The sequence below is a fragment of the Xanthomonas fragariae genome (genome assembly GCF_017603965.1).
Classification (GTDB): domain Bacteria; phylum Pseudomonadota; class Gammaproteobacteria; order Xanthomonadales; family Xanthomonadaceae; genus Xanthomonas; species Xanthomonas fragariae_A.
The window spans coordinates 2068905-2183456 of record NZ_CP071955.1; the positions used below are offsets into that span (position 1 = coordinate 2068905).

Here is a 114552-nt window from a genome sequence, read left to right on the forward strand (position 1 = left end):
ATCTGCACCCGACGAACGCGTGCGCGAGGGATTGGAAAAAGTTGCCCTAAACTATCTCGGTCCGATCGCCGGCATGCTCTGCGACGAAGCGTGGGAAGCATCGAGCGATATCGAACAGGTGCTCAATCAGCTTGGCGCCAACCTCTCCACCCCGCAGGAAACCCAGCGTTTCATGGCCGATGCCCGTGTAGCGCTGGGCAAGGTGCATTGAGGCGCGTCTTCAAAGCAGTCACATCTCAGCCGCGCATTGCGCGACTTTTATTTCTTCGGCAGATACAGCAACGGGTCGACCGGCTTGCCGTTGTAGCGAATTTCGAAGTGGAGCATGTCGCGGGCAGCGCCGCTGCGCCCCATTTCGGCAATCTGCTGGCCGGCCTTCACGCTCTGACCTTCGTTGAGCAAGCGTTTGCGGTTGTGCCCATAGGCAGACAGCCACTGGTCGTTGTGCTTGATGATGATCAACTCGCCATAGCCGACCAAGCCAGCGCCCGAATACACGACGACACCATCGGCGGCGGCACGCACCGCCTGTCCGCTGGCACCTGCAATGTCTACGCCCTGCTTGGTGGTCTCGCCGGTCACGAAGGTCCCGACCACCACGCCTTCGGCCGGCCAACGCCACGGAAATCCGCTACCGACCGGTGCGACGATCGGTGCGGCCGGACGCGACGAAACCACCGTGCCGGCGATCGGCACGCTGGCGCCCGGCTTACTGGCTCCAGGCGGATAGAGCTTGAGGGTCTGGCCCGGATAGATCGTGTTCGGCGACGCCAGGCCGTTCCAGGCGGCCAGATCCGGTGCGGTGATATTGGTTCGGCGCGATATCGCATACAGGGTGTCGCCACGCTGGACGGTGACAGTCGCACCTGGGCGCGACACCGACGGTCGCGGCGCTACTGCCGGACGCGAAGACGACGAACCTCCACTTGCGCCAGGCGAACGCACTAACGTGGCGCTGCTGCAGGCGGTCAGCCCAATTACCACCGCGAGCACGACTGCAGTCTTGCCTACCGAATTTATCTGGATCTTGCTCATCCGTTCATCGTCTTCCACACCAACCAACCCGCACCCGCCGCCAATACGGCCATCGCAACCCAGCCCAATGGCTCAATCCATCGATGCAATGCCGCTTCGGCACGCGCGCCGCCCAGGCGGATCGCGCTTGCCACCAGATACACGCGCTTGCCGCGCCCGACCAGCATGCCGGCGATAAACGGCAGGATCGGCACACCGACCACACCGGAGGCCCAGGTAAAGATTTTCAGCGGGATCGGGGTAAAACCCACCAGTACCAGAGTCCAGAACGCCTTCCACGGCGATTCGGCCACCAGCGCGCGCAACGTCTCTATTTGCGCATGAATCTTCAAGCTCCAGCCCAGCCATTCGATCAGCGGCTGCAACGCGGCGAAAGCAAAGTGGCCCAGCAGGTAGCCGACCAGAGCGCCACACAGCGAGCCCATCAGGCTCAAGGTGGCAAACCACAACGAACGCTTGGGTTCGGCAAGCGACATCGGCGCAAGCATCACTTCCGGCGGCACCGGAAAGATGAAGCCTTCCACGAAGCTGAGGCCGGTCAGCAGCGCTGGTGCGCGGCGATGGCGGGACCAACGAATGGCCACGTCGTACAACGGCCCGAATATCTTCATCGAGGAACTCTCATGGATTCAATCCAGCATGCCCGACAACAGCGGGACGAACGTGACCGGCGCCAGAACCTGTTGTTCGATCGCACCATCGGCACCGCGCGTAAGTTGCACCAGCGACTGCGAGGAGGCACCACCGACCGGAGCAACTAGACGCCCGCCGACAGCCAATTGATCGACCAAGGCATCGACCAGCGCAGGCGCAGCAGCCGTGACCACGATGGCGTCGTAAGGGCCGTACTCGGGCCAGCCGATGCGGCCATCATCATGCTTGCTGCGCACATTCATGCCCAGATGCCGGAAGCGCTTGCGCGCCTGCCGCAGCAGATCGCCGATGCGCTCGACGGTGTACACCTCCAGGCCCAGCGCGGCAAGAATCGCGCCCTGATAGCCGGAGCCGGTGCCCACTTCGAGCACTTTTGTCGGTGTGACCCGCAGCACCGCTTCGGTCATGCGTGCGACCACCCAAGGTTGGGAGATGGTCTGGCCGTGACCGATCGGCAGCGCAGTGTCTTCGTATGCGCGCGAAGCCAGCGCTTCCTCGATGAACAAATGACGCGGCACGGTGCGCATCGCGTTGAGCGTGGCTTCGTTCTGGATGCCGGCCTCACGCAGGCGCTCGACCAGACGGTCGCGCACACGTTGCGAGGTCATACCGATCCCGACCGATTCCGGTTGCAGGCGCAGCCTCGGCGTCATGCCGATGCGTCCAATGCAGCGGTCAACCCGCCAACCCAGCCAGCCACGGTCTCTAGCGCTTGGTAGCGGGTGAGATCGACGTGGATCGGGGTGATCGAGATATGCCCGGTACGCACGGCATGGAAGTCGGTGCCGGCGCCGGCGTCCTGCTCTGGTCCGGCCGGGCCGATCCAGTACACGGTGCGGCCGCGCGGATCGCGTTGCGGCACGCATGGCTCGGAACGGTGGCGATTGCCGAGCCGGGTGACTTCGAAACCGAGCACATCCGACCAGGCCAGGTCCGGCACATTGACGTTGAGGATGGTGTCGGCAGGCAACGGGTCGTTCTTCAAGCGCGCCACGATCTCCACTGCCGCGCGCGCGGCGGTGTCGTAGTGATGCGCTTGGTGGTTGTGCGTCACCAACGAGACCGCCACCGCCGGCAGCCCAAGGAAGCGCCCCTCCATCGCGGCAGATACGGTGCCCGAATAGATCACGTCGTCGCCAAGATTAGCCGAGTTATTGATGCCGGAGACCACGATGTCCGGATCGTCATCCAGCATGCCGGTCAGTGCCAGATGCACGCAGTCGGTGGGTGTACCGGCAACCGCGCAGGTCTGCGCGTCGATGCGGCGGGTGCGGATCGGCACATCCAACGTCAGCGAATTGCTGGCGCCGGAGCGGTCGCGGTCTGGGGCGACCACCATCACTTCATGACCGGCATGGCGCAGCGCCTCGGCCAATATCTGGATGCCGGGGGCGTCGACACCGTCATCATTGCTAACCAGTACGCGCATGAGACTCCTCGGAAAACCGACCCATGATACCGGATGCGTTCGCGCCCTTCGCGCTTGATCTTCGCTTGCACCTGAGGTCCGTCACGTTACGCTGTGCGCATGTCGCATCCTAAAGACGAAGACGAAGACGACGGCGCGCTGTTCCGCGCAGCGATCGGCGCTGTCAAGCCGATGCGTGAAGTCGCACCACCGGCCAATGTCAAACCGCGCCCCAAGCCCCGCGCGCGTATGGCTGAGCGCGACGATGCCGAGGCGCACACCGAATTCGCCCGTTCGCTACGCGACAGCGCGCCGCTGGAAGCGGGCGATACCGCCAGCTATCGGCGCGATAATCTCCCCACCCGATTGTTTCAGCGGCTCAAGCGCGGGCAGTTTTCGATCCAGGACGAGTTGGATCTGCATGGCGCCACTGCAGCGCAGGCCGAGCCCTTACTGCGGCAGTTCCTGCTCGAGGCGCACGCGCACGAACATGGCTGCGTGCGCATCATCCATGGCAAGGGCTTGCAGTCCGACAACGGCGCGCCGGTGCTGAAGAATCTGATGGACCGGCTGCTGCGCCAGCGCAACGATGTGCTGGCGTTTCATTCGGCGCCGCCGACACAGGGTGGGACCGGTGCGTTGTTGGTGTTGCTGGCACGGCGATAAGCCGATTGCGCGACAAAGATCTGGGGTCGCAGGGACGCGTTTGCGCCAGGTGAGACGTATCGGGGATGCCTATCGCAGCCAAGGCGCCCCTGCGCGTGGCGGCGCTTTATCGGTAACGCTCATCGCGGCCAAGCCCGCTACTACTGCCCCGCGTACCTTGAGGATCGTCGCTCGCGTCACGCTGTGCGGCCAACAGCGGACCTACCACTTCACTCTTCAGAGCGCATGTTGGCGTTGAAGCGACCTGTGTCGCTGACCTCGCCCAATTCCCACAAAACTGCGGTGGCGTAACAGCCTGGCGGCAGCGAAAATTCGATTTGCAAGCTCTGCGCGTCGAGCCAGCAGTAGTCCATGCATTGCGGACGCAAGCGCAATGCGCGGCGTTCGTGCTTCAGTCCAGCCGCTTCCAGGCCTTGCCGCAATGCCTCGGATTGTGGATTGGCCAAAGCACCCTGCTCCACCGCTGCAGCCTGATCGGTCGAACGCATTTCGCCGGCACCCCACAACGGGCCACTGGGATGAATATCGAAGCGCGCCAGACGCTCTGCCAGCGCCTCGCTCCACGGCTCCGGGCCGAACACACTACGTGAGCCATCCAGCATCCACACTTCACCCTCTAGGGCAGCGTCCCAACTGCCCTGCTCCACACGTGCGCTGAGCACGCGATTGAATAACGACGAGCGCGCTGCCGACAGCAACATCGACCGTTGATCGTTCCGTAACCGCCGCTTCGATGCCGGCGCCGCAGCAAACGTTCCATCGGCATTCTGCACATAGCCGAACATCGCCAGCGCGGAAGCCACATTGGCGCCGTCGCGGCCGAAACGTTGTTCGCCGAACCAGTTGGGAATGCCACGCGCGGCGATCGCTTGCAGCCGTTGTTCGATCGCAGCGTGTTCGCCCTGCACTTGACGCAAGGTAAGTACGAAACGATTTCCATGCAGCGCACCGCGTTGCAGCTTGCGGTTGTGCCAGGTGCGGTCGACCACCTGCATCTCGGCATCATCGAGCGTAGCGATGTCCGGTGCAATGCGCTTGGGCAGATGCACGCTAAAACGCTGCGTGGTCATCGCATGGCGATCCTTCAAGCCCGCATAACTCACACCCATCTCTGCAATGCCGGCCCACTGAGCGAGTTTCCTGGCGATATACGCGGTGTTCTGGCCACGCTTGCGCACGGTCAGCAGTAAGTGCTCGCCTTCGCCCGACGCCTCGAATGCCGGCAGCTCGTCGACTTGAAAGTCTTCCGGCGTGCTGCGCATTGCCGCGCTGAGTACCGCAGCGCCATGCGCGCGTGGCAGGAAGGAAGTATCGGTCATGGTGTTGTTCGCCTTCGCGCCTGTGTGTCGCGCGCTGTGTGCCGAATCTTTCGGCGCGGTGATGTCGTGTCGCAACGCCGGCAGTGCTCCGGCGTGGATCGCTGCGGTTTACGCAGCGATCTTGCCCAGCAACACCGCCGCCTGTGCGGCGATGCCTTCGCTGCGACCGGTAAAGCCCAACTTTTCGCTCGTGGTGGCCTTGACGCTGACCGCGTCGAGCTCGATCGCCAGCAGAGCAGCAATCCGTTCGCGCATGGCCAAGGCATGCGGGCCGACCTTGGGCCGCTCGCAGACCACGGTGATGTCGGCATTGCCGACGCGCCAGCCACGCTCGCGTAGCAAGAAATCGCAGTGCTGCAGAAACTGCGTGCTATCGGCATCCTTCCAACGCTCGTCGGAGGGCGGAAAGTGCTGACCGATATCGCCCAGCGCCAACGCGCCCAGCAGCGCATCGCACAGCGCATGCAGGACCACGTCGCCATCGCTATGCGCGAGCACACCATGGCTATGGGCTACGCGCACACCGCCCAGCATCACATGGTCGCCGGGACCGAACGCATGCACGTCGTAGCCTTGGCCAATTCGAAAATCGAAAGACATGGATCAGACCTGTTCGGGACCGGGGACCGGGGAGCGGAGACCGGAGAAAGCGGAGGCCGAACTCTGCGGAGTGGCTTGCACCCAATCCCCGGCCCCCGGTCCCCGATCCCGATTCGCCAGTTCGAATTCGAAGCGTGCCAGATCCACTGGTGTGGTTACCTTGAAGTTGTCCTCGGCACCTTCCACCAGCAATGGGCGCAATCCCAGCCGCTCCATCGCCATCGCCTCATCAGTGACGTCCACACTCGCGACCGAGGCCTCGGTGAGGCCACGAATCAATTGATGGCGACGAAACAGTTGCGGGGTCAACGCGCGCCACAGGCGTTCGCGCGGCTCGGTGGCATCGATTCCGCCATCGTCGCCGGCACGCTTGAGCGTATCGCGCACCGGTGCGGCCAAAATGGCGCCGACCGGGTCGCCGCGACCGATTTCCAGCAGTCGGTCCAGATCGGCCGATGCCAAATTCGGACGCGCCGCATCGTGCACCAGCACAAAGTCGTCGGCACGCACACTGTCAGGCAAGGCCAGCAATCCAGCCAATACCGACGCGGCACGCGTCACTCCTCCCACACAAGTCAGCACCGGTTTGGACTGTACCGCCGTCCAGCCCGGCCAGTCGGCATCGTCGGGCGCGATCGCCACCACAATGCCGGCCACCGCCGGATGCGCTGCCAGAGCCGCCAGCGTGTAGGCGATCAATGGCTGGCCGGCGACAGGCAGATATTGTTTGGGAATCCGCCCACCAAAGCGCGTGCCGCGCCCGGCGGCCGGCACGATCGCCCAGATCGAACCGGTCATGGCTTTTCCGCCTGAGCAGCAGATGCGGTTGGCTCGGCCGACGGTGCGGCCACTGCGGGCGGCAGCGGCGGTGCATCCTCGACCACCCGATAAAACGTCTCGCCCGGCTTGATCATGCCCAGCTCGCTACGTGCGCGTTCCTCGATTGCCGCCTCGCCGTCTTTCAAATCCTTCACCTCTGCCGCCAACGCCTGGTTGCGTTGGCGCAGACCTTCGTTGTCCTGTGTCTGATGCGCGACCTGGGATTCCAGCATCATGACTTCACCGGAATTCCCAGGCCCGAACCAGAAGCGGTACTGCAGCCAGGCCAGCAGAACCGCCAGCACCAGCAGTAGCCAGCGCCAGTTGCGCACGGCTTATCGCTTGATCGAAACGAACGCGTCGCGACCGGCGTAACGCGCGCTAGACCCCAGCGCCTGCTCGATGCGCAGCAACTGGTTGTACTTGGCGACACGATCGCTACGGCACAGCGAACCGGTCTTGATCTGCGTGGCGGTGGTGGCCACGGCGATGTCGGCGATGGTGGTATCTTCGGTTTCGCCGGAACGGTGCGAGACGATCGAAGCATAATTAGCCGCATGCGCCATCGCGATGGCTTCCAGCGTTTCGGTCAGCGTGCCAATCTGGTTGACCTTGATCAGGATCGCGTTGGCGGTGCCAGACTCGATGCCCTGCTTGAAGATCTTCGGGTTGGTGACGAACAGATCGTCTCCGACCAGCTGCACCTTCTTGCCGACGCGGTCGGTCAGCAGCTTCCAGCCCGCCCAGTCGTCCTCGGCCAAGCCATCTTCGATACTGATGATCGGATACTGCGCCACCCAGTCAGCCAGGAAATCGACAAACTGCTCGCTGGTCAGACGCTTGTTCTCGCCAACCAGATTGTACTTGCCGTTGTCATAGAACTCACTGGAGGCCACGTCCAGACCCAGCAGCACGTCTTCGCCCGCGGTGTAGCCGGCCTTGCCGATCGCTTCGAGAATGCTGTCCAACGCTTCGACATTGCTGCGGAAATCCGGCGCAAAGCCGCCTTCATCGCCCACTGCCGTGCTCAGGCCGTGGCCCTTGAGCACCGACTTGAGCGAATGGAAGATCTCGGTGCCGGCACGCAGCGCTTCGGAGAACGAGCTGCAACCCACCGGCAGCACCATGAACTCCTGGAAGTCGACGTTGTTGTCGGCATGCGCACCACCGTTGATGATATTCATCATCGGAACCGGCAACGCCACATCGGATTCGGTGATGGTAGACAGGTACTGCCACAGCGGCTGTTTGCGCGAGGCGGCCACGGCATGCGCGGTGGCCAGCGAAACACCCAGCAGGGCATTGGCGCCCAGGCGACCTTTGTTCTCGGTGCCATCCAGATCGATCAGGCGACGGTCCAGACCCTGCTGGTCGGCCGCATCGAAGCCCTTCAGCGTCTCGGCGATGGTGCCGTTGACATTGTCCACTGCGTGGCGCACGCCTTTGCCCAGGTAGCGGGTCTTGTCACCATCGCGCAGCTCCACTGCTTCCTTGGTGCCGGTCGAGGCACCCGATGGCACGGCAGCGCGGCCAAACGAGCCGTCGTCCAGCGTGACTTCGGCCTCCAGCGTGGGATTGCCGCGGGAGTCGAGGATTTCGCGGGCGAGGATCTTGGCGATAGTGGTCATAGGTGGATCGGTTACCAGTAAGGGGGAAGTAAACCGGAAACAAGCTGCCGGATTATCACCGCAAGACTACGGCTTGCCAAATGGCGTGACTGTGCGGCGACCTTCGTGGCTGCAGCCGTGGAGAGTTGCAGAGCGCATAACGCACAGCAGACTTCACCGCCTGCTACGGATGCCATCAGACGCTTTGTTCGAGAAAACCGCTGCGCTTGGTGATGGTGTCCAGTGCAAGCAGCGTTTCAAGCAAGGCTTCCATCTTGTCCAGCGGCCAGGCATTGGGGCCATCGGACAGCGCTTTGGACGGATCCGGATGGGTTTCCGCAAATAGACCGGAAATGCCCACCGCAACAGCAGCGCGCGCCAACACCGGCACGAACTCGCGCTGGCCACCGGAACTGCTGCCCTGCCCGCCCGGCAACTGCACCGAATGGGTGGCATCGAACACGACCGGGCAACCGGTGTCGCGCATGACGCTCAGCGAGCGCATATCGCTGACCAGATTGTTGTAGCCAAACGAAGCGCCACGCTCGCAGACCATGATCTGCTCGTTGCCGGTCGACTTGGCCTTGTCCACCACCGGCTTCATGTCCCACGGCGCCAGGAACTGGCCCTTCTTGATGTTCACCGGTTTGCCGGCAGCGCAGACGTTCTTGATGAAGTCGGTCTGGCGCACCAGAAAGGCCGGGGTCTGCAGTACGTCGACGACGGCGGCAACTTCGTTCATCGGGGTGTACTCGTGCACGTCGGTGAGAACCGGCACGCCGATCTGCTTCTTCACCGCATCCAGCACCTTCAAACCTTCTTCGAGGCCAGGGCCCCGGAAGCTGGTGCCGGAGGTGCGATTGGCCTTGTCGAAGCTCGACTTGAAGATGAAGTTGATCCCCAACTTGCCGGTGATTTCCTTGAGCTTGCCAGCCACCTCGAGCTGCAACTGCATCGACTCGATCACGCAGGGTCCGGCAATCAGGAACAACGGCTGATCCAGGCCAACTTCGAAGTCACAGAGTTTCATCAGGTCACCTATTTGAAGTATGCCCCTCCGCCCTCGGAACATTGTCCCCTTTAAGGCGAGAGGTGTCGGGTGAGGTTACGGTTGCGAAGCGCTTGAGAGGAGCCCGATGGTTTTGCTTTGGATGCCGCGTGGCAGCGCGTTCGGCATGACTACCATCCTTCAACGTGCTGCGGCGGCCGTTATCCGCACCTTCGAGACACCTTCTCCCCAGGAAGGGAAGCCAGGTCACGGCGGAAAAAGGCAACGCTCACGCACGCGCTTCCTTCAACAACTTGCCGCCCGCCTTTTTCTCGCGCGCGGCGCGCACGAAGCCGATGAACAGCGGGTGCCCGTCGCGTGGCGTAGACAGGAATTCCGGATGCGCCTGACAGGCCAGGAACCACGGGTGCGCTTGGCGCGGCAGTTCCACTACTTCCACCAGTGTGTCGTCCATCGACTTGCCGGAGATCACCAGACCAGCATCTTCCAGCTGGGTGCGGTAGCGGTTGTTGAACTCGTAGCGATGACGGTGACGCTCTGCCACCACGTCCTTGCCGTACAACTCGCGCGCCAGCGTGCCCGGCTTCAGACGCTGCTCCTGCAGACCCAAGCGCATCGTGCCCCCTAGATCGGACTTCTCGTCGCGCTTTTCGACTTCGCCGGTGGCGGTGCGCCACTCGGTGATCAGACCGATCACCGGATGCGGTGACTGGCGATCGTTCTCGGTGCTGTTGGCCGCGTCCAGGTCGGCGACGTGGCGGGCATAGTCCACCACTGCGGCCTGCATGCCGTAACAGATGCCGAAGTAAGGAACCGTGTGCTCACGTGCGTATCTGGAGGTCTGCACCTTGCCTTCGAAGCCGCGATCGCCGAAGCCGCCGGGCACCAGAATGCCGTCGACGTCCTGCAGCGCCTCCATGTCGCTGCCCTCCAGGTCCTGCGCTTCCAGCCACTTCAAATTGACCTTGGTGCGCTGACGCAGGCCGCCGTGACGGAGCGCTTCGGCCACTGACTTGTAGGCGTCCTGGTGATCGACGTACTTGCCGACCACCGCAATGGTGACTTCGTCCAGCGGATGCTTGACCGCATCCACCACCGCCGCCCACTCGGATAGGTCAGCCGCAGCCACCTTGTCGCGCAGCTTGAACTGATCGATGACCAGTTCGTCCAGACCCTGGCGACGCAATTCCAGCGGCATGCCGTAAAGCACGTCGATATCCGGGCAACTGATCACCGCGCGCTCGGAGACGTTGGTAAACAAAGCGATCTTGCGACGCTCCGAGTCCGGTACCGTTTGCTCGGAACGGCACAGCAGCACGTCCGGCTGGATACCGATCGAGCGCAGTTCCTTGACCGAATGCTGGGTCGGTTTGGTCTTCAACTCGCCGGCCGCAGCGATGTACGGCACCAGCGTAAGGTGCATGAACATGGCTTTTTCGGCGCCGCGCTCGGTGCGCACCTGGCGGATCGCTTCCAGGAAAGGCAGCGACTCGATATCGCCCACGGTGCCGCCGATCTCGATCAAAGCGACATCGAAACCAGCGGTAGCCTCGTCGATGCAACGACGGATCTCATCGGTGATATGCGGAATCACCTGCACGGTGGCGCCCAGATAGTCGCCGCGACGCTCCTTGCGGATTACGTTCTCGTAGATTCGGCCGGTGGTGACGGAGTTTTTACGCGACAGCCGCGTGCGCACGTAGCGCTCGTAGTGGCCCAGGTCCAGATCGGTTTCGGCACCGTCGTCGGTGACGTACACCTCGCCATGCTGGAACGGGCTCATCGTGCCCGGGTCCACGTTTATGTACGGGTCCAGCTTCATCATCGTGACCTTGAGACCACGCGCTTCCAGAATGGAGGCAAGCGAAGCGGCGGCAATGCCCTTGCCTAACGAGGACACTACGCCGCCGGTAACAAAAATCAGGGGGGTCATGGGGCTTGAAGCCTCCCGGAAAGCCATAGTTTAGCGGGTGCCGGACGAATGCCCAAGGGTTGTGTGAGGACGAGGTCATCCCACAGTGAACAACGCCAGCCAGCGTTGCAGGCCGCAAACGCAGACGCCCCGGCCAAAGCCGGGGCGTCTGCGTGACGATTGCCCGAGGCGCAGCGTCATCAGCGCGTCGGCTTCTCTTCTTCTTCCTCGCGCGGAGCGAAGTCGCCCTTCGGCTTCTGCGCAGCGGCGGCGGCGCGGCGCTCGGCCTTGCGCTCGGCTTCGGTCTTGGCTTTTGCGTCGTCGGCCTTCTGCGCGATGGCGCCCTGCCCGGTCTGCTGCGGGGCCGCCTGGGCCAGGGCAGGAAGCGCGGCCACTGCGGCCGCACCCAGGGTGAGCATCAGGATGTGCTTGAACTTCATGGTGTCCTCCAATTTCGGTTACATCCTCAGGTGAGGACATTTGGTTCCGAATTGAACATCAGGGTAGCCAGTGGCACCCGGCCCTGCACTGAACGTCTGTCGCGTGCAAAAAGTTGCTACAGCCCCCACACTTGCGCGTCGTTTCACGTGCCAACGAGATGCATGAACACCCGTTATAACGCCGCCGATATTGAAGTGCTGTCGGGCCTGGACCCGGTCAAACGCCGCCCTGGCATGTATACCGACACTGCACGCCCGAACCATCTGGCGCAGGAAGTGATCGACAACTCGGTCGACGAGGCGCTAGCCGGTCACGCCAAACAAGTCGAAGTGACTCTGTACAAGGATGGTAGCTGCGAGGTGTCCGACGATGGCCGTGGCATGCCGGTGGACATGCATCCGGAAGAGAAGATCCCCGGTGTCGAACTGATCCTGACCCGCCTGCATGCCGGCGGCAAGTTCAACAACCGCAACTACACCTTCTCCGGCGGTCTGCACGGCGTGGGCGTGAGCGTGGTCAATGCGCTGTCGACCAAGGTCGAGCTGTTCATCAAGCGCGAAGGCAGCGAGCACCGCATGGAATTCCGCGATGGCATCGCCGCCTCCAAGCTGGAAGTGGTCGGCACCGTCGGCAAGAAGAACACCGGCACGCGGCTGCGCTTCTGGGCCGACCCGAAGTATTTCGACACCCCCAAATTCAACGTGCGTGCGCTGCGTCATTTGCTGCGTGCCAAGGCGGTGTTGTGTCCGGGCCTGACCGTCAAGCTGCACGACGAGGCCACCGGCGAGCAGGACAGCTGGTACTTCGAAAATGGCCTGCGCGATTACCTGAAAGGCGAAATGGCCGAGCACGAGATGCTGCCGGCCGACCTGTTCGCAGGCAGCCTGAAGAAGGACACCGAGATCGTCGACTGGGCCACGGCCTGGGTGCCGGAAGGCGAACTGGTGCAGGAAAGCTACGTCAACCTGATTCCAACCGCGCAGCACGGCACCCACGTCAATGGCCTGCGTTCGGGTCTGACCGATGCGTTGCGCGAGTTCTGCGATTTCCGCAATCTGCTGCCGCGCGGCGTCAAGCTGGCGCCGGAAGATGTGTGGGACCGGGTCACCTTCGTGCTCAGCCTGAAGATGACCGACCCGCAGTTTTCCGGGCAGACCAAGGAGCGTCTGTCCTCGCGCCAGGCCGCCGGTTTCATCGAAGGCGCCGCGCACGATGCCTTCAGCCTGTATCTCAACCAGAACGTGGAGATCGGCGAGAAGATCGCGCAGATCGCCATCGATCGCGCCAGTGCGCGCTTGAAGACCGAAAAGCAGATCGTCCGCAAGAAGGTCACCCAGGGCCCTGCCCTGCCCGGCAAGCTGGCCGATTGCATCAGCCAGGATCTATCGCGTACCGAACTGTTCCTGGTCGAAGGCGATTCGGCCGGCGGCTCGGCCAAGCAGGCGCGCGACAAGGATTTTCAGGCGATCCTGCCGTTGCGCGGCAAGATCCTCAATACCTGGGAAGTGGCATCGGGCAGCGTACTGGCCTCGGAGGAAGTGCATAATCTGGCGGTCGCGATCGGCTGCGACCCGGGTAAGGACGACATCACCGGGCTGCGCTACGGCAAGGTGGTGATCCTGGCCGATGCGGACTCCGATGGCCTGCATATCGCCACGCTGCTGACCGCGTTATTTTTGAAGCACTTCCCTGCGTTGGTTGCGGCCGGCCATGTATTCGTTGCGATGCCGCCGCTGTTCCGTGTGGACGTGGGCAAGCAGGTGTTCTACGCGCTGGACGAAGAAGAAAAGGCCACGCTGCTGGACAAGATCGTGCGCGAGAAGATCAAGGGACAAGTCAGCGTCACCCGCTTCAAGGGTCTGGGCGAAATGAATCCGCAACAGCTGCGCGAATCGACCATCCACCCGGACACCCGCCGCCTGGTACAGCTGACCATCGACGACGGCGAACAGACCCGATCGTTGATGGACATGCTGCTGGCCAAGAAGCGCGCTGGCGACCGCAAGCAGTGGCTGGAAACCAAGGGCGACCTGGCTTCGCTGGAAGTCTAAGAGCGGCTAAGAGCTCTAGAGTTCCTCGTCGTTGCGTGGCGATGAGGCAGCATGCGCGCTACAGGCGCGCGTGCATTCGAGCGCCCGGGTCGCGAAGCGGGGGGAGTTACAGAGCGAAGCCACTCGGTAAGGAATGATGCGAAGGCTTCGCCCGTATCTTCATCACCCTACGGAACACCTTTTCCCGAGCGGGACAAGGAAGCGCCCTCGGCAGTCCACATCGATCGGCGCGACAGACATGCCTTTGTGCACATCCAACGCGCTCTGCAACGGCCTAGCATCGTCGTTCCCTACGCCGACGTCGATGCTCATGCCCTTCTTTCTCCGTGCCAGTCTGCTGGCCTGTGTCCTGCTAAGCGGGACGGCGCTGGCCGATGCGCCAGATAAAAACGAGAGTAAAAACGACGCTAAACCCGATGCCAGCGCCGTTGCCAAACCCGCACCGTTGCCGGCCGATGCCAGCGTGCGCCAGAACACGCGTGTGGCCGGTCGAACGCTGACATACACCGCAACCGTCGGCACGCTGCCGGTGCGCGATGCGCAGGGCAAGACCACTGGCGAAGTGGTGTTTACCGCCTACACAGTCGATGGCAAGGACCGCCCGGTGACCTTCGCATTGAACGGCGGACCAGGCGCCTCGTCGGTGTATCTGAACATGGGCGCGATCGGGCCGAAGGTGGTGGGCTTTGGCGCCGAAGGCGATAGCCCTTCGGCACCGGCGGCGCTGCGCGACAATCCGGGCAGCTGGCTGGATTTCACCGACCTGGTGTTCATCGATCCGGTCGGCACGGGCTTCAGCCGCGCCTCGATCGGCGACGAGGACGCCAAGAAGCAGTTCTACAACCCGCAAGCGGACGTGGAATATCTCTCGCGCGTGGTCTACGACTGGTTGCTCAAAAACCGTCGTCTGCAGGCACGCAAGTATCTGGTTGGCGAAAGTTATGGCGGCTTCCGTGGCCCGCGCATCACCCATTACCTGCAGACAAGGTTGGGCGTGGCGATGAATGGCGTGGTGCTGGTTTCACCGTATCTCAATCCGACCCTGGACGACAACAGCGATGTATCACCGCTGGCGTGGATGATGACGCTGCCGTCGATTGCCGCCGCGCACCTGGAGCGCCAGGGCCAGCTCAGCGACGCAGCCATGCGTCAGGTGATCGATTACACCCGCAGCGATTACGCGGTGGCGCTGATGAAGGGGCGCACCGACCCGCAAGCGACTGAAGCGATGCTGCAACAGGTCACGCGCATGACCGGGCTGGATCAAGCCTATGTGCGACGCTCCGGTGGACGGCTGGAAACCCAGGCGTATCTACGCGAAGTGTTCCGCGACAAGGGTGAGCTGGGCAGCCGTTACGACTCCAACGTGACCGCATTCGACCCGTTCCCTAACGACCCTGAGCAACGCGCCAACGACCCGCTGCTGGACAGCATCATCGCGCCGACGACCACCGCGATGGTGGACTTCGTTACCCGTGTGGTCGGCTGGAAAATCGATGCGCGTTATCAGGCGCTCAATTACGACGTCAACAAACTGTGGGACTGGAACGACGAGCTGCGCAAGGGAGCGGTAACACAACTGCGTCAGTCGGTTGCCATCGACCCCAAGCTACGCGTGTTGATCGCGCACGGCTGGAACGATCTCTCCTGCCCATTCATGGGCTCGGTGTTGACGGTGGATCAGATGCCGGCGATGGGCAGCGACCCGAAACGCGTGCAGGTGCGCGAGTATCCGGGCGGCCACATGTTCTATAACCGCGCCGCCAGCCAGGCCGCGTTCCGCAACGACGTCAAGACGATGTACGAAACGCGTTGAGCACAAACATCGCCAGCCGCAGCAGCGGTCGGCGATGCATCGGACCAACTGCGAGCGAGTGCACGTGTGATTGCAGAGCCGCCGGGCCTGCTCCTGCTGACCTTCCAGCCACCACGCGCGTCCTTACTTACGCCATTGCCGAGTTGGAAACCGCGCCAGGCGCCGTTGTGAACTAACCGCGCATGCCGTGACGCGCGCCGGCTACCACCAATCCCCAATCCCGGCTCACAACGCACCGGGCTGGGTGGCCTTTAGATTCCAGCCCATCCACTCGTAAACACGATAACGCGCGATGCCGAGATACTCGTGCAAGGCGACATCGGCCACGGTGAAGTTGTAGCTCTGCGGCAACCATGCCCAGGAGACGGTCAACCAGTCCGAACGCACCGGCGTGGCATCGATGCCGAAGTGCCGGAAATACAACTCGGCGCGACGCAGATGGGTGGCCGACGACACCAGCACAACCCGATCGGGGCGGTACTTGCGCAGCAATGGTTGGCTGAACTGCGCGTTCTGCCAGGTATTCATGCTGGATGGCTCCATGATCAGATCGGCTTGATCGATACCCAGCCCGATCAGCACCTGCCGATACACCACCGCCTCGGACAACCCCAGCCCGCGCGCATCGCCGCCACTGATCTCGATCTTGCAGTCGCCGCCGTGCGCACGGCATTGCCGGTACAGCCGCGCCGACTCGACGATGCGGCCATAGGCGAACATATTGGCTTCGGCGGTGGCATCAGGGCCATCCGGGCGCACGGTGCCTGCGCCCAGCAACACGATCATGTTACGGGCGCGCCAATCATCGAAATCGTTGACCCCGTTCTGCTGCAAGCCATGCAGCATCCAGGCCGGCAACGGGCCGCAGCCGACCAGCAACAGCAAAAACGTGGCCGCCGCCAGTATCGGTGCACTGCGCAACCAACGACGACGGCCAATCAGCCAGGACAGCAGAAACAGTACGCATACCGAGGCAAGCATCATCGTTGCGTTTTCCTCAAGCGGGACGTGTTAGCCAATCACACAAGCACGCCGAACGGGCTGACCCGCAGCGGCAGAGGCGCATCGCCGCCGGCCAAGGTGACCGCGCGACGACAGGGCTCAGGTCCAGCCAAACGCTTCCAAGCAGCGCAGTATCAGATACGCCATACCACCGGCCGCCGGAATGGTCAGAAGCCAGGCCCAGACGATACGTTCGATCACACCTAGCCGCAGCGAGCGCGGATTCTTGGCAAAGCCCACGCCCATGATGGCGGTGGAAATGCTGTGCGTGGTCGACACCGGCATGCCCAAATGCGCGGCGACTGTGAGCACCGTCGCCGCGCTGGTTTCTGCGGCAAAGCCTTGGATGGGATGCAGCTTGACCATTTTGTGACCGAGCGTTTTGATGATCTTCCCACCGCCCGAGGCAGTACCTGCGGCAATCACCATCGCGCAGGTCAGCACGATCCACATCGGGATGCCGGCGCCGGTAGTCATCCCAGTGCCTGGATGCAAAAACGCCAGCCAGCCCGGCAGATCGTCCAGCGCACCGGCCGACTGCGCGCCGATCAAAGTCATGGCGATGACGCCCATCGTCTTCTGTGCGTCGTTATGGCCGTGCGCATACCCCATGTAAGCGGCAGAGGCGATCTGCGCCTTGCCGAAGAACGCGTTGACCCAGCGCGGACGCGCGAGCCGGCCGATCGCGCCGCCCAGCTCGGCCATGCCGGCGATGATCGCCCACAGCAGCAGCAGCACCACAATGCCGAGCAGGAAGCCGGCAATCGGCGAGGTGATCATCGGCACGAACACTTTCCACAACAGGCCCTTGTTCCCTGCCCAGTTGCCGATGTTCTCCGACCAGATCAGCGCGTCCCAGTCGTTGTGCGCGGCAGCCAGGCCGGCACCGCACAAGCCGCCGATCAAGGCGTGCGATGAGGACGACGGCAGGCCTTTCCACCAGGTGATCAGGTTCCAGATGATGCCGCCCAGCAACGCGCACAAAATCACCTGCGGGGTGACGTCGACCACGTTGGTGTTGAGCAGCCCGGAGGCGATGGTCAGCGCCACGGCCGTGCCGGTGAGTGCGCCGATCAGGTTCATGCCAGCGGCCAGCATCACTGCCCAACCCGGCGACAACACCTTGGTGGCGACCACTGTGGCGATGGAGTTGGCGGTGTCGTGAAAGCCGTTGATGAACTCGAACGCCAACGCAGCCAGAACCACCAACAGACAAGGACAAGCACGCGGCAACCTCAGCTGTTCTTCAGCACGATCTGGTAGACCACCACCCCTGCCTCGCGGCAACGGTCGATGGCCTTTTCCAGAATCTCGAAGAACTCCTTGAGCAGAAACATCTGCAGGGTGTCCACGCGGCCGGAATAGATGTCGCGATACAGCTCCAGCATCAGCCGGTCGGACTCGTTTTCCAGCATGCGCAGCTTGTCGTTGAGCGCGGTCATGCGATCGACGTTCATGCGTGGCAGGTCGTTGACCATGTCCACCACTACCGCGGCTGCCTGTTCCAGCATCGCCGCGCGCGGGGCGAAATCGATGTGCTCCAGCTGCTGGGTGGCCAGCGAATAACGGTCGGCAAACTTTTCGACCTGCTTGGGAATCTTGTACAGCGCCGAGCCAAGCGCCTCGATGTCTTCGCGCTCGATCGGAGTCATGAAACTGTCCACCAGCGCCTGTCCGATCTTGTCGGAGGCGGCGCGTTCACGCAGCCGAGCCAGCTTGAAGGCGTCCAGCACGGGTTGGCGATCGGACTCGCGCATCATGACTTGCAACGCCTTGGTACTGTCGTAGGCGGCCTGCGCCGTTTCGTTCAGAAGCCAATAAAGCTGCTTGCCGGAACCGAAGATGGTCTGCAACGAGAACATTAGGTAGACGACTTCCTGCCGTGAGGGAGAGACGGACGCCAGGCAATAATTATGGCCGTTCCATGGCCTGTCTGGGTATCCTGGTGCCAGGACGGGCCTTCACATCGGCATTTCCCGGCTCGAACCACCCTTCGGTTTGCTAACATGGCAGCGCGCCCTCGGGTGCACCCTATGGAAGACGACCCTATCCCCCCCCCTCCGTTACCGCCGCGCCTTTGCGTGCGCCGTCCCCACCCGCCCTTCCCTTCACCGACCGGGGAAGACGCCCGTGATTGAGTTTCTGATCGTCATCGCCTTGATCCTGTTGAACGGCTTCTTCGCCATGTCGGAGATGTCGTTGATGACTTCGCGCAAAAGCCGCCTGAAGCAGATGGCCGGCTCCAGCAAACGCGCCGCGCGGGCCCTGGCATTAGCCGAAAGCCCGGAAAATTTTCTGTCCACGGTACAGATCGGCATCACCTCGATCGGCATCCTGACCGGCCTGTTTGGCGGTGAAGCCATTGGCGAGGCCATCGGGGTCTGGCTGCAGCGGGTGTTCCCCACCCTGTCGGCTACTTTCGCCCTGGTCGGCGAGCCCAAACCGTATTCGGTGGTCATCGGCAGCACGCTGGCAGTCGCGTTGATCACCTTCCTGACACTGATTTTCGGCGAACTTGTGCCCAAGCGGCTGGCGCTGCGTAATTCCGAAGACATCGCTGGCGTTGTCGCAGTGCCGATGGCCTGGTTGGCCAAGATCGCCGCACCAGGCGTGTGGGTACTGGCGCGCTCGACCCGGTTGGTGCTGCGCATGCTGGGCATGGGCAAAGACGAATCGGCATCGGTGACCGAAGAAGAGATCCGTATGCTGGTGGCCGAAAGCCACGAAGCCGGCGTGATCGATGCGCACGAGCGCGACATGATGAACCGCGTGATGCGGCTGGGCGACCGCACCGCCGACAGCCTGATGACGCCGCGCAATCGCATCGCCTGGCTAGATGCCAACGCCGAGCCGGAACGCAATCTGCAGGTGATGCGCGAGCACGAATTCTCGCGCTATCCGGTGTATCGCGGCAGCGACCAGGACATTGCCGGCGTGTTGGAAGTCAAATCGCTGGTCACGCGTATGGATGGGCATGGCGCGCACTTGTTCCAGGCTTTGCGCGACACCTTGTTCGTGTCCGAATCCACGCATGCGATGAAGCTGCTGGAGATCTTCCGCGAAGAACAGCAATCGATGGCATTGGTGGTCGACGAATACGGCGAAATCCGCGGGCTGGTGACCATCAGCGACCTGATGGGGGCGGTGGTTGGCCGTCTGCAGGCAGTGGAAAACACCGACGAAGACGCGCTGGTCGTGACACGCGCCGACGGCTCGTTGCTGATCGATGGCTCGCTGCCAGTGGAAGAACTGCGCGAAGTGTTGGGCGCCGAGCTGCCAGAAGCCGACGAAGGCGATTACCACACGCTTGCCGGCCTGTGCATTTACTACTTCGGGCGCATTCCGCAAGCCGGCGAATTTTTCGATTGGGCCGGCTGGCGCATCGAGATCGTCGATCTGGATGGCGCACGCGTGGACAAGTTGCTGTTGAGCCGCATCGGCGACGAGGACAGCGATGACATCGTCGGATAACCGCGCGCCGCCATCCGACGACACCGGCGGCGAACAGATGCGTTATCGCAATGAAGGTATCCGCCGTTTGCTGGCGGCCTTCAGCGAAGGCGACCCGGAGCACGTGCTGCGGGTGCGCGAGATTCTGGCCGATCTGCAACAGAGCGCCTTCGGCGTGTTTTTGTTCCTGGCGATCCTGCCGTCTTTCATGCCGATTCCCGGCGTGGCCGGTGGTATCAGCGGTCCGCTGACAATGCTGATCGGCGTGCAGATAATGTGCTGCCTGCGCAAGCCGTGGGTGCCGCGCTTCATCGGCGAGCGCGGGCCGCGTCGCAGGACCAGTCAGCGCTTTGTCGCGAAATTAGCGCCGACGCTGCAACGCCTGGATCGGCTGCTCAAGCCGCGTTTGCACGGCATGCTGGATCGGAGACCGGCGCAAGTCTTTACCGGGTTGCTGCTGGTGTTGGTCGGTTTCTTGCTGACGCTGCCGATTCCATTCACCAACTACATTTTCGGCCTGATTCTGCTGCTGTTCGCGCTCGCCTTGCTTGAGCGCGATGGCGCCCTGATGCTCTTGGGGTGGTCGGCGTCGCTGATATCGGTCGCTGTGTTCGGCTTCACCTCCGACCAGTTGGTAAATCTGATTCGCGGGTGGTGGCCGGTCGCGCAGTGCTGAGTGCGAGGCGACCGGTCACCTGGATCATCGCGCTTACGTCAGATCGACAACACGGTTGTTGGGCGGGCTGCCCGGATCGTCGGTCACGGCGTGTCCACGCCGCGGATCAATTCGGCTAGGAGCGGCCAACAAAACGTAGCGAGCAGTCGTCAAGTGGGTAAGGACGGCGCGGAGGAACCGGAGTGTACGCGCGTGGTACACATGCCGATTCCGACCACCGGCCGCGCCCGCCTGGCGGCGAGCGCAGTGTTTTTGATAGCCGCCCTAAGTTTTTGTTGATGAGTTGTGTCGGGTTCGTGCGCGAATGCGTCGATCGTGCCGCGAAGCGTCATCGCTGCGAGATCGGGCCGCTGATTATGATAACCGTTGGTTTGGCTGCGCCTGCACGACGAATGTCTTCGAACGCAACACCTGCACTCTCCCACTCCGCACAGATCGCTGCGCGCATTGATCGGCTGCCGGCCAGCGCCACGCTGTGGCGGCTGGTTGGCTTGCTTGCGCTAGGCGGGTTCTTTGAGTTGTACGACTTGTTCCAGACCGCATACATCAGTCCGGGGCTGATCGGCGATGGCATTTTTGGCAGCGGCGCGGATGGTGCGTTTGGCATGTCCGATCAGGCCGCATTCGCGGCGGCAACGTTTCTGGGCCTGTTTGTCGGCGCCGCACTGTTGAGCCCGTTTGCAGACAATTTCGGTCGACGGCCGGTTTTCACCTTCGCTTTGATCTGGTACACCGCCGCAACCGTGGCGATGGGGCTGCAAAGCACGGCAATCGGTGTGATCGCGCTGCGCTTTGTGGTCGGTATTGGACTGGGGATCGAGCTGGTGACCATCGATACCTATCTGTCCGAATTGGTTCCGCGGCACATGCGCAGTGCGGCGTTTGCGTTTGCGTTCTTCGTGCAGTTTTTGGCGGTCCCCACGGTCGCGCTGACTGCCTGGCTGCTGGTGCCGCATGCGCCGCTGGGCGTGAGCGGCTGGCGTTGGGTGGTGTTGCTCAGCGGCGTGTTTGCGCTGGCGATCTGGTGGCTGCGCAACCGTTTGCCGGAATCGGCACGCTGGCTGGCCACACAAGGCCGCCATGCGGAAGCCGATGCCGTGTTGAACCAACTCGAAGCGCGTTGCGCACACGATGTGGGCGCGCCTTTGCCCGTGCCTGCGCCGCAGGCGGCCACATCCTCACCGCCCAGCGACACGCGGGCCTCGATGTTGTGGCGTGTGCCATATCGCGGGCGTATCGGCATGCTGGTGGTGTTCCATATTTTTCAAGCGATCGGGTTCTTCGGCTTCGGCAATTGGCTACCGGCATTGATCTCGGCGCAAGGCACCGGCGTGAGCAAGAGCCTGAGCTATGCGTTTGCGATTTCGCTGGCGTATCCGCTGGCGCCGTTGCTGTTGCTGCGCTTTGCGCAGCGCTGGGAAAACAAATGGCAGATCACCGCCTCGGCCCTGGGTGCAGTGTTGTTCGGCGTGCTTTTTTCGTTGCAGCATCAGGCCATTGGCATGGTGCTATGCGGGGCGATGATCGCGTTCTGCAATGCCTGGATGAGCTTTGCGTATCACGGCTACCAAGCAGAGTTGTTCCCGACCGGATTGCGCGCGCGAGCGGTAGGGTTCTGCTATTCGTTCAGTCGCCTTTCGACGGCAGCAAGCAGCGTACTGATCGGCTGGCTGCTTGCCCAGGTCGGCAGCCATGGCGTGCTGGCTTTCATCGTGATCAGTCTGTCGATAGTGGCCAGTGTGATTGCACTGTTTGGGCCACCCACGCGCAATCGTTCGTTGGAAGAGATTGCAGGTTAGAGAGGCTAACAAAACGTAGCGAGCAGTCTCCAAGTAGGTGCGGACGACGCGGAGGAACCGCAAGTGTACGCTTGGTAAATGCCGATTCCGCGCATCGGCCGCGCCTGTCCGGCGGTGAGAGCAGTCGTTTTGTTAGCCACCCTAAGGCCGGATAGCACAGTGTCTGCGCCTCCCAGCCGTGCTCCGATAACTGCAAGGCAACGCTGGGGAAGTAACCGCCATGCGTGTCGCCGCCAGTGCAATACATCAGCCAGTGCAATACATCAGATAGGGATCGCCAAGCTGATACGCGCTCGGGCGCCCCATGCGGTCTTCGTCGTCGCGTGAACGCAGGCACACCGCGTCATCGCGTGGAATGCGGCGCAGATCGTCGGTCTGCGCATAGCGGATGTGATAGCGCGGATACGGCTGACCAACGATGAATTCCCGGTCGTCGCCGACCGCATACCAGAGCCGCCAACGGCCGTCTTCGTAGGGCGCCGAATGCACTGCGGCATCGTGCTGCGCGCGGGTGCACGATCCAGCAACGGCGTTTGCTGCCGACGCCGAAAACTGTCGCCACCGTCGCTGGACACCGCCAACCGGGTGAAGACCAGGAACTTTGCCTTGGCCGCGCGTTGGAAGCCGACATAGACACGTAGCACCTGTGCGGACAGCCCGGTGCGGCGTCGGCGTGAGTGCGCAGCAATGCTGTATCCAGCCGCCGACGCCATCTTGGTCGCATCCGATCCGGATCTGACACACTCGGCAGCTAGCACTTGAATGCCGGTCCCTGTTCGGCGTGGCCGGGCGCCCCGCCGCCGGCCTGCCGGACTACAGCAACGACTCCCATGCGCTCAAAGCCAGCAAGTGGCAATGGACGCCGGCCAAGCTCAAGACCTCTCTGTCTCAGTCCTCGTCCACCGAGCCGCGTTGCCTGACGCGGCTCCTTAGCGTATACGGAAACTGCCGCAACTACGGCGGTCTCGCCCAGCGTGATGGGTCACCAATGCGCCCCGCTCTTGTAGACGCCTCGCACCCTTGCCGAATGTTTTCCGCCAAGTCGTTCCCATGCCGAACGCGACGCAGCTGCGCTTGCGACGGGCATCCATGGGCCGCAAGGGAAGATCATCCTTGCGGCGTCCTCGCTTCGGGCGTTCGCTGGTGATGCCCTGTCTGCATACGCACTGCTGGTACCTGCGGGGGGCGCAACGATGTGCCTGGCTGCGCTACTTGCTGTTGCTCGCTCTGGTCACGAGCCCTTGCGGCAGCGCGCTTGCGGACAACGTAGGCGGCACGGTTGCAGTCGCTTCGGAGCTGATCGATCGCGGCATTTCCATTGCCCCCAACAAGGTCACCCTGCAGGCTGCAGGTGATTGGCTGCCATCGCCTGGCTGGTCGGTGTCGGTCTCCGCCGCGCTGCAATCGCCATCGCTGAGCAAGCCGGTGGCCGCCACGGTTCAGGTAGGCCGTGCATGGATGCTGGACGATCGCTGGCAGATGCAGGCCAGCGCGCTGTATTACGCCTACCCGGCCGACCGCCAGTCGCGCACGTTCGACCGCCAGGAGGCCAGCCTGGCCTGGTCGTACCGCGACGTGCTCACGTTCTCGTTGTCCACCTTCAATTTTCCCCGTTCGCAGCGCTCGCCTTGGATCATGGCCATTGACGTCACTGCCAACGTGCCGATCTCGGCGGATTTCAGCCTTTCGGCTGGCGCGGGCGTCTCGCAGTTCCCGGCGATGGCCTACGGCGCCGCCAATGCAGGCCTTTATCGGTACGGACAACTGGGCCTGAAGTGGAGCCGCGCCGGATGGACCCTGAAAATGGAACGTATCCTCACCAGCGACAATACGCCACGCATGCAGGGCGGGCCCGGCGAAACGCCGTGGCTGGGTATGCTAGCCAAGACGTTTTGATCCGCCTGCAACCTTTTGCCTGCTCGCGGGCACTGACATGCGTCCTAGGCCGTGCCTGCTTTGATGAATGACACCGACACCCTGGGTGATGCCACCGACCGCATGCTGTTGCGCCGCATGGCTGCGGGCGATCGCAACGCCCTGGCGAGCATTTACCACAGCTATCACGGCCGGCTGTGCCGGTTCCTGTCGCGCCTGACCCGCCGCCCGGAAATCATCGAAGAAGCCATCAACGACTGCTTCTGGATCGCCTGGCAGAAAGCCGGCGACTTCCGCGGCGATTCGCAGGTGTCGACCTGGATCATGGGCATCGCCTACCGCTGCGGGCTCAAATGCCTGCGTCAGCACGACGGCGAGGCAATCGACAACACTGCCGTGGTGGAAGACCACGCCCCCGTTGCCGACGACAACGACGACCGCGAGCTGCGCGACTGGCTCGATAAAGGCATGCAACGGCTGTCGCCGGACCAACGGTTGGTGATCGAACTGGTCTACGGGGTGGGCCACAAGCTCGAAGAAGTCGCCGACATCATGCAATGCCCGGTCGGCACGATCAAAGCCCGGCTGTTCCACGCGCGGGTCAAATTACGCAATGTGCTGCCCGGCCTGGCCGGCGGCGCCCCTTACACGGAGACCATGCAATGAAGACGTTTTTCATCGCGCCTGGCAAGGAATGCTCGCATGCCTGGGAGCTGATGCCAGCAGTGCTGCTGGACAGCGCCACCGAGGAAGAAAACACCTGGCTGATCGCGCACGTGGCCAAGTGCGCCTCGTGCAGCGCCGAATTTGCTCAGCAGAACCGCTTGCGCCAGGCGTTGGCGCTGCCATCGACGGTCAAGCTGGACGCCAACGCTGGACTGCAATGCCTGCTCGGGCGCCTAGATGCGCCGGAGCAGCACGCCGCACCTGCACCGGTCTCGGCGACGCGCCGCTCCGGCAGCTGGACGATGCGCGCACTGGCCGCCGCCGCCCTGGTGCAGGCAATTGGTTTGGGCGTCATGGGCGTCAAGCTGGCCTCGCCTGCGCCTGCGCCTTCGCATGACTACCGCACGCTCAGCAGCGCCACCGCCTTGCCGGTACCGCAAGGCGCCATCCGCGTGGTGCCCGACGCCAAGATGACCGTGGCCGACTGGGATAGCCTGCTGAATGCGCAGCAGTTGCAGGTGGTCGGCGGCCCCAATGAAATGGGCGCCTACACCGTGGTGCCGGTCGCCCCGCAGCCGCCGGCCCAGCCACAGCAGACCGTGCAGCAATTGCGCGCCAACCCGCGTATCCGCCTAGCCGAGATCGTGTCCGCGCCATGAGCCGCTTGTTCGCTATCGGCATCATCGCCGCCTGCATCGGCCTGGACGTGTGCGCCAATGTGCACGCGCAAGGCGTGCCGCCCGATGCTGCGCCAATTGTCGCCACCACACACGCGCCAGCGCCGGCCGATGCGCATACGCCCGATAGCAGCCGCGACATCCTGCTGGCGGTGGCCAACCCGCTTACCGCGCCGCCGGCCCGTGCCGGATCCAGCCTGATCGGCTACGCCTCCAGCTATTACGGCGCCGGCCAGAAGGCCGCCGTGCGCATGGAAGCCATCAAAAAACGCTACAAACTGCGTGAAGTTTCCGGCTGGCCGATCGCCTCGCTGGGTCTGTATTGCGCCGTGCTGCAACCGCCGGCGGGCGTGTCGCGCGATGAGCTGGTCAGCGCGCTGGCCGACGACGAAGGCGTGGAGCTGGTGCAGCCGGTGCAGGATTTCTCGGTGTTTTCCGCCGATGCGGCGGAAAACGCCACCCCGCTGTCCAGCTACAACGATCCGTATGTGGACATGCAGCGCGGCTTCATCGCCATCGATGCCGCCAGCGCGCAAACCGCCACTCAGGGCCGCGGCGTCGTGGTCGCAGTCGTCGATACCGGCGTGGATACCAACCACCCCGATCTGAAGGCGCGCATCCGCGATGTGCACGATCTGGTCGACGACACGCCGGTCATGACCAGCAGCGATTCGCACGGCACCGAAGTGGCCGGCATCATTGCTGCCGGCAGCAACAACCACCAAGGTATCGTCGGCATGGCGCCCAAGGCCATGCTGAGCATCTACAAAGCGTGCTGGTATGCGCCGACCGTGGGTGCCACCGCACGCTGCAATACCTTCACCCTGGCCAAGGCGCTGGCTGCTATCGACAACAGCTCCGCGCGCGTGATCAATCTGAGCCTGGGCGGCCCGGCCGATCCGCTGCTGAGCAAGATGTTGCTGCGGCTGGTGCAACAGGGCCGCATCGTGGTGGCGGCGCTGCCGCCGAACGAGCGGTTGGATGGGTTTCCCAACGATGTGCCCGGCGTGCTGATAGTGCGTAGCAGCAGCGCCACTGCCGCCATGCCCGGCGTGCTGAGCGCGCCCGGCAAGGACATATTGACCACGCAGCCGAACGGCCGCTACGACTTTACCTCCGGCTCGTCGATGGCGACCGCGCATGTTAGCGGTATGGCAGCGCTGCTGTTGTCGCTGTCGCCATCGATGGATGCCACTGCGTTGCGCCAGCTGATGCAGCGCACCAGTAAGGTCTCCAACGGCCAGCTGCAGGTCAACGCCGGCGCAGCGGTCGAAGTGCTGGCGCCTCCCGCCAAACATTCCAACTGACGGCATCGGCATGGCCAAGCAGTTCCCCTTGTGGCTGCATAAACTCGGCTCGCCGCCCATCTTTTATCGCTTCGCCGGCATCCGCCCGTGGGCGTTGGGTCTGGCGTTGCTGCTTGGCGTGGTCGCCGCGTATGGCGGGCTGGTGGTGGCGCCGCCGGATTATCAGCAGCACGGCGCATACCGCATCATCTTCATCCACGTGCCCAGCGCCTGCATGAGTCTTTTCATCTACGTAGCAATGGGCGTGTCGGCGTTTATCGCATTGGTATGGCGAATCAAGCCGGTCGAAGTAGTGACCATGGCCTCGGCGTCGATCGGCGCGGCTCACCTCCGAGTTGCTGGTGTTGTTTCTGTCTCTGGACGTGCTCGGTCTTTACCACGCGGTGGAAGATCGCCTTTTCACCGTCATCGACAAGCACGCAGCAACGCAGGCGAGTACATCGGCATTCTTCCGGATCTGCGGATCTGTTTCGCGACAACCAATCGGTGATCGCCAATGGACACATGCAAGGAGGGCGCGTTGTCGCCGACGAGTTGTCGCCCACGAAATGATGGCCAAGCACGACGAAACCTACATGCAGAGAGAATTCAAAGAGCCGATGGCCGAAGGCCATGTCGACAAGCTGATTCCTGCCGCCGCTGTACTGCTGACTGCGCCGCGTTGATGCGATGCCGTTTGCGTTCAATCACCTCGATGGTCTCTTTTCGTGGCACCGTGCCAATGGCCCATGACGCCTGAATTCGGCCATATCGCACTAATCCTGGCATTACTGCTGTCGCTTGCTCAAGGCGTGTTGCCGCTGATCGGTGTCTGGCGCGGCAACACCGCGTTGATAGGTATCGCGCGGCCTGCGGCGGTGGGTCAAGCGGTGTTTGTGTGGATGGCGTTCGGCCTGCCCGCGTGGTTGCTGCTCTGGCTGGATTTTTCGGTGCGTTCTGTTGCCGACAACGCCAACATCGCCCTGCCCTGGTATTACCGGTTTGCCGCGGTGTGGGGCGCGCACGAAGGCTCGTTGCTGCTGTGGATCGCCATACTCGCCACCTGGACGCTGTTGCTGGCGGCCTTCAGCCGGCATCTGCCCCAGCACCTTGCCGCTCGTGTCCTGACGGTGTTGGAGCTGGTTTCGGTAGGCTTTCTGGCTTTAATCCTGCGGACCTCCAACCCATTCGGGCGGCTGTCGCCGATTCCCTTAGATGGCAACGAACTCAATCCGGTGCTGCAGGATCCGGGCATGACCTTCCACCCCCCGGTGCTGTATATCGGCTACGTTGGTTTCTCGGTGGCATTCGCGTTTACGGTGGCGGCGTTGCTGGGCGGCGAACTGGAACAGGCCTGGGTGCGCTGGGCAAGGCCATGGACCAACCTGGCCTGGGCCTGCCTTACCGCCGGCATCGTCGCCGACAGTTGGTGGGCCTATGCTGAACTGGGCTGGGGCGGCTGGGGGTTCTGTCACCCTGTGGAAAACGCCAGCTTCATGCCGTGGCTGGTCGGCACCGCCCTGATCCACACCCAGGCCGTCACCGAAAGCATTGAGCGGATCCAGACCGAATCGGCGATCGATCCCAGCGTCACGCGCGATTTGTATGTGGCACTCGGCGAACCGCTGGACGATCAGCACATCGAATACGAGTGGACGCTGCGGTTGTATTACAAACCCTTCATTCGCTGGATCTGGGCCGGTGGTCTTTTGACGATGATGGCTGGCGTTGTCAGCGCCGGCGCACGCCGTTTCCGTGCGCCGGTTACTGCGGACAAGGCAGCCACCTCGTCGGCACACGACGCGTTTGTCATCGCACAGGAATCGCACCCGTGAATCGCATGCTGCCCTTGCTGGGGCTTTTTGTTGCCGGCGGCACTGTTCGGCTTTGGCACCTACTGGACGATGCAGCACACCCTGCGCGATGTGCCCTCGCCGTTGATCGGCGAACCGGCACCGGCGTTCTCGTTGCCGCGGCTGGATCAGCCCGAGCTACGCATCAGCCGCGAGCAACTGCTGGGCAAGCCCTGCTTGATCAATGTGTTCGGCAGCTGGTGCGCCGAATGCGTGCACGAACATCCTGTACTGATGGCGCAGGCCAGCCGGCTCGGCGTGCCGGAAAGTTTCCTGATCGACGCGCAAGGCCCGATCCGCTACAAGCACATCGGCGTGCTCACGCCCGATGTTATCGACGACGAGTTGCTGCCCGCCATCGCCGCGCGACCCAAGGGCGCACCGTGATGCCGTGGCGGCGTCAACTGCGCTTGATCGTGCTGTTGCTGCAAGGCGTGATGCTCGCGCCACCACTGGCTGCGCAGGCGGTGGCCCCGTTACCGTTCAAGAACCGCAGCGATGCAGCACGCTATCAACGGTTGACAGCGCAGCCCCGTTGCCTGGTGTGTCAGAACGAGAACCTGGCCGACTCCAATGCCGAGCTGGCGCGCGATCTGCGCCATCAGGTATTTGCCCAACTCCAGGCCGGCAAGAGCGACACGCAGATCAAGCAGTACATGGTCGATCGCTATTCGGACTTCGTGTTGTACGACCTGCCGGTCAAGCGCGGCACCTGGCTGCTGTGGTTCGTGCCGTTGTTGGTGCTGGGTGCGGGTGCGGGCGTGGTGATCCATACAGTGCGCAAACGTGCGTGCGCCGGCACGCCAGTGGCGCCCCAAGCAGAGGAACAGTGGTGATGACAGTTTTCTATTTCGCAAGCGCGACAATGGTGGTGATTGCGCTGCTGTTGTGGCTGATGCCGCTGGTGCGCCAACCCACGCGCAATGGCGATGCACGCTACACATTGCCGATTCTATTGGTGCTCGGCTTGCCGATCGCCACGGCCGGTCTGTATCGGCTGGTCGGTGCGCCGGATGCGATCGCACGGCGTGTGTACGCGGCGGCGCAGTCCACTGCGCAAACCGTAGCCACACCCTCTTCCACTGCCGGTGGTGAGCAAACGCAGGCCACCCACGCTCCCGATGATGCGCAGGAGCAGGCGTTGGAATCATGGATGCAGCAGGCCAAAGCGCACGAGCAGGAAAATCGCCCCGCCGACGCACGCCAGGCCTACGCGCAAGCGCTCAAGATTGCACCCGACATCAGTGCCGCCATCGTCGGCTGGGTGGCGGCAGACATGGCAACGCGCAGCGACTTCGCTATCGATGCCGCCTCACGCACACGTCTGCAACAGGTGGTCGCACGCGAACCGGGCAATCAACGCGGTCTGTGGCTGCTCGGCATCAGCGACTTCCAGCAGCACGATTACAGCGCCGCCACCGAACATTGGCGCCACCTGCATGGCTTGCTGGACGCCGGCTCGCCGATGCAGAAAGCCGTAGCCGACAAGATCGCCGTGGCGGAATCGATGGCCAGTGCGCGTCAGTCAAAGTGTGCCTCGCACTGAGCGCAATGGCGGGATGGGTTTGAGTAAAAGTGTTAATTCGTCTCTTCTGTAAAACCCCCAACATCCAATCGCCGCAACGCTTTGATGGTTTCAGGTGCGTAGCAGAACTAGCAGTTTTCGTGACGTTGAGCACTGGTTTCTGGCCATTTGCGCCGACAGAAAAACTATTACCCCCCCCGATGGGACGTTTATCCAAAATCGGCGCGGCGCCGTGCTTTGAAATGTAGATTTTATTTAGAGCGGCTAACAAAACGTAGCGAGCAATCGTCAGGTGGGTGCGGACGGCACGGAGGAACCGGAGTGTACGCGTGGTACATGCCGATTCCGAGCACCGGCCGCGCCCGCCTGACGGTGAGCGCAGTCGTTTTGTTAACCGCTCTTAGTCCTGGTGAAAAATCCTCTTCAAAGCCTTCCCTACTATCGGTGACAGCTGCGAGGCGCTTGAGGCTTGCCATCCCATCGTCTGCATCCCAGCATGCAGAAACCTGATCCAACGCAGCAACCGGCGCAGGGTGTAGCCGGCAGCATAGCCGAGCACGTGCGGTCGTTAGTCAGAGCCAGCGCTAGACATAAAAAGCCCCGTAGAGTGAACGCGACAGAGCGATGCCGCACGCCTCGCGAGGCGTTTATCAATCGCGCAAGTGTGCTGCTATTCCATCTGCACGCGGGTCTGACCTACGACGAAGGCCCCAACATCTCATGCAGCTTTCCGCTGAACTCGCCCAGCGTGAATGGCTTGATGATCATGCTCATGCCTTCGGCAAGAAATTCACCGCGGGCGCGCGCAGTCTCAGCGTAGCCAGTCATGAAGATCACCGGTAGATCGCGACGTGATTCCCTCGCGATCTCTGCCAACTGGCGTCCATTGAGCCCAGGCAGCCCGACATCGGTGACCAGCAAATCGATCCGTCGCGGCGAGGCCAGAATCGGCAGTGCCGCGACGGCATCGGCGACCACGTCAGTCTGGTAGCCCAGCTCGTTGAGCAGCTCGGTCACCAACAGCCGCACTTGTTCGTCGTCTTCCACCACCAGCACCTGCTGGCCCTGGCCCTGCCCGGCCACCACCGCACCGGCTTGCGGCTGAGGCAACGCACTGTGCGGGCTCACGCCGGCCGGCAGGTACAGGCTGACCGTGGTGCCCACGCCGATCTGCGACTCTACCCACACCTGTCCATTGGACTGCTGCATGAAGCCGTAGATCATCGACATGCCCAGGCCGGTGCCCTGCCCGATGGGTTTGGTCGTGTAAAACGGCTCGAACACGCGTTCGAGCACATCAACCGGCATGCCGGTACCGGTGTCGGTCACCGACACCACTGCGTAATTACCCGGCGGCAGGGTAACGCCGCGACCGAGTTCGAGTGGCTGATCTTCTACTTGCAGATGCCGCGTTGCGATGCGCAACTGCCCACCATCGGGCATTGCATCGCGCGCGTTGATGGCCAGATTGAGCAATGCGCTTTCCAGCTGATTTTCATCGACGTAGGCCTGCGGCAGATCTGCCTGCAGATCGGTTTCCAGACGCACCGACTCGCCTAAGGTGCGCGCCAGCAATTCCTGCAGCGACCCCACCAGATCGTTCAAATGCAGATGCCGCGCTTCCAGCGATTGCCGGCGCGAAAACGCGAGCAGGCGCTGGGTCAATGCAGCTGCGCGCAAGGCCGATGCCGAGGCCACATCCAGGAAGCGCCCCAGCCCCTCGGTGCGGCCCTGATCGATGCGCAGCCGCGCCAGATCCAACGCCGACAAAATTCCGGTCAACATATTGTTGAAATCGTGTGCGATACCGCCAGTCAGCTGGCCCACCGCTTCCATCTTCTGCGCCTGGCGCAGTGCAGCCTCGCTGGATTCGCGCGCCAGCATCTGCTGCTGCAACTCGGCAGTACGCTCGGCAACCTTGACCTCGAGCAGGTTGGCCTGCTGCTGGATCGATTCCATCGCCAACGCGCGTGCCGTCACATCGGTCGCAAACACATGAAAGCCATCGACCTTGCCATCCGCATCGAAGCGCGGCATGTAGCGAATCTCCGCATCGCGGCGACGCCCGTCGGCGTGCGGCCAGCTCGCTTCCACGGTCAATGCCTGCCCCGCCAGTGCGGCGTCGACCCAGGCACGGCGCTCGGCAACCACGTCCGGGCCGACCACCTCCAATAATGACCGCCCGATCACATCCGAAGGCGGGATGCCGATCCAATCCTCGTACGAACGATTGGCAAAGCGATACACCAGATTCTTGTCGATGAAGACGATCAGCACCGGCAACGCATCGGTAACGCGACGCAGCTCGGCCTCGCTCAGTGCCAGTGCGGCCTGGCTTTCGGCGAGCTGCGCCATCTGGTCGCGAATCACGAACTGCTTCTGCCGCGAGCGCAATGCGGTGGAGATCGCACTCAGCAACGAGGCCGAACTCAGCGGCCGCTCCAGCTCGATGACGTTGGTCATCTCGGCCGGCAGGCTGGCTTGCCGCCCGCTACGCGTGCCGAGCGGCGCACGCAACAACACGAACGGAATATCCGACCACGCGGCCTGGCCCTGCAAGATATGCGAGAGCTGGTGCAGATCGCCGCCGACCACTTCTTCGGTCAACACCACCACACCCGAGGTTTCGAGCAGATCGTCCGCCAATGCAGCAAGCGCGGCATAGACCCTGCGCGTCAGTCCACGCTGGCCGACAATGTCGGCAATGGTTTCCGCATCGCGGCCGAATGGCGCGATGATATGGACGATCGAGCCGTCCGGATCACAGCTGGTCAAGTCGACGATCCAGCAACGGCGCATCGTCTCCAATGAACTGTGGAGTACCGGTCAGCACACCGTGGAATTTTTCCAGCGGCTCGCTCAGGTGGATACCACTGTCGCCGATACGCAACTCTCGGATCGAATCCTCATGCGCACCGCTGCGGTTCTTGATCACCGACAAGGCCTTGCGAATGCGTCCCTTCGCTTCGAAGAAGCGGAACAGGATGACGGTGTCGGCCAGATAGGAGATGTTGAGGTTGCCGGTCGACATGGTGCCGACCAGACCGTGCTGCGGGCTGATCAAGAACGTGGTGACGCCAATCTGATTGAGATAAGACAGCAACTCGTGCATCTGCAGCATCAGCTGCTTTTCCTGCGGCATCGACGACAGGTAGCCGTTGAGACTGTCGATTACCAGCATACGGCAGTTGCGCTCTTCCACGCTGGCACGCACTGCCCAGGCGAACTCGCCTGGGGTCAGCTCGGCCGGGTCCATCTGATGCAGTTCCAGCAAGCCCGAATCCAGGTGCTTGCGCAGATCCATGCCCAGGCTTTCGGCGCGCGTCAGCAACGTTCCAGTTCGCTCGTCGAATTCCAGGATGCAGCAGTGCTCGCCACGCTCGCAGGCCGCAGTGACGTACTGCAGCGCGATATTGGTCTTGCCCGAACCGGACGGCCCGGTCAGCAGCGTGCTGGTGCCGCGCAATGGGCCGCCGTACAACAGCGCATCGATGCCTTCCACGCCGCTGGACACCTTGTCGGCGATAAACCGCACGTGGTGGTCGGACGCGATCAGGCGCGGATAGATCCGCATGCCGCCGGTGGTGATGGTCAGATCGTGATAGCCGGCGATAAAATCCACGCCGCGTAGTTTCTGCACCTGCATGCGCCGACGTGCCGCACCGAATTCCAGCGTCATGCGCTCCAGCGAGATCACGCCGTGACAGAGGCTGTGCAGATGCGCATCGCGCTCGCCGTTTTCGCCAGTCAGATCGTCCACCAAGAACACGGTGATATTGCGCGGCGCGAAGAACTGCTTGAGCGCCAACATCTGGCGGCGGTAACGCAATGGATCCTGCGCCAGCAGAAGCAGTTCGGAAAGCGAATCGAATACCACGCGCGTCGGCTTGACACGATCGACTTCGGACTGGATGAGCTTGATGGTGCCATCGAGCTCCACTTCCCACGGATGCAGGATGGACTGCTGACGTCCGTCGCTCAGGAACGCCTCGGCCGAGGCCAGCTCGAAAATATGCAGGCCGTCCAGCGCCCAGTTATGCGAGGCAGCAACCTCGTTGAGCTCGTCGATGGTTTCCGACAAGGTCACGTACAGGCAGCTCTCCCCCTTGGCCGCACCGTCAAGCAAGAACTTCAGCGCCACCGTTGTCTTGCCCGAACCAGGCTGGCCTTCAAGCAAATACAGTCGATTGGGCGGGAGACCCCCGCGGAGAATTCTATCCAGCCCTTCGCTGCCCGTGGTAATGCGCTTTGCGCTCGTCGGCTTCAAATTTCCCATAACCCCCAACTTATCACGCGCATGTGAAAGACCGGTGCGCACGACTGAATCGCCGCGACCTTGGCCGACAACGCGCGACGGCTTTACTCTGCCCTGCCCAGCGTGTTCATGACCGGCGACGCAGGCTCCATCGCCAAGCGTGCTGATTTTCTAGACACCGGCATGCGCTTGCCGACCAAGCCCTTTTCATTGCGCGACTTGCCGGGCATCGTGCAAACCACGCTGTAACCGGAGGCAACCCACACACATCCAAAGCGACGTTTGCACGCACTGCGGCTGCCACTCCAGCAACTGCACGACACGCCGCTCCAGGTCGACCGCCAGAGACGGGTTGAGGCCCACCCGCACCTGAATCCGGCAGGCGCTGGGGTTTCAGCTCAAATGATTGGGGTCGCTAACGACTGCATCGAGACACCATCGAAGCAGCGGCGGTTGGGCTGATTCCAGGGGTATCCCGAGCATTTTCGTCTTCCTGCTGTTGCCGGGACCATCCACGCCTCTGTTAGTCGGATCACCGATCGAACCCTTATGCATTTGTTTTCGAATCTGCGCATTGGTCAGCGCCTGGCTCTGGGCTTCCTCGCGATCATCGTGCTGATGGTGATCCTCACCGTGGTCGGCATCCAACGCGTCCGCAGCATCGACCAACAGCTCACCGCCATCAACGAGGTCAACAGCGTCAAACAACGCTATGCGATCAACTTCCGTGGCAGTGTCCACGACCGCGCGATCGCCTTGCGTGACGTCGTACTGATGGACGATCCGGCACGAGCAATCGATCGACAAGCTCGCAGCAGACTATGCGCGCTCTGCGCAGCCGCTCGATGACATGATCGCTGCCTCTTCGGATGCGAAAGAAAAGGCCATCCTCGAGCAGATCAAGGCCGTCGAGCAGCGCACCATGCCGTTGATTGTTCAGGTGCGCAGGTTCCGCAATGCCGCCGATAAACCGCAGGCAGAACAACGCTTGCTGCGCGACGCGCGCCCAGCCTTCATCGCTTGGCTGGCCAGTATCGATGCCTTCATCGATCTACAGGAAGCCAAGAACCGCGAGGCCGCCAAAGAAGCCGTGGCTACCGCGCGCGGCTTTGCGATATTGATGGTGATCTCCACCATCATCGCCTTGTTGCTGGGTGCGGCGATCGCGTTTTTGCTGACACGCAGCGTGGTGCTGCCGTTGCGCCTGTCGCTACGGTTGGCAGAGCGTATCAACGAAGGCGATCTGCGTAGTCAGGACACTCCGACCTGCGACGACGAATCTGGTCAACTGCTGCGTGCCATGCAGCAGATGCAGCGTCGCCTGCAGGATGTGATCTCCGCACAGCGCGCCATGGCCGCCCGCCACGACGCCGGTGAGATCAGCTATAGCACCGACGCGCAGCGCTTTCCCGGTGAATATGGTGACATGGTGCAAGACACCAACGCCTTGGTGCACGCGCACGTGCAGACCCAGTTGCGCATGACCGAGGTCATGGGCAACTACGCCATCGGCAACTTCGCACCTGAGATTGAACAGTATCCCGGTGAAAAAACCGCTATCACCGCCACTATGCAGCAAGTCAGACAGAACCTGTACGCCATCAACGCACAGATCCAGCAACTTACCCAGGCTGCGTGCGCCGGCAACTTCGCGCTACGTGGCCAACCGGAAAAGTTCGAGCACGACTTCCGCCTGATGGTCGAAAACCTCAATACCATGATGGCCATTTCAGACACTAATCTGGCCAAGTTCTCCGGCCTGCTACGCTCCATCGCCGAGGGCGATCTGACCGTGCGCATGTCCGGCAACTTCCATGGCGTGTTCGCCTCGATGCGCGACGATGCCGACAGCACCGTGCACCGCCTTACCGACATCGTCACGCGCATTCAGACCACCTCCAACAGCATTAGTTTTGCCGCCGAAGACATCGCTAGCGCCAATCAGGAGCTGGCGCGCCGCAGCGATCGACAAGCCGCTAATCCGGAAGAAACCGCCGCCTCGATGGAAGAGCTGACCTCAACGGTCAAGCAGAATGCCGAACACGAGGGCCGCGCCAATCAGCTCGCGCTCGGCGCCGCCGCGATCGCCTCGGAAGGACGCGAGGTGGTCGGCCAGGTCATCGAACAGATGTCCGGCATCGCAGCTTCGTCCAAGCGCATCGCCGACATCATCTCGGTCATCGACGGCATCGCGTTCCAGACCAACATCCTCGCCCTCAACGCCGCAGTCGAAGCTGCACGCGCCGGCGAACAAGGCCGCGGGTTCGCCGTTGTCGCATCGGAAGTGCGTACCCTCTCGCACCGCTCCTCTGACGCGGCAAAACAAATCAAACGGCTGATCGACGACTCCGTGCAACGCGTCGCCGATGGCGCCACGCTGGTACGCAAGGCCGGCACCACCATGGGCGAGGTCGTCACCAGCGTCCAGCACGTCACCGACATCATTGGCCACATTTCCGCCGCCTCGCAGGAACAAGCCGGCGGCATCGAATTGGTGGTCAGCGGTGCGGAGCGGGTGATGCGTGGCGCCGACGTGGCTGGCGCCAAGGCAAACGTGCGGCGCACACGCCGTGCCGCTGACTTTCAACCCCGCTCGGGAAGCGGCCTGTGGCACGCCGACACTGCGTCGCGTGCTAGCGCGCGCTATATCCACGGCTTCTACATTCCAACCCGCCTCTACTCCGCACCGGGATACCGCCGACCCGCAAGGAGCGTTTGCCTGCTGATAGGCAGAGGTATCTGCCGGGTTCCAGCTGCTCAACCTTCCTGTGCGACCAGCTCGGCCAGCTGCACCGCATTGAGCGCCGCGCCCTTGCGGATGTTGTCCGAGACGATCCACAGATTCAGACCGCGCGGATGCGACAAGTCTTCGCGAATGCGACCGACGAACACCGCGTCCTTGCCGGAGGCGTGCGTGACCGGGGTCGGGTAGCCGCCGGGCTTGCGCTCGTCTACCACTTCCACGCCTGGCGAGACTGCCAGCAACGCGCGCGCTTCTTCGACGGTGATCTTGTCGCGGGTCTCGATCGCCACCGCTTCGGAGTGCCCGTAGAACACCGGCACGCGCACTGCCGTGGGATTCACCTGGATCGACTCATCTCCCAGAATCTTGCGGGTCTCCCAGACCAGCTTCATCTCTTCCTTGGTATAGCCGTTGTCCTGGAAATCGTCGATATGCGGGATCAGGTTGAAGGCGATCTGTACCGGGAAACGCTGCGGATCGATCTGCTGGAAGCTCAGCAATTCGCTGGTCTGCTTGCCCAACTCTTCCATCGCCGAACGCCCACCGCCAGACACCGACTGGTAGGTCGCCACATTGATGCGCTCGATACCATACTTGCGATGGATCGGGCCGAGTGCGACCAGCATCTGCATGGTCGAGCAATTGGGGTTGGCGACGATGCCGCGCGGGCGCTGCCTGAGCGCTTCGGGATTGACTTCCGACACCACCAGCGGCACGTCGTCGTCGTAACGGAATGCCGAGGAATTATCGATCACCACCGCACCGGCAGCGGCGAACTTGGGGCCGTATTCCTTGGACACGCTGCCGCCTGCGGAGAACAGTGCGATGTCCACGCCGGTGGGATCGAAGTCGGCCAGATCCAGCACATCGACCTTGCCGCCATTGAACTCCACCTGCCCGCCGGCCGAACGCGACGAGGCCAGCGCGTAGAGGGTGGCGACCGGGAAGTTGCGCTCGGCCAGGATGCTCAGCATGGTCTGGCCGACAGCGCCGGTGGCGCCCACGACCGCGACGTTGAAACGACGGTTTTCGTTGCTCATGAGGATGTCTTTATCGAAAGTAGTGAAAAGGGGAACGCGCTGCAGACTGGGTTCGGGGAACCTCCAAAGCTGGCCGCGGAGGTTCCCTATCGTTTGGTCGAAATGGTTTTGGTGGCGCCGGTTTTGATCGCGCTAGCTTTGATCGCGTCATTCTCGCTCGGGCCCAAACTCGCGCCGCGCTGTTTGGCAGCGGCAACCGCATCGGCATTGAGCGCGCTCGGCGGATGGCCGGCATCGGGGCCTGCGCCCAGCGCGGCGATCAGATTATCCACTGCCAGCTGCACCATCGCGCGGCGCGTGGCCAGGCTGGCACTGCCGATGTGCGGCGTCAGCACCACGTTATGCAAGGCCAGCAGTTCGGGACGTACCGCAGGCTCGCCTTCGTAGACATCCAGGCCGGCACCGGCCAGGCGCCCGTCGGCCAGCGCATCGGCCAGCGCGAGTTCATCGACAAGGCCGCCGCGCGCGATGTTCACCAGTGTGGCGGTGGCGCGCATCTTGCCCAGCGCTGCGGCATCGATGATGTGGTGCGACTGCTTGGTGTAGGGCAATACCAGCACCAGATGATCGGACTGCGCCAGCAGTGTGTCGACATCCACGTACTGGGCGCCGAGCGCCTGTTCGGTGTGGGCCGGCAACTGACTGCGGTTGTGATACAGCACGCGCATGCCGAAGCCGTGCGCGCCGCGGCGTGCGATGCCCTGCCCGATCCGGCCCATGCCCAGGATGCCGAGCGTGCTGCCGTGGATATCGGCACCGAGCATGGTCTTGAACGACCACTGCCCCCACTGCCCATCGCGCAACCAGCGCTCGGATTCGGTGATGCGGCGCGCAGTGGCCATCAGCAATGCAAAGCCGAGATCGGCGGTGGTTTCGGTCAGCACATCCGGCGTATTGCTGGCCAGGATGCCGGCCGCGCCCAGCGCGTCGAGATCCAGATTGTTGTAGCCAACGCCGACGTTGGCGATGGCGCGCAACTGCGGTGCAGACGCGATTTCTGCAGCACCAATACGCTCGTTGAGAGTAATCAACGCACCATCCAGCGATGCCAGCTGCGCAGCCAGCTCGGCCGGCGAATACGCGGTGGCGCGTTCGGTGGTGGTCAGCTCGAAATGTTCGCCCAACTGCGCGACGACATCGTCGAACAGCGGCTGGCTGACCCACACCTTGGCGCGCCGCGACTCAGACATCGAGCTGACCGGGAATACGTGGCGACACCTCGCCGACATCGCCGCATTGCGCACGATGACGCAGCGCCTGATCCATCAACACCAGCGCCATCATCGCCTCGGCGATCGGGGTGGCGCGGATGCCCACGCAGGGGTCGTGACGACCGGTGGTGATGACATCCACCACGGCGCCGTCGGCATCCACCGTCGCGCCGGGCAGGCGCAGGCTCGAGGTCGGCTTGAGCACCATCGAAGCGGTGATCGCCTGACCGGTGGAAATGCCGCCCAGAATGCCTCCGGCATGATTGCTGAGAAAGCCTTCCGGTGTGATCAGGTCGCGGTGTTCGGTGCCCTTCTGCGCGGCACTGGCGAAGCCGTCGCCGATCTCCACGCCCTTGACTGCATTGATGCTCATCAACGCGGCGGCGAGTTCGGCATCGAGCTTGCCGTAGATCGGTTCGCCCCAGCCCGCCGGCACGCCACCGGCCACCACGTCCACGCGCGCACCGACCGAATCGCCGGATTTGCGCAGCGCATCCATATAGGTTTCCAGCTCGGACACCTGCGCGGCATGCGGCCAGAAAAACGGATTGTCCTCGACCGCATTCCAGTCGAAACCGGTCGGGCGGATGTCGCCCAGCTGCGACAGGAAACCGCGCACCAGCACGCCATACCGCTGCTTGAGCCACTTCTTGGCAATCACGCCAGCGGCCACACGCATGGTGGTCTCGCGCGCCGACGAGCGACCGCCGCCACGCGGGTCGCGGATGCCGTACTTCTGCCAGTAGGTGTAGTCCGCATGTCCGGGACGGAACTGCTGGGCGATGTTACTGTAGTCCTTGCTGCGCTGATCGGTGTTGCGGATCAGCAGCCCGATCGGCGTGCCGGTGGTGCGGCCCTCGTAGACGCCGGACAGAATCTCGATGGCGTCGGCCTCGCGGCGCGCGGAGGTGTGCCGGCTCTTGCCGCTGGCGCGGCGCTGTAAATCGTGGGTGAATTCTTCCGGCGTAATTTCCATCCCCGGAGGGCAGCCGTCGACAACGCAGCCGATCGCCGGCCCATGCGATTCGCCGAACGTGGTGACCGTTAGCAAGCGGCCGAAACTGTTACTGCCCATATCGATATCCTCTCAACATCATCCTCTCAACATCGTGGCAGACGGCAGCGCGCGCACGCTGCGCGGTAGATGACGTGACGCCACCAGCATCGGTGCCACGATCAGCGTGCGACGCCGGTGCGCACGCCAGGTCGCCTCAGAGCTGGCGACCACGATCCAGGCCCACACCAGGCCGAAAAACGCCATCAAGCCGAACCCAAGCTCCGCCGCTGCGCTCAACCAGCGCTGTGAAGACGGGCCGGCGTACACCAGGTCGAACAAACGCGACGCCACATCCATCAAACCCAGCGCAATGCACACACCGAACATCAAGACCGACACCAACAGCACGATATCGCTCAGCTGCGGCCGCGTTGCGTGCGGCTCAGCGCGCACTGGCCAACTCGGTGATGCGTACGCTATGCGCGATCAACTCGCGGCATTCGACCGCAAAAATGCCCATCTGCCCGACCTTGAACTCCACCCAGGCCAAATCCACTTCCGGCAGCAGCTTGATCAGGTGCTGCTCGGACTCGCCCACTTCGCAGATCAACAAACCGTCTTCGCTGAGGTGCTGCGGCGCATCGCGCAGGATCTTCAGCACCAGGTCCAGACCATCGTCGCCTGCACGCAAGCCCAGCTCCGGCTCGTAGGAATACTCCTGCGGCAGCGCATCGGTTTGGTCGTTGGTGACGTATGGCGGGTTGGTCACGACCAGGTCGTACTGGCGGCCGGCCAGACCTGCGAACAGGTCCGACTTGAGCAGGGTGACGTTGTCGGCGTGCAGGCGCGCCTTGTTTTCGGCGGCTAGTGCCAGCGCATCGTCGCTGATGTCCACGCCGTCCACGTGCCAATGCGGGTTGTAGTGGCCCATCGCAATGGCGATGCAGCCGGAGCCGGTGCACAGGTCCAGCGCGCAAGTCACTTCGCGGCCGCCAAGCCAGGGTTCGAAGCCGGCCTCGATCAGCTCGGCGATCGGCGAACGCGGCACCAACGCGCGTGCATCGCTCTTGAAGCTCAAGCCCGCAAACCAGGCTTCTCCGGTGAGATACGCAGCCGGCACACGCTGGACGATACGGCGCTCGAACAAGCTCAGCACCTGCTCTTTTTCCGAACGCAGCAGGCGCGCCTGGCCGTAGGCCGGGCCCAGATCATGCGGCAGATGCAGGCTGTGCAGGACCAGTTGGGTGGCCTCGTCCAGCGCATTGTCGTAGCTGTGGCCGAAAGTCAGACCGGCTGCATTGAAACGGCTGGTGCCGTAGCGGATCAGGTCGATGATGGTGTGCAGTTGGTCGGCCGCAGCGGCAGTCATGGCAACAACTAAAGATGAATCGGCCGCCGATTATAGAGGTCGGATCGGTATCATGAGCGTCCGTTGCACCGGAAACCGCCATGTTCAATCGCAATGCCGGCATCGTGCTGCTGGTGGCGCTGGCCGCCGGCCTGGGGCTGTTGCTGTGCCAGAAGTTCCTTGGCGGTGCGCCCAGTTCGCCTTGGCCACCCACCCAGACGATCAGGTTTTATCCGCAACTACGTCCGTTGCCGCAGTTCAGCTTGCGCCAGTCCGACGGCACCCAGTTAGTGCCTGGTGAGCTGAAAGGGCATTGGACGCTGGTGTTTCTTGGCTTCACGTTCTGCCCGGATGTCTGCCCGACGACGCTGACCGATCTTGCCGTGGCGCAGCAGCAGTGGGAAAGCATTCCCGATGGATTACGCCCGCGCGTGCTGTTTGTCTCGGTGGACCCGCAGCGCGACCCGCCTGCGCGCCTGGGCGAATATGCGCACGCCTTCCATAAAGACACGTTGGCGGCCACCGCCGATGTGCCCGCGCTGGAGCACTTTGCCACCGCGCTGGGCTTCGTGTTTCAGAAGGTGCCGGGCAAAGGGTTTGCGCAGAATCCCAACGACTACAGCATGGATCACTCGGCCGGCATCGCCGTGCTCGATCCGCAAGGCCGTTTGGCCGGCTTGATGCGTCCCCCGCTCGACCCGAAGGCGATCGCCGCCGACCTCCAAAAGCTGACCAAGGTAACTGCTCCGTGAGTCTCGTCACTTCCCTGACCTACGTGCTGCCGCACCGGCTACTGTCCTCGCTGGCGCGCGCGCTTGCCTATTCCGACACCCCGTCCACCAAGCAATGGTTGATCGACACGGTGACGCGCAAATTCGGCGTGGACCTGAGCGAAGCGCTGGAACCGGACCCGCGTGCGTACCCTACCTTCAATGCGTTCTTCACCCGCGCCCTGAAGCCGGGCGCGCGCCTTGCCGACCCCGATCCTGCGGCACTGTTGATGCCGGCCGACGGCCGTATCAGTCAGCTCGGCCAGATCGACAACGGCTGTATTTTCCAGGCCAAGGGGCAGTCGTTCACCGCTGCGGAATTGCTTGGCGATGCGGAGGCGGCGCTACCGTTCGACCACGGCCTGTTCGCCACCGTTTACCTTTCGCCCAAGGACTATCACCGCGTGCATATGCCGTGGACCGGCACCTTGCGCGAGACCGTGCATGTGCCCGGCCGCTTGTTCAGCGTGGGACCGGATGCGGTGCGCAACGTGCCGCGCCTGTTCGCGCGCAACGAGCGCCTGGTGTGCCACTTCGACACCGACTTCGGCCCGATGGCCTCGGTAATGGTGGGCGCGCTGTTGGTGTCAGGCGTGGAAACGGTGTGGAGCGGCGTGGAGATTCCGCGTTATGGCGATCGCATTACGCGCAAGGATTACCGCGGCAAGGGCATCGTGCTGGAGCGGTTTGCGGAGATGGCACGCTTCAACTACGGCTCGACCGTGATCGTGCTGCTGCCTCCGGGTGTCGCCACGCTCGATGGCGGACTGACTGCAGAGACGTCGGTTCGGCTGGGACAAGCGCTCGCACGCCGGCAAGTGAGCTGACGCGCATTCCCGCGCAGTCTGTTTTCCTTATTCTTTCGAGATCGCATGGCCAAGCCTTCCGCCCCCCTGATCGCCGCCAAGACGCTGGTGCATGCCGCCGGGTTAGCGCCGATTGCATTGCTCGGCTGGCAGGTGTGGCAGGTGTGGCAGGCCGGCAGCGATGCGCTGGGCGCCGACCCGGTGGCCGAGATCGAGCATCGCACCGGGCTGTGGGCGCTGCGGTTCCTGCTGATCACGCTGGCGATCACCCCGCTACGGCAGCTCACCGGCCAGGCAGTACTGATCCGCTTGCGCCGTATGCTGGGCTTGTACGCGTTCTTCTACGCAACCGCACACTTGGCCGCGTATCTCACGCTGGATATGCGCGGCTTCTGGACGCAGATCTTCGAAGAGATCCTCAAGCGCCCTTACATCACGGTCGGCTTGGCGGCGTGGCTGCTGCTGATCCCCTTGGCAATCACATCGACCCAGGGCTGGATGCGCCGGCTCAAGCGTAACTGGGGCCGCCTGCACATGCTGATCTATCCGATCGGGCTGTTGGCGGTGCTGCACTTCTGGTGGCTGGTGAAATCCGATATCCGCGAGCCGGCGGTGTATGCCGGCATCCTGGCCGTGCTGCTCGGGTGGCGGGCCTGGAAAAAACTCAGCGCGCGCCGAACCACAGCAAAGCGCTCAGCGCCGCCGCCAGCAACGCCGCGCTGAGCAGCAACCACGGCCAGCGCGCGACCTTCATCGGCGCACGCGTCGGCTCGGCGATGGCACGTTGTGGCGGCAGCGGCTCGGTGTCGGGCAGATCCCAAGTGGTGCCGTGATGGGTGCGCGGCACCTCCACAACGAACCGGTGGCGGGCATCGAACACGACCTGGTCGCCGGCCTGCAGCCAGCCGTCGCGTACTTGTACGCCATTGATCCAGCAGCCTTCTTCGGAGCCGAGATCGCGGATCAGCACACGGTCGCCATGGCGTTCCAGGCGCGCGTGCTGGGCAGCAAACGCCGGGTCGTCGATCACGATGTCCGATGCGGCGTCGCTGCCGACCAGCCGCGAGCGATCCAAGGTGAAACTGCGCCCGTGCTGGCGACCGCCCAGGCCGCGCAGCAACAAGCAGACTTCGCTCAACCTGGCAGTCTCGTCCTGGATATCGTCGACCGGCGCGCTCGACGGCGCGCTACGCAGCAGCATTTCCACCCCGTCGGCGTAGATCGCATCGCCCGGACGCAGCAGCGCCATGCGGCGCACCGGACGTCCATTGACGTGGATGCCGCGGATGCCGTTGGCAACTTGCAGCCACAGGCCGCGCCGATCCAGGCAGAACTGCGCCAACAGCAGCGCGCCCTGCGCATCGTCCACCACCAGTACGCTGCCGGTGGCATGACGTACGATCCGGTGGACACCGGGTTTGAGGAAATGATCCGGCTGCTGCCGGTGGGTGAAATGAACTTGCAGATCGCGCACCGGTCGTAGCCTAGCAGGTTTGCTATCGAGAGCGCCCATCAACGATGTGACCAGCTGCCGTCAGTGGATGCGCATGGCGCGCCGGAACTGGAGTGTGAGTCCGTACCGATCCAACGCGCGTGCTTGCGAGCCGGATGCAGCACAGACATTTTTCCTTGTGTTGTCGGTGCCGCAGCGCGCCGCTGCACTTGGAGCCTGGCTCGCGCATGCGCACAATGCGCCGCTCCTTTCGCATGACTCATCTCACCCATGTCCAGCATCGATATCCGCCACGACCATTCCTTGAAGCCGGCCCAGACCCGTGCGGCAATCGACGAGGCGGCGCGCAAGCTGACCGATCGCTACGGCATCGCCTCGCACTGGGAAGGCGACACATTGCGTATTTCGCGTGCTGGCGTGGATGGGGCGATCACGCTGCTGCCGCAGCAGGTTCACGTCACGGCCGAGCTCGGTTTTCTCTTGTCGGCGGTTCAGCCGATGGTGGAATCGGAAATCCGCCGTCTGCTGTCCGAAAAACTCACCTGAGTCGCTGGATCTGCGAATGCGACGCTTCAGCGCCAAGTCACCCACCTTGGACTTGATGGGCGGATGCTTGCAGCACGCCTTATCAGGCAGCGTTTCACCTGCCCGATGCAGGGTCGGCACTAGGGTAAACGCAACGTCACTTTGGCAACCTACAGGAGCATCGAATGACGACCGGATACGATCGGAACGGCAACCGCGGCAACGCGGCCCAGGGCTTTCAGGCGCAAGCGGAACAGATCTCGCGCCGGCTTGGCGAATCGGCGCAAACCGTGTGGCTGGCAGGACTCGGCGCGCTGGGTCGCGTCCAGAATGAAGGCGGCAAATTGTTCGACTCGCTGGTGCGCGAAGGCGCCGCCTACGAGCGCACCGGCCAGCGCAAGGCGGCCGAAAGCGTCGAGGAGCTGCGCGAGGAAGTGGAAACCCACTTCGAGCAGGCACGCGACACGGCGGTTCGTGGCTGGGACAAGCTGGGCAAGGCGTTTGACGACCGCGTCAAGGGAGTGCTGCGCACGCTCAACATCCCGGAACAGGAAGAGTTGGAGAACCTGCGTCGCGAAGTTGAATCCTTGAAGGCCCAGATGCGCGCCAATACTGCCGCCACCAAGCGTGCCAACCGCACTGCGCATCAAGCAGCGCAGGCGGCCAGCAGCAGCGATTCGGCCAGCCAGAGCTCGTCGACAACGTCCGGAACCGGTTCGACGCCAACCAACACCGGCGCTTTTGACGGCGAATAAGGCGGCGATCGATACAGCTGCGTCATTCCAATCGACCCAGTTGCCGAAGGACGGCGTGGCAGCGGTGAACGAATTGGGGGCGATGGCACGGCTGGCCGTTGCCAACGGTGGCGTAATGGTTACCGTTGGCCACATCGAGCGCGAAGGCATCGCCGTTGCGGACAAGCAATCCGTCCAAGTACTGGAAGGCGCGCATCTGTGGCCGCTGCTCAAAAACCCTATCTGCCTGACGACGTCGAGACCGGCGTGGTCGGCATGGCGCGCCGCTGCGCGATTCGCCACAGCGTGATTGCCGGTACAGCGCTGGCAACGAAGACAGCGACGCATAGCCGCTGATCTGCCGCAAACTGGAACGCTACCCGTACTACGCACGGTGCGCGTGCAGCTCGACCCGCGCCCAGGTGTCGCCGAGCCGGTGCGTTGACATCAGTGCACCACGATTTGATCGGGTTGATGATGCTTATGGGCGATCGGATTGCGCGCGACTTGGATACGTTACGCCAGACCTCAACGCATCCTGGGCGCGAACCGCGCGATCAGATCGTACGAGCCACCCAAAAACAACTGACGCACATAGGTGACCGGTTGGCCACCGCGCCAGGTATGGCGATCGATGACCAGGCAGGCTGCACCATCATCCACTTGCAACCTCTCTGCTTGCGCAGCGTTGGCGTTGACCGCGCTGATGCGGTGCTCGGCGCGCGTCCAGGGCACGTTGCGCAACAACCAACTGCCCGGCGCTATGTCGGTGAACGATTGCGCTAACGCTTCGGGCACGGTGGTGATGTCGATCACGCGCTGCTCCAGCGCTAACGGGCGGCCACCGGCCAAGTGGACGCTTTCCAGCGCAAGCACTTTGCCGGTACTGCCCAACGCACGTTCCTGCGGCACTCGCTGCCGCAGATTGCGCAGTTGCCGCGACATCAACGAAAACTGGTAGACCTGACCACGCGTGGTCGTTTCCACTTCGATATCCGGGATCGACAGCGCGACCTGTTCCAGATGCGGCCGCGCCACGAACGAACCGGTGCGACGGCGGCGCTCGATCATGCCGGCATCGGCCAGCAAGCCGAGCACCTTGTTCACGGTCATGCGCGAGCACCCGTACTGGGTCATCAACTCGTGCTCGGGCGGCACGCGGTGACCCGGCGGCCAGTCGCCGCTGTAGATGCGTTGTTCCAGATCCTGGCGGATGCGTTGATGCAAGGTGCCGGGCGCGGTGGTGGTGGTCAAAGCTCAGGTCTCCGGAAAGAGCGGCTATCCAAAAAAATGGTGCGTCGCCGCCAGGGGTGGCGACCGGTGCTCGATGCGCTGTGTGCCATTGGCACACCGCAGTTATGAGCGCACTGCCCCATGTCTGACGACTGCTGGCCAGGTGTTATTAGCCACTCCAAGCACCGTATTGTGCGGGCATCTGCGTAGAGCGGCTAACAAAACGACTTCGCCGCCAGGCGGGCGCGGCCGGTGCTGGGAATTGGCATGTACCACGCTTACACTCCGGTTCCTGCGCGCCGTCCGCACCCACCTGACGACTGCTCGCTACGTTTTGTTAGCCGCTCTTATTTGCTCAGCAACGATTGCAGTACGCCGGCAAAACGCGCGGCAATACGCGCGCGATCGACATGTTGCCCATCGCGTACCACCCGCTTCCCACCGCGCCAGACATTGCGCACGGCGCTGCCGCGTGCGGCGAACAACCAGCTATCAAGCAGTGCGTCGTCGCTGCGTGCCAGCAATGCCGGATGGATGAGGTCTAATTCGATCAGATCGGCCGCTGCGCCTGCGCCGATTCCACATTGCGCAATGCCCAGCGCCTGTGCTGCACCATTACCCGCCTGGTCGAACAGCCAACGCCCACTGGAAACGTCACCTTGCGCCAGCAGATTACGGGCCTGCTGCTTCAAACGCTGGCCGTATTCGAGCAAGCGCAGTTCTTCGGCCGCATCGATCAGCACATTCGAATCCGAGCCCACGCCGAATCGCCCACCCGCAACAGCAAACGCCTGCATCGGAAACAGCCCGTCGCCCAGATTCGCCTCGGTGATCGGGCACAGCCCGACCACCGCATCGCTATCGACAATCGCCTGCAGCTCGCGTGCATCCACATGCGTGGCGTGCACCAGACACCAGCGCGCATCCACTGGTGCGTTCGCCAGCAGCCACTGCACCGGACGCTGACCAGACCATGCGATGCAGGCGTCGACCTCGCGCTGCTGTTCGGCGATGTGGATGTGGATCGGGCCGATGGTGAGCGGCACCAGTGCGGCCAATTGCTCAGGCGTGACCGCGCGCAGGCTGTGTGGAGCGAGCCCGAGCACCGCGTCCGGCAGCGCTTTGAGGCTGTGCGTGCAGTCGTCGAGCAAACGTGCGAAACCGTCGATGTCGTGGATCAAACGACGCTGCGCTGAGCTGGGTGCAACGCCACCGAAATCCGAATGTGCGTAGAACACCGGCAGCAAGGTCAGCCCGATGCCGGTATTGGTAGCGGCGGCAACGATGCGCTCTGACATTTCGCCAGCGTGCGCATACGCCGCGCCGCTGGCGCTGTGGTGCAGATAATGGAATTCGCCGACGCGGGTAAAGCCGCTTTCGAGCATTTCCACATAGGCCTGCTCGGCGATCGCTTGCAGGCTGTCCGGGTCGAGCCGGTCGACGAAGCGATACATCAACTCGCGCCAACTCCAGAAACTGTCGCCGCTGCGCCCGCCTACTTCGGCCAGGCCAGCCATGCCGCGCTGAAACGCATGGCTGTGCAGGTTGCACAAGCCCGGCAGCAGTACCTCGCTGCGCACATCGGTGGCAGCAGTTGGCGTGTCGGGCTGCACTGCGGCGATACGCCCTTGCGCCAGCGCGATGCGTACATCGCTGGCCCAGCCCTCCGGCAACAGCGCCCGGGCTGCCCATATCACCTGCGTGTGCGTTTGCTGGTCCGCCACTGGACACCCTCGATCACCGACTTTATTGTATATACATATCAGACACCACGAGCCTGCGCCATGCATTGCGACGTTCTTTGGCACAACGCGCAACTGATGACCCTGGACGCCGCCGATGGTGGCCTGGGCAGCGTGGACGCTGGCGTAATCGCCTGCCAGGACGGTCGCATCGTTTACGCCGGACCGGCCGGACAGGCGCCAACGCTACAGCCAGACACCGCGCACGATTGCCAACGCCGCTGGATCAGCCCCGGCCTGATCGATTGCCACACCCATCTGGTATACGCCGGCAATCGCGCTAACGAATTCGAGCAGCGTCTGCGCGGTGCCAGTTACGCCGAGATTGCAGCGGCCGGCGGCGGTATCGTGTCTACGGTGCGCGCGACCCGCGCCTCCGACGAGGCGGCTTTACTCGCAGCTAGCCTGCCCCGCCTGGACACCATGCTTGCCGAAGGCGTCACCACGCTGGAAATCAAATCCGGCTACGGGCTGACGCTGGATGACGAAATCAAGCAATTGCGCGTGGCCCGCCAACTCGCCGCGCTGCGCAAGGTCGAAGTGGTGCCGACCTTTCTCGGCGCCCATGCGGTGCCACCGGGCAGCGATGCGCAGACCTATATCGATACCGTCTGCACGCAGATGATTCCGGCGATCGCCGCACAAGGTCTTGCCGAGGCGGTGGATGTGTTCTGCGAGCATCTGGCATTCTCGCCCGCGCAAGCCGAACAAGTCTTCGTTGCTGCACAAGCGCACGGGTTGAACATCAAGATCCACGCCGAACAACTGAGCAATCAGCACGGTGCAGCACTGGCCGCACGCTACGGCGCGTTGTCGGCCGACCATGTCGAATATCTGGACCAGGCCGGCATCGCTGCGATGGCTCGTGCCGGCACGGTGGCAGTGCTGCTGCCGGGCGCATTCTATTTCACCCGCGGCACCCAGGTGCCGCCGATCGCCGCGTTGCGCGCTGCCGGGGTGCCGCTGGCCTTGGCCACCGACTGCAATCCAGGCACCTCGCCGCTGACCAGCCCGCTGCTGGCGATGAACATGGCCGCCACGTTGTTCCGTATGACCGTGGACGAGTGCATCGCCGGCTTTACGCGCGAAGCCGCACGTGCGCTCGGACGCAGCGAGCGCCTGGGCCGGCTGCGTGCCGGCATGGATTGCGACCTGGCGATCTGGGACATCGATGCGCCGGCCGATCTGGTCTACCGCATGGGCTTGAACCCTCTTCATGCCCGCGTCTGGCGCGGGCATCTGTGCTGAATCCGGAGCCGTCATGCCTGTTTCTGTTGTATTGCAGCCCGGCCAGGTCACTCTGGCGCAGTGGCGTGCACTCTATCGCGGCGGCGCCGTCGCACTCGACGACGCTTGCGCGGCCGCCGTACTGCGCAGTGCGCAGACGGTGGAAGCGATCGTCGCACGTGGCGAGCCGGTCTACGGCGTCAATACCGGCTTCGGCAAGTTGGCCGGCGTGCGCATCGAGCGCGAAGATCTGCAAACCCTGCAGCGCAATATCGTGCTCTCGCATGCGGCCGGCGTTGGTGAGCCCATAGCGGTGCCGGTGGTGCGCTTGATGATGGCGCTCAAGCTCACCAGCCTGGCGCAAGGTGCATCGGGTGTGCAGCCGGACACACTGGCGTTATTGGACGCGATGCTGCGCCTTGGCATCACGCCGGTGGTGCCCTGCCAGGGATCGGTCGGCGCGTCCGGCGATCTGGCGCCACTGTCGCATCTGGCCGCGGTAATGATCGGTGTTGGCGAAGCGCTCGTCGGCGGGCAACGTTTGCCGGCTGCCGACGCGCTCGCACAGGCGCAGCTGCAGCCGCGCGTGCTCCGAGCAAAAGAAGGCTTGGCGCTGCTCAACGGCACCCAGTTCTCCACCGCCTGCGCATTGGCCGGCTTGTTCGAGATCGAAACCGTCTTGCAGGCGGCACTGGTCACCGGCGCGTTGTCGGTGGAGGCGGCCAAGGGCTCGGATACACCGTTCGATGCACGTATCCATGCACTACGCGGACAACCGGGGCAGATCGCTACCGCTACGGCGTTGCGTGCCTTGATGGCCGATTCGGCGATCCGCGAATCGCATCGGCTCGGCGATGTGCGCGTGCAGGATCCGTACTGTCTGCGCTGCCAGCCGCAGGTGATGGGCGCCGCGCTGGATATCATGCGTCAGGCAGCACGTACCCTGGAGATCGAAGCCAATGGCGTGTCCGATAATCCCTTGGTGTTCAGCGATACCGGCGAGGCGTTGTCTGGCGGCAACTTCCACGCCGAACCGGTGGCAATGGCGGCCGACATGTTGGCGATGGCGGTCTGCGAAATCGGCTCGATCAGCGAACGCCGCACTGCGATGCTGGTCGATCCCGCGTTGTCGGGCCTGCCGGCGTTTCTTACGCCACGTCCGGGCTTGAACTCCGGCTTCATGATCGCGCAGGTCACCGCCGCGGCCTTGGTATCGGAGAACAAACAGCGCGCGTACCCGGCCAGTGTCGATTCGATTCCGACCTCGGCCAATCAGGAAGATCACGTATCGATGGCTGCGCACGGCGCGCGACGCTTACTGGCAATGGCCGAAAACGCCGCGCACGTCATCGGCATCGAACTGCTCGCTGCAGTGCAAGGCTGTGATTTCCACGCGCCGCTACGCTCCAGCACCGCGCTGGAAGCCGCACGCACACTGTTGCGTGCGCAGGTGCCGACGCTGCAGGACGACCGCTATTTCCATCCGGACATATTGGCCGCCAGTGCAGTGGTGCGTTCGGGTGCGCTGGCGCAGGCGGTGGCGATTGCATTACCGGGTATGGAGCAGGAGGCATGAGTCGGCAGGCTGCGACCAATGTACTGAGCTTGGCAGCGCGACGTTCAAGTACGCGACGTTGCGCAGCATTGCCGTACGCAATGGCAGCGCAGTGCACGCCAATCACGGAGTGCGCATGCACGCGTGCGAGCAGCGCGGCACATTTACTGCACTGGCGACAGGAGCACAGCGATGAGCCCCCTGCCCGACTGGCTTGAACTGCACCGCGGCAATGCGCCGCTGATCATCAATTTCCCGCATACCGGCACCGAACTGCCGGAAGAGGTTGCCGATCGATTCGTATCGCCATGGCTGGCGCGTCGCGATGCCGATTGGTGGGTGCATCAGCTCTACGATTTCGCGCAGTCGCTGGGCGCCACCACGCTGCGCACCGCAATTTCGCGCTCGGTGATCGACGTCAACCGCGACCCCAGTGGCGCATCGCTTTATCCGGGCCAGAACACCACCGGCCTGTGCCCGCTGACCACCTTCGACAATCAGCCGTTGTACGCCAATGGCGCCGCACCGGATCAGGCGCAGATCGAGTTGCGCCGCACGCGCTGGTTCGACCCGTATCACGCTGCGCTTGCCGAGGAAATTGCGCGCTTGCGCAAGCAGCACGCGCAGGTCGTGGTCTACGACGCGCATTCGATCCGCTCGTTCATCCCGCATCTGTTCGATGGCGAGCTGCCGCAGTTCAACATCGGCAGCAACGACGACCGCAGTTGCGACCCGGCCTTAGTCGATGCGGTGGAGAAGCTGTGCCGCAGCAGCGGGGCCAGCACGGTGCGCAACGGGCGCTTCAAGGGCGGCTGGATCACCCGCCACTACGCGCAGCCCGAGCACGGCGTGCACACCCTGCAGATGGAGCTCGCCTGCCGCGGTTACATGCAGGAGCCGGACACCATCACGCCAGAGAACTGGCCAACGCCGTGGCAGCCCGCGCATGCCGCAGCGTTGCGCGCGGTGCTGCGTCACGTGCTGCTGGCCTGCCTGCAATTCGCTAACGCAACAGATCACTCACCCACCACCACGCAGCGCGCGGCGACCCGTTGATTGCAAGGAACCCGGCATGACCCGTCACGATGCAACCCGCGTCATCCGCGCCGCCACCGGCACCATGCTCACCGCCAAGAGCTGGCTCACCGAAGCGCCGCTGCGCATGCTGATGAACAACCTCGACCCGGACGTGGCCGAGCGCCCGCAGGAACTGGTGGTCTACGGCGGCATCGGCCGCGCCGCGCGCGATTGGGAGTCCTTCGATGCGATCGTCGCCACGCTCACGCGTCTAGATGACGACCAGACCTTGCTGGTGCAGTCCGGCAAGCCGGTTGGCGTGTTTCGCACCCACACCGATGCGCCACGCGTGCTGATCGCCAATTCCAATCTGGTTCCGCGCTGGGCCACCTGGGACCACTTCAACGAACTCGATCGAAAGGGTCTGGCGATGTACGGCCAGATGACCGCCGGCAGTTGGATTTACATCGGCGCCCAAGGCATCGTGCAAGGCACTTACGAAACGTTCGTGGAAATGGGGCGCCAACATTACCGCGGCGATCTGTCGGGGCGTTGGTTGTTCACCGGCGGCCTCGGGGGCATGGGCGGGGCGCAACCGCTGGCCGCAGTGATGGCTGGCGCCTCATGCCTGGCGGTGGAATGCCGCCGTTCCAGCATAGACATGCGCCTGCGCACCGGTTACCTGGACACCTGGACCGATTCGCTGGACGAATCGCTGCGCTTGATCGAAGAATCCTGCGCGAACAAAACGCCGCGCTCGATCGGCCTGCTCGGCAACGTCGCCGACGTGCTCGAAGAGCTGCTCAAGCGCGGCATCAAACCGGATTTGCTGACCGACCAGACCTCCGCACACGACCCGATCAACGGCTACTTGCCACAGGGTTGGAGCGTTGCGCAGTGGGACCAGAAGCGTGTCAGCGCGCCGAAGGACGTCGAACACGCTGCACGCGCATCGATGACCAGGCACATCCAAAGCATGCTCGGCTTCCACGCGCTCGGCGTACCCACCGTGGACTACGGCAATAATCTGCGCCAGATGGCATTGGAAGCCGGCATCGATAACGCATTCGACTTTCCCGGCTTTGTGCCGGCCTACATCCGTCCGTTGTTTTGTCGCGGCATCGGACCGTTCCGCTGGGTCGCGCTCAGTGGCGATCCGGCCGACATCGCCAAGACCGATGCCAAGGTCAAGGAGCTGATCCCAGACGATGCGCATTTGCACCGCTGGCTCGACATGGCGGCCGAAAAGATCGCATTCCAGGGGCTGCCCGCACGTATCTGCTGGGTCGGTCTGGGCGACCGGCACCGGCTCGGCCTGGCATTCAACGCGATGGTACGCAGCGGCGAGTTGAAAGCGCCGGTGGTGATCGGTCGCGATCATCTGGATTCGGGCAGCGTGGCCTCGCCCAATCGCGAAACCGAATCGATGGCCGACGGCTCCGATGCCGTCTCCGACTGGCCACTGCTCAACGCACTGCTCAACACCGCAAGCGGCGCCACCTGGGTGTCGCTGCATCACGGCGGTGGCGTCGGCATGGGCTTTTCGCAACATGCCGGCATGGCCATCGTCTGCGACGGCAGCGACGCCGCCGACAAGCGCCTCGAACGCGTGCTCTGGAACGACCCGGCCACCGGCGTGATGCGGCATGCCGATGCCAGCTATGAGATCGCCACCGAGTGCGCTAAGGAGAAGGGCTTGGACTTGCCTGGAATTCTTGGCGAGCCGATGCCTGTTATAGAGGCCCTATCGCGCAATCGACATCCCAGCACTTCATGGTGATCCGGCCAAACCACCGATTAAAAATTTTCAGGGCGGATTCAACTCCAATTCGCCATGCAGACGGTCTCGTTCTGACAGGTCCAGACGGCTGGACGACCTGAGCGACTCCACTTGGCGGTGAAGTCGCTCAGGTCGGGTCGCCTAGACCACTTCACAACCGTTGGTGGTGCGATACGGAGTTGAAGCGGCCCCCGGAAACACGCTACTACGCCGGTTGGGCACCCGTGTGTTGCTACGGCAACGGCCCATGCCCGAACAAACGACGCCTCCCGCCACCCCGCATCGACTGTGGTAAAGGCCGGAGCAGGTGGCGAACCCGCCGCCCTGAACGGGTGCACGGCCACAGGAGGCTCGAGACCGGTACGCCTGCTCATATCGCGGAGGCGCCTGCGTATGCCCGACATCGGATTGCCTGCCCTGCACCGTAAGGTCAAGCGCCAGACTGCTGGACAATCATCCTCAAGAACGCCGCTGGCAGGTCGAAAACGTATGTAACGCTTGGAGGAGCATACATGGGCATCCTGATCTACTTAGTGCCGGCCTTTGCGTTGTGGGCGACGATCGCATCGGCGATGGCTTTTATGCTTGGCCGTCAGCTGCATGCCGAGTACAACCAGCACGCAAGCACACAGGATAGGCTTGCCCGTTACCAGGCTGCATTGTCGCAGTTGAAGGCGCGCGCGGCCGCCAGCGCACTTGAACTGGAGGCGGTACAGCGTCGCTATGCCGATCTCAAGCAGTTGCTGGAACAACAAGAGCAGAAGGCGTCGGAGCAGCAGACCGCCGCTGCCAACCCAGTGATTCCGGTGGTGATGGTGCAGCGGTTGGACATCGCCAACGAGATCGGAACACTGTTCGCACACGTAGCACGCGTGGCGCGCAGCCTACGCCGCTACAGTGCTTACAGCCGCGGCCACAATGCGCCCGAGCCGAGCACCGCCCGCTACGACCTGCATTGGCTGGCGGATTGTCTGCACAGCTTCGACCACATCGGCCATGCCTTGACCGGCAACAATATCGCCGCGTTGATCACCGCATGCCAGGATCTGCTGTCGATGTACGACCACTATTTGAAGGATGGCTCCGGCTACAACAGCCGCGACACGTTCCAACGTCTGAGCAACGACGTGCCACTGTCCGAGGCAACCGATGCCATCCGCTCGATCATCGTCAAGGCGACACTGGCGCAGGATGTGCGCGATGCGGTGCAGGACGATGAGGTTGCGGCGAACGTTGGGTGAGCTGTCCAAGCGCTTCATCGCGCAGCGCCCAGCCCAGCTTGTCGGCCTTGGCGCGCGACACCATCAACGCCCGGAATGTGACATGTAGTCTCTACCTGTGCCTAGACGCCCTGGTTGCGCCATTTTCCGCCTGCACTTTTCCACTTTTTCACCGCATCGATCAACTCTTTCTTTTTACTTCCATTAGTTGGCCATCCGTGAACCTCGGCAACTAATTTTTTGTCGCGGAAAAAGTAAAAACCTGGAGTCGACCAATCCGTTATCTGACGCCACGCGAGCCAGTTATATGCCATTGCCATCTGCTGCTCGGCATGCTTCGAATTCCACTCATCAATTTCTTCCAGATGAAGACTCGTCTCAGGCGGGACAATCCAAAGACTCCCCTTCAAATCGCCACTCAAATTGGAATCGTGAATAATAGCGTCGCCGGCAGCACGCGTGAAATGGCATAAAGGAGAAGCAATGACGACTACACCCGAATCCAGCAACCCTTGATCGACGGACTCGATCATCAGCGAATGGCCGACATGTTTCATGGTCGCTGGCGCATCCGTTACAGGACCTCGCCTATCCAAACTAGGTGGAATTGTCGCCTGAAGCCCGTGCGACTTCGCGAAGTCGTTTGCTATCTTCAACTGCCTTGACTTGACCAACACCCCAATGACATCGTGCAGGTCACGCTCAGTGGCCACATGCCGGTCGTCAAGTAAATCATAAAGACTGGCAACCTCCAGGGAGATTGCCTGATCCTTCGAATAGAAAGCACTGGTGACAGCAGCATCGAAGCGCTCCCTCGTCCTTTGTAAATCATGCACATCCGCCTTCTCTGGGTAGAGTTCTCTATAAGACTCGACAAGCATCTGATGCTGAATACTTGGAGGCAGTTTTTGCACAACGCCTGCCAGCTGCTCCACTTTGCGAGAAGCATCGATGATAGGCAAGGCGTACCCCTCAGGGGCGATACAGGAAATGATGAATCCACTTAGAATGAGGAAGAATTTCATTATTGACCGAATTGAAAGGGAGCGATGGAAACCACCGCTCCAGATTCATTAAAGCCTAGCAGTTTGGAGTACACGCCGACCGCTGGCTTTCGCCACATGTTCCACGTCCTTCACAGCGATATCCTTCCAGAAATCCACCATTTTCCATAAGGGGCACCGCATTCAGATGCCTGTCCAAATCCGTATGAGGTATCGCTTTAATTTTATAAGCGCCCCCTTCTAGCCCAAATAGAGCCAGAATGCTATAGACCTGTGTCGGAGAAAGCCTTCTCAGAGGTGATGGATCGAACTCCGTTAAACCTCTCTCATTGAATTTCAAGCTATTAACAAACTCATCTCTTAGATTTGGCGAAATACCACTGAACGCAGAGATCTCCTGGGGCATAGACTGGATGTATAAAGACAAAGCGCGCCTTGTCTTTAGAGGAGCCATTTGCAGAGAAAGACGTTCATTACCAGCGACTTGCTTTACGATGGCACTCACGACTGGATCCCCCGCATCTTCGGCGTGCAACTGCGACGCTACAAGAGCCCCTATTGTTAATAAAGAAACGAGCAAGAATGACTTCATCTTGATCCTCCATTATAAATTTGACCACTAAACAAAATTTTAACCGGCGGCCAAGCAACTGGTTGTAAAACCAGCGAGGCCATGCTATTTCACTCCAATCAGCTAATTTGATAGGCACCTCACACAATTCGATAAAATTACACGATACAAATAACAAATTGTATAAGCAACCGCCCCTAAAAATCCTATTCAAGATCTGGATTGCCTGCGCTGACAGCGCACGGATGACGGCGTCCTCGCCTGCGTCTCGGGTACGCTAAAGACGATCCCGCCCCGCTTGTCGCACCGAGACATGTCTGTCTTTGGCGGCGGGGCGGCCTATACGTATGAACGGAAATTGCCAGTCACCATAAAAAACGCCGCCAGTACGCCGGCGTTTGCTTTGATCGCTGCGCCTGACTCCAGCAGTCAGGCGTCTGTAGGCGGCGTGTCGCTTGCAACAGCTGCCACATCTTCCACTTCGTCCAGCGATGCATCCAAGCGTTCCACTGCCTGCAACTTTTCGCCCTTGGACAAGCGGATCAGCGTGACGCCCTGCGTATTACGACCCACGCGCGAGATCTCCGAACCGCGCGTACGCACCAGCGTGCCGCCGTCGGAAATCAACAACACTTCGTCGGTAGCGCCCAGCAGCACCGCACGCACCAACTTGCCGTTGCGCTCGGTGGTCTGGATGCCGATCACGCCCTGCGTGCCACGCCCCTTGCGCGGGTACTCGGTCAGCGGGGTGCGCTTGCCGTAGCCGTTCTCGGTGGCGGTCAAGATGTAGGCCACGTTGCCGTCATCAGCGACCTCGATCACCGCAGCTTCAGCGCCATCGGTGGTTTCGACCACGTCATCGACATCGTCGGCTTCGATCTCTTCTTCGACCCCGCCAGCACGCTCGGAAACGATCAGGCTGACCACCTCCTCGCCCTTGGTCAGACGAATGCCGCGCACGCCGGTGGCGGTGCGGCCCATCGAACGCACGGTAGATTCGCCAAAGCGCACGGTCTTGCCGTTGGAGGCGAACAACAACACGTCGCGATCGCCGTCGGTCAACGCCACACCCACCAACGCATCGCCCTGATCGAGGTGGATGGCGATCTTGCCACGTGCCAGACGGAATGCGAATTCGCTCAGCGGGGTCTTCTTGACCGTGCCGTTGCGCGTGGCAAAGAACACATAGCGGTTGTCGGCATATTCGCGCACCGGCAGCACGGCCTGCACACGCTCGCCCGATTCCAGCGGAATCCAGTTGACGATGGGGCGACCGCGCGCGTTGGAGCCGGCCTCCGGCAACTGATGCACCGGCAGCCAGAACACCTTGCCACTGCTGGTGAAGGTCAACAGCGTGTCATGCGTGTTGACCAACCACAGCTGATCGATGAAATCTTCTTCCTTAGTCGCTGCGGCAGAACGGCCACGGCCACCACGGCGCTGCGCGCGATACGCACTCACCGGCTGACGCTTGGCATAACCGGCGTGCGAGAGCGTCACCACAACGTCTTCCGGCGCGATCAGATCGAGAATATCCAGATCTTCTTCGCTGTGACGAATTTCGGTGCGACGCGCATCGCCATACTCTTCGCGGATATTGATCAACTCATCGCGGATCACCCGCAGCAGCACGTCGGGGTTTTCCAGGATGCGGATCAGTCCTTCGATAACCCCGAGTAATTGCTTGTATTCGTCGGTCAGCTTTTCCTGTTCCAACCCGGTGAGGCGATGCAGGCGCATTTCCAGGATCTGCAAGGCCTGCACTTCACTGAGCTGATAGAAACCATTGATCAGGCCCACACCCGGCGGCAGATCTTCCGGCTTGGACGCTTCGGCACCGGCCGCACCCAACAGCGCACCGACAAGACCCGGTTCCCAGGTCTTGGCCAGCATGCGCTCGCGGGCTTCCTGCGGGTTGGAAGAGGTCTTGATCAACTCGATCATCTCGTCGATGTTGGCCAGCGCGACGGTCAAACCTTCCAACACATGCGCACGCGCACGCGCCTTGCGCAACTCGTAAATGGTGCGACGGGTGACCACCTCGCGCCGATGGCGGATGAACGCCTCCAGCATCTGCTTGAGGTTCATCAACTGCGGGCGGCCATCGATCAGCGCCACCATATTGATGCCGAACACCGACTCCATCTGGGTCTGCTGATACAGGTTGTTGAGCACAACCTCGGCAGACTCGCCCCGCTTGATTTCAATGTAGATGCGCATACCGTCCTTGTCGGACTCATCGCGCAGCTCACTGATGCCTTCGAGCTTCTTTTCCTTCACCAGCTCGGCGATCTTTTCGATCAGCCGCGCCTTGTTGACCTGATACGGGATCTCGGTAACAACGATCGCCTCGCGACCGTTGTCGGCCACTTCCACATCGGCCTTGGCACGGATGCGCACCCGACCACGGCCGGTGCGGTAACCGGCAGCGATGCCGGCAGTACCATTGACGATGCCGGCGGTGGGGAAATCCGGGCCGGGGATGTACTCCATCAAGCCTTCGACATCCAACTCTGGCGTGTCGATCAACGCGATGCATGCGTTGATCGCTTCGGTCAGATTGTGCGGCGGAATATTGGTGGCCATACCCACCGCAATACCGGCCGACCCGTTGACCAACAGGCTCGGGAACCGGGTCGGCATGACCGTCGGTTCCAGTTCCTTCTCATCGTAATTGGGCTGGAAATCGACGGTCTCCTTGTCGATGTCGGCCATCAGCTCATGCGCCAACCGCGACATGCGCGACTCGGTGTAACGCATCGCCGCGGCGGAGTCACCGTCGACCGAACCGAAGTTACCCTGGCCATCGACCATCATGTAGCGCAGAGAGAACGGCTGCGCCATGCGCACCAGCGTGTCGTACACCGACTGGTCGCCGTGCGGATGGTATTTACCGATGACGTCGCCGACGATACGCGCCGACTTGAAGTAGGCCTTGTTGCTGTGGGCGCCCAACTCGTGCATCGCGAACAGTACGCGGCGATGCACCGGCTTGAGGCCATCACGGGCATCGGGGAGTGCGCGGCCAACGATCACGCTCATCGCGTAATCGAGATAGCTCTTGCGCATCTCGTCTTCCAGATTGACCTGGATGATTTCCTTGGCGGTTTCTGCCATTCGGGTTCCGTAAGTGAGGTGGCGGACAAGCCGGAAAGCCGCGTCGGGGGCGCCCTGTGACAGGCTGCCGACCCCACGCTCCCGCCGATCGATTCAAGTGCCGTATCGTACCACGGCAAGGCAACCCAATGGCTCCGGTTTACCATCCAGAAACAAGCACTTGCAGGGCGTTTGAGCGGCGTTGACGGCGCGCCTGCGCCACGCAGGGCTCAGGCGCCGAAGGCAGCCTGCATCCGCGTTAGGTTCGGCTGCTCGATCACGCCACGTTCGGTAACGATCGCATCGATCAAACTGCCGGGGGCGACGTCGAACACCGGGTTCCAGGCGTGGATGCCGTCGGCGACCGTTCTGACCCCGCCGACGCCGAACAATTCGCCCGGATCGCGCTGTTCGATCTCGATCTGGTCGCCGCTGGCTGTTGCCATGTCCACCGTCGACGACGGCGCCACCACCATGAACTTGACGCCATGGTGACGCGCAGCGATCGCCAGCTGGTAGGTGCCGATCTTGTTGGCGGTATCGCCATTGGCGCAGATGCGGTCGGCGCCGACGATCACCCACTGCACCGCACCGGTTTTCATCAGGTGCGAAGCGGCCGAATCTGCGATCAGGGTGGCGTCGATGCCGTCCTGCTGCAGCTCCCACACAGTCAGCCGCGCGCCCTGCAACCACGGGCGGGTTTCGCCGGCAAATACCTTGGCGATGCGCTGCTGCGCCATGCCGGCGCGGATGACGCCTAGCGCGGTGCCGAAGCCGGCGGTGGCCAGCGAGCCGGTATTGCAATGGGTCAGCACGCCGCTGCCCGGCGCGATCAGATCGGCACCGAGCGCGCCCATACGGCGATTGGCGGCCAGATCTTCGTCCGCGATGGCGTGCGCCTGGCGTGCGATGACCTCGCGCCAATCGGCACCGGCTGCCCCTAGCACACGACGCATGCGCATCAGCGCCCAAGCCAGATTGACTGCGGTCGGACGCGCGGCATTGAGCCGCAGCAACGCCGGCTCGAGCTTCTGCAAGGCTGCATTGCCGTCGCTGGCGTCGATGTCGCGCGCCGCCAGCACCACACCCCACCCGGCCGCAATGCCGATCGCCGGCGCGCCGCGCACGACCAACGAATGGATGGCCTCGGCTACCGCGTCGCTGCTCTGGCAGTGCACATGCTCCACTACGAAGGGCAGCTTGCGTTGGTCGAGCAATTCCAGGGCGTCGCCGGTCCACAGCAGTGGGCGAATATGGTCGTAGCGGGCGTAATCGATGTGGACGCTGTCGTTCATCCGGCCATTGTAAGGCGCTTGCGCAGCGCAGGCAGGCAGGCAGGCAGTGGTATGCACTGCTCAACCCGCCTTCCCCATGTACCAATGCGTTAATCGTCAGTGCGTCGACGATATTCAGAGCGGCTAACAAAACGAGCGAGCAGTCGTCGGGTGAGTGTGGACGGCGCGCTCAGAACCGGAGTGCACGAAGGGTGCATGCCGACTCCGCGCACCGGCCGCGCCCGCCTGGCGATGAGGGCGGTCGTCTTGTTGGCCGCTCTTAGTCGACGATGAACTCGGCACGGCAACCGTCGTCGACCCACACCCCGTCGCGGCTCCAGCCCCAGGTCTGGCCTTCAACGCATGGCGTTCTGGACATTTGCCGACCAACACGCACACCGCGCTCTACCGATATGCCGCAGGTGCGGCGTGAGCTCTTCTTGGATTCGCAGGTGACCATACGCGGCACCGCCACAAAGCCGGAGCCGTCTTCGGCACCGACCTCGAATTCGCCCTCGCAACCGCGCGACACCCAGATCTCGTTACGGCGGGTGCCCCATGTACGGCCTTCCTTGCATGGCCACAACGAATGCTGACGCAACAGACGCACCGGCAGGCCACGCAGCACCACCGGGCACGCCACCTTGCCGCCATTGGAATCGCAACGCACCACGCGGCGCATTTGCGGTGCAGCCGGCACACTGGCCGATGCGAATTCTGCGCGGCAGCCCTGTTGGACCCACACGCCATCGCGTTCCACATCCCACTCGCTGCCGCGGATACAGCTGGTTTCGGACAGCTGACGCACCAGTTGCACGCCGTGCGCGGTGTCCATCGCACAGTGCACGCGCGCCATGTCCCTGGACTGGCAACGCACCACGCCGGCGGCGCGCTCGGAGGCACGCGCATCGGCGAGCATCAGCAGCGGCAAGCACCACAAACCGCATAAGCTGATCAGCCACTTCATGCCGACAATCCTCACCAGAACCGATGTACGTCGCGCCCCCGTTGACGCGACGATGAGAGCACCATCGATGTGAAGAAAGCAATACAGCGCCGATGACAACGGGGTTGCACCCGCAGTGTGCGATACGGCATCGAATCGAACGCGATACTCGATAAGCGGCCCCCGCGCTAGGCGCGAGCGAACTCGAATGCCAACACGTCGGCAATCTGTGCGCTGCCGCGCAAGGCCATCAACAGCCGATCCACGCCCACCGCCACACCGGCGCAGTCGGGCAACTGCGACAACACCGCGAGCAGGCGCTCATCGGGCGGCAGCTGCGGCAATCGGCGCTGTTCACGCATCGCGTTGTCGTGGACAAAACGTGCCCGCTGCTCCTGCGCATCGTTCAATTCGTGGTAGCCGTTGGCCACCTCATAGGCACCCAGATACAGCTCGAAGCGTTCGGCCACCGGCGGATCGTCGTGGCGGATACGCGCCAACGCGCATTGGCTGGCCGGCCAGTCGTGCACCACCGTCAACGTGTCGCTGGCAAAGCCCGGCTGGATGCGATGGGTCATCAGCAGATCCAGCCAATCGTCGCGGGTCAGCCCCTGCGGATCGATGGCGATATCGTGTAGCGCTGCGCGTAGCGTTTCTATCGGGTCGCGCAATGGGTCGATGCCCAGTTGCTGCACGAACAGTTCGCGATACGTCAGTACCTGCACCTGTGCTTGGCGCCCAACCAATGTAAGCGCCTGACGCACCAACGCGATGGTTTCCTGCGCCAACGCACGATCGTCCCAACCCACCCGATACCACTCGAGCATGCTGAACTCGGGATTGTGGCGGCCGCCGGCTTCGCCGTTGCGGAACACCCGCCCCAACTCATAGCAATCGCCCACGCCAGCGGCGAGCAGGCGTTTGAGCGGGTATTCCGGCGAGGTCCGCAACCAGCGCAGCGATGCGCCGGCATCCACGTGGCCGGTAAAACGTGTGCTGAAACTTTCGATATTCGGTTCGGTGTTGGCAGCCTCCGAGAGCACCGGCGTTTCCACTTCCAGCACGCCGCGTTCGGTGAAGAAATCACGGATCGCAGCGTTGAGCCGCGCGCGCAACTGCAATGCGGCCAGATCGATCTGCGCCACTCTCATGGCTGTTGGCCGTGTTTGCCAAGGAACGCCAGCAAGCCCGCTTCGTCCCAGAGCTCCACGCCCAGCGACTGCGCCTTGTCGAGCTTGGAGCCGGCCTCTTCGCCAGCCACTAGAAACGCGGTTTTCTTCGAGACGCTGCCGGCGACTTTGGCGCCCAACGCTTCCAGTCGCTGCTTGGCAGCGTCACGCGTCAACGCAGCCAAGGTGCCGGTGATGACCACCGTTTGTCCATCGAGCGGGCCGGTCTGCTCCGCATCGGCTTCTGGCAGACGCGACAGCACCGTCTCCATTGCGTGTTGCGCAGCACTGGCCAATGCGGCATTTTCCGGGCGCTCCAGCCAGTGCAGCAGCGAGTCCACCACCGGCGTTGGAATGCCGGCCTGCAACAACGCATCGGACCCCGCGCCGCGCAGAGCATCGAATGAGGCCACCGCGGCGGCCAACTGCTGCGCACGTACTGGCGTCACCTTGGGGATCTCCATGTCTTCCAGCACGCTGGCAAAACTTAGCGCGTCGCGCAGCCTGGGCGATGGCGGATGCGCATCGCCGATGCGCACGCCACGCTGCAACAGATCATCGATGGCCTGCTGATTGCCGGGCTGATCGAGGAAATGCCCGAGCGAGCGCGCCACTTCGCCACCGATATCCGGCACGCGCTTGAACAGCGGCCACGGCAGATGGCGGATCAGTTCCAGATCGCCGAACCAGACCGAGAGCGCCTTGGCCGTGCTCTCGCCCACATGCTCGATGCCCAGCGCAAACAGAAAGCGTTCGAGCGTTGTGTCGCGCGACTGTTCGATCGCTTGGATCAGGTTTTCGGCCCACTTTGTAGCGATCCTCTTGCGGTTCCAGTCGAACCTCGGCAGGCCGGCGCGCAGCAGATCGGCCTGCCAGGCAGGCGGCATCTCACGCTCGTCGGCCAGATCCACCCCGATACTGACCACGGTGGTTTCCAGCTGCGCATACGCACCGGTTGCCAGATGCTCGCGCGCTTCGCGCAGAAACGCATGCGGGCTCTCGGCGTTGCTGATCAGGCGCAATTGCAGCAGCTGATCGACAGTGAGCAAATACAGATCGGCAACGCCCTGCACCACGCCGCTATCGACCAGCACTTCGATGAATTTTTCGCCCAGGCCATCCACATCCATCGCACGGCGCGAGACGAAATGCCGGAATGCTTCCTTGCGCTGCGCCGGGCAGGTCAGCTCGCCGGAGCAGCGCCATACCGCCTGCCCTTCCTCGCGCACGATCTGCGAACCGCACACCGGACATTGCGTGGGCATCTGCCATGACTGCGTGCCGGGCGGCCGCTGATAGGCGACCACGCCGGCCACTTCCGGAATCACATCGCCGGCACGCCGCACGATCACCGTATCGCCCACGCGCACATCCAGCCGCGCGATCTGGTCGGCATTGTGCAGCGTAGCGTTGGTGACGATCACCCCGGCCACATGCACCGGCTTCAGCCGCGCCACCGGCGTTGCCGCACCGGTGCGGCCGATCTGGATCTCGATCGCTTCGACCGTAGTGGATTGTTCCTGCGCCGGAAATTTATGCGCGATCGCCCAGCGCGGTGCGCGCGCGACAAAACCCAAAATTTCTCGCCAGTCAGAGCGATCGACCTTGTATACGACACCGTCAATATCGTAGGGCAGGGAATCACGCTTATCTTGAATTTTTTTATAAAAATCAAGACATCCTGCTGCACCCAACACTACCGAAGTCTCCTTCGCAACAGGAAACCCAAAGTCCCTGAGCAGCTGAAGTACATCGGATTGAGTTCCAGTCAATGTCAGTCTTTCGATATCAACTCCTCCATAGGCGAAGAATTTTAGTCCTCTTTTTTTAGACTCTTTAGGATCGAGTTGCCGGACCGCACCCGCTGCAGCATTGCGCGGATTTGCAAGGGTCTTCGCGTTGTTTAGTAGAGCCTGCTCGTTATAGCGATCAAAGCTCGCGCGAGGCATGTACACCTCCCCCCTCACCTCTATGACGCCAGAGTCTGGAATTTTTCCACGTAGCCTCGGAGGAATGCCGCCTGCAGTTCGGACTGAGTGAGTGACGTCCTCTCCAAACATACCGTCTCCACGCGTAACTGCGCGACGCAAAATACCATCAATGTAAGTTAAACTAATTGCTAGCCCATCAAACTTAAGTTCTGCAGAATACTGAATTGAATCGACATCTGATTGGGATAGCCTCTCCCTAATCCTCCTATCGAAGTCGACCACTTCATTTTCAGTGAAAGCATTCCCTAACGACAACATTGGGGAATGATGCTTGACCGCTAGAAGCGAAGACACAGGAGCACCCACCCGTTGTGTGGGTGAATCAGGCGTTAAAAGATTTGGGTACTGAGCTTCCAACTCATCCAACTCACGTAAGAGTCGGTCATAGTCGGCGTCCGGAATCTGCGGCTCGTCTAGCACGTGATAGCGGTAGTTAGCGTCCTCGATACGACGACGCAGTACATCAATGCGCTGCGCAGGATCCTGAATGACAGTCATACGATTGCAGAGCTAGCTTTAGGGCAGCCCATTGTAAGGCCGGCATCAACACTCGATATGCATTCCGTGGCTCTTTGAACCGCCCCGGGATTTCGGGAGGCTGTTTGGTTTGAGTCACGCCGCTTTGGCGTAACCGGCCTGTTGTCGATAGTAAGCCTCTTCGGCTTCCGCTGGCGGAATGTTCCCGATCGACCCCAGCAAGCGTTTGTGGTTGTACCAGTCCACCCAATCCAGCGTGGCCAGTTCCACATCCTGGCGGTTGCGCCACGCGCGCCGGTGGATCACCTCGGCCTTGTACAACCCGTTGATCGTCTCGGCCAACGCGTTGTCATAGCTATCGCCCACGCTGCCCACCGACGGCTCGATCCCGGCGTCGGCCAGCCGCTCGGTGTAGCGGATCGACACATACTGCACGCCGCGGTCGGAGTGGTGGATCAGGCCGCCTTCGGTTGGACGACGCGCATGCAGCGCCTGCTCCAGCGCGTCCAGCACGAAGTCCGTGTGCGCCGTCTGCGACACCTTCCAGCCCACGATCCGCCGTGCGTACACGTCGATCACGAAGGCCACGTACACGAACCCGGCCCAGGTCGAGACATACGTGAAGTCGCTGACCCACAGTCGGTTCGGCGACGGCGCATGGAACTGTCGGTTCACCTTGTCCAGCGGGCACGGCCGCTTGTCGCTGATCGTGGTCTTGACCACCTTCCCGCGTACCACGCCGCGCAGGCCAAGTGCGCCCATCAGTCGCTCCACCGTGCAGCGGGCCACCGCATAGCCCTCGCGCTTGAGCTGCCGCCAGACCTTGCGCACGCCGTACACCTGTCGGTTCTGCTCCCATACCCGCCGGATCTGCGGGCGCAGCGCCTGGTCCTTCCACCAGCGGTTCGGGCGCAAGTTCGCGTCCGCTTCCCGCTGCGCGTGGCGGTAATACGTCGACGGGGCAACCTGCAGCACCTTGCAGATTGGCTCGACCCCGTGAACATCGCAATGTTCGGTCACGAACGTGGTCAGGGCTTGAAGCGGCGGTCGAGCTCCGCCTGGGCAAAATACGCGCTGGCCTTGCGCAGGATCTCGTTGGCTTGCCTCAGCTCGCGCACTTCGCGTTCCAGCGCTTTCATCCGCGTCCGCTCGTCCGTCGTCAGCCCCTGACGCTTGCCGGCATCACGCTCGGCCTGACGCACCCAGTTGCACAGCGTCTGCGACGAACAGCCAATCTTCCCGGCAATCGATTCGATCGCCGCCCACTGCGAGCCGTACTCGCCCTGATGCTCCCGCACCAGCCGAACCGCGCGCTCTCGCACTTCCGGTGAATATTTCGTCTTGCTCATCGCCCCATCTTCTCAAGAGTTGGAGCCTCCCGAAATCCCGGGGCGGTTCACTTCCCCAAATCTGATCTGAAGTCGACAGCAAGCCCCACGGGGATTTCCCGATAGGCAGACCGACGCAAACTGGCTAGCGTAGCGCCCTCCTTTACCCTGCCCATCCGGAGCCCACCCGTGTCGTTGCCCGTCTCGCGCCGTTCGTTACTCAGCCTTGCCAGCTCTGGCGCTGCAGTTTCCGCACTGGGGCTGGCACCCGCGGCCGAGGCGGCCCGCAAGCGTTCGGCAGCGGCGGCAACCCTCAGCGTGGCGGCGGCCGCCGGTGCGGTGTATCTCACCCTCAACCAGAACCCGCTCGGGCCGCTATCTAACCGAGATGGAGCAGGATCTGCGCAATCTGATGACCGGCGAGTTGCAACTGCCCGGTGACCATCTGTCGTTCTTTCCTGGTTCCAGGGACGCATTGCATCGTGCAGGCGCCTGTTCACCTCGGCACGCGCCGGCCTGGTGGTGGCCGACCCGAGCTTCGATCCGCTCATCGAAAGCGCAACCGCGCTTAGCGTACCGGTGCGCAAGGTCGCGTTGCGAGCCGATGGCGCGCACGACGGCGAGGCGACAGCCAAGGCCGACCCGACCGCCGGCCTGATCTACCTGTGCAATCCCGGCAATGCCAGCGGCGCCATCACCCCGCGCGCCGACATCGAGTGGCTGCTGGCCAATACGCCGGCCAGCGCGGTGCTGGAGCAGCCTGACCCCTTCTCCCCCCTCGGGAGAAGGTGCCCCGCAGGGGCGGATGAGGGTACGGGCGAAGCTTGGCGTTGTTCGACTGCAAGCGGGCTTCGCCCCGTACCCTCACCCAACCCCCGCGCCCCGGCCAGGGCTAGTAGCGCGGGCTCTGCAGGCACGCGCGCCAGTGGCGCGCAAGCTGTGCCTTCTCGCCCCGTGAGAAGAGTGGTGTTGGATTCCTACTGATCCAACGCCTCGCTCTTGGGAGCGCGCAGCGTGCGCCGGATCCACAGATAGCTGATGACGAAGGTCAGTGCCATCGAGCCGGCGTTCCATAGCAGCAGCTCGCGCAGCATCGGCGGGCCTTGCAGGATGTGCGTGTAGTAGCGGCGGTCGAACAGTGCGATGGCATGCGGCAGGAACACGCTGATGAAGGGCGTTGGCACCGGCGCGACCAGCACCGTGATGACAGCGGCAAAGCCGCCCTCAAGCCAGGGCGAACGACGCGGGCGTTTGCGCAGGCGCGCGGCGATCAGCGAAAAGATCCACAACAACGGCATCGCCAAGATCGCCCACAGCACCAACAACAACGCCACCGCCAACACGCCCTGCAGGCTCAACATCCTTCAACTCACCAACGCGGAGACTTGGTCAGCGGCGGCGCCTGGTGTTGGCGATCGTAGGCGCGTAGTTCGTCGCGGATATGCGCAACGCGTTGGCGACCCAACGCATTGCGGCTGTCGTCCAGCACCACACCGTCGAGCAGTTCGGCCATGCGTTGCACGGTGGGCAGCATTTTTTCCCAGGCATCCAGTGCAGTCATTGGCGCCGGCAGCGTGAGGAAAAACGCGATCGCCGGGGTCTGCATCTCGCGGATGTTGGCCATGTCGAAACTGCCGGGCTTGAGGATGCTGGCCATGCTGAAGATCGGCCCGCGCTCAGGATGTCCTTCGACCAATCGATGAAACACATTCATATGGCCGAAGACGAGCCCGGTCTTCTCGGCAGCGACCACCACATCTTCGCCGCGCAAGACTTGGCCTGCCTTGGCAGCCACGAACAACGACACGATCTTGTCGAAGTCCTGGTTCGGACGCTTGCCGACATCGTTACCGCCGACGGCATCGGGATCATCCAGGTCGAGCTCGTTCTGCTCGGCTCTTTCAGTGCGCTCGAACAGCTCGCCGTCCATGTTGATGTCGCCGGAAATCACCGGCTCACGGCGTTCGCGCGGTTGCCCGTCGTCCTTGTCGACCCGGCGCCCTTGCGGCGTTTTTTTCGGGCGACCGAACAGGAAGATGGCCGCGACCAGCAGCAGCCCGGCGATCAGGATCCCGATCCGGATCATGGCCATGTCGGACATTCAGCGTGCCTCCGCATAAGAGTGACAGGTGTCGATATTCCGACAAGCATGGCACGTCATGCCGCACCCGCCAAACGTGCGGCTTCTTCCAGGTCCACACTGACCAGGCGACTGACGCCCGGCTCGCGCATGGTTACGCCGGAGAGCTGACGCGCGGCCTCCATCGTCGCCTTGTTGTGGCTGACGAAGAGGAACTGCACCTTCTCGCTCATTTCGCGCACCATATTGGCCAGGCGGCCGACATTGGCTTCGTCCAGCGGTGCGTCCACCTCGTCGAGCAGGCAGAACGGCGCCGGGTTGAGCTGGAAGATCGCAAACACCAGCGCCACCGCGGTCATCGCCTTCTCTCCACCGGACAGCAGCGAAATGCTGGACACGCGCTTGCCGGGCGGGCGCGCCATGATGGTTACGCCGGTGTCGAGCAGGTCTTCGCCGGTGAGTTCCAGATACGCATGCCCCCCTCCGAACAGACGCGGATAAAGCGCCTGCACGCCGGAATTGACGCGATCGAAGGTGTCCTTGAAACGGCCGCGGGTTTCGCGGTCGATCTTGCGGATCGCCTCTTCCAGAGTCTCCAGTGCAGTGTTGAGATCGAGGTTTTGCGCATCGAGATATTCCGAGCGCTGCGCCGCTTCGCCGTACTCTTGGATCGCCGCCAGGTTGACCGGCTCCAATCGGCGCATGCGCCCATCGATCTGGCCGACCGCCGCTTCCCATTCGGCCGCATCGGCCGCATCGGGCAAGCCGTTGACCACGTCCTCCAGCACGAAGCCGGCTTTCGCCACCGTTGCCGACAACTGCTCGGCGCTGAGCACCAAGGCCTGCTGATCGAGCTTGCGCTGCGAGATGCGCTCGCGCTGCGCCAGCGCTTGTTCGTCGCGCTGCTGACGCGTTTGTTCGAAGCTGCGCAATTCGCTGTCGATGCTGTCGAGCATGGTGCGCGCTTGGCCAAGCGCACGCTCGGTGCGCACGCGTTCGCTCAATGCGGCCTGGTGTTCGTGCTCCAGCGTTTCCACCGGCGAATCGCCGTCGCTGAGTTGGGCGACCAGGTCTTCCAGACGCGTGTCGAGCTGGCCGCGCTGGCTGTCCATGCGCTCCAGCGTCTGGCTGAGCGAGGTGATCTGGGTACGCTGCGATTCCAACGTGAGCGCCAGTGCATGCATCGCATCGCGCACGCCACGCGCGGCATCGCGGGCCCGATCACGCGCATCGGTGAGCTGACGGCGCTCGTTTTCCAGCGCTTCGCGGGTGCCTTGCAGGTCGCCCATCAGGGTGAGCGCGTCTTCGAGTTTGGCGCGCGCTTCACGTGCCTGCTCGCGGCTGGTGTCCAGCGTTTCCAGCAACTGCGACAACTCGTTTTCGATGCGCTCGATACGCGTGCGCGCCGCATCGACCTTGCCTTGCTGGCTGTGCAACTGACCAGCCAGTTCAGACACGCTGCGGTGCGCCATATAAAGCTGACGCTGCGCATCTTCGCGCTGCTGTTCGGCAGCCAGCAGTTGCTCGCGGAAGCCGGCGAGCTGGTGCTCGAGCTCGGCTTCGCGCTCCTGCAGGGTTTCGATCTGCGTGCGCAGCTCCTGAATCTCGCGCTCGCGCAGCAAGGCGCCTTGCTTGGCGGCGCCGGAACGCGATACGCGTAGCCAGCCCTGGCCCAGCCGTTCGCCACTGCGGGTGATGATCGAATCGCCCTCGGACAGGCTGCGCTGCAGTGCGCGCGCGGCGTCCAGATTCTCGGCCGCGTGCAAACGCGCGAGCAAGCGGCGGATCGCGATCGGCCCCTGCACCTTGGCCGCAAGCGACGTCGCCGCGAAGGTCGCGTTATCGGCGGCATTGGACACCAACGCAATGCGCCCGTCGCCCAATTCCCCCAATGCATCGACCAGTTGCTCCGGCGCATCGACCAGCACGCCTTCGATCAACTGCCCCAACGCACCTTCGACGGCGTTTTCCCAACCGCTTTCGACCGTAATGCGCTCGCCGACGCGCGCTGCCGAATCCAGCCCGCGCGATTTCAGCCATGCCACTGCCGCGCCCTGCTCCTGGCCAAGCGCGGCCTGCTGCAACGTTTCAAGCGACGACAACCGACCGCGCGCGGCCTGCGCCTGCTTGCGCACTTCGGCCAGTTCGCCCTGGCTTGCCCGCTGTTGTTCCTGCAGGCCACTGAGCGCGTGCTTACGCGCTTGGACCTGCTCGGTCAGTCCATCCAGCGAGGTCGTTTGCGTTTCATGGCGTAGCTGGATCTGCTCGAACGCTTCGGCCAGCGCATCTAGATCCAGCCCAGCGCGCTCGTTGACCAGCGCCTCGCGGCGGCGCTCGGCTTCCAACGATTGGCGGTCCAGATAATCGACACGCGTGCGCTCCACTTCGCCGGCACGCGAAGCTTCGCCGGCGTCGCGATTATGAGTTTCCCAGCGCTGCTGCCAATCGGCCAGACGCGCTTCGGCTTCGCGCAGCGCTTCCTGGCGGAATTCGTGGTCTTCGCGCAGGTGTTCCAGTTGCGGTTCGGCAGCATCGACCGCTTCGCGTAACACCGCCAATCTGGCCGAGTCGCCGCTGATGTGCTGGGTCAGTTCCTGCAGCTGGCTCTGCGCTTCATCGCGCGCCTTGTGCAGGCGATGCGAGAGCTCGCGCTGATGCTGGATCTGCTGTTCAATGCGCGCCAACGCACCACCGACTTCATAGACATCGGCCTGCGCCTTGGCCACCGCTTCGGCCGCTTCCTCACGGCGCGCGCGGCCGGTTTCGATACGCGCTTCGGCATCGCGCTGTTCGGCGATCAACTGCTGCAGGCGGGTCTCTTCCTGATTCAATTTTTCGCGCAGGCCCTGCAGTCGGCCATCCAGGCCGCGGTATTCCAGCGCCTTCCACTCGGCGTCCTTGATCCGGCGTTCTTCCTGCAAGGCCTGATACTGCTCGGCCTGCCGTGCCTGGCGCTGCAGATGCGCCAACTGCTTGGTGATTTCTTCGCGCAGATCGCCCAGACGATCGAGGTTTTCGCGAGTATGGCGGATGCGCGTTTCGGTTTCCTTGCGGCGTTCTTTGTACTTGGAAATGCCGGCGGCCTCTTCCAGATACACGCGCAAATCTTCCGGACGCGCTTCGATGATCTGGCTGATCATGCCCTGCTCGATGATCGAGTAGCTGCGTGGGCCCAAGCCCGTGCCCAGGAACAGGTCGGTGATGTCGCGACGCCGGCATTTGGTAGCGTTGAGGTAGTACGCGCTAGTGCCGTCGCGGCTGACCAAACGCTTGACCGAGATCTCGTTGAACGAGGCGAACTCGCCGGTAATGGTGTGATCGGAATTGTCGAAGACCAGCTCCACCGTGGCCTGCGACACCGGCTTGCGCGCCGAGGAGCCGGAGAAGATCACGTCGGTCAGCGAGTCGCCGCGCAGGCGGCTGGCCGAGCTTTCGCCCATCACCCAGCGCACCGCATCGATGATGTTGGACTTGCCGCATCCATTGGGACCGACGATGCCGGTCATGTTGGTGGGCAGGTGCAAGGTAGTCGGGTCGACGAACGACTTGAAACCGGACAATTTGATCGTGGACAAGCGCATGGGACTGGAGGGTTCCGGGCACCGCGCGGACAAAGCCGGCAGGCGCGTTTTCCTGTGAAGCCGGGATCTAACCCATTGATCGGAAAGATCTCTGGACCGTGGCACCGGTAATGGAACACAAGTATAACGGGCCTGCCATCACTGGCGGCGCCCGACGCAAAGGCGAAGGGCGCCTAACAAGGCGCCCTTCGGGTAGTGCATGCGGCGTGGATCAGGCGTCGGATTCGACGATGACCTTGACCATGGTTTCCACATCGGCGTGCAGGTGCAGCACAACGTCGTACTCGCCGACATTGCGGAATGCGCCTTCGCCCAGGATCACTTCGCTCTTTTCCAGCGGCAGGCCGGCGGCGGTGAACGCCTCGGCAATGTCGCGCGGACCAACCGAGCCGTACAGCTTGCCTTCGGCCGACGCATGCGCACCGATTGTGACGCTGGCGCCTTCGAACTTGCCGGCGCGGCTCTGTGCATCGGCCAGGATGGTGTTGGCCTTGGCTTCGTACTCGGCACGCTTGGTTTCGAACGCCTCGACATTGGCAGAGGTGGCCGGAACGGCCTTGCCCTGCGGCACGAGGAAATTGCGGCCGTAGCCCGGCTTGACGCTGACCTTGTCGCCCAGGTTGCCCAGGTTGGTCACTTTCTGCAGAAGAATCAGATCCATGGTGGTGCTCCGTTATTCGTTAGCGCCGGCACTTCGCTGGCGCAACGCTTGCTGTCCGAATAGGTGAAGCCGGAAATCGGGATTGGAAATCGATAATCGTAAAAAGCAACGATCAACACCGCATCCCCGAATCAGCAGCTTCTATCAGTTTGATAACCCGCACATGGATGTGCGGGCTTTGCGAGAAGAACCCGCACAACTGGCGGATTCATGCGCGCAATTACTTAGACGTCGTGATTGTCCGTATACGGAATCAGCGCCAGGAAACGCGCGCGCTTGACGGCCGTTGCCAGCTGACGCTGGTACTTGGACTTGGTACCGGTCACGCGGCTCGGCACGATCTTGCCGTTCTCGGTGAGGTACTGACGCAGGGTGTTGAGATCCTTGTAATCGATCTCCTTGACGCCCTCGGCGGTGAACTTGCAGAACTTGCGACGACGGAAGAACTTGGACATGACAGCGCTCCTTAAGCGGCTTCGGCGGTGTCGCCGTCGGTATCTGTATCGGCGGCAGGTGCAGCATCGCCTTCTTCGTCGTCACGACGACGACGCTCGCTACGCTCGGGCTTGTCGCCCTTCTCGTCCTTGCTCTTCATGATCAGCGACTGCTCTGTGTCCGGGCCATCGCGCTTGACGACCAGGTGGCGCAGCACCGCATCGTTGAAACGGAAGCTTTCAACCAGCTCGCCCAGCACGGCCTGGTCGACTTCGATGTTGAGCAGCACGTAGTGCGCCTTCACCAGATTCTGGATCGGGTAGGCCAGCTGACGACGGCCCCAATCTTCCAGGCGGTGGATGCTGCCGTTACCGCCCTCGATCAGCGACTTGTAGCGCTCGATCATGGCCGGGACCTGCTCGCTCTGATCCGGGTGGACCAGGAACACGATTTCGTAATGACGACTCATGTTGTTTTTACCTTTTGGATGTGGCCACGTGGGCCGGACAGCTCCCCGGTACCCCGCGCAAAGCGGAACGGTGGAGCAAGGGCCCCACCCGGAACCGGGCAGGAAGCCGGAAAGTATGGCAGTTCAGCTAGTTAGCTGCAACTGGCTCCAGGCAGACGCATCTTCAACCCGACTGCGGCCAACAGACAAAGCATGGCATGGCAGCAAGGCAGTGCTCGAACGCGCCCAAATCCGCCGGCAACCGGGCGGCAGCGGGAGGAGTCCCGCAATGCCGCAAGCGCCAGCTCCATTCAAGGCCGGATGTCCCAGCCTCTGTCATCCTTTACGCCTTGTCGGCCTCGGTGGTGAAGCTCTCCCCACATCCGCACTCGGCGGTGGCATTGGGATTGCTGAAGGTGAAGGTCTCGCTAAGGCCATGCTTGCCGAAGTCGATGCAAGTGCCATCCACCAGCGGCAGGCTGGTGGGGTCGACGAAAATGCGCACCCCGGCCTGCTCGAACACCGCGTCGTCGTCGCGCTGATCGCGTGCCAGATCGGTGATGTGGCCCCAGCCGGAGCAACCGGTCTTGGTCACGCCAAAGCGCAGGCCCAGCGCGCCCGGGGTCTGTTGCACGAAACGTTGCACACGCTCCAGCGCGGCGGGGGTAAGGCTGATGGCCATGGAGATACTCCAAAACAATGGCGAGAAGTATAGCGAGGCCGAAACGGCAGCATCGGCATTCTCGGCAGATGGGGGCACGCGTCGCGCCAGACAAGCACGGCACGGCACGGCAGCAAACGGCACGGCAGCAAGCTGTTCAGACGCTCGCGCCAGCGCGGCCACACCCAGTAAACTCGCAGGCCATTCAAGATCGCTACGGCGAGGACAAGTCATGACGGTGGTCAGCGTTGAACATGCGCTTACGGGGAAGCTCCCGGAAGGCGGCGAAGTCACGGTACGGGGGTGGGTGCGCACGCTGCGCGGATCTGCCGGACTGGCCTTCATCAACGTGACCGACGGCTCGTGCTTCGCTCCGATCCAGGTGGTGGCCAACGACACCCTGCCCAATTTCGATGAAATCAAGCGCCTGACCAGCGGCTGCTCGCTGATCGCCAAGGGTGTGCTGGTGAAGTCGCAGGGCAAGGGGCAGTCGTTCGAGATCCAGGCCAGCGGTGTCGAGGTGGTCGGTTGGGTCGAAGATCCGCTGACCTACCCGATCCAGCCCAAGCCCATGTCGCCGGAATTCCTGCGCGAAGTGGCGCATCTGCGCCCGCGCACCAATCTGTTCGGCGCAGTGACCCGCATCCGCAACTGTCTGGCGCAGGCGGTGCACCGCTTCTTCCATCAGAACGGCTTCAACTGGATCAGCACCCCGATCATCACCGCCTCCGATGCCGAAGGCGCAGGGCAGATGTTCCGCGTCTCAACGCTGGACATGGTCAACCTGCCGCGCGATGCCAGCGGTGCGGTGGATTTCAGCCGCGACTTCTTCGGCAAGGAAACCTTCCTGACCGTGTCCGGCCAGCTCAATGTGGAGGCGTACTGCCTGGCGTTGAGCAAGGTCTACACGTTCGGCCCGACTTTCCGCGCCGAGAACAGCAACACCACGCGCCATCTGGCCGAGTTCTGGATGATCGAACCGGAAATCGCCTTCGCCGATCTGGCCGAAGACGCGCGCCTGGCCGAGCAATTTCTCAAGTATCTGTTTCGCGCTGTGCTCGAAGAGCGCGGCGACGATCTGGCCTTCTTGGCCGAGCGCGTAGACAAGAACGCGATCACCAAGCTGGAAGCCTTCATCAATGCGCCGTTCGAGCAGATCGATTACACCGAGGCAGTGGAGCTGCTGCAGAACTCCGGCAGAAAATTCGACTTCCCGGTCGAATGGGGTCTGGACCTGCAGACCGAACACGAGCGCTGGTTGACCGAAGAACGCATCGGTCGCCCGGTGGTGGTGACCAACTATCCCGAGCACATCAAGGCGTTCTACATGCGCCTGAACGACGACGGCAAGACCGTCGCGGCGATGGACGTGCTGGCGCCGGGTATCGGCGAGATCATCGGCGGCAGCCAGCGCGAAGAGCGCCTGGATGTGCTCGACGCACGTATGGCGCAGTTCGGCCTGGATAAGCATCATTACAGCTGGTACCGCGATTTCCGCCGCTACGGCTCGGTGCCGCATGCCGGCTTCGGCTTAGGGTTCGAGCGTTTGGTGGTGTACGTGTGCGGGCTGAGCAACATCCGCGATGCCATCCCGTATCCGCGCGCACCAGGCAGCGCCGAGTTCTGATGTGACTGCGCCGCTCACCTACACGCTCACGATGCTGATCTTGGCGCAAGCGTCCATCGCACTCGTCATTGCGCTCGTACGAGGTGTGCAGGTGCTGCGGGTGTTGCGGCGCGAGCCGAGGCGGATACGGTGGGGGGACGCGGAAGCCGGATGCGTATCGTTGCGCAACGTCGCCTTGCCGCTGGGGCTGGGCTTGCTCGGGTTACTCATCGGCATGGCAATCCCTAAACTCGCACTACTGGTGGCGGGCTGATGACGCTGTTCTTCGCACTGTGTTTTGTCGGTGTCGCCGTCGCCGGGCTCACCGCCCTGCTGATCTTTTGGCCCCTGACGCTGGTGCACATGCGCGACCGCCATCCCGAGGCGCTGGCCAGCTTCGGCGACCCAGCCTTCATCAGCACTACCGCGCTGCATTGGTTGCTGACGCGCCGCTACCGCAGCTACCGCGACAGTGCGCTGTCCGGCCTGGCCACACCCGCCTGGCTGTCGCTGCTGACCATCTTCCTCGGCCTGGGCATGGCGGCCCTGCTCGGGCTGCTTTCCAAGGTAATGCCATGAACACACCGCACGACATTGCACACGACGACCACGATTCGTGGTGGCTGGCCACGATCGGCCGCACGCTGATCTGGGCACGTCTGCGCGTCAAAGAGGCCGGTACCGCCGAGGTTCTGGACAGCGATGGCAAGACGCTGCCTTACGACAGCGAAGACAGCGCACGCGCGGCGTTGTTCGATGCCGAATTCATTTCGCTCGATGGACTGGACGAAGAAGACGCGTTGATGCGCGGTTTCTCCCTGAGCGAGGTATCGCCGCCGCGTGCCAAGGACGATGCGCACTTGCGCGAGCGCATGGTGCTGACCTTGGGCGGCCGCGCCTGACATGTACACCCCACGCGCGTTTGCGCAGACCGATCTGGCCTTGCTGGACTGGCTGTTCGTGCGCGACCCGTTCGTCACCCTGATCAGCCGGGGCGACCACGGCGCCAGCCGGCGATCTCGCATCTGCTGGTGTTGTACCGGCGCGATGCGCAGGCAGTGATCATCGAAGGCCACTGGGCGCGCCTCAACCCGCAGGCACGCCAGTCTGGTGATGCGGTGATCGTGGTGCAAGGGCCGCATGCCTACGTTTCGCCCAGCTGGTATCCGGACAAAGAATCCGCCGCGCGCGTGCCGACCTGGAATTACGCCCTCGCGCATCTGCATGGTCGTTACAGCCAGATCACCGATGAAGTGGAAGTGGGCGATCTGATCGGCCGCACCAGCGCGCACTTCGAACAGCGTGCAGGCAGCGATTGGCTGTTCGAGATGCAACGCGATAGCCATCGCCGACAACTGCGCGGATTAGTCGGCTTCCGCTTCGTTCCCAGCCGCATCGAACTGACCTTCGAGCTTAGCCAGAATCACCCGGCCGAGCATGTTGCTGCGGTGAGCGATGCGCTGGCATTGCAAGCGTCCACCAACTCCCAAGAAGTCGCCGCGCTGATGCGCGATGCCCTGCGTGCACGCGATGGCACGACCTGAACGGCACCGCATACGCTGGATGTCTGCACTACCGCTTTATGGCTCCTCTTTCCGCTTGCCTCCCCCCCTACGCCATCTGGAATACTGCGCGCATGAACGAGCTCAACCATTTACTTGAAAACAACCGTGCCTGGTCCGAGCGCATCTGTCGCGAAGACCCGGAATTCTTCTCCAAGCTGTCCACTCAGCAAACCCCCGAATATCTGTGGATCGGCTGCTCGGACTCGCGTGTGCCGGCCAACCAGATCATCGACATGGCGCCGGGCGAGGTGTTCGTCCATCGCAACGTCGCCAATGTGGTGGTGCATACCGATCTGAACTGCCTGTCGGTGATTCAGTTCGCGGTGGACGTGCTCAAGGTGCGTCACGTGCTGGTGGTCGGCCATTACGGCTGCGGCGGCGTGTTCGCCAGCCTCACCCAGAAACGCATGGGCCTGGTCGACAACTGGATCCGTCACGTCACCGATGTGGCCGACAAGCACGAGGCCTGCCTGCACCACGCAGGCGACCTGCCGGTGCAGCACGCACGCCTGTGCGAGCTCAACGTGCTCGAGCAGGTTGTCAATGTCTGCCGCACCACCATCGTGCGCGATGCCTGGGAACGCGGCCAGGAGCTGTGCGTGCATGGCTGGGTCTACAGTCTGCGCGATGGCCTCGTGCACGATCTGGGCATGTCGATCGACCGCCCCGAATTGCTGCAGGAACGTTACGACACAGCGCTGGCGCAGATCCAGGCCGATCACGCCGAGCGCTGAGCCGTACCCGACGACGCACACCAAGCGGCGCCCATCGGCGCCGTCGGTTGGCTATGCTGGAGGTCTTCTTCGCCGAGGAACGTCCATGCTGATCCCGCCGATCAACCTGCATGCCTGGATCGCGCAACACCGCCACCTGCTCAAGCCGCCGGTCGGCAACAAGTGCATCCAGCAGGACGGCTTTATCATCATGATCGTCGGCGGGCCGAATACGCGCACCGACTATCACTACGACGAAGGCCCGGAGTGGTTCTTCCAGCTCGAAGGCGAAATGGTGCTGAAGGTGCAGGACGAAGGTGTCGCGCGTGACGTCCCGATCTGCGCCGGCGAAATTTTTCTGCTTCCACCAAAGGTGCCGCACTCGCCGCAACGCGCCGCCGGCTCGATCGGCCTGGTCATCGAACGCGAACGCCTCCCGCACGAGCGCGATGGCCTGCAGTGGTATTGCCCGCAGTGCAATCACAAGTTGTATGAAGCCATGTTTCCGCTGCAGAACATCGAAACCGACTTCCCGCCGGTATTCGATCATTTCTACCGCTCGCTTGCGCTACGCACCTGCACGCAGTGCGAGCACGTGCATCCAGCGCCCGAGCGGTATGCCACGGTCCAGGCGTGAGTGCGGCTGGCGCGGGCGCACGCAGTGCACACGCCAGTCGAACCCACTGCAGTCCGCACATGCTGCGCGCACTGATCGATCTCAAACCGCGCGACATGCCGTTGCGCGTTGCCCTGCGCAATACCGCTGCGGTGGTGCTGCCGCTGGCGGTGGGTGTGGCGACCGGGCATGTCGCCGCCGGTCTGGCGGTGTGCAGCGGCGCGCTCAACACCATGTTCTCCGACCAGCCCGGTCCGTATCGCGCACGCCTGCAACGCATGTTGATGGCCGCGTTGGCAGCCGGCCTGGCCGCGTTGCTCGGCATCTGGATCGGCCACGACACACCCGCGCTGGTGGTCGCCGGATTATTGCTCGGACTGGGAGGCGGCTTGCTGGTGGCGCTCGGCCCGGTGGCCGCGCGCGTGGGCTTGACCAGCATGATCCTGCTGGTGGTCAGTGCCGATATGCGATTGCCGACGGAGCAGGCACCGGGCGTTGCGGCATTAATCTTCGCCGGCGGTCTGTTGCAAGTGGTGTTGGCGTTAGCCGCGTGGCCATTGCAACGCTATCGCCCGGAACGTTTTGCGCTGGCCGACTTGATGCGCCAACTGGCAGGCATCGCACGCCAGCGCCCGGAAGCCAGCGCCGCGCCGCCCGCGACCCAGGAAGTGCTCGATGCGATGGTGATGCTGCACGGCCAACATCGCTCGCGTGCGATTGCCGTGCAAAGCTTTCGCATCATCGCCGAGCTGTGCGATCGCGTGCGGCTGGAATTGCTGTCGCTGGCCGATGCCGACACCCGCCTGACCGACTCGCAGGCGCGCCCGGCGATCGAGCGGGTGCTCGAACGCAGCGCGATCGTACTGCAACAGCTCGCCCACGCAATGACGTTTGGCGAAGACCCGGTCGCCGCCACTGCCTCGATGACCGGCTTCGATGATCTGGTCAGCGCCCTCGCGCAGTTTCAGCACGACAACGCCGATACCCGCGAGCGTCGGTTGGTGCGTGTGGCGGTGGAGCGTGCGCAAGGGTTGGGCGGCCAGCTGCGCGCAGTGATCCGCAACGCTCACTGGGCCAGCAGCCGTGGCGAAATCCAGGCGCAATTGGCCGAAGCACGCTTGCCGGCAGCGCTGCGTCCGGCCGCGACCTGGGCAACCTTGCGGGCGAATCTGGATCTGTCGTCGGTGGCCTTCCGGCATGCGTTGCGCTGCGGCGCGTGTCTGGCACTGGCGATCGCCTTTCAACGTTGGCAGCAGATCCCGCACGGGTTCTGGATTCCGATGACCACTGCCATCGTGCTCAAGCCGGATTTCGGCGGTACTTTTAGCTTCGGTACGTTGCGTGTGGCCGGCACCTTCATCGGTTTGTTGATGGCCACGTTGCTGGCGCATCTGGCGATGGATGGCGCCAACATCCGCATGGCCTTGCTGGCGTTGCTCTGCCTGGGCTTTCGTTTGTTGAAGCAGGTGAACTACGGCATCGGCGTGGCGTTTGTGACCGGCATGCTGGTGCTGTTGCTGTCGTTCGAAGGCGTGCCCCCGGGCGATACCGTCACCGCGCGCCTGCAAGCCACTGTCGCCGGTAGCGCACTGGCGTTGATCGCTTACGCGCTATGGCCGACGCGCGAACGCCGGCATATCCGTGCCTCGCTGGCGCAGTTGCTCAGCGCCTATCGCGATCATCTGCGCAATTTGTTGCTCGGCAAGATGGATGATCTGAACGATACCCGCGCCGCCGCACGCGTGGCACGCACCAATGCGCAGGCCTCGATCGAACGCTTGCGTGGCGAGCCCCGCAGCCAGCGCAATCTGCAGGAACTCACATTCGCCGAATCGCTGCTGGCCAACGGCAACCGGCTGATCCGCGCCACGTTGTCGCTGGAGGCGGTGCTGCGCGACAGCCACCCATTACCTACGCTGGAGGCGTTGCCGGCATTCGCAGAACAGGCCAACCAAGCGCTGTCCGAACTGATCGACTGCCTGATCAACGGCAGCATCCCCGCCGCGGCCACCTTGCGCAGCGCCGAGCGCCGGCTGTCAGACGCGTTGGCCGCATTGCCGGACGGCTCACCGACTACCGCCGCAGTGGCCGACACCGTGGATCGCATCACCGACAGCATCGGCACACTAACCCATCTGCTGCGCTCTGCCCGACCAGCTTGGACCGAGCCGCCAGCCGTGCATGACAGTGCACAGGGCGCCGGCAGGTAAACTGCTGCGCTGATACCTGTGTTGCGAGCACCACGATGATCAATCCTCTGTCCCGCTCCCATGCCGCTGCGCTGGATGCCGCCGACCCGCTGCGCAGCCTGCGCGATGACTTCGTGTTCCCGCAGCATGGCGGCCAGGAGCAGACCTATCTCGTCGGCCATTCGCTCGGCCTGCAGCCGCGCGCCGCGCGCGCGATGGTAGCCGAGGTGCTCGACCAATGGGGCACACTTGGGGTGGAAGGTCACTTTACCGGACCCACACAATGGCTGACCTATCATCAACTGGTGCGCGACGGCTTGGCGCGCGTGGTCGGCGCGCTGCCCGGCGAAGTGGTGGCAATGAACGCGCTCAGCGTCAATCTGCACCTGATGATGGTCAGCTTTTATCGCCCCACGCTCCAGCGCGGCGCGATCTTGATCGAAGCAGGCGCGTTTGCGTCCGACCGACATGCGGTGGAATCGCAACTGCGGCTGCACGGGCTGGATCCGGCCACGCACCTGATCGAAGTGGACGCCGATGAACCGAATGGCACGTTATCGATGGCGGCGATTACCGATGCCATCGCACAGCACGGCCCGCGTCTTGCGTTGGTGCTGTGGCCCGGCATCCAGTACCGCACCGGCCAGGCTTTCGATCTGGGCGAAATCGTGCGGCTGGCGCGTGCACAGGGCGCTGCGGTGGGCTTGGACCTGGCGCATGCGGTCGGCAATCTTCCACTGACGCTGCACGACGATGGCGTCGATTTCGCGGTGTGGTGCCACTACAAATATCTCAACGCCGGTCCAGGTGCGGTGGGCGGCTGCTTTGTTCACCAACGCCACGCCCACAGCGATCTACCGCGCATGGCTGGCTGGTGGGGACACGCACAGCAGACCCGCTTCCGCATGGATCCGCAGTTCGTGCCCTCGCCTGGCGCCGAAGGCTGGCAGCTGAGCAATCCGCCGGTGCTGGCGCTGGCGCCGTTGCGTGCGTCGTTGGAGCTGTTCGATCAGGCCGGTATGGCCGCGCTACGCACCAAGTCCGAACAACTTACCGGCTACTTGGAACAGCTGATCCACGCACGCGTGCCGCAGGTGCTACAGATCGTGACGCCGGCCGAGCCTTCGCAGCGCGGCTGCCAGTTGTCGTTGCGGGTGACCGGTGGAGGCGCGCAGGGGCGCTCGCTGTTCGAGTACCTGCATTCGGTCGGCGTACTCGGCGATTGGCGCGAACCGGACGTGATTCGCATCGCGCCGGTGCCGCTGTACAACCGCTTCTGCGATTTGCACCAGTTTGTGGAGCACGTGGAAACCTGGGCCGCCGCCTGAGCGCGCGCGGCACAGACTGTGCCACCGAACGGGCATGCGCGTGAGTCGGAATCGGAACACGCCCACGTACACTCCAAGCCCGCACCTGGCTGACCGCGGCGCATGCCGTCGCTAGCCGCTTCACTCCTTCCATCTTCGCCGGCCCGCGTCCGGCCGCTGCCGGATACTGCATTGAGCCAGGTTTCTCCCCGTTCCTTGACATTGATCGGCGCTGGCCTGGCCGGTTGCCTGCTGGCCATCCTGCTGTCGCGCCGCGGCTGGCAGGTCACCGTCTACGAGCGCCGGGGCGATCCGCGCATCAAGGGCTACGAGTCCGGCCGCTCGATCAACCTGGCGTTGGCCGAACGTGGCCGCCACGCACTGCGCCAGGCCGGCGCCGAGGATGCGGTGATGGCCAAGGCAGTGATGATGCGCGGGCGCATGGTGCATCCGCTTGTGGGGGAGCCGCAGCTGCAGCGCTACGGGCGCGACGACAGCGAAGTGATCTGGTCGATCCACCGCGCTGCGTTGAATGTCGCCCTGCTCGATCTGGCCGAACAAGCCGGCGCACGCGTGCATTTCTATCGCCGCCTGCACACCGTGGATTTCGATGCCGGCTACGCGCGTTTCATCGATGACCGCGACGACCAGCCGCATGAAATCCATTTTCAGAGCCTGATCGGCAGCGATGGCGCCGGCTCGGCATTACGCGCGGCGATGCAACGCAAGGCGCCACTGGGCGAGCGCATCGAATTTCTCGACCACGCGTACAAAGAGCTGGAAATTCCGCCGCTGCCCGGCGGCGGTTTCCGCATCGAAGGCAATGCGCTGCACATCTGGCCACGCCGGCGTTACATGTGCATCGCCTTACCCAACGACGGCGGCACCTTCACCGTCACACTGTTTCTGCCCAACGCCGGCGAGCCGAGCTTTGCCACCACGCGCACCGGCGATGAAGCATTGGCGTTGTTCGCGCGCGACTTCCCGGATGCATTGCCGCTGATTCCGCAGCTCAAGGAACATTGGGAAGAACATCCGCCCGGGCTGCTCGGCACCCTGACGCTGGACCGCTGGCACCTGCACGGACGCGCCCTGCTGATTGGCGATGCTGCGCACGCGATGGTGCCCTTCCACGGCCAGGGAATGAATTGCGCGTTCGAAGATTGCGTGGCATTGGCAGAACGACTGGATGCGCACGCAGACCTCGGCAGCGCGTTTGCCGCGTTCGAAGCCGCACGTCGCGACGATGCGGCAGCCATCCAGCAGATGGCGTTGGAAAACTATATGGAAATGCGCGACCGCGTCGACGATCCGCAATTCCTGTTGCAGCGCGCGCTCGAACAGCAATTGCAGGCACGCTGGCCCACGCGCTTTGTTCCGCATTACACGATGGTGACCTTTCTGCGCACGCGCTATTCGATTGCGTTGACGCGCAGCCATATCCAGCGCGAAATCCTGGACGAGGCGACGCGCGGGCAAACCGATTTGTCGCGCATCGACTGGGCGGCGCTGGAAGCCGCCGTGCATGCGCGTCTGGAGCCGCTCGAAGGCGCGCACTGAACCTGCCACGTCAGCGTGCCGGCGCGCGGATGAGAGATACTAGACAACACTGGCGGCGCTCGCCCGCAGCGCTCCGCGAATTCGGATTTCGATAGCGCATGGCTGACAGCTTTCTCTTTTACGACCTGGAAACCTTCGGGCAGGATCCGCGTCGCACGCGCATCGCGCAGTTCGCCGCCGTGCGCACCGATGCGCAACTGCATGTGATCGAAGAACCGATCAGTTTCTTCGTGCAGCCGGCCGACGATCTGCTGCCCTCTCCTTACGCGACCATGGTCACAGGCATCACCCCGCAACACGCGCTGCGCGAAGGCGTCACCGAGGCCGAAGCGTTCGCACGCATCGCCGAGCAAATGAACCGCCCGCAGACCTGCGCGCTGGGCTACAACTCGATCCGCTTCGACGACGAGTTCGTGCGCTACGGCCTGTTCCGCAATTTCTACGACCCGTACGAGCGCGAGTGGCGCGGCGGCAATTCACGCTGGGATCTGCTGGACGTGTTGCGGCTGGTGCATGCCTTGCGCCCGGACGGCATCGTCTGGCCGCAGCGCCAAGACGGCGCCACTTCGTTCAAGCTCGAACACCTGGCCGATGCCAACGGCGTGCGCGAAGGCGATGCGCACGAGGCCCTGTCCGACGTGTACGCCACCATCGGCATGGCGCGCAAATTTCAGCGATGTCAGCCGAAATTGTGGGAATACGCGCTGCGTCTGCGCGACAAGCGTTTTGCTGCAACGTTGCTGGACGTCATCGCGATGCAGCCGGTGCTGCATATCTCGCAGCGCTACCCCGCATCGCGCCTGTGCGCAGCGGCAGTGCTGCCGTTGACGCGCCATCCGCGCATCGACAGCCGCGTCATCGTGTTCGATCTGGACGGCGATCCGGAGGTGCTGTTGCGCTTGAGCCCGGACGAAATCGTCGACCGGCTGTATATCCGCGCCAGCGATCTGCCCGAAGGAGAGCAACGCATTGCGCTCAAAGAAGTGCACTTGAACAAGTCGCCGGCACTGGTGTCCTGGCAGCATCTGCGCGCACCGGATTTTGCGCGCCTGGGCATCGACCACAACGTGGTGCTGGCAAAAGCCGCGCGTCTGCGCGAACTCGGCCCTGAACTGGCCGAGAAAGTGCGCCAGGTGTACGGCAATGAGCGCGCCGCTGCGGCGGCGGTCAACGATGCCGATGCCTCGCTCTACGACGGCTTCCTGGCCGAAGGCGACAAGCGCTTGCTTGCGCAGGTCCGCGCCAGCGCGCCGGCCGAACTGGGCGCGCTGGAATCGCGCTTTCGCGACCGGCGCTTGATCGAATTGCTGTTCCGCTACCGCGCGCGCAACTGGCCGCAGACGCTATCGTTCGAGGAGCAGGAACGCTGGAACGTGTACCGCCGCCTGCGTCTGCTCGAAGAGCGCGGCCTGGGCGAAGTCACGCTCGATCAATTCCAGGCGCAGATTGCGGATTTACGGCTTGCTCACTCCGCCGATGCTACCAAACAAGCTCTGCTCGATCAGCTCGCCGCCTGGGGTTGGGAGCTCCAACGCACGCTATGACCAGCTATTTTTCCGACGCCAGCTTCAAGTTCCTGCGCGCCCTGGCCCGCCACAACGACAAGACCTGGTTCAACGACCACCGGCATCGGTACGAGGCGCATGTGCGCCAGCCGTTTCTGCAGCTCATCACCGATCTGCAGCCGGCGCTGGCCGACGTCAGCGTGCACTATCGCGCCGATCCCAAGACCCAGGGGGGATCGTTGTTTCGCATCTATCGCGATGCGCGTTTTTCCAACGACAAATCGCCGTACAAGAACTGGCAGGGCGCGCGCCTGTTCCATGCGCGCCGCCGCCAGGTCCCGGCACCTTCGTTTTACATCCATCTGCAGCCGGGCGAGAGCTTTGTCGGCGCGGGGCTGTGGCATCCGGAGCCGGATACCCAACGCAAGCTGCGACAGTTCATCTTCGACAACCCCGGCAGCTGGAAGGCCGCCGCGCACGATCCCAAGCTGCACCGGAAGTTCGCCATGGACGACAGCGAAAAGCTGGTACGCGCGCCCCGCGGCTTCCCCAACGATTTCGAGTTCATCGACGATCTCAAGCATCGCAACTGGGCCTATCTGCGCCATCTCGACGACGCCATCATGACCGGGCCTCGCCTGCGTCAGACCATCGAGGCGGATCTGGTGGTGCTGGCGCCGTTTGTCGACTATCTCTGCGCCGCGCTGGATCTTGACTTCTGATGCGGCGCGTGGAGCAGACAGCAATCGGTGCTGCGCAGGCAATCGGTGTGCAGCAGTGTGATTGCACCGCTCGACGGCGTGCCAACCCGACTGACCTGCCACCAACAGCAAGGCAATGCGAACCATGAAAAAGCGCTGGTTGCTATTACCTTTGCTCGCCGTGCTGTTGCTGGGTAGTTATGTTGTTGCCGGGCCGTATCTGGCCATCCGCGGCATCAGCCAAGCGCTCGCCGATCGCGACGCTACACAGCTGGAACGCCACGTGGATTTCCCCAGCCTGCGGGTCAACCTCAAAGCGCAGCTGGACGATTATCTGATTCACCAGGCCGGCAGCAGCATGCAATCGAGTTTGCTCGGCGGATTCGCATTGCAGTTTGCCAGTGGCATCAGCGGCGCGGGCGTGGATACGCTGGTCACCCCACTGGGCATCGGTGCGTTACTGCAAGGCCACAGCGTGTGGAATCGAGTCATCGGCGACACTGTCAGCCAGGATACCTATGCAGCCCCGGCGCCCGCGCGGCCGCTGCAAGGTGCCGAACAACGCTTCGAATCCACGCGCCGGTTCACCGCCACCACGCATACCGCGACCGGGGCGCCAGTGGTGTTTGTGCTGACTCGGCAAGGCCTAGATTGGCGGCTGACCGATATCCGGTTGCCTCTGGAAGATACCGGCAACCCGCCCGCACCGTAACGCTGCGCTTGCTGGCGACTCCGAAACGTCCATGATCGCTCGTCGATCGAAGCGGCCTGGAAAGTAACCAGCAAAATTTAACGCGCAGTCGTCCAGTGACGCAGACGACAGACAGCGGCCACCATAGTCGATCCGTGCCGTGCCCAGCGTCAACCAAATGTATTGAGCGGCGCGGCGAAGGCATCGCGCAACAGAGCCAGTACCTGTCCGGGCGTGCGCGGTGCGTCAGTCATCTGTTTGGCGGATCGTTGGCCACGCCATGCGGCACATGACCGGCCGCTACATGCTGATGTTGGCGCGCACTGTCGATGTTGTGCTGCGAATCGTCGAAGAAGATGTCCGCACCGAAGGCTTCCAGGAACGGCCCCTTATGCCGGCCGCCGAGGAACAAGGCCTCATCCAGACGCACACCCCATTCGCGCAAGGTGCGGATCACCCGCTCATGCGCCGGTGCCGAACGCGCGGTGACCAGCGCGGTGCGAATCGGCGAGGCCTCGCCGGGCGGGAATGCCGCCTGAAGCGTGTGCAACGCCCAGAGGAAATTGCGGAACGGCCCCACCGATAACGGCTCGCGTGCACGCTCGCGCTCGTGGCGTCCGAACGCCTCCACGCCATGCTCGCGCGAGATGCGTTCGCTCTCGTCACCGAAGATCACCGCGTCGCCGTCGAAGGCAATGCGCAGCTGTGTGGACAAGCGGCTTTCGTGGCTGTCAACGATCGCCGCTGCAGCCTCGGCGCGTTCGCCCGGTGCACGCGGCATGATGGTCGCCGCCGCGATGCCATGCGTGAGCGCGCGGCGCACCGACTCCGGATTGGCCGACAGCAACAGATCGGTGCCGAACGGCTTCACGTACGGCCAGGTCGGCTCGCCTGAAGTGAAGGTGGCACGCACGATGCCCAGGTTGTAGTGCTGGATCGAATTGAAAATGCGCAAGCCGGTATCGGCGGAATTGCGCGACAGCAGAATCACTTCCACACGCGGGCTCTCTTCGGGCACATCGTGGTTGAGTGCCAACAGCTTGCGCACTACCGGGAATGCCACGCCGGGCTCGAGAATGTCGTCTTCGTGCTCGCGCTGAAACGCCGAATATGCCTCCACCCCATCGGCCTCGAACAGCGCATGGCCTTCTTCGAGATCGAACAGGGCGCGCGAGGTCACCGCGACGGTCAGGAGCCTTGGGGAGTTGTCAGTCACTATGTGGCCGTGATTTGGGATTGGTTTGGAGCAGGGATTGGGGATTTGAAATTCGGTATGGGATGACTTGCGCCACATCGTACCGGGTCGGCGCGCGCACTCGCCGACCTCGTGCCGCGCTCGCGATGTTACCAATCCGCACTCCCCAATGCCGTTCCAATCACACCGCAAACTGTTCGCTGAAAATGCGCTCTTCCAGATTGTGTTCGGGGTCGAACAACAGCGTGACCTGACGTTCGGTGCACTCACGAATAGTCACTTCGACCACGTCGCGGATTTCGTGCGAATCGGCGGTGACGCTGACCGGGCGCTTGTACGGGTCCAACACGCGGAAGCGCACTTCTGTATCGGCCTTGAGGATGGCGCCACGCCAGCGACGCGGGCGATACGGTGCGATCGGCGTCAGCGCCAAGGTATGCGAGCCCAGCGGCAAAATCGGCCCGTGCGCGGAATAGTTGTAGGCGGTGCTGCCGGCCGGCGTGGCCACCATCACGCCATCGCCGATCAGCTCGGCGATGCGGGTCTGGCCGTTGAGATCCACGCTCAGATGCGCGGCCTGACGGGTCTGGCGCAGCAGCGAGACCTCGTTATAGGCCAACGAGCCGGCACTGGCGCCGGATTCGGTCTGCACCCGCATTTCCAGCGGGCGCAGGTGGGCCGGGCCTGCACGTTGCAGGCGCGCGAGCAAGTCGTCTTGATCGTCGCGGTACTGGTTCATCAGAAACCCGACCGAGCCCAGCTTCATGCCGAACACCGGCTTGTCGGCGGCGCCATGCCGATGCAGGGTCTGCAACATGAAACCGTCTCCGCCCAGGGCGCAGACGATATCGGCGGTATCCAGCGGATGATCGCCGTAGCGCTGCACCAAGCGCGCGCGCGCGGTTACCGCCGGCTCGGCGGGACTTGCGAGAAAGGCGATGCGGGGTGGTGCGGTCATCGTTGACTCCAAAGCGTGCGAATCAGCATACCGCAGCCCCGTGGTGGCCTTGTTGCGGCCGCACCCTGCCCTAGCATGCACGGCTGCGATCGGGCCTGCGCGATCAAGCGCGACTGACGCACTGACGCACTGACGCACGGCAGCCGGGCGAACGCGGGCGTTAACGACATCGCAACTGCGCATACCAATCGGTCAGACGCGACCTGGGTTTACCTCAGGCCGTCAACCGCCACGCGCGATGAATCCGCGCATGCCGCTCGAAATCCGGGTCGATGGTGCGCGGACTGATTTCCTCGCAATGCGCGAACTCGGCCACCATCTTTTCATCCAGCTTGAAGCGACGGAAGTTGTTGGAGAAGTACAACACGCCACCCGGTGCCAGACGCGCAACTGCCAGGCGCAACAAGCGCACGTGCTCGCGCTGGATATCGAAGTCTTCCGCGCGCGCAGAGTTGGAGAAGGTCGGCGGGTCGCAGAAGATCACGTCAAAGTGCGCGCGCTCAGCTTGCAGCCACGCCAGTGCATCGGCCTGCACCAGCGTGTGGCGCACGCCGGCTTGGCCGTTCAAGGCCAGGTTGTCGGCGCACCACTGCAAATAGGTGCCGGACAGATCCACGCTGGTGGTGGAGGTCGCACCGGCCACCGCCGCTTCAACGCTGGCCACGCCGGTGTAGCAGAACAGATTGAGGAAGCGCCGCCCCTTGGACTGCGTGGCGATCGTGCCGCGCAATGGGCGGTGGTCCAGGAACAGCCCGGTGTCCAGATAATCGAACAGGTTCACCCGCAACAACGCGCCATGCTCGCGCACGTTGATGAACTCGTTGCGCCGCTCGAAGCGGCCGTACTTGCTGCCGCCCTTGCCACGCTCGCGCGATTTCAGCGCAACCTGCTCGGCCGGCACCTCGAACACCTCGCGTGCGGCGGCCAACAACTCGTTAAGACGGCGACGCACATCGGCTTCCGGAATCGTCGCTGGCGCGGCGTACTCCTGCACATGCAAAAACACCCGACGCGCGCCGTCGGCTTCCTGATACACGTCGATGGCGGCGCAATATTCCGGCAGATCGGCGTCATAGGCTCGGAAGCATTCGATGCCTTCGCGCGCGCGCCATTTCTTGAATTTCTGCAGATTCTTGCGCACGCGGTTGGCGACCATCTGCGCGCCTTCGCTGAGCGCGGTCGGCGCGGCCAATGGGGTGCGGCGCGGCACCGCGATCGGGTCGCAGACGATCAACGCACACTCGATCGCGCCATTGAACAGCTGATATTTCTTGCCCGCACGCAAGCCCGTCGCATAGGCCAATTCGGCATTGCCGCACAACAGGCTGGCGCGCCACTGCGGCACGACGCGCTGCAAGGTATCGCCCAGGCGGCGATACAACGCTGCATCGGCCGCCAGGCGCTCGTCGTAGGGCGGATTGCACACCACAACGCCCGTAGCCTGCGGTGGGGTCTGCAGATCGCCCACCTCGCGCACGCCGAACCAGATCGCCTCAGCCACCCCGGCCACCTGCGCGTTTTCCTTGGCCGCGCGGATCGCGTGCGGGTCCATGTCGCTGCCTTGGATGACCTGCTTGAGCGCGGCGCGACCGAGGCTGTCGCGTTCGCGCGCTTGGCTCACCAATTGCTGCCAACTCTCCCGGTCGAAGCCGCGCCAGCGGCTGGGAAGATCGCTGCCGTAGCGCTGCAGACCGGGCGCGACATCGGCGGCCATCAACGCACCTTCGATCAACAAGGTGCCGCTGCCGCACATCGGATCCAGCAGGCCACCGCCATTGGCGTAAGCGCGCGGCCAGCCGGCGCGCAGCAGTACGGCTGCGGCGAGATTTTCCTTCAACGGCGCCTCGTTCTGCGCCATGCGCCAGCCGCGCCGATGCAGCGGGCCACCGCCCAGATCCACCAAGATGGTGGCGCGGCCTTTGCGCAGCGACAGGTTCAGACGCAGGTCCGGGCTGTCCACGTCTACCGAGGGGCGTTCCAGCCCCTGCCGGCGCATGGTGTCGACCACGGCGTCCTTGATGCGCTGCGCCGCGTAACGGGCGTGCGTGATTGCGGTACCAGACACATGCGCGTCCACCGACAGCGTGTGGCCGACAGACAGGTGCTCGTCCCACGGCAGTTCGGCGACACCCGCATACAGCGCATCCTCGTCCGGGCAATCGAACTCGGTCAGCGGCCACAGCACGCGGCTGGCCAGGCGCGACCACATGACCGCGCGCAGCGCATCGCGTAATTCGCCTTCGACGTTAACGCCGGAGATGGTGGCGGTGACCTTGCTGACACCGAGCGACAGCAGCTCGTCGGCAAGCAGGTATTCCAGGCCCTTGGCACAGGATGCGAAGAATTTCACGTCGGCAGGTGTCGGTGGAGACGCTGGCCGCGGTGGCGAGCGTGAAAGCAGGACGGCGGCCCGGCGCCTTGGAAGGCAATGCCGTGCCGCCACGGGCGGGCGCAAATGGTCGGCCATCGCGACCGGCTTTACCAGCCCGTCGTCCCGATTGCCTAGGATGGTTCACCCCGCCGCCCGCTGGCAGCGTGCCTGCGTGGTATCCGTGCGCAGCCGTAGGCCAAACCGCGACAAGAGCGGCAGCGTGACAATCAGGACCAGCACGTCAGCGTAGCCGCACCGCTCCACCTGCTGCAGCGACACGCAGCAACCCAGCCAGCAAGCTTTTCCGACACGTGTCAAAGGGGCTTTTGCGCAATGACGGTAGGAAACATGCAGGTGCGATCATCGATGAACCGGATGTCGGAAAAACCGGCGTCCTCCAGTTGCTGCAACGTCTGCGCATGGGTTCGAAATGCGCTCCATTTCGCATTGATCAGGCGCACGAATATGAGATGTTGAAGCGACAACGTTTCCTGATCGATTTGCGTTGACGTCCACGGCGATTGATCCGACAGCGCTGATGGTGGAGTCAGGAAACTGGTAACCAGCGAGCCCCCGGGCTTCAACATCTCGAAAAACCCACGATACAGTTCAGTCACGCGCGCATCGTCGGGTTCATAGATATTGAGACCATTGCTGGTCAACACGTCGACGCTGGCTTTCAGGCCAGGAGCCCATGCGTCGGCGCGATGCAGCGACAACCGCTCGGCCAGTCCGCGTTCTGCCGCGAGTTGGGCCGCTCCATCCAGCGCCAGTGGGTCCAGATCGATGCCTATCAACGTGGTATCCGGATGCTGCGCATAATCGAGCAGCAACAACTCCCCCATCCACCCGCAAGGAACCGATGCCAGGGCCAGGCCAGGCCTTAGCAACGCTTGCAGTTGCTGGCGGAAAATCCCGAAACGCTCGCGGGTTGCGAGCACCGCCGGTAGTTTCTCGAAGATGGTGTATTCAAGATCCGGAACCGACCCTTGCGGCAAAGTTCCAGGGCGGTAGGTCACCAACTGATGTGTCCAGTACGCGTTCAATCCACGATTGGCGATCAAGAACCGGCCAAGCTCGAAAGCCGACAATTCTTCGAGTAAGCGAATTTGCTGGTCGACCGTCGCATCGGCAAGGTCGCCGGCCTCACGCAGACGTGCCTTGATGGATTCCAGCAACGCAGCGTAGTCCTGCTCGGCACCGGTGCCATGAGAAATCAGTCGATTAAAGCCAGCAGAAGTGGCCTGGTCCACGGGTTCGTTTTGAATTTTCATCTTAATCTCCGCGAGAAAAACGCAAGTGGGAATGCACGATGCCAGAGGAAGCGCGGCTGCCGGAACTGCGCTAAAGCAGTGAACGCGCTTGCCACACGCTCAGCCCGACCCGAATGCCGGGTGATATGCCACATCGGCCAGCGGCAGTAGTCGGTCGCCGAATGCGAGCGCCTGCAGCTCCGATATCGGGACGTTGGGCACTACCAAGCCAGGTTCGACCGCAAAGCCCAGGCGCCTGAAAAACGCCGGCTCTCCAAGCGCCAGACAGCCGGCTGCGCCGCGCTCGCGCAAGGTGGCCAGCGCCGCCTGTACCAATCGGGTGCCCAGGCCCTGCCTTTGATGTCCAGGCCCGACCGCCAGCGGCCCCAGCGCATACCAGCCGGGCGAATCATCCGACAGCGACACCGGCGATACCGCCAGATGGCCAACCACATAGCCGTCGTGATCTGCCACCAGCGACAACGCCAGGGCGCCTTCGTCGCGCAAGCCCGCAATCACGTACTGCTCGTCGTGGCGGCTGTGTTCGGCGCGCATGAACGCGACCATCGTCAGGATGTCGATGGCAGCTGCATCGCCTTCGGTCGCTTCGCGAATCAGCACATCCATCGGCAATCCCGCACGCAATAGTCGGTCGGGTGCAGGCGCATCACAGGCTCTGCAACAGTTCGGCGAACGCGCGCGCCGAAGCATCCACGTGCAACGCCAGACGATGCTCGTCATCGACCAGCAGCAAGCGTGCTCCGCGCGGCTGCGCCCAAGCGATCACGTCGGCGACAGGAATCAGCTCATCGCGCCAGGCATGCACGATCGAAATCGGCACCGGCGCCGCATCCAGCGCAGGCAATGGGCCCATCGTGGGCGGCGGCACCATCAGGAACAACCCGCGCGTTGGCACCTGTAGCGACACCAACCCGGCGATATACGCTCCCAGGCTGGAGCCGACCAGCACCAGCGGCCCCTTGTCGACCGCCGCGCGCGCGATCTCGAGCAGGCGTTGCAGCCGGCCACGTACATCCCCAAGCGTGCTCACCTGGCGGCGCGCATCCAGGTCGGTGTAATCGGGGCGCTCGTGGGTCCAGCCCAACTGCTCGGCAACGTTGGCCAATACGGTGACTTTCAGTGCGTCGGGGCTACTTTCGAAGCCATGCGAGAGGATGCAATGACCGCGACTCATAGCGCCTGCACCGTATCGCCGATGCGTAACACGCCGCCGCGCAGAATGCGCGCGCACAGCCCGCCATGGCCGCGCATCGCGTTGTAGCCGCCCGCGCCCAGCGCAGCTTCCATACGCGAGCACGGGTCGCAGGGATCGGTGCCTTCCAACTCGACATCGCCAACTCGAAACCGCCGCCCTTTCAGGGCGATCAGCGCAATGCCGGACACCACCAGATTGCGTCGCAGCGTGGCCGGCGCGATCGCCGCATGCCCCGCCAGCACCGCGATCACCGGCAGGTGTTCGGCCTGGATCAAGGTCACGCCGCGATCGCCGCTGCCGCCTTTGTAGCGGTCTCCCACCAATCCAATGCCAGTGGTGGCCTGTGCCGCATCCACCTCCAGCATCTCCACGTCGCGTGCCGGACGCACACCGATCCAGGTCACCTGACCGGTCCGCGGCAGCGTCGCCATCAATTTGCCCAAAGGGCTGTCGGGATTCAAAGCCATCGTCGAATGCTAGCATCCGCTCCATGTCCGATGCCGTCCTGCCGTCGCCACCGATCGCCTACGCACCGTTGTCCTACGAATCACGGTTGGCGCGACGCGCGCTCACCCAGATCGACATGGTGGTCGTCCATTGCACCGAATTGCCGGATATGGCGATGGCGCGCGAATACGGCGAGCGCGTGCTCTACGACAGCGGCACCGGCAACAGCGGGCATTACTATATCGACCGCAACGGCAGCATCCAGCACTACGTTGCGCTGGAGCGCGTTGCGCATCATGTGCGCGGCCACAACGCGCACACGCTGGGCATCGAGCTGGTCAATAGAGGTCGTTATCCGCATTGGCTGGACTCGCGCCATCAAGTCATGACCGAGCCGTATCCTGAGGCGCAGATCGCCGGACTGCTCACGCTGCTGCAATGGCTGCAACAGCAACTTCCATCGGTACGCCGCATCGCCGGCCATCAGGCACTGGATATCACCCAGGAAGCGGCTAGCGACGATCCGGCGCGCAAGATTCAACGCAAACTCGATCCCGGCCCGCTGTTTCCGTGGCCGCGGATTGAAGCTGCGGTGAGCTGGTCGCATACGCCGCGCTGAGAATTTCTTTTCGACGACTGCACAGCGACTGAGCAGGCAAGCGATGTCTGCTGGTCGCGACGCGAGCGGAAGGCAAAAGATCGAAGCGATTCTGCTCAGCACCGACACTCAACACCGTGTTCGCCCTCGGAGCGCAGCGTTGATGGAGCACCTAAGCGCACTGCCCTCGAACCAGTGCAGTAGCCGCCGAGCAAGTAGGTTAGCGTTGTTGGCTGCACTGGATATTTGGGCAGATCGCTATGCGCAATGCATGTTTTTCCTGGTTTGCAGAGTGCTCAGCGCTCCGCCGCGCGATAGGTCTTCTCGCCGGCAGTCACCGCTACATCCAGCCGGTTTTTCGGCGGTGCGATTGGGCATACCACATGGGGGGTCAATGCGCAAGGCGGATTTTCGGCCAGATTGAAATCAAGCACGACGCGGCCATCGTGCGGCAATGCGGTGTAGAGATAGCGTGCGCCGCCAAAACTTTCCTTGCCGCTGGTGCGATCGGCAAACAGGAAGAACAAACCGTTCCCATCCTCCTGCATTAACGGCTGCAAGCGATATTCATGGCTATTGCGCGAGAACACCGCCTCACCTGGCACATCGACCGTGAGCGGCGTACCGATCGAGGTCAACAAGGTCGTTGTGCGTGGCGTCGAATAGGGTTGCCACTGCGCCTGGATGCGCCATCGCGGATCGCTCGGAAAGTATTCCAACCCATCGAATTGCGTCAGCGCCGGTGCTGCGGGATCGCGGAAACGCCATCCGTACACGCTGCCGGTCTGCACCAGATAGAACTGCCGGCCGTCCACGTCCAGGCGATCGCCGCGCTGGCCTGCCCGCTCCGGTTCCAGCCGCACACGATCGACGCTCTGCCCGTTCAAGGTCACCGACGTACCGGCCCCGGCCTGGAACTGCACGCGACCGTCGGCATCCAGCGTCAGCTGCCCCAATTGCGCGGGGCCGGCCGGCAGCACGATATCGCTGTGCGGATCGCTGCCCACCTGGTACCGGCCCGCACGCACGCGACCGGAGCCGGTATAGCTCAACCACCCATCGGGTGCACGCAAACGGGTCAGTCGTTGTGCACGCGCGCGCTCCAGCTGGACCTGATACACCACGTGCTCATCGCTTTGTCCACGACCGGCGATACGCGCATCGTTGACGCCCGCGGTCGACCCCGCCGAACAGGCAGCCATCGACCACGTCGCGACGCAAAGAACGCCGATTTGTAACTGCAACCGCATGAGTCACCCAGCACTGCAATAAACTGCGCTCCGCGCAGCGACCCTGCGTTCCCACAGGTCACCGCTCCTTACGCTATTGTGCCTGCAATCAGGGAGCGGTCGCGACCGGACGCGCCGGGTCCTGCAACCAACCGCTCCAGGAACCAGCGTAAACGCGCGCGCCGGACAACCCCGCCACTTCCAGGGCCAGCAGCAGATGGCAGGCAGTGACGCCCGATCCGCACATCACTACCGCCTGCTCGGGTCGATACGCGCCAAGCAGCGCAGACAGCTCGGTGCGCAGTTCGTCTGCCGGCTTGAAGCGGCCATCGCGGATGCTCAGACCCAGCGGGCGATTCACCGCACCCGGCACATGCCCGGCCACCGGATCGATCGGTTCGATCTCGCCGCGAAAGCGCTCGCCGGCCCGCGCATCCAGCAGCCAGCCAGGCGCCTGCTGCAGTCGCGCCAGAATCTGCTCGGCGTCCACCACGGCATCGGTGTCGAAGCAAGCGGGATAGGCGGGACCGTCGCTCACGTCAGGCTGCTCGGTGCTCTCCGGCAATCCGGCTACGCGCCAGGCGGCCAATCCACCATCCAGCACCGCCACGCGGCGATGTCCCATCAGCCGCAGCATCCACCACGCACGCGCCGCCGCCATGCTGCCATCGCCCGCGTCGTAGACCACCACCTGGTGGTCCGGGTCGATGCCCCACTCGCCCAGACGCTGCGCAAACGTTTCGTTGTGCGGCAACGGATGCCGCCCCTGCGCAGGCCGCGACAGATCGGCCAGATCGTGGTCGAGATTGGCGTAATATGCGCTGGGCAAATGCCCCTGCGCGTAAGCCTTGCGTGCCGCATCCTGGTCCGGTGCGGTCGGTGGCGCAGCCCGCGCGTCCAGCAGACGCATGTGCGGATGCTGCAGCATGGACGCCAAGGTGGCGCTATCGACCAGTGTGGTCCAGGTCGGATCGGCGCTCATGCAACCTGCTCCAGGCGACGACGAAGATTGAGAAGAATGGCCGCCGTGGCGCCCCAGATGCGATGCCCCGGCCAGTCGTATTCGAGGACGCGGCGTGGCCGGCCACGAAATTCCAGCTCCACGCTGCGCAAATTGTCCGGGTCCATCAGATAGGCCAGCGGCACTTCGAACACATCGGCCACCTCGTCTGGTTGCGGCACCGCCACGAACGCCGGGTCGATCACCGCCACGACCGGCGTGACCCGAAATCCACTGACGGTCAGAAATGGATCCAGGTAGCCCATCGCATGCACATGCTGTGCGCTCAGCGCGATTTCCTCGCAGCTCTCGCGTAGCGCGGCAGCGGCCGCATCGGCATCGGACGGCTCCATGCGCCCGCCCGGGAAGCTGACCTGCCCGGCGTGATGACGCAGGCTGTCGGTGCGCCGGGTCAGCAGCACCATGGTGCCGTGTTCGCGCGCTACCAGGCCGCACAGCACGGCCGCTTCGGCAGATGCGCCGCCTTCGGTGAGGTCGATCAGTTCGGCATGGTTCCAGCCCGGCCCGTCCGGCGGGGTCTCCAATGGATACAGCGCGCGCCGCAGCTGCGTGTATTCCGGCAGCCGCGCGGTCAAGGCGCGTGCAGGCAGGACCGTGTGCAGATAGTCCCGGCGTTCGGCGTCGCTCATGCTCATCCAGCGTGCAATTTCATCCAGGCTACGCAGGCAGCCGACACAGTGCGACTGCGCGTCCAAAGAACATACGCCGATACACGGGCTGGGCAGCACACCACTGTTGCAACCTGACTTGGTATCGGTCATCGCCCGCTCCTGCAGCCGCCGCGTCGTCTCATCAATTTCTTCAGACAAACCAGGCAATCAGTGGACCAAAACGACAACGCCGGCTTGGTGGCCGGCGTTGTCACAGCAACATCAGACGCAATTACTTGACGCTGACCAGCTTGATCTCGAACTGCACAGCCACGTTCGGCGGAAACGGGGTACGCGGGTCGGCACCATAGGCTTTCTCAGGCGGCAGGGTCACCTCCCACTTGGAACCGGTCGGCATCTGCAGCAGCGTGTCGCGCATGGCCTGCATTTCCACTTCGCTGACCTTGATGGCCGGGATCTGCTGCGCCGGACGTGCCTTCTCGCGGTCTCCGAAGGGGAACGGGCCTGCCACTTCCAGCTGCACGGTGCTGGCCTGAGTCGGCTTGGCACCTTTGCCTGCTTCGATCACGCGGTACTGCACGCCGCTCGGCAGCGTCTGCACGCCAGCGGTGCCCTTGTTTTTGGCCAGGAACTGGTCGCTCTTGGTCTTGTTGGCGGCAGCGGCCTTGTCGTATTCGGCCTTGGCCTGCTGGGCGCGGCCCTGCTCACGCTTCTGGAACGCCTCGACTACCGGCTTGAGCTGGTCGGCAGTGACTGCCGGCTTCTTCTTGGCATAGGCGTCCTGCAGACCCTTTACCACCGAGTTGATGTCGATCTGCTCGCCGCGGCCGGTAAGCTCGGCAATGTTGGTGCCGTACTCGTAGCCGAAGTAGTAGCTCAAGTTAGTCTTTTCGGACGTCGTGTCCTGGGCCAGTGCATTGCCCGTCAGGGCCAGGGCCGCCACAGCGACCGCGATAGAACGCAACTTCATCAAACAATTCTCCAGGGTGGGGGCACAGGACGGGTCTGCCGCCTGAGATGACGGGTTAGGATAGCGGCCGCGATGCGGAACCGCTACTTATTGCGAAAGCTATGACCAGCAAGGCTTTGGGGCGCTCCGTATTTACTAAATTTTTACGTTCCCAAAGATTTCCGTGTCCAATCGCGTCATTTCACGTCATTCCGATCGCCTACCGAGCCAGTGTGCGGACGATGACGGTCAACCGGCCGGACAAACTGAACGCCTTGGCTTGAACCGGGAAACCATGCAGGCGCTGGACCAAGCCTTTCTGGCAGCCGCACACTAAGGTGCGCGCAGTGATTCTCACCGGCGCCGGCCCCAAGGCCTCCGTCGAAGGCCTCCGTCGCCAGCGCAGACATCGCTGAAATGGGCGACCTTTCGGCGATACAGGGCCGCAAATTCTGGTTGCTGGACTAGCGGCCGATGCGCCGGATCGAGCGCATGCCCAAGCCGGTGATCGCGATGGTCAACGGCTTTGCGCTCGGCGGAGGATTGGAGCTGGCTATGGCCTGCCATCTGCGCATCGCAGCGGCAACCGCACGGCTGGGACAGCCGGAAATCGATTCAGCCGTGATCCCTGGCTTCGGGGGCACCTAGCGCCTGCTACGCCTGACCGGGCGCGCCGTAGCGCTGGAGCTGTGCCTGCTCGGCATGCCGATTGATGCAGCGCGCGCGCTGCGGCTGGGCTTGGTCCATCGTGTCCTCGAGTCAGAGGCATTGCAGGAAGACACCCTGGCGGGTTAGCACAGCGTCTTGGCTGCCGCCGCACCACTGGCCCTGGGCGGCATTCTGGACGCGGTGGCGTTCGGCGGCCAGTGCGCGATCGAAGAAGGATTGCAATTGGAAACAGCGCAATTTGCGCTGCTGTTCGCCAGCGACGACATGTGCGAAGGTACCCGCCCGTTTCTCGACAAGCGCCCCCGCCCAGTTCCGCAATCGCTGATCATCGCCATGACGCTCGACTCCACACCGGCACCGCGCCCTCTGCCGCTGCAATTATTCGACTGCGTGCAAGCAGACGATCTCGATCGCGCATTGGCACTAGGTCTAATGGATTACCTGCCCGATCCGCACCACGACGCGCTGGACGCAACCTGCATGCATGTGTGCGCTGTGTTGCTCGCTGCACAACAGCGTCTACGCGACGCCTGGGCCGCACGCGAACGTTATCGCGCGCGCACCGCGCGCCTGCAACGCCCTGCTGCCGAAGGCGATGCGCGCCGCACACCCGCGCCCGCGCCCGCACCACGCCAACCAGCGGCTCCCGCGCTGCCGCCGCTGGCTGCAGCCATCCTGGCGCGTGCCAAGGCCAAGGCCGCCGGTGGAGCGCAGCCATGAACGCGACAACGCCGGCACGTCGCGGCAGCAGCATGCGCAAACCGGAAATACAGGAAATGTTCGAGCGCCTGCGCGAACTCAATCCGCACCCAACCACCGAACTGGAATACACAACGCCGTTCGAATTATTGATCGCCGTTCTGCTCTCGGCGCAGGCCACTGATGTCGGCGTCAATAAAGCTACCCGCAAGCTGTATCCGGTGGCCAATACGCCGCGCGACATTCTTGATCTCGGCGAAGAAGGCCTGAAGCGCTACATCGCCACCATCGGTTTATTCAACGCCAAGGCCAAGAACGTGATCGCCACTTGCCGCATTCTGCTGGACCAATACGGTGGCAAAGTGCCGCATGACCGCGCTGCGCTGGAAGCGTTGCCGGGCGTGGGCCGCAAGACCGCAAACGTGGTGCTCAATACTGCGTTCGGCGAGCCCACCATGGCAGTGGACACGCATATCTTTCGCGTCTCCAATCGCACCGGCCTTGCACCGGGCAAAGACGTGCGCGCGGTCGAAGACAAACTGGTGAAGGTCATTCCCGCCGAATTTTTGCACGACGCGCACCACTGGCTGATTCTGCATGGCCGCTACGTATGCAAGGCACGCAAACCGGATTGCCCAGGCTGCGTGATCCACGATCTATGCCGCTATCGCGACAAGACCGTTTAGCCGCCCTTCGAACGGCCGACAACTCAACATGGCTGATACGATCTGAAAGGCCATCACAACGACTGCGCAGCGCCCAGCCGGGAGCTTTCTAGGCACATCGCATCGGCTAACGCCGAGCCGGGCTTTTCCGAATCCCGAATCCCGACCATAAAAAATCGCGACCGGGCACTACGTCTTTCGGCGCCATGCATCACCCGGTCACGCCACAGGTCACCCGGCGCGGACGCCTGGCGTTTGCAGCAGGTTAGGCAGCCTTCGCTTGCTCGACGCGCTGTTCGACCAGCGCGTTTTCCAGCGTCGGCTGACCTTCGACGCGTCGATCCAACTCTTTCCAGTCAACCACCAGCTCGCACCCGCGCGAGGCCGCATTCCGGCTCCAGTCGCGCAACAACTCGATGCAGGCATGGTCAACATGGTGCAGCTTGGCCACGTCCAGATGCAGTGCGGTGTTCGGCGGCACGCTTTCCAGCGTACGCGCCATCGCCGGCACCTTCAGGAACGTTGCAGAACCCTGCAGGGTCAGATGCATCTCATCCTTCTTGTCCGCGTGCTCACTCACGTGCACCTTCAAACGCGAGGAATGCAGCGCAAGACGGAACAGCGACAGACCAAAACCGATCAACACACCGGTCAGTAGGTCGGTTGCCACGATTGCAAAGGTGGTCGCCAGGTAGATCGCCGCGGTGCCACGACCATAGGTCGCCAGCTCCTTGACCTGCCCGATCTTGATCATCTTCACGCCCGTGTAGACCAGGATGCCGGCCAGACACGCCACCGGCGTCATCCGCAACAACCACGGCACAAGCAAGGCGAACACCAGCAACCAGCTGCCATGAAGGACGGTGGACATGCGCGTGGCTGCACCGGCCTGCACATTGGCCGCACTGCGCACGATCACGCCGGTCATCGGCAAGACACCCAGAAAACCGCACAGCATGTTGCCCACGCCCTGCGCCGCCAGCTCACGGTCGTACTGCGTCCGTGCGCCCTGATGCATACGATCCACCGCCGCCGCCGATAGCAGCGTTTCGGCGCTGGCGATAAAGGCAAAGGTCACCGCAGACACCAACAATGTGGCGTTGAACACGCCAAAGATGTCGGAGAAGTTGAGGATGGTGATCGCAGAGAACAGGTTGGCCGGAACATCGACCTTGTTGACGTTCATATCCTGCAGCTGCACGGTTGCTGTGACCACGACCACCGCGATCAATGCACCCGGCAGGGACCGCAGACGCTGCGGACGTAGCGTGTCCCACGCCACGATGATGCCGATGGTGGCCAGACCCACAAATAATGCGGTGCGGCCGGTGCCTTCGGCGATTGCCTGCCATAACACGGCAGGCAATGCAGCGAAGTTTTCCAGACCGCGCGCCTTGGGGGCGGCATCCATCAACACGTGCGCCTGCGAGGCCACGATCAGGATGCCGATACCCGACAACATGCCGGCCACCACGGCCGGCGATGTCATTCGGAACCAAACACCTGCACGGCACAGGCCGGCCACCAACTGGATCGCACCAGCGACCAGGATCACCGGCCCGAGCACGGCGATGCCGTGCTCGCGCACCAGTTCGAACACCAACACGGCCAAGCCGGCGGCCGGCCCGCTCACCTGAAAAGGAGAGCCCGCCAGAAAGCCAACGAGCAGTCCGCCGATGATGCCGGTGATCAGGCCTGTGGCAGGCGGCATGCCGGATGCGATCGCAATACCCATGCACAACGGGAGCGCGACGAGAAAGACCACGATAGACGACAACAAATCGCGCCCGAACAGTCCCTGACGGAAATATCCGCCGATACCTGATGTATTCATGATCGGCTCCGTCAGGCGAGTTCGGCGCGCGCGACTTGCTGCAGTCGCGGACGTGGGGTGGCTTCGGGGGTGTCGTCCGCCAATAACGGACGGAAGCCACCCTTCTCGGCATCGAAGGCGCGGATCTCGCCATGGGCGATGTCATAGATCCAGCCGTGGATACGCAAGGTGCCTGCGGCCAGACGTGCTGCAACCACCGGCTGCGTACGCAGATGGTCTAGCTGGGAGACCACATTCTCTTCGGTCATGCAGCTCAGCGCTTCCTGACTGTGCGGATCGTGCCCGTGATGAGCAGTGACATGACGCGCTGCATCGGTGTGCTTGAGCCACGCTGCCACAGAAGGAACGTCTTCCAACGATTCCGGCTTGAGCACAGCCTTCATCGCGCCGCAGTCGGTATGACCGCAGATCACGATGTGGCGCACGCCCAGTACCGCAATGGCGTATTCAATCGCTGCAACCACGCCACTGACGTGCTGGGAGTAAGGCGGCACCACATTGCCGATGTTGCGATAGACGAACAACTCGCCGGGCTGCGCGGAGAAGATCAGCTCCGGCATGACGCGCGAATCGGCGCAGGTAATGAACAGGGTGTGCGGACTTTGGCCGCCGGCCAGTTCCTGAAAACGCGCACTCTGGCGCGGATACACTTCCTTGCGGAAATGACGAAAACCTTCTAGCAAACTTTCCATGAGAGATACCTTTAGGCAATACAGTGCCATCCGCGTCGCAAACCGCGAATGGCAAAGACGAGAAAATCAAAAGGATCCGGTGCGCAGCACCGGTTGACGCGACAAACAGAGGATCAGGCGCGCAGTGCGTTAGGAGGGCGCAATTGCGGGATCAGGTCGCGTTTCTGATATGCCGGCGCGTAGTGCGCGTACCAACAGGGAAAATACCGCGCGAACATCGACCAAGCTTGGGAAAGCAAGGGGATGTCGTCTGCAGGATAGGGATCGGCCTCGGTCTGTGCGTCTGCGTCGTCCTGAAGATGGTTTGCTGCATCGCGTTCTTCGCCAGCATCCACCATCGCTGCCATGCCGTCGCCCACAAGCGCATCGTGAATGCGCGTGTGGGCATTGGCTGCCGACCACGCGGTAAGCGCGAGCAGGCAGACGAACAGCAAGTGGAATAATCGAGGAAGCATAGCCTCGAAACTAGCAATTTAGAACGCGCCTGCGCAAGTGGTGCGCACACAGGGCCTGACGGGCCAAGCGACGCGAAGTTGTCGTAGTTAATGAAAATTTCACGCCATAGCCTGCGCTCACTTTTTCAGGCCGCAAGGCACACATGAAATTTCCTTCTACGCTGCTCGGCTCCGCCGTGCTGCTGGCGTTGGCCGCGCCCGCCGCCCAGGCTCAAATCGCCATCGACGTGATCGGCGGCTCGGAGATCTCGTTGCAAAGCGTTTGGTCCAGGCCGACGGCAATTAGTCCCACAACGATATGCAAGCCCTCAACAGCCCGATCGGCTCCAATGGTGACAATTCCGAATTCAGCACCCGTCGCGCCGAACGCCCTGCCCGACCGTGGAGGCGCGCTCATGCCACGCCGTCATTGCCTTGTCATCTCTCCGACACCGCGCGGTCATGCCTCTGCTCTGCAATGGCACGATTGCTGGACGTTCTCATCCCTACGCTACAGGAGCTGTTCCGTGATCCACTTCTTGAAGACCCGTCTGGCCGTCGGCGTGCTCGCCGCTTCGTTGGCACTGTGCGCCCAAGCCGCCGATGTGACCGGCGCCGGTGCGTCGTTTATTTATCCGGTGATGTCGAAGTGGTCGGCCGACTACAACGCCGCCACCAAGAAGCAAGTCAACTATCAATCGATCGGTTCGGGCGGCGGCATTGCCCAGATCAAGGCGGCAAGCGTGGATTTCGGCTCGTCAGATGCGCCGCTCAAACCGGAAGAATTGGCCGCCGCCGGCTTGGCGCAGTTCCCGTCGATAATCGGCGGCGTGGTGCCGGTGGTCAACGTTCCTGGGATCGCACCCGGCGCTCTCAAGCTGGATGGCAAGACCCTGGGCGACATTTTCCTGGGTAAGGTGAGCACCTGGAACGATCAGGCGATCGCCGCGCTCAACCCGGGCGTGAAGCTGCCGGAGGGCAAGATCACCGTGGTGCACCGCTCCGATGGTTCGGGCACCAGCTTCAACTTGACCAACTATCTGTCCAAGGTCAATCCGGACTGGAAGAGCAAGGTCGGCGAAGGCACTGCCGTGCAGTGGCCGACCGGCATCGGCGGCAAGGGCAACGAGGGTGTGGCCGCTTACGTCAAGCAGATCAAGGGCGGTATAGGCTACGTCGAGCTGTCGTATGCGCTGCAGAACAAGATGGCCTACACGGCGATGAAGAATGCTGCCGGCAAGTTCGTGCAGCCGTCCGATGAGACCTTTGCCGCCGCCACCAATAGCGCGGATTGGGGCAACAGCAAGGACTTCTATCTGGTGATGACCAATGCCGCAGGCGGCAACGCCTGGCCGATCACTGCGACCAACTTCATCCTGGTGCAGAAGAAACCGAAGAACCCAGCCGGCCTCAAGAACACGCTGGAGTTCTTCCGCTGGGTTTACGACAAGGGCGATGCGCAGGCCAGGCAGCTGGATTACGTGCCACTGCCGGCCAGCCTGGTGACCCAGATCGAAGCCTATTGGGCCAAGAATCTGCCCCACTGAAAGTGGCCAACAGGACTACTGCACCATCGCCAGATGGACGCGGCTCGGGGTGTCCGTAATCGTTATTTAGGACTGGTAATACCGCGGTCATGCGCGTCGTTCGCGCCCAGCAGATTAGTGCTCGCTACGGTTTGTCAGCCACTTCAGGACGTGGAGATACGTGCAGGAACAACACCGTCTCTCCCACCGGCATTGGCACCGGGACGCGGCCTTACGGGGCCGCGTCTTCTTTTGTGATGTCTTCGCCAGAAGGAACTGTCATGCGCGCGTAACAAAAACATCATTTCATAGCGTGGTCTGCCGGACATCCGGCCAATCCAGCCTCGGAGCTTCTATGAAACTGCAGTCGGCCAGCCTGACCGCCCTGTCTCTCACCATCGCCCTCGCCCTGGCCGCATGCTCGCCCGGCAAGGACGCGCAGTCCGGCGACGCCGCAAAGGCTGCTCCAAGCGCAGGTGCCACTGCCGGCGATAGCAAGAGCGCTGAAATCTCCGGCGCCGGTGCCTCCTTCATCTACCCACTGATGTCCAAGTGGTCGGCCGACTACAATGCCGCCACCAGCAACAAGGTGAACTACCAGTCGATCGGTTCCGGCGGCGGAATTGCGCAGATAAAGGCCGGCACCGTGGATTTCGGTTCGACCGATAAGCCGCTGGACAGCACCGAATTGCAGCAGGCCGGCCTGGGCCAGTTCCCGTCGGCGATCGGCGGCGTGGTGCCGGTGGTGAATTTGGAAGGCATCGCACCGGGCAAGCTGCGGCTGACCGGCGCGCTGCTGGGCGACATCTTCCTGGGCAAGGTCACCATGTGGAACGACGCGGCGATTGTCGCAGCCAACCCAGGCGTGACCCTGCCGGCCACCAAGATCAATCTGGTACATCGCTCGGAGGGTTCGGGCACCACGTTCAACTTCTCCAACTATTTGTCCAAGGTCAGCCCGGAGTGGAAAAGCAAGGTCGGCGAAGGCACCTCCGTGCAGTGGCCGGGTGGCGTTGGGGGCAAGGGTAACGAAGGCGTGGCCTCATACGTGCAGCAGATCAAGGGCTCAATCGGTTACGTCGAACTGGCTTACGCGCTGCAGAATAAGATGCCGTACACCTCGCTTCAAAACGCAGCCGGCCAGTGGGTCGAACCGAATGCCGAGAGCTTTGAAGCCGCGGCTGCCAGCGCCGACTGGGCCAACGCCAAGGATTTTAACCTGGTGATCACCAACGCACCGGGCCAGAATGCATGGCCGATCACTGCGACCAACTTCATACTGATGCACAAGCAACCCAAGGATGCCGCGCGCAGCAAGGCGACGCTGGACTTCTTCAAGTGGGCGCTGGAAAACGGCCAAGCTCAGGCCAGCGAACTGCACTACGTGCCGCTGCCGCCAGAGCTGGTGAAGCAGATCGAGGCCTACTGGGGCAGCGAGTTCAAGTGATGCCCTGCACCCGCCGATGCGGCGGGTTGCGCTGCGGTGAGGTACCTGCAGGTGCCTCACCGTGCCTGTTATTTCACGCTCCCGCCGTTGCGCGGTGACGAGTCCAATCGAATGAATGCCACCGCCATTCCTGAAGCGATGACCGCGCCACGCGGCCGCGAACTGCGCGATGCACGCGCAGATCGCCTGTTCAAGCTTGCGCTGGCCACCACGGTCGTTTTCGTCCTGTTGGCGCTCGGCAGCGCTGCGCTATCGATGCTGTGGGGCGGACGCCATGTCCTGCAGATGCAGGGCCTGAGCTTTTTCTATTCTGCCGACTGGAATCCGGTGGAAAACAAATACGGCGCACTTGCGCCGATCTACGGCACCTTGGTCACCGCGTTGATCGCGATGGTAATCGCGGTACCGGTGAGTTTCGGCATCGCATTCTTCCTCACCGAAGTGTCGCCGCGCTGGTTACGTGGCCCGGTCGGCACCGCGATCGAATTGCTAGCCGGCATCCCCTCGATCATCTACGGCATGTGGGGCCTGTTCGTGCTGGTGCCGGTGATGACAGAGCACGTGACACCATGGCTCAACGATCACCTCGGCACATTGCCGTTGATTGGCCCGCTGTTTCAGGGGCCGCCGCTTGGGATCGGTTTGCTCACCGCAGGCTTCGTGCTGGCGATCATGGTGATTCCGTTCATCTCTTCGGTGATGCGCGAAGTGTTCCTGACAGTGCCGACGCGTTTGAAGGAATCGGCGTACGCGCTGGGATCGACCAAGTGGGAAGTCAGCTGGGACATCGTGCTGCCATACACCCGCTCTGCGGTGATCGGCGGCGTATTTCTGGGCCTGGGCCGTGCGCTCGGCGAAACCATGGCGGTTGCCTTCGTGGTCGGCAACACGGTGCGGTTGTCGCCGTCGCTGCTGGAGCCCGGCACCACCATCGCCGCGTTGATCGCCAATGATTTCGGCGAGGCCACCGAGACCTATCGTTCGGCCTTGTTGCTGCTGGGCTTTGTGCTGTTCATCGTGACCTTTATCGTGCTGGCGATTGCGCGCTTCATGCTGATGCAGCTGTCGCGTCGGGAGGGCAACTGATGTCGTCTGTCTCGCAATCCCTCTATAACCGCCGCCGCGTGACCAATGTCGTTGCGCTGCTGCTGTCGTGCGTCACCGCGTTGTTCGGGTTGTTCTTCCTGGCCTGGATTCTGTGGACCTTGTTGTCCAAAGGCGTGCCGGGCATCGACCTCAATCTGTTTACCAAGATGACTCCGCCGCCGATGCAGGAAGGCGGTTTGCTGAATGCTTTTTTCGGCAGTGCGGTGATGTGCGGCTTGGCGCTGGCGATCGGCACGCCGCTGGGTATTGCGGCAGGCACCTGGTTGGCCGAGTACGGCAATGCACGCAAGGCCGGTTTGGTGGTGCGCTTTGTCAACGACATTCTGTTGTCGGCGCCGTCGATCGTGCTCGGCCTGTTCGTCTATACGCTGTACGTGATGCAGACCGGCGGGCGCTTTTCGGCGTTTGCTGGCGCACTCTCGCTGGCCTTTATCGTGTTGCCGGTAGTAGTACGCACCACAGACGAAATGCTGCGGCTGGTGCCGGCGCAGATGCGCGAGGCGGCGTTGTCGCTGGGCATTCCGCAGTGGAAGGTCACCGTGCAGGTGCTGTATCGCAGCGCCTCGGCCGGCATCCTCACCGGGATCCTGCTTGCGCTGGCACGCATCAGCGGCGAAACCGCGCCGCTGCTGTTCACCGCCTTCGGCAATCAATACTGGAACAGCAATATCTTCCAGCCGATGGCCAGCGTGCCGGTGATCATGAATCAGTTCGCCGGTAGCCCCTACGAGACCTGGCAAACCCTGGCCTGGGCCGGTGCACTGGTGCTGACGGTGTTCGTGTTGTTGGTGAGCCTGGGTGCACGTGCTCTGCTCTTGCGCAACAAGATTTCCAATGACTGACCTTTCCCTCCGGACACCCGACATGAACGATCTCCAAAACGCCAAGCCGATGCATCGCATCGCTGTTCGGGCCGCCAAGGGGGCGCCGACGGCGCAAGCGCCGGTGAAGGTGGCCGCACGCAATCTGGATTTTTATTACGACAAATACCACGCGCTCAAGAGCATCAACATCGAGATTCCGGAAAAGCGCGTCACCGCGTTGATCGGTCCCTCTGGTTGCGGCAAGTCGACGTTGCTGCGCATCTTCAACCGTATCTACGCGCTGTATCCGAAGATGGAAGCGCGTGGCGAAGTGCTGCTGGATAACGAAAACATCCTGTCGCCGAAGTACCCGATGAACCGCTTGCGCAGCAAGGTCGGCATGGTGTTCCAGAAGCCGGTGCCGTTTCCGATGACGATCTTCGAAAACGTCGCCTACGGCATTCGTCACCACGAAAAACTGTCCAAGGCCGACATGCAGAACCGTGTCGAGCAGGCACTGCGTCAAGGCGCGCTGTGGGACGAGGTCAAAGACAAGCTGGGGCAAAGTGCGTTGGGGCTGTCCGGTGGTCAACAGCAGCGTTTGTGCATTGCACGTGCGGTTGCGCTGCGTCCGGACGTGTTGTTGCTGGACGAACCGACCTCGGCGCTGGATCCGATTTCTACCAGCCGCATCGAGCAGTTGATGGAAGAGCTCAAAGGCGAATACACCATCGTGATCGTGACCCACAACATGCAGCAGGCTGCGCGCGTGTCCGACTACACTGCCTTCATGTATCTGGGCGATCTGATCGAACACGACCGCACTGGAACGATTTTTTCCCAACCGTCCAAGCAGCAAACCGAGGACTACATCACCGGCCGCTTCGGTTGATGTAAGGCGAGTCATCGCAGCGTTGCATTGAAGCAGCTCCGCCGCACCCTCGCCTGCACAACGCCCACCGCGTGCAATGTCGCCAAGATAGCGGGGGACATCCACCACTGCCACGAATCGAGATCACGATGACCCAGCACCTCAACGACCATATCGTCAAAAGTTACGACGAGGAGCAGCACCGTCTTGTCGCCGAGATCCTGCGTATGGGCGACACGGCGGTGGCGCAGCTGGAGGCCGCACTGGATGTGGTGGAACGTCGCGATGACCATGCAGCGCATCGCATTGTGGTCAACGACGAAGCGATCGATGCGCTCGAGCATGCGATCAGCCATGACGTGATGCGTCTGGCGCTGCGTGGTCCGATGGCACGCGACCTGCGCGAAATTCTTGCCGGCCTGCGCATTCCGGCCGATATCGAACGCATCGGCGATTACGCGGCCAACGTGGCCAAGCGCTCGATTGCGCTCAATTCCGCACCGCCCCTGCCGCAGACGGTCGGCCTTCGCGCGCTCGGTCAAATGGCTGCCACCGCGGTGCGCGACGCTGTGCAGGCCTATCGCGACAAGGATGCCAATGCGGCCATCCGTGTACGCGACGAAGATGCGCGCTTGGACGCGCAGTACACTGCGCTGTTCCGCGAATTGCTGACTTACATGATGGAAGATCCGCGCAATATCACACCGTGCACGCATCTGCTGTTCATGGCCAAGAATCTGGAACGCATCGGCGACCACGCCACCAATATCGCCGAGAACGTCTGGTTCCTGGTGCATGGCGAGCAGCCGCTGCCACCGCGACTGAAGCGCGACGACACCAGCACAACTGGCGTCATCTGACCGACAGCAGCGTGTCGATGACGTTGTCGGCACGCGACAAAACCGACTATCACGCTTTAATTTCATTACGTATTTCAGCTTCAAGTAACTACCGCCATGCCCCCTGCTTATCGTCGCGGCGAGCGCTTGGCACTGAACTATTGCGGCAGCGACGGATGTCTAATGCGGCTGTTTATGTAGCTATGGCAGAGCCCGGCGTGCGACCTGCTAGGCTATGTGGATGAACGAACCGGTCGATCTACAGCCTGCCACTTCCTTTTTACCCATGTCGCGGCGCTTTCGCGGCTATCTGCCCGTCGTGGTGGATGTGGAAACGGGGGGATTCGACTGGAATAAGCACGCGCTGTTGGAAATTGCCTGCGTGCCGATCGAAATGGATGCTCAGGGGCGCTTTTTCCCCGGCGAAACCGCCAGTGCGCATCTGGTGCCCGCGCCTGGATTGGAAATCGACCCGAAGTCGCTGGAAATCACCGGCATCGTGCTCGATCACCCGTTCCGCTTTGCCAAGCACGAAAAAGACGCATTGGATCATGTGTTCGCGCCAGTGCGTGCAGCGGTGAAGAAGTACGGCTGCCAGCGCGCGATCTTGGTCGGCCATAACGCGCATTTCGATCTGAACTTTCTCAACGCGGCAGTTGCGCGCGTGGGTCACAAACGCAATCCGTTTCATCCGTTCAGCGTGTTCGATACGGTGACCTTGGCCGGTGTGGCGTACGGACAAACCGTGCTGGCACGCGCAGCGCAAGCAGCGGGGCTGGACTGGAACGCGGCCGATGCGCATAGCGCGGTTTACGACACCGAACAGACCGCACGGCTGTTCTGCAAGATCGCCAATGCGTGGCCGGGGCCTGTTTGAACTGGGATTTGGCATTGGAGATTGACAAAAGCGCGGTGTTTTTACGGGTTGAAATACCCTCCTGCTGAAGCTGCAACCGAAGAGCAGTTGGCCTTGGGCTGCACCACCCCGTTCGACCGTACTCTCATCCGACCTCCGGGCACCTCCTCCCCATAAAAGAGACAATGTTTCGTAGGAGGGGGCGCAAGGCGTCTGGCTTTTACTATTTCCGATTTCCGATTTCCCAGCATAGCCCACGCAAATCCGGTCGCGCCCTGCACCCTTGGCGTCTTACAAGTCATGATCGGCGCGCTGCATCAACGACATTTCAGTGTCGTCATCATGTAGTTCGGCCACGCTGGCGCTAAGAGCGGCTAACACAACGTAGCGAGCAGTCGTCAGGTGGGTGCTCACGGCGGCGTAGCAACCGGAGTGTACGCGTGGTACATGCCGATTCCGAGCACCGGCCGCGCCCGCCTGGCGGTGAGCGTAGTCGTTTTGTGAGCCGCTCTAAACGTCACCTGCAATCCGTCCACGCCGCTCCAGTCATGGCGCGTATGGAATAACGTGCGGGTACGCAGGCACAGCACCTTTGCCTCGTCCAGTGTGGTGTTGGCCAACAGCAAGACGAACTCTTCGCCGCCCAAGCGGGCCGGCAGATCCCAGGCGCGTGCGGTCGCCGTAAGCAGTACGGCCACCGCATCGCCGCTGGCGTGCGACTAATGGTCGTCGATGCGCTTGAAATGATCGATATCAAGAATCGTCAACGCCAACGGCCGACCGCTGCGAGGTGCATGATTAATGTCGCGCGCCAGTGCTTCGTCGAAGTGACGACGATTGGGCAGGCCGGTCAACGCATCTTCGTGCGCTTGGCGCTCGAAGATGTCGGACTTGATGCGCAATCACGTCAGCAGCTCGCTCTTGTCCTAATTGGCCTGCGGCAATCGCTGTGCCTGCAATTGCAGATTTTCAGTGCGCTTGCGCACCAGTTCGGCCAAGTGCGCGTTGTGGGTCTGGTAGCGACGCAGCAGCAGATACGGCAGCGCCAGGATCGCGCCAAGCACCGCCGCACAACGCACATTCTGGCATTGCCACCAAAGCGGAAACACCTCGAACCCCACACCGCGCTTCGGCAACACAATCCGCGCAGTGTGGGTGGTTTGTAGAAGCCTGCAGACCAGAGCTCGGCCGGACGGTGCGCTTTCGATATGCCGGTCGATGCGCGCGTGCGCCTCAGCCATCGCGCACAAGCGCGATCAGGCGCCCAGGCGCTGACGCAAGGCTTCGAACAAGGTCACACCGGCCGCGACCGAGACGTTGAGGCTTTCGATATCGCCCGGCATCGGAATCTTGACCAGACCATCGCAATGCTCGCGCGTGAGACGACGCAGACCATCGGCCTCGCCACCGAGCACCAGCCCGACATTGCCGCGCAGATCGACGCTATACAACGACGCCCCAGCCTCGCCAGCCAGGCCATACAGCCAAACGCCCTGTTTCTGCAAATCGCGCAGGCAGCGCGCCAGATTGGTCACCGCCACCACAGGAACGCGGTCGGCTGCACCAGCCGAGGTCTTGCGCACTGTCGCGTTGACCGTCGCCGACTTGTCCTTGGGGATCACCACCGCAGTGACACCGGCCGCCGCCGCGCTGCGCAGGCACGCGCCGAGGTTGTGCGGATCCTGCACGCCGTCCAGGACCAGCACCAACGCGCGGCCTTCTGCTGCCTCGACCAAGCCCTCCAGTTCGTTCTCCGCCCACAGACGCGCGGCGGCGTAGCGCGCAGCCACGCCCTGATGGCGCACCTGCCCACCCACACCGTCCAGCGCCTGGGTATTGACCCGGCGCACATCGATGCCCTTGCGGCGCGCTTGTTCCTCGATCTCGGTGAGACGGGGATTCTTGCTACCGGCCTCGATCAACACCTCACGCACGTTGTCGGCGTCGTTCTCGACGGACGAGGCGACGGCGTTGACACCGACGATCCACTGATTCTGCTTGCTCATTGCGCGCGCATACAAAGAGATAAACGAGAATGGTAGGGCTTGCGGCCGGCCACGTCACGGCCAGGGCTTGCGAATACGAGCTAGGTGCTTGCATCGATATGAAAGCGTACTCACCACTCCAGCATGCGACGAGCAGCCGTTACCCGGCTTCTCGCAATGCGAGCTATCAGTATGGCTTCTTCTTGCGCTTGGCCGGCTGCGCGCGCGGTAGCGGCGGCGGCTCGGGCGCGTCGCCACGATCTTCTGCAAGACGGAAGTCGATCTTGCGCTCTTCCATGC

102 protein-coding genes, 6 other RNA genes, 13 pseudogenes and 1 other annotated feature (2 of these 122 running past the window's edge) are annotated in these 114552 nt (G+C 62.9%); of the genes and pseudogenes, 58 read left to right on the forward strand and 63 right to left on the reverse strand.

Annotated features, from left to right (window positions below; translation table 11 throughout):
• Nucleotides 1-211 carry the end of a hypothetical protein gene (locus J5I97_RS09670; RefSeq protein ID WP_208586208.1) on the forward strand. Its footprint begins 410 nt before the window's first position, so 211 of the gene's 621 nt are visible here — the last part of the coding sequence; the start codon falls outside the window, past its left edge; its stop codon occupies nt 209-211.
• 47 nt (nt 212-258) lie between these two features.
• Here J5I97_RS09670 and J5I97_RS09675 read toward each other — a convergent pair whose 3' ends face one another.
• From J5I97_RS09675 to surE, 4 genes are read right to left on the reverse strand one after another with little or no spacing between them, the layout of a single operon-like run.
• Nucleotides 259-1035, reverse strand: a complete 777-nt coding sequence (locus J5I97_RS09675; RefSeq protein WP_208586209.1) for a peptidoglycan DD-metalloendopeptidase family protein — start codon at nt 1033-1035, stop codon at nt 259-261.
• Entirely contained in the window at nt 1032-1646 is a 615-nt protein-coding gene (locus tag J5I97_RS09680; RefSeq protein ID WP_208586211.1) for a YqaA family protein, read from the reverse strand. Before J5I97_RS09680 ends, J5I97_RS09675 begins: the two co-directional genes overlap by 4 nt.
• A gap of 18 nt (nt 1647-1664) precedes the next feature.
• Entirely contained in the window at nt 1665-2342 is a 678-nt protein-coding gene (locus tag J5I97_RS09685) for a protein-L-isoaspartate(D-aspartate) O-methyltransferase (RefSeq protein WP_208586213.1), read from the reverse strand.
• Nucleotides 2339-3118 carry a 5'/3'-nucleotidase SurE gene (gene surE, locus J5I97_RS09690; RefSeq protein WP_208586214.1) on the reverse strand — a complete coding sequence of 260 codons (780 nt, stop codon included), beginning with the start codon at nt 3116-3118 and terminating at the stop codon, nt 2339-2341. The genes J5I97_RS09685 and surE overlap by 4 nt, the downstream gene beginning before the upstream one ends.
• A gap of 99 nt (nt 3119-3217) precedes the next feature.
• Between surE and J5I97_RS09695 the strand changes: the two genes are divergently transcribed.
• Nucleotides 3218-3763, forward strand: coding sequence for a Smr/MutS family protein (locus J5I97_RS09695; RefSeq protein ID WP_208586215.1), 546 nt, complete (start codon nt 3218-3220; stop codon nt 3761-3763).
• 209 nt (nt 3764-3972) lie between these two features.
• On the opposite strand, the gene truD is transcribed toward J5I97_RS09695, so the two are convergent.
• The 8 genes from truD to J5I97_RS09735 all read right to left on the reverse strand — a co-directional run bounded on the left by truD (nt 3973) and on the right by J5I97_RS09735 (nt 11469).
• Nucleotides 3973-5082 carry a tRNA pseudouridine(13) synthase TruD gene (truD, locus tag J5I97_RS09700; protein WP_208586216.1) on the reverse strand — a complete coding sequence of 370 codons (1110 nt, stop codon included), beginning with the start codon at nt 5080-5082 and terminating at the stop codon, nt 3973-3975.
• 108 nt (nt 5083-5190) lie between these two features.
• Entirely contained in the window at nt 5191-5682 is a 492-nt protein-coding gene (ispF, locus tag J5I97_RS09705) for a 2-C-methyl-D-erythritol 2,4-cyclodiphosphate synthase (protein WP_208586217.1), read from the reverse strand.
• Between the two features lie 3 nt (nt 5683-5685).
• Nucleotides 5686-6480: a 2-C-methyl-D-erythritol 4-phosphate cytidylyltransferase gene (gene ispD / locus J5I97_RS09710; protein ID WP_208586218.1), complete on the reverse strand. Its 795-nt coding sequence runs from the start codon at nt 6478-6480 to the stop codon at nt 5686-5688.
• On the reverse strand, nt 6477-6833 hold the full coding sequence (gene ftsB / locus J5I97_RS09715) for a cell division protein FtsB (RefSeq protein ID WP_208586219.1): 357 nt from the start codon (nt 6831-6833) through the stop codon (nt 6477-6479). The genes ispD and ftsB overlap by 4 nt, the downstream gene beginning before the upstream one ends.
• Before the next feature lie 3 nt (nt 6834-6836).
• A complete protein-coding gene (gene eno, locus J5I97_RS09720) occupies nt 6837-8129 on the reverse strand; it encodes a phosphopyruvate hydratase (protein WP_208586220.1) in 1293 nt (430 codons plus the stop codon).
• Nucleotides 8130-8304: 175 nt separating this feature from the next.
• Nucleotides 8305-9138 carry a 3-deoxy-8-phosphooctulonate synthase gene (kdsA, locus tag J5I97_RS09725; RefSeq protein WP_208586222.1) on the reverse strand — a complete coding sequence of 278 codons (834 nt, stop codon included), beginning with the start codon at nt 9136-9138 and terminating at the stop codon, nt 8305-8307.
• Nucleotides 9139-9385: 247 nt separating this feature from the next.
• Nucleotides 9386-11050 (reverse strand): CTP synthase, encoded by a 1665-nt coding sequence (locus J5I97_RS09730; RefSeq protein ID WP_208586224.1) that lies wholly within the window; start codon nt 11048-11050, stop codon nt 9386-9388.
• A 179-nt stretch (nt 11051-11229) separates the two neighbouring features.
• Nucleotides 11230-11469: a hypothetical protein gene (locus tag J5I97_RS09735; protein ID WP_208586226.1), complete on the reverse strand. Its 240-nt coding sequence runs from the start codon at nt 11467-11469 to the stop codon at nt 11230-11232.
• A 162-nt stretch (nt 11470-11631) separates the two neighbouring features.
• Here J5I97_RS09735 and parE point away from each other — a divergent pair, with 162 nt between their 5' ends.
• Nucleotides 11632-13521, forward strand: coding sequence for a DNA topoisomerase IV subunit B (gene parE, locus J5I97_RS09740; RefSeq protein WP_208586228.1), 1890 nt, complete (start codon nt 11632-11634; stop codon nt 13519-13521).
• A gap of 310 nt (nt 13522-13831) precedes the next feature.
• The gene (locus J5I97_RS09745) at nt 13832-15337 is read left to right on the forward strand and encodes a S10 family peptidase (RefSeq protein WP_208586229.1); all 1506 of its coding nucleotides are present in this window, start codon (nt 13832-13834) and stop codon (nt 15335-15337) included.
• Nucleotides 15338-15562: 225 nt separating this feature from the next.
• Here the strand turns inward: J5I97_RS09745 and J5I97_RS09750 are convergent, their stop codons facing one another.
• From J5I97_RS09750 to J5I97_RS09760, 3 genes are all read right to left on the reverse strand, one after another.
• Nucleotides 15563-16321: a YdcF family protein gene (locus J5I97_RS09750; protein ID WP_208586230.1), complete on the reverse strand. Its 759-nt coding sequence runs from the start codon at nt 16319-16321 to the stop codon at nt 15563-15565.
• Nucleotides 16322-16438: 117 nt separating this feature from the next.
• Nucleotides 16439-17551 carry an inorganic phosphate transporter gene (locus J5I97_RS09755; protein WP_208591666.1) on the reverse strand — a complete coding sequence of 371 codons (1113 nt, stop codon included), beginning with the start codon at nt 17549-17551 and terminating at the stop codon, nt 16439-16441.
• Nucleotides 17552-17574: 23 nt separating this feature from the next.
• A complete protein-coding gene (locus J5I97_RS09760; RefSeq protein WP_208586231.1) occupies nt 17575-18201 on the reverse strand; it encodes a DUF47 domain-containing protein in 627 nt (208 codons plus the stop codon).
• 268 nt (nt 18202-18469) lie between these two features.
• Between J5I97_RS09760 and J5I97_RS09765 the strand changes: the two genes are divergently transcribed.
• Nucleotides 18470-19810, forward strand: a complete 1341-nt coding sequence (locus tag J5I97_RS09765) for a hemolysin family protein (RefSeq protein WP_208586232.1) — start codon at nt 18470-18472, stop codon at nt 19808-19810.
• Nucleotides 19794-20465, forward strand: coding sequence for an exopolysaccharide biosynthesis protein (locus J5I97_RS09770; RefSeq protein WP_208586233.1), 672 nt, complete (start codon nt 19794-19796; stop codon nt 20463-20465). Before J5I97_RS09765 ends, J5I97_RS09770 begins: the two co-directional genes overlap by 17 nt.
• A gap of 123 nt (nt 20466-20588) precedes the next feature.
• Here the strand turns inward: J5I97_RS09770 and J5I97_RS09775 are convergent.
• Nucleotides 20589-20666: non-coding RNA, sX9 sRNA (locus tag J5I97_RS09775), on the reverse strand.
• A 191-nt stretch (nt 20667-20857) separates the two neighbouring features.
• On the opposite strand from J5I97_RS09775, the gene J5I97_RS09780 reads away from it, so the two are divergent.
• A complete protein-coding gene (locus J5I97_RS09780) occupies nt 20858-22264 on the forward strand; it encodes an MFS transporter (protein WP_208586234.1) in 1407 nt (468 codons plus the stop codon).
• Between the two features lie 3 nt (nt 22265-22267).
• On the opposite strand, the gene J5I97_RS09785 is transcribed toward J5I97_RS09780, so the two are convergent.
• A non-coding RNA gene (locus J5I97_RS09785) (sX9 sRNA) lies at nt 22268-22344 on the reverse strand.
• Between the two features lie 62 nt (nt 22345-22406).
• Nucleotides 22407-23008: pseudogene (locus J5I97_RS09790) on the reverse strand (hypothetical protein); the annotation flags it as partial.
• A 25-nt stretch (nt 23009-23033) separates the two neighbouring features.
• Here J5I97_RS09790 and J5I97_RS09795 point away from each other — a divergent pair.
• The 11 genes and pseudogenes from J5I97_RS09795 to J5I97_RS09845 form a co-directional block, all read left to right on the forward strand.
• Nucleotides 23034-23165: pseudogene (locus tag J5I97_RS09795) on the forward strand (c-type cytochrome); the annotation flags it as partial.
• A 188-nt stretch (nt 23166-23353) separates the two neighbouring features.
• Nucleotides 23354-24160: a hypothetical protein gene (locus tag J5I97_RS09800; RefSeq protein ID WP_371885806.1), complete on the forward strand. Its 807-nt coding sequence runs from the start codon at nt 23354-23356 to the stop codon at nt 24158-24160.
• 51 nt (nt 24161-24211) lie between these two features.
• A complete protein-coding gene (locus tag J5I97_RS09805) occupies nt 24212-24805 on the forward strand; it encodes a sigma-70 family RNA polymerase sigma factor (RefSeq protein ID WP_208586235.1) in 594 nt (197 codons plus the stop codon).
• Entirely contained in the window at nt 24802-25464 is a 663-nt protein-coding gene (locus J5I97_RS09810) for a zf-HC2 domain-containing protein (protein ID WP_208586236.1), read from the forward strand. Before J5I97_RS09805 ends, J5I97_RS09810 begins: the two co-directional genes overlap by 4 nt.
• On the forward strand, nt 25461-26789 hold the full coding sequence (locus J5I97_RS09815; protein WP_208586238.1) for a S8 family serine peptidase: 1329 nt from the start codon (nt 25461-25463) through the stop codon (nt 26787-26789). Before J5I97_RS09810 ends, J5I97_RS09815 begins: the two co-directional genes overlap by 4 nt.
• Before the next feature lie 10 nt (nt 26790-26799).
• Nucleotides 26800-27184, forward strand: a pseudogene (locus J5I97_RS09820) (heme ABC transporter permease); the annotation flags it as partial.
• Nucleotides 27185-27187: 3 nt separating this feature from the next.
• A pseudogene (locus J5I97_RS09825) lies at nt 27188-27454 on the forward strand (cytochrome c maturation protein CcmE); the annotation flags it as partial.
• Between the two features lie 63 nt (nt 27455-27517).
• Nucleotides 27518-28603, forward strand: a complete 1086-nt coding sequence (gene ccsA, locus J5I97_RS09830; RefSeq protein ID WP_208586244.1) for a cytochrome c biogenesis protein CcsA — start codon at nt 27518-27520, stop codon at nt 28601-28603.
• Nucleotides 28600-29008, forward strand: a pseudogene (locus J5I97_RS09835) (DsbE family thiol:disulfide interchange protein). The gene ccsA and the pseudogene J5I97_RS09835 overlap by 4 nt, the downstream one beginning before the upstream one ends.
• A complete protein-coding gene (locus tag J5I97_RS09840) occupies nt 29008-29457 on the forward strand; it encodes a cytochrome c-type biogenesis protein (RefSeq protein WP_208586246.1) in 450 nt (149 codons plus the stop codon). Before J5I97_RS09835 ends, J5I97_RS09840 begins: the two are co-directional and overlap by 1 nt.
• The gene (locus tag J5I97_RS09845; RefSeq protein ID WP_430541801.1) at nt 29457-30167 is read left to right on the forward strand and encodes a tetratricopeptide repeat protein; all 711 of its coding nucleotides are present in this window, start codon (nt 29457-29459) and stop codon (nt 30165-30167) included. Before J5I97_RS09840 ends, J5I97_RS09845 begins: the two co-directional genes overlap by 1 nt.
• Before the next feature lie 241 nt (nt 30168-30408).
• Here the strand turns inward: J5I97_RS09845 and J5I97_RS09850 are convergent.
• From J5I97_RS09850 to J5I97_RS09860, 3 genes are all read right to left on the reverse strand, one after another.
• Nucleotides 30409-30484, reverse strand: a non-coding RNA gene (locus J5I97_RS09850) — sX9 sRNA.
• Nucleotides 30485-30842: 358 nt separating this feature from the next.
• Nucleotides 30843-32921: a PAS domain-containing sensor histidine kinase gene (locus tag J5I97_RS09855; RefSeq protein WP_208586250.1), complete on the reverse strand. Its 2079-nt coding sequence runs from the start codon at nt 32919-32921 to the stop codon at nt 30843-30845.
• Entirely contained in the window at nt 32908-34422 is a 1515-nt protein-coding gene (locus J5I97_RS09860; protein ID WP_208586252.1) for an ATPase domain-containing protein, read from the reverse strand. Before J5I97_RS09860 ends, J5I97_RS09855 begins: the two co-directional genes overlap by 14 nt.
• A gap of 60 nt (nt 34423-34482) precedes the next feature.
• Between J5I97_RS09860 and J5I97_RS09865 the strand changes: the two are divergent.
• Together J5I97_RS09865 and J5I97_RS09870 are read left to right on the forward strand one after the other, a co-directional pair.
• Nucleotides 34483-34650 (forward strand): annotated as a pseudogene (locus tag J5I97_RS09865) (response regulator); the annotation flags it as partial.
• A gap of 300 nt (nt 34651-34950) precedes the next feature.
• Nucleotides 34951-36898, forward strand: a pseudogene (locus J5I97_RS09870) (methyl-accepting chemotaxis protein); the annotation flags it as partial.
• A gap of 260 nt (nt 36899-37158) precedes the next feature.
• Here J5I97_RS09870 and J5I97_RS09875 read toward each other — a convergent pair.
• From J5I97_RS09875 to prmB, 5 genes are all read right to left on the reverse strand, one after another.
• Nucleotides 37159-38184 (reverse strand): aspartate-semialdehyde dehydrogenase, encoded by a 1026-nt coding sequence (locus J5I97_RS09875; protein ID WP_208586253.1) that lies wholly within the window; start codon nt 38182-38184, stop codon nt 37159-37161.
• An 86-nt stretch (nt 38185-38270) separates the two neighbouring features.
• Nucleotides 38271-39374 (reverse strand): 2-hydroxyacid dehydrogenase, encoded by a 1104-nt coding sequence (locus J5I97_RS09880; protein WP_208586256.1) that lies wholly within the window; start codon nt 39372-39374, stop codon nt 38271-38273.
• Nucleotides 39367-40470 carry a chorismate synthase gene (gene aroC, locus J5I97_RS09885; protein ID WP_208586258.1) on the reverse strand — a complete coding sequence of 368 codons (1104 nt, stop codon included), beginning with the start codon at nt 40468-40470 and terminating at the stop codon, nt 39367-39369. Before aroC ends, J5I97_RS09880 begins: the two co-directional genes overlap by 8 nt.
• 18 nt (nt 40471-40488) lie before the next feature.
• A complete protein-coding gene (locus tag J5I97_RS09890; RefSeq protein WP_208586260.1) occupies nt 40489-40845 on the reverse strand; it encodes a hypothetical protein in 357 nt (118 codons plus the stop codon).
• Nucleotides 40835-41761, reverse strand: coding sequence for a 50S ribosomal protein L3 N(5)-glutamine methyltransferase (prmB, locus tag J5I97_RS09895; protein WP_208586262.1), 927 nt, complete (start codon nt 41759-41761; stop codon nt 40835-40837). The genes J5I97_RS09890 and prmB overlap by 11 nt, the downstream gene beginning before the upstream one ends.
• Nucleotides 41762-41841: 80 nt before the next feature.
• Between prmB and J5I97_RS09900 the strand changes: the two genes are divergently transcribed.
• The 3 genes from J5I97_RS09900 to msrQ are packed head-to-tail and all read left to right on the forward strand — an operon-like array spanning nt 41842 to nt 44039.
• The gene (locus J5I97_RS09900; protein WP_208586264.1) at nt 41842-42492 is read left to right on the forward strand and encodes an SCO family protein; all 651 of its coding nucleotides are present in this window, start codon (nt 41842-41844) and stop codon (nt 42490-42492) included.
• Nucleotides 42489-43337 (forward strand): archaetidylserine decarboxylase, encoded by an 849-nt coding sequence (asd, locus tag J5I97_RS09905; protein WP_208586266.1) that lies wholly within the window; start codon nt 42489-42491, stop codon nt 43335-43337. Before J5I97_RS09900 ends, asd begins: the two co-directional genes overlap by 4 nt.
• Nucleotides 43338-43382: 45 nt before the next feature.
• Nucleotides 43383-44039 carry a protein-methionine-sulfoxide reductase heme-binding subunit MsrQ gene (msrQ, locus tag J5I97_RS09910; protein ID WP_208586268.1) on the forward strand — a complete coding sequence of 219 codons (657 nt, stop codon included), beginning with the start codon at nt 43383-43385 and terminating at the stop codon, nt 44037-44039.
• Here the strand turns inward: msrQ and J5I97_RS09915 are convergent.
• Nucleotides 43981-44790, reverse strand: a complete 810-nt coding sequence (locus J5I97_RS09915; RefSeq protein WP_208586271.1) for an FHA domain-containing protein — start codon at nt 44788-44790, stop codon at nt 43981-43983. The genes msrQ and J5I97_RS09915 overlap by 59 nt on opposite strands.
• Nucleotides 44791-45039: 249 nt before the next feature.
• Here J5I97_RS09915 and J5I97_RS09920 point away from each other — a divergent pair, with 249 nt between their 5' ends.
• From J5I97_RS09920 to J5I97_RS09930, 3 genes and pseudogenes are all read left to right on the forward strand, one after another.
• The gene (locus tag J5I97_RS09920) at nt 45040-45315 is read left to right on the forward strand and encodes a polyhydroxyalkanoic acid system family protein (protein WP_208586273.1); all 276 of its coding nucleotides are present in this window, start codon (nt 45040-45042) and stop codon (nt 45313-45315) included.
• A gap of 164 nt (nt 45316-45479) precedes the next feature.
• Nucleotides 45480-46049 carry a phasin family protein gene (locus tag J5I97_RS09925; RefSeq protein WP_208586274.1) on the forward strand — a complete coding sequence of 190 codons (570 nt, stop codon included), beginning with the start codon at nt 45480-45482 and terminating at the stop codon, nt 46047-46049.
• A gap of 52 nt (nt 46050-46101) precedes the next feature.
• Nucleotides 46102-46361: pseudogene (locus J5I97_RS09930) on the forward strand (restriction endonuclease); the annotation flags it as partial.
• Nucleotides 46362-46556: 195 nt separating this feature from the next.
• On the opposite strand, the gene hutC reads toward J5I97_RS09930, so the two are convergent.
• Nucleotides 46557-47282: a histidine utilization repressor gene (hutC, locus tag J5I97_RS09935; protein ID WP_208586275.1), complete on the reverse strand. Its 726-nt coding sequence runs from the start codon at nt 47280-47282 to the stop codon at nt 46557-46559.
• Nucleotides 47283-47528: 246 nt separating this feature from the next.
• On the opposite strand from hutC, the gene J5I97_RS09940 reads away from it, so the two are divergent.
• Nucleotides 47529-47604, forward strand: a non-coding RNA gene (locus tag J5I97_RS09940) — sX9 sRNA.
• Nucleotides 47605-47608: 4 nt separating this feature from the next.
• On the opposite strand, the gene J5I97_RS09945 is transcribed toward J5I97_RS09940, so the two are convergent.
• Nucleotides 47609-48985 carry a formimidoylglutamate deiminase gene (locus tag J5I97_RS09945; protein WP_208586276.1) on the reverse strand — a complete coding sequence of 459 codons (1377 nt, stop codon included), beginning with the start codon at nt 48983-48985 and terminating at the stop codon, nt 47609-47611.
• A gap of 60 nt (nt 48986-49045) precedes the next feature.
• Between J5I97_RS09945 and hutI the strand changes: the two genes are divergently transcribed.
• The 5 genes from hutI to J5I97_RS09970 all read left to right on the forward strand — a co-directional run bounded on the left by hutI (nt 49046) and on the right by J5I97_RS09970 (nt 55823).
• Nucleotides 49046-50251: an imidazolonepropionase gene (hutI, locus tag J5I97_RS09950; protein ID WP_208586277.1), complete on the forward strand. Its 1206-nt coding sequence runs from the start codon at nt 49046-49048 to the stop codon at nt 50249-50251.
• A 13-nt stretch (nt 50252-50264) separates the two neighbouring features.
• The gene (gene hutH / locus J5I97_RS09955; RefSeq protein ID WP_208586278.1) at nt 50265-51806 is read left to right on the forward strand and encodes a histidine ammonia-lyase; all 1542 of its coding nucleotides are present in this window, start codon (nt 50265-50267) and stop codon (nt 51804-51806) included.
• A 171-nt stretch (nt 51807-51977) separates the two neighbouring features.
• Nucleotides 51978-52841: an N-formylglutamate deformylase gene (gene hutG, locus J5I97_RS09960; protein ID WP_208586279.1), complete on the forward strand. Its 864-nt coding sequence runs from the start codon at nt 51978-51980 to the stop codon at nt 52839-52841.
• 16 nt (nt 52842-52857) lie between these two features.
• Entirely contained in the window at nt 52858-54582 is a 1725-nt protein-coding gene (hutU, locus tag J5I97_RS09965) for a urocanate hydratase (protein WP_208586281.1), read from the forward strand.
• A gap of 512 nt (nt 54583-55094) precedes the next feature.
• On the forward strand, nt 55095-55823 hold the full coding sequence (locus tag J5I97_RS09970) for a hypothetical protein (RefSeq protein ID WP_208586282.1): 729 nt from the start codon (nt 55095-55097) through the stop codon (nt 55821-55823).
• 101 nt (nt 55824-55924) lie between these two features.
• On the opposite strand, the gene J5I97_RS09975 is transcribed toward J5I97_RS09970, so the two are convergent.
• The 9 genes from J5I97_RS09975 to J5I97_RS10015 form a co-directional block, all read right to left on the reverse strand.
• Nucleotides 55925-56827, reverse strand: coding sequence for a hypothetical protein (locus J5I97_RS09975; RefSeq protein WP_208586284.1), 903 nt, complete (start codon nt 56825-56827; stop codon nt 55925-55927).
• 55 nt (nt 56828-56882) lie between these two features.
• Nucleotides 56883-57398, reverse strand: a complete 516-nt coding sequence (locus J5I97_RS09980; protein WP_208586286.1) for a hypothetical protein — start codon at nt 57396-57398, stop codon at nt 56883-56885.
• A gap of 408 nt (nt 57399-57806) precedes the next feature.
• Nucleotides 57807-60494, reverse strand: a complete 2688-nt coding sequence (gyrA, locus tag J5I97_RS09985) for a DNA gyrase subunit A (protein WP_208586288.1) — start codon at nt 60492-60494, stop codon at nt 57807-57809.
• Nucleotides 60495-60703: 209 nt separating this feature from the next.
• Nucleotides 60704-61768, reverse strand: a complete 1065-nt coding sequence (mtnA, locus tag J5I97_RS09990) for an S-methyl-5-thioribose-1-phosphate isomerase (protein WP_208586290.1) — start codon at nt 61766-61768, stop codon at nt 60704-60706.
• A 121-nt stretch (nt 61769-61889) separates the two neighbouring features.
• Nucleotides 61890-61965: non-coding RNA, sX9 sRNA (locus J5I97_RS09995), on the reverse strand.
• Nucleotides 61966-62027: 62 nt separating this feature from the next.
• Nucleotides 62028-62714: a DUF3011 domain-containing protein gene (locus J5I97_RS10000; RefSeq protein WP_208586292.1), complete on the reverse strand. Its 687-nt coding sequence runs from the start codon at nt 62712-62714 to the stop codon at nt 62028-62030.
• Between the two features lie 167 nt (nt 62715-62881).
• Nucleotides 62882-63844 (reverse strand): EF-P lysine aminoacylase EpmA, encoded by a 963-nt coding sequence (epmA, locus tag J5I97_RS10005; RefSeq protein ID WP_208586294.1) that lies wholly within the window; start codon nt 63842-63844, stop codon nt 62882-62884.
• Complete coding sequence (gene ligA / locus J5I97_RS10010) at nt 63841-66351, reverse strand: NAD-dependent DNA ligase LigA (RefSeq protein ID WP_208586296.1); 2511 nt, start codon at nt 66349-66351, stop codon at nt 63841-63843. The genes epmA and ligA overlap by 4 nt, the downstream gene beginning before the upstream one ends.
• Before the next feature lie 114 nt (nt 66352-66465).
• A protein-coding gene (locus tag J5I97_RS10015; RefSeq protein ID WP_208586298.1) for an IS3 family transposase occupies nt 66466-67679 on the reverse strand; the annotation gives its coding sequence in 2 pieces (ribosomal slippage) (nt 66466-67397 and nt 67397-67679; 1215 coding nt in all).
• Nucleotides 67288-67404, reverse strand: a sequence feature (AL1L pseudoknot). It overlaps the preceding gene by 117 nt.
• A 168-nt stretch (nt 67680-67847) precedes the next feature.
• Between J5I97_RS10015 and J5I97_RS10020 the strand changes: the two are divergent.
• Nucleotides 67848-68411, forward strand: a pseudogene (locus J5I97_RS10020) (aminotransferase class I/II-fold pyridoxal phosphate-dependent enzyme); the annotation flags it as partial.
• 224 nt (nt 68412-68635) lie between these two features.
• Here J5I97_RS10020 and J5I97_RS10025 read toward each other — a convergent pair.
• From J5I97_RS10025 to J5I97_RS10055, 7 genes are all read right to left on the reverse strand, one after another.
• On the reverse strand, nt 68636-69019 hold the full coding sequence (locus J5I97_RS10025; protein ID WP_208586299.1) for a hypothetical protein: 384 nt from the start codon (nt 69017-69019) through the stop codon (nt 68636-68638).
• Between the two features lie 8 nt (nt 69020-69027).
• Nucleotides 69028-69759: a cell division protein ZipA gene (gene zipA / locus J5I97_RS10030; protein ID WP_208586301.1), complete on the reverse strand. Its 732-nt coding sequence runs from the start codon at nt 69757-69759 to the stop codon at nt 69028-69030.
• A 56-nt stretch (nt 69760-69815) separates the two neighbouring features.
• Nucleotides 69816-73319 carry a chromosome segregation protein SMC gene (smc, locus tag J5I97_RS10035; RefSeq protein ID WP_208586303.1) on the reverse strand — a complete coding sequence of 1168 codons (3504 nt, stop codon included), beginning with the start codon at nt 73317-73319 and terminating at the stop codon, nt 69816-69818.
• A 211-nt stretch (nt 73320-73530) separates the two neighbouring features.
• On the reverse strand, nt 73531-73980 hold the full coding sequence (gene rplI, locus J5I97_RS10040; protein WP_208586305.1) for a 50S ribosomal protein L9: 450 nt from the start codon (nt 73978-73980) through the stop codon (nt 73531-73533).
• Nucleotides 73981-74204: 224 nt separating this feature from the next.
• A complete protein-coding gene (rpsR, locus tag J5I97_RS10045) occupies nt 74205-74435 on the reverse strand; it encodes a 30S ribosomal protein S18 (RefSeq protein ID WP_002804494.1) in 231 nt (76 codons plus the stop codon).
• Between the two features lie 11 nt (nt 74436-74446).
• Nucleotides 74447-74884, reverse strand: a complete 438-nt coding sequence (rpsF, locus tag J5I97_RS10050) for a 30S ribosomal protein S6 (RefSeq protein ID WP_208586307.1) — start codon at nt 74882-74884, stop codon at nt 74447-74449.
• A 322-nt stretch (nt 74885-75206) separates the two neighbouring features.
• Nucleotides 75207-75545: a HesB/IscA family protein gene (locus J5I97_RS10055; RefSeq protein ID WP_208586309.1), complete on the reverse strand. Its 339-nt coding sequence runs from the start codon at nt 75543-75545 to the stop codon at nt 75207-75209.
• A gap of 211 nt (nt 75546-75756) precedes the next feature.
• Between J5I97_RS10055 and asnS the strand changes: the two genes are divergently transcribed.
• From asnS to J5I97_RS10120, 13 genes and pseudogenes are all read left to right on the forward strand, one after another.
• Nucleotides 75757-77151 (forward strand): asparagine--tRNA ligase, encoded by a 1395-nt coding sequence (gene asnS, locus J5I97_RS10060; RefSeq protein WP_208586311.1) that lies wholly within the window; start codon nt 75757-75759, stop codon nt 77149-77151.
• A 1-nt stretch (nt 77152) separates the two neighbouring features.
• Nucleotides 77153-77404, forward strand: coding sequence for a hypothetical protein (locus J5I97_RS10065; RefSeq protein WP_208586313.1), 252 nt, complete (start codon nt 77153-77155; stop codon nt 77402-77404).
• Complete coding sequence (locus tag J5I97_RS10070; RefSeq protein ID WP_208586315.1) at nt 77404-77709, forward strand: hypothetical protein; 306 nt, start codon at nt 77404-77406, stop codon at nt 77707-77709. The genes J5I97_RS10065 and J5I97_RS10070 overlap by 1 nt, the downstream gene beginning before the upstream one ends.
• Nucleotides 77706-78032 (forward strand): hypothetical protein, encoded by a 327-nt coding sequence (locus tag J5I97_RS10075; RefSeq protein ID WP_208586317.1) that lies wholly within the window; start codon nt 77706-77708, stop codon nt 78030-78032. The genes J5I97_RS10070 and J5I97_RS10075 overlap by 4 nt, the downstream gene beginning before the upstream one ends.
• A 1-nt stretch (nt 78033) precedes the next feature.
• Nucleotides 78034-78674 (forward strand): annotated as a pseudogene (locus J5I97_RS10080) (FMN-binding negative transcriptional regulator).
• Between the two features lie 92 nt (nt 78675-78766).
• Complete coding sequence (gene can, locus J5I97_RS10085; protein ID WP_208586319.1) at nt 78767-79429, forward strand: carbonate dehydratase; 663 nt, start codon at nt 78767-78769, stop codon at nt 79427-79429.
• Between the two features lie 85 nt (nt 79430-79514).
• Nucleotides 79515-80045: a 3-hydroxyanthranilate 3,4-dioxygenase gene (locus J5I97_RS10090; RefSeq protein WP_208586320.1), complete on the forward strand. Its 531-nt coding sequence runs from the start codon at nt 79515-79517 to the stop codon at nt 80043-80045.
• A 59-nt stretch (nt 80046-80104) separates the two neighbouring features.
• On the forward strand, nt 80105-82234 hold the full coding sequence (locus J5I97_RS10095) for an FUSC family protein (RefSeq protein ID WP_208586322.1): 2130 nt from the start codon (nt 80105-80107) through the stop codon (nt 82232-82234).
• Between the two features lie 35 nt (nt 82235-82269).
• The gene (kynU, locus tag J5I97_RS10100) at nt 82270-83541 is read left to right on the forward strand and encodes a kynureninase (protein ID WP_208586324.1); all 1272 of its coding nucleotides are present in this window, start codon (nt 82270-82272) and stop codon (nt 83539-83541) included.
• Between the two features lie 171 nt (nt 83542-83712).
• The gene (locus tag J5I97_RS10105) at nt 83713-85080 is read left to right on the forward strand and encodes an FAD-dependent oxidoreductase (RefSeq protein WP_208586326.1); all 1368 of its coding nucleotides are present in this window, start codon (nt 83713-83715) and stop codon (nt 85078-85080) included.
• A gap of 98 nt (nt 85081-85178) precedes the next feature.
• On the forward strand, nt 85179-86624 hold the full coding sequence (gene sbcB / locus J5I97_RS10110) for an exodeoxyribonuclease I (RefSeq protein ID WP_208586328.1): 1446 nt from the start codon (nt 85179-85181) through the stop codon (nt 86622-86624).
• Nucleotides 86621-87307: a DUF2461 domain-containing protein gene (locus tag J5I97_RS10115; RefSeq protein ID WP_208586329.1), complete on the forward strand. Its 687-nt coding sequence runs from the start codon at nt 86621-86623 to the stop codon at nt 87305-87307. The genes sbcB and J5I97_RS10115 overlap by 4 nt, the downstream gene beginning before the upstream one ends.
• 124 nt (nt 87308-87431) lie before the next feature.
• Entirely contained in the window at nt 87432-87998 is a 567-nt protein-coding gene (locus J5I97_RS10120) for a DUF2939 domain-containing protein (protein ID WP_208586331.1), read from the forward strand.
• 229 nt (nt 87999-88227) lie between these two features.
• On the opposite strand, the gene J5I97_RS10125 is transcribed toward J5I97_RS10120, so the two are convergent.
• The 7 genes from J5I97_RS10125 to J5I97_RS10155 form a co-directional block, all read right to left on the reverse strand.
• Nucleotides 88228-89193, reverse strand: a complete 966-nt coding sequence (locus tag J5I97_RS10125; protein WP_208586333.1) for a 5'-nucleotidase — start codon at nt 89191-89193, stop codon at nt 88228-88230.
• 160 nt (nt 89194-89353) lie between these two features.
• The gene (locus J5I97_RS10130; RefSeq protein WP_208586335.1) at nt 89354-90130 is read right to left on the reverse strand and encodes an NAD kinase; all 777 of its coding nucleotides are present in this window, start codon (nt 90128-90130) and stop codon (nt 89354-89356) included.
• Between the two features lie 214 nt (nt 90131-90344).
• Complete coding sequence (gene rlmKL, locus J5I97_RS10135; RefSeq protein ID WP_208586337.1) at nt 90345-92480, reverse strand: bifunctional 23S rRNA (guanine(2069)-N(7))-methyltransferase RlmK/23S rRNA (guanine(2445)-N(2))-methyltransferase RlmL; 2136 nt, start codon at nt 92478-92480, stop codon at nt 90345-90347.
• 335 nt (nt 92481-92815) lie between these two features.
• Nucleotides 92816-93754 carry an SAM-dependent methyltransferase gene (locus J5I97_RS10140; protein ID WP_345776675.1) on the reverse strand — a complete coding sequence of 313 codons (939 nt, stop codon included), beginning with the start codon at nt 93752-93754 and terminating at the stop codon, nt 92816-92818.
• Nucleotides 93755-93874: 120 nt separating this feature from the next.
• Entirely contained in the window at nt 93875-94381 is a 507-nt protein-coding gene (locus J5I97_RS10145) for a GNAT family N-acetyltransferase (RefSeq protein WP_208586341.1), read from the reverse strand.
• Between the two features lie 40 nt (nt 94382-94421).
• The gene (locus J5I97_RS10150) at nt 94422-94949 is read right to left on the reverse strand and encodes a YqiA/YcfP family alpha/beta fold hydrolase (RefSeq protein ID WP_208586343.1); all 528 of its coding nucleotides are present in this window, start codon (nt 94947-94949) and stop codon (nt 94422-94424) included.
• The gene (locus J5I97_RS10155; RefSeq protein ID WP_208586345.1) at nt 94946-95437 is read right to left on the reverse strand and encodes an MOSC domain-containing protein; all 492 of its coding nucleotides are present in this window, start codon (nt 95435-95437) and stop codon (nt 94946-94948) included. The genes J5I97_RS10150 and J5I97_RS10155 overlap by 4 nt, the downstream gene beginning before the upstream one ends.
• Nucleotides 95438-95460: 23 nt before the next feature.
• Between J5I97_RS10155 and J5I97_RS10160 the strand changes: the two genes are divergently transcribed.
• Complete coding sequence (locus tag J5I97_RS10160; protein ID WP_208586347.1) at nt 95461-96036, forward strand: N-acetylmuramoyl-L-alanine amidase; 576 nt, start codon at nt 95461-95463, stop codon at nt 96034-96036.
• Between the two features lie 275 nt (nt 96037-96311).
• On the opposite strand, the gene J5I97_RS10165 is transcribed toward J5I97_RS10160, so the two are convergent.
• The 4 genes from J5I97_RS10165 to J5I97_RS10180 form a co-directional block, all read right to left on the reverse strand.
• A complete protein-coding gene (locus J5I97_RS10165) occupies nt 96312-97265 on the reverse strand; it encodes a DUF1684 domain-containing protein (RefSeq protein ID WP_208586349.1) in 954 nt (317 codons plus the stop codon).
• 88 nt (nt 97266-97353) lie between these two features.
• The gene (locus tag J5I97_RS10170) at nt 97354-98226 is read right to left on the reverse strand and encodes a sulfurtransferase (protein ID WP_208586351.1); all 873 of its coding nucleotides are present in this window, start codon (nt 98224-98226) and stop codon (nt 97354-97356) included.
• Nucleotides 98223-99026, reverse strand: a complete 804-nt coding sequence (locus J5I97_RS10175) for a CoA pyrophosphatase (RefSeq protein WP_208586353.1) — start codon at nt 99024-99026, stop codon at nt 98223-98225. The genes J5I97_RS10170 and J5I97_RS10175 overlap by 4 nt, the downstream gene beginning before the upstream one ends.
• 121 nt (nt 99027-99147) lie before the next feature.
• Entirely contained in the window at nt 99148-99846 is a 699-nt protein-coding gene (locus tag J5I97_RS10180) for an FKBP-type peptidyl-prolyl cis-trans isomerase N-terminal domain-containing protein (protein ID WP_002804447.1), read from the reverse strand.
• Between the two features lie 221 nt (nt 99847-100067).
• Here J5I97_RS10180 and J5I97_RS10185 point away from each other — a divergent pair.
• The 3 genes and pseudogenes from J5I97_RS10185 to nth all read left to right on the forward strand — a co-directional run bounded on the left by J5I97_RS10185 (nt 100068) and on the right by nth (nt 101879).
• A pseudogene (locus tag J5I97_RS10185) lies at nt 100068-100819 on the forward strand (enoyl-CoA hydratase-related protein).
• Between the two features lie 8 nt (nt 100820-100827).
• Nucleotides 100828-101214: a hypothetical protein gene (locus tag J5I97_RS10190; protein ID WP_208586355.1), complete on the forward strand. Its 387-nt coding sequence runs from the start codon at nt 100828-100830 to the stop codon at nt 101212-101214.
• Complete coding sequence (gene nth, locus J5I97_RS10195; RefSeq protein ID WP_208586357.1) at nt 101211-101879, forward strand: endonuclease III; 669 nt, start codon at nt 101211-101213, stop codon at nt 101877-101879. Before J5I97_RS10190 ends, nth begins: the two co-directional genes overlap by 4 nt.
• A 244-nt stretch (nt 101880-102123) precedes the next feature.
• Here nth and J5I97_RS10200 read toward each other — a convergent pair whose 3' ends face one another.
• From J5I97_RS10200 to J5I97_RS10210, 3 genes are all read right to left on the reverse strand, one after another.
• Complete coding sequence (locus J5I97_RS10200; protein WP_208586359.1) at nt 102124-103692, reverse strand: SulP family inorganic anion transporter; 1569 nt, start codon at nt 103690-103692, stop codon at nt 102124-102126.
• Nucleotides 103693-103703: 11 nt separating this feature from the next.
• Nucleotides 103704-104384 (reverse strand): carbonic anhydrase, encoded by a 681-nt coding sequence (locus tag J5I97_RS10205; RefSeq protein ID WP_208586361.1) that lies wholly within the window; start codon nt 104382-104384, stop codon nt 103704-103706.
• 113 nt (nt 104385-104497) lie between these two features.
• On the reverse strand, nt 104498-104818 hold the full coding sequence (locus tag J5I97_RS10210) for a hypothetical protein (protein WP_208591669.1): 321 nt from the start codon (nt 104816-104818) through the stop codon (nt 104498-104500).
• Nucleotides 104819-104982: 164 nt separating this feature from the next.
• Between J5I97_RS10210 and J5I97_RS10215 the strand changes: the two are divergent.
• The 8 genes and pseudogenes from J5I97_RS10215 to rnt all read left to right on the forward strand — a co-directional run.
• A pseudogene (locus tag J5I97_RS10215) lies at nt 104983-105206 on the forward strand (porin); the annotation flags it as partial.
• A gap of 139 nt (nt 105207-105345) precedes the next feature.
• Nucleotides 105346-106365, forward strand: a complete 1020-nt coding sequence (pstS, locus tag J5I97_RS10220; protein ID WP_208586362.1) for a phosphate ABC transporter substrate-binding protein PstS — start codon at nt 105346-105348, stop codon at nt 106363-106365.
• A gap of 334 nt (nt 106366-106699) precedes the next feature.
• Nucleotides 106700-107791: a phosphate ABC transporter substrate-binding protein PstS gene (gene pstS / locus J5I97_RS10225; RefSeq protein ID WP_208586364.1), complete on the forward strand. Its 1092-nt coding sequence runs from the start codon at nt 106700-106702 to the stop codon at nt 107789-107791.
• Nucleotides 107792-107902: 111 nt separating this feature from the next.
• Nucleotides 107903-108877, forward strand: coding sequence for a phosphate ABC transporter permease subunit PstC (gene pstC / locus J5I97_RS10230; RefSeq protein WP_208586365.1), 975 nt, complete (start codon nt 107903-107905; stop codon nt 108875-108877).
• Nucleotides 108877-109740, forward strand: a complete 864-nt coding sequence (gene pstA, locus J5I97_RS10235; protein ID WP_208586367.1) for a phosphate ABC transporter permease PstA — start codon at nt 108877-108879, stop codon at nt 109738-109740. Before pstC ends, pstA begins: the two co-directional genes overlap by 1 nt.
• Before the next feature lie 22 nt (nt 109741-109762).
• Nucleotides 109763-110593 (forward strand): phosphate ABC transporter ATP-binding protein PstB, encoded by an 831-nt coding sequence (gene pstB, locus J5I97_RS10240; RefSeq protein ID WP_208586369.1) that lies wholly within the window; start codon nt 109763-109765, stop codon nt 110591-110593.
• A gap of 128 nt (nt 110594-110721) precedes the next feature.
• Nucleotides 110722-111432: a phosphate signaling complex protein PhoU gene (phoU, locus tag J5I97_RS10245; RefSeq protein WP_002804427.1), complete on the forward strand. Its 711-nt coding sequence runs from the start codon at nt 110722-110724 to the stop codon at nt 111430-111432.
• A 214-nt stretch (nt 111433-111646) separates the two neighbouring features.
• Nucleotides 111647-112288, forward strand: a complete 642-nt coding sequence (gene rnt / locus J5I97_RS10250) for a ribonuclease T (protein WP_208586371.1) — start codon at nt 111647-111649, stop codon at nt 112286-112288.
• Nucleotides 112289-112639: 351 nt separating this feature from the next.
• Here rnt and J5I97_RS10255 read toward each other — a convergent pair.
• From J5I97_RS10255 to rnr, 4 genes and pseudogenes are all read right to left on the reverse strand, one after another.
• Nucleotides 112640-112716, reverse strand: a non-coding RNA gene (locus J5I97_RS10255) — sX9 sRNA.
• Between the two features lie 63 nt (nt 112717-112779).
• Nucleotides 112780-113382 (reverse strand): annotated as a pseudogene (locus J5I97_RS10260) (GGDEF domain-containing protein); the annotation flags it as partial.
• A 141-nt stretch (nt 113383-113523) separates the two neighbouring features.
• A complete protein-coding gene (gene rlmB, locus J5I97_RS10265; RefSeq protein WP_208586373.1) occupies nt 113524-114273 on the reverse strand; it encodes a 23S rRNA (guanosine(2251)-2'-O)-methyltransferase RlmB in 750 nt (249 codons plus the stop codon).
• Between the two features lie 166 nt (nt 114274-114439).
• Nucleotides 114440-114552, reverse strand: partial view of a ribonuclease R gene (rnr, locus tag J5I97_RS10270; RefSeq protein WP_208586375.1) — the 3' end only. Its footprint extends 2410 nt past the window's final position; only the last 113 of its 2523 coding nucleotides appear in the window; its start codon lies off the right edge, out of view; the stop codon is at nt 114440-114442.

What these genes read in the sequence shown, in the direction of transcription:
- J5I97_RS09675 (WP_208586209.1), bottom strand. Translation starts at nt 1,035, where the DNA reads ATGAGCAAGATCCAGATAAATTCGGTAGGCAAGACTGCAGTCGTGCTC.
- J5I97_RS09680 (WP_208586211.1), bottom strand. Translation starts at nt 1,646, where the DNA reads ATGAAGATATTCGGGCCGTTGTACGACGTGGCCATTCGTTGGTCCCGC.
- J5I97_RS09685 (WP_208586213.1), bottom strand. Translation starts at nt 2,342, where the DNA reads ATGACGCCGAGGCTGCGCCTGCAACCGGAATCGGTCGGGATCGGTATG.
- surE (WP_208586214.1), bottom strand. Translation starts at nt 3,118, where the DNA reads ATGCGCGTACTGGTTAGCAATGATGACGGTGTCGACGCCCCCGGCATC.
- J5I97_RS09695 (WP_208586215.1), top strand. Translation starts at nt 3,218, where the DNA reads ATGTCGCATCCTAAAGACGAAGACGAAGACGACGGCGCGCTGTTCCGC.
- truD (WP_208586216.1), bottom strand. Translation starts at nt 5,082, where the DNA reads ATGACCGATACTTCCTTCCTGCCACGCGCGCATGGCGCTGCGGTACTC.
- ispF (WP_208586217.1), bottom strand. Translation starts at nt 5,682, where the DNA reads ATGTCTTTCGATTTTCGAATTGGCCAAGGCTACGACGTGCATGCGTTC.
- ispD (WP_208586218.1), bottom strand. Translation starts at nt 6,480, where the DNA reads ATGACCGGTTCGATCTGGGCGATCGTGCCGGCCGCCGGGCGCGGCACG.
- eno (WP_208586220.1), bottom strand. Translation starts at nt 8,129, where the DNA reads ATGACCACTATCGCCAAGATCCTCGCCCGCGAAATCCTCGACTCCCGC.
- kdsA (WP_208586222.1), bottom strand. Translation starts at nt 9,138, where the DNA reads ATGAAACTCTGTGACTTCGAAGTTGGCCTGGATCAGCCGTTGTTCCTG.
- J5I97_RS09730 (WP_208586224.1), bottom strand. Translation starts at nt 11,050, where the DNA reads ATGACCCCCCTGATTTTTGTTACCGGCGGCGTAGTGTCCTCGTTAGGC.
- J5I97_RS09735 (WP_208586226.1), bottom strand. Translation starts at nt 11,469, where the DNA reads ATGAAGTTCAAGCACATCCTGATGCTCACCCTGGGTGCGGCCGCAGTG.
- parE (WP_208586228.1), top strand. Translation starts at nt 11,632, where the DNA reads ATGAACACCCGTTATAACGCCGCCGATATTGAAGTGCTGTCGGGCCTG.
- J5I97_RS09745 (WP_208586229.1), top strand. Translation starts at nt 13,832, where the DNA reads ATGCCCTTCTTTCTCCGTGCCAGTCTGCTGGCCTGTGTCCTGCTAAGC.
- J5I97_RS09750 (WP_208586230.1), bottom strand. Translation starts at nt 16,321, where the DNA reads ATGATGCTTGCCTCGGTATGCGTACTGTTTCTGCTGTCCTGGCTGATT.
- J5I97_RS09760 (WP_208586231.1), bottom strand. Translation starts at nt 18,201, where the DNA reads ATGTTCTCGTTGCAGACCATCTTCGGTTCCGGCAAGCAGCTTTATTGG.
- J5I97_RS09770 (WP_208586233.1), top strand. Translation starts at nt 19,794, where the DNA reads ATGACATCGTCGGATAACCGCGCGCCGCCATCCGACGACACCGGCGGC.
- J5I97_RS09780 (WP_208586234.1), top strand. Translation starts at nt 20,858, where the DNA reads ATGTCTTCGAACGCAACACCTGCACTCTCCCACTCCGCACAGATCGCT.
- J5I97_RS09800 (WP_371885806.1), top strand. Translation starts at nt 23,354, where the DNA reads ATGGGCCGCAAGGGAAGATCATCCTTGCGGCGTCCTCGCTTCGGGCGT.
- J5I97_RS09810 (WP_208586236.1), top strand. Translation starts at nt 24,802, where the DNA reads ATGAAGACGTTTTTCATCGCGCCTGGCAAGGAATGCTCGCATGCCTGG.
- J5I97_RS09815 (WP_208586238.1), top strand. Translation starts at nt 25,461, where the DNA reads ATGAGCCGCTTGTTCGCTATCGGCATCATCGCCGCCTGCATCGGCCTG.
- ccsA (WP_208586244.1), top strand. Translation starts at nt 27,518, where the DNA reads ATGACGCCTGAATTCGGCCATATCGCACTAATCCTGGCATTACTGCTG.
- J5I97_RS09840 (WP_208586246.1), top strand. Translation starts at nt 29,008, where the DNA reads ATGCCGTGGCGGCGTCAACTGCGCTTGATCGTGCTGTTGCTGCAAGGC.
- J5I97_RS09845 (WP_430541801.1), top strand. Translation starts at nt 29,457, where the DNA reads ATGACAGTTTTCTATTTCGCAAGCGCGACAATGGTGGTGATTGCGCTG.
- J5I97_RS09860 (WP_208586252.1), bottom strand. Translation starts at nt 34,422, where the DNA reads ATGGGAAATTTGAAGCCGACGAGCGCAAAGCGCATTACCACGGGCAGC.
- J5I97_RS09875 (WP_208586253.1), bottom strand. Translation starts at nt 38,184, where the DNA reads ATGAGCAACGAAAACCGTCGTTTCAACGTCGCGGTCGTGGGCGCCACC.
- J5I97_RS09880 (WP_208586256.1), bottom strand. Translation starts at nt 39,374, where the DNA reads ATGTCTGAGTCGCGGCGCGCCAAGGTGTGGGTCAGCCAGCCGCTGTTC.
- aroC (WP_208586258.1), bottom strand. Translation starts at nt 40,470, where the DNA reads ATGGGCAGTAACAGTTTCGGCCGCTTGCTAACGGTCACCACGTTCGGC.
- prmB (WP_208586262.1), bottom strand. Translation starts at nt 41,761, where the DNA reads ATGACTGCCGCTGCGGCCGACCAACTGCACACCATCATCGACCTGATC.
- J5I97_RS09900 (WP_208586264.1), top strand. Translation starts at nt 41,842, where the DNA reads ATGTTCAATCGCAATGCCGGCATCGTGCTGCTGGTGGCGCTGGCCGCC.
- msrQ (WP_208586268.1), top strand. Translation starts at nt 43,383, where the DNA reads ATGGCCAAGCCTTCCGCCCCCCTGATCGCCGCCAAGACGCTGGTGCAT.
- J5I97_RS09920 (WP_208586273.1), top strand. Translation starts at nt 45,040, where the DNA reads ATGTCCAGCATCGATATCCGCCACGACCATTCCTTGAAGCCGGCCCAG.
- J5I97_RS09925 (WP_208586274.1), top strand. Translation starts at nt 45,480, where the DNA reads ATGACGACCGGATACGATCGGAACGGCAACCGCGGCAACGCGGCCCAG.
- hutI (WP_208586277.1), top strand. Translation starts at nt 49,046, where the DNA reads ATGCATTGCGACGTTCTTTGGCACAACGCGCAACTGATGACCCTGGAC.
- hutH (WP_208586278.1), top strand. Translation starts at nt 50,265, where the DNA reads ATGCCTGTTTCTGTTGTATTGCAGCCCGGCCAGGTCACTCTGGCGCAG.
- hutG (WP_208586279.1), top strand. Translation starts at nt 51,978, where the DNA reads ATGAGCCCCCTGCCCGACTGGCTTGAACTGCACCGCGGCAATGCGCCG.
- hutU (WP_208586281.1), top strand. Translation starts at nt 52,858, where the DNA reads ATGACCCGTCACGATGCAACCCGCGTCATCCGCGCCGCCACCGGCACC.
- J5I97_RS09970 (WP_208586282.1), top strand. Translation starts at nt 55,095, where the DNA reads ATGGGCATCCTGATCTACTTAGTGCCGGCCTTTGCGTTGTGGGCGACG.
- J5I97_RS09975 (WP_208586284.1), bottom strand. Translation starts at nt 56,827, where the DNA reads ATGAAATTCTTCCTCATTCTAAGTGGATTCATCATTTCCTGTATCGCC.
- J5I97_RS09980 (WP_208586286.1), bottom strand. Translation starts at nt 57,398, where the DNA reads ATGAAGTCATTCTTGCTCGTTTCTTTATTAACAATAGGGGCTCTTGTA.
- gyrA (WP_208586288.1), bottom strand. Translation starts at nt 60,494, where the DNA reads ATGGCAGAAACCGCCAAGGAAATCATCCAGGTCAATCTGGAAGACGAG.
- mtnA (WP_208586290.1), bottom strand. Translation starts at nt 61,768, where the DNA reads ATGAACGACAGCGTCCACATCGATTACGCCCGCTACGACCATATTCGC.
- J5I97_RS10000 (WP_208586292.1), bottom strand. Translation starts at nt 62,714, where the DNA reads ATGAAGTGGCTGATCAGCTTATGCGGTTTGTGGTGCTTGCCGCTGCTG.
- epmA (WP_208586294.1), bottom strand. Translation starts at nt 63,844, where the DNA reads ATGAGAGTGGCGCAGATCGATCTGGCCGCATTGCAGTTGCGCGCGCGG.
- ligA (WP_208586296.1), bottom strand. Translation starts at nt 66,351, where the DNA reads ATGACTGTCATTCAGGATCCTGCGCAGCGCATTGATGTACTGCGTCGT.
- J5I97_RS10025 (WP_208586299.1), bottom strand. Translation starts at nt 69,019, where the DNA reads ATGTTGAGCCTGCAGGGCGTGTTGGCGGTGGCGTTGTTGTTGGTGCTG.
- zipA (WP_208586301.1), bottom strand. Translation starts at nt 69,759, where the DNA reads ATGTCCGACATGGCCATGATCCGGATCGGGATCCTGATCGCCGGGCTG.
- smc (WP_208586303.1), bottom strand. Translation starts at nt 73,319, where the DNA reads ATGCGCTTGTCCACGATCAAATTGTCCGGTTTCAAGTCGTTCGTCGAC.
- rplI (WP_208586305.1), bottom strand. Translation starts at nt 73,980, where the DNA reads ATGGATCTGATTCTTCTGCAGAAAGTGACCAACCTGGGCAACCTGGGC.
- rpsR (WP_002804494.1), bottom strand. Translation starts at nt 74,435, where the DNA reads ATGTCCAAGTTCTTCCGTCGTCGCAAGTTCTGCAAGTTCACCGCCGAG.
- rpsF (WP_208586307.1), bottom strand. Translation starts at nt 74,884, where the DNA reads ATGAGTCGTCATTACGAAATCGTGTTCCTGGTCCACCCGGATCAGAGC.
- J5I97_RS10055 (WP_208586309.1), bottom strand. Translation starts at nt 75,545, where the DNA reads ATGGCCATCAGCCTTACCCCCGCCGCGCTGGAGCGTGTGCAACGTTTC.
- asnS (WP_208586311.1), top strand. Translation starts at nt 75,757, where the DNA reads ATGACGGTGGTCAGCGTTGAACATGCGCTTACGGGGAAGCTCCCGGAA.
- J5I97_RS10070 (WP_208586315.1), top strand. Translation starts at nt 77,404, where the DNA reads ATGACGCTGTTCTTCGCACTGTGTTTTGTCGGTGTCGCCGTCGCCGGG.
- J5I97_RS10075 (WP_208586317.1), top strand. Translation starts at nt 77,706, where the DNA reads ATGAACACACCGCACGACATTGCACACGACGACCACGATTCGTGGTGG.
- can (WP_208586319.1), top strand. Translation starts at nt 78,767, where the DNA reads ATGAACGAGCTCAACCATTTACTTGAAAACAACCGTGCCTGGTCCGAG.
- J5I97_RS10090 (WP_208586320.1), top strand. Translation starts at nt 79,515, where the DNA reads ATGCTGATCCCGCCGATCAACCTGCATGCCTGGATCGCGCAACACCGC.
- J5I97_RS10095 (WP_208586322.1), top strand. Translation starts at nt 80,105, where the DNA reads ATGCTGCGCGCACTGATCGATCTCAAACCGCGCGACATGCCGTTGCGC.
- kynU (WP_208586324.1), top strand. Translation starts at nt 82,270, where the DNA reads ATGATCAATCCTCTGTCCCGCTCCCATGCCGCTGCGCTGGATGCCGCC.
- sbcB (WP_208586328.1), top strand. Translation starts at nt 85,179, where the DNA reads ATGGCTGACAGCTTTCTCTTTTACGACCTGGAAACCTTCGGGCAGGAT.
- J5I97_RS10115 (WP_208586329.1), top strand. Translation starts at nt 86,621, where the DNA reads ATGACCAGCTATTTTTCCGACGCCAGCTTCAAGTTCCTGCGCGCCCTG.
- J5I97_RS10120 (WP_208586331.1), top strand. Translation starts at nt 87,432, where the DNA reads ATGAAAAAGCGCTGGTTGCTATTACCTTTGCTCGCCGTGCTGTTGCTG.
- J5I97_RS10130 (WP_208586335.1), bottom strand. Translation starts at nt 90,130, where the DNA reads ATGACCGCACCACCCCGCATCGCCTTTCTCGCAAGTCCCGCCGAGCCG.
- J5I97_RS10145 (WP_208586341.1), bottom strand. Translation starts at nt 94,381, where the DNA reads ATGGATGTGCTGATTCGCGAAGCGACCGAAGGCGATGCAGCTGCCATC.
- J5I97_RS10150 (WP_208586343.1), bottom strand. Translation starts at nt 94,949, where the DNA reads ATGAGTCGCGGTCATTGCATCCTCTCGCATGGCTTCGAAAGTAGCCCC.
- J5I97_RS10155 (WP_208586345.1), bottom strand. Translation starts at nt 95,437, where the DNA reads ATGGCTTTGAATCCCGACAGCCCTTTGGGCAAATTGATGGCGACGCTG.
- J5I97_RS10160 (WP_208586347.1), top strand. Translation starts at nt 95,461, where the DNA reads ATGTCCGATGCCGTCCTGCCGTCGCCACCGATCGCCTACGCACCGTTG.
- J5I97_RS10165 (WP_208586349.1), bottom strand. Translation starts at nt 97,265, where the DNA reads ATGCGGTTGCAGTTACAAATCGGCGTTCTTTGCGTCGCGACGTGGTCG.
- J5I97_RS10170 (WP_208586351.1), bottom strand. Translation starts at nt 98,226, where the DNA reads ATGAGCGCCGATCCGACCTGGACCACACTGGTCGATAGCGCCACCTTG.
- J5I97_RS10175 (WP_208586353.1), bottom strand. Translation starts at nt 99,026, where the DNA reads ATGACCGATACCAAGTCAGGTTGCAACAGTGGTGTGCTGCCCAGCCCG.
- J5I97_RS10180 (WP_002804447.1), bottom strand. Translation starts at nt 99,846, where the DNA reads ATGAAGTTGCGTTCTATCGCGGTCGCTGTGGCGGCCCTGGCCCTGACG.
- J5I97_RS10190 (WP_208586355.1), top strand. Translation starts at nt 100,828, where the DNA reads ATGACGCTCGACTCCACACCGGCACCGCGCCCTCTGCCGCTGCAATTA.
- nth (WP_208586357.1), top strand. Translation starts at nt 101,211, where the DNA reads ATGAACGCGACAACGCCGGCACGTCGCGGCAGCAGCATGCGCAAACCG.
- J5I97_RS10200 (WP_208586359.1), bottom strand. Translation starts at nt 103,692, where the DNA reads ATGAATACATCAGGTATCGGCGGATATTTCCGTCAGGGACTGTTCGGG.
- J5I97_RS10205 (WP_208586361.1), bottom strand. Translation starts at nt 104,384, where the DNA reads ATGGAAAGTTTGCTAGAAGGTTTTCGTCATTTCCGCAAGGAAGTGTAT.
- pstS (WP_208586364.1), top strand. Translation starts at nt 106,700, where the DNA reads ATGAAACTGCAGTCGGCCAGCCTGACCGCCCTGTCTCTCACCATCGCC.
- pstC (WP_208586365.1), top strand. Translation starts at nt 107,903, where the DNA reads ATGAATGCCACCGCCATTCCTGAAGCGATGACCGCGCCACGCGGCCGC.
- pstA (WP_208586367.1), top strand. Translation starts at nt 108,877, where the DNA reads ATGTCGTCTGTCTCGCAATCCCTCTATAACCGCCGCCGCGTGACCAAT.
- pstB (WP_208586369.1), top strand. Translation starts at nt 109,763, where the DNA reads ATGAACGATCTCCAAAACGCCAAGCCGATGCATCGCATCGCTGTTCGG.
- phoU (WP_002804427.1), top strand. Translation starts at nt 110,722, where the DNA reads ATGACCCAGCACCTCAACGACCATATCGTCAAAAGTTACGACGAGGAG.
- rnt (WP_208586371.1), top strand. Translation starts at nt 111,647, where the DNA reads ATGTGGATGAACGAACCGGTCGATCTACAGCCTGCCACTTCCTTTTTA.
- rlmB (WP_208586373.1), bottom strand. Translation starts at nt 114,273, where the DNA reads ATGAGCAAGCAGAATCAGTGGATCGTCGGTGTCAACGCCGTCGCCTCG.